Raw genomic sequence first — 115,343 nt, forward strand, 5'->3', positions numbered from 1 at the left:
ACGCAAGAAGCTTTTCAGAAATGCAGGCTATTGCAAGACAAGAAGAACAAAAAGGATTTTTATTTTAATTTTCTCTGCTTATGAATATTTTTCCCGAATTTACTCAAAATAATCTAAAAAATACAAGGGAGAATTATTATGGAAATTACAATTTCAAATGTTCATGGCAGAGAAATAATTGATTCACGAGGAAATCCAACCGTTGAAGCAGAAGTTACTCTTATAGACGGTTCATATGGCAGAGCCGCTGTTCCGAGCGGCGCTTCTACCGGAGTTTATGAAGCTCACGAACTTCGTGATAATGACAAAATGAGATATGGCGGAAAGGGTGTTCTAACCGCTGTTGAAAATATTAACACTCTAATCTCCAAATCTATAATTGGAATGAACGCACTTAATCAAAGAGCCATTGACAAAGTTCTTAACGCTGAAGATGGTACAGAAAATAAAAGCCGTCTTGGTGCTAATGCAATTCTTGCAGTTTCTCTTGCAACAGCTAAAGCCGCCGCAAATTTTCTTGACATTCCACTTTTTCGTTATATTGGCGGTGTAAATAGCTATAAATTGCCTGTTCCAATGATGAATATTTTGAATGGAGGCGCTCATGCGTCTAATAATATTGACATTCAAGAATTTATGATTATGCCTGTCGGTGCCGACTGTTTTTCTCATGGGCTCAGAATATGCTGTGAAATCTATCATACTCTTGGCAAAGTAATCAAAGAGCGTGGAGGTTCAACAGGTGTTGGTGACGAGGGCGGTTATGCACCAAACCTTGAAAGCGATGAAGATGCTCTCAAACTCATATGTGAGGCTATTCAAGAGGCTGGCTACTCAACTGATACTGTAAAAATTGCACTTGATGCTGCCGCAAGCGAATGGTATGCCGAGGGCAGTTACAGACTTCCAAAGCGTGGCACTATACTTTCGAGTGAAAGTGTTTCAGAATATTTCGGAGAACTTTCAGAAAAATATCCAATAATTTCTATTGAAGACCCTCTGAGCGAACACGACTGGAAAGGTTGGACTCATATTACAGAGCAACTTGGAAGTAAAATTCAGCTGGTTGGTGATGACCTTTTCGTAACGAATACAGAGCGTTTAAAAAATGGTATAGAGCTTGGTGCAGGAAATTCAATTCTTGTTAAAATGAATCAGATTGGTACTCTTACCGAAACTCTCGACGCCATAGAAACTGCCAAAAAAGCTGGTTATACTACAGTAATTTCCCACCGTTCCGGTGAAACAGAAGATTATACTATTGCAGACTTAGCAGTTGCCGTAAACGCCGGTCAAATTAAAACAGGTGCTCCTTGCCGAAGTGAAAGAGTTGCAAAATATAACAGACTTTTACGAATTGAGCAAAAGCTTGGTGCGTGTTCCGAATACGGAATATAAAACTTCATAATCTAAAGGGACGGAATAAATCCGTCCCTACATAAACAAAAAGCCTCCGCTTTTTACGGCGGAGGTCCAAATTATATTTGATTTATAAATTACTTAGAAGAAACCTTCTTCTTTGTAAGAACAACTGCTGTAAGAGCTGCTGCTGCAAATACTGCTGCAAGAGCGATAGGTGTTGCAGAATCACCTGTCTCTACGCCCTTCTTACCGTCCTTACCATCGTTTGAAGGAGTTGAAGGAGTCTTGGAATCATCTGCTGAAGCAGAATTGCTTGATTCTTCTTCACTTGGCTCTGGTACAACTGAAGGCTCGCCAGAAGCATCGAATACTACCCAGTTACCTTCCTTATATGTAACAGCAGCGCCATCTTCCTTAGCATCTGCAGATGATACATCTGGAATGTAGATATTACCAGCATTTGCTGTAGCGTCAACCTTAACATCGCTTGTCTGAATCTTTGGATTATCTACTGTATACTCATCGTCAGAAACGAGGTTGTTGAAGATAATCTTTGTTGTTTCAGCATTATACTCAATAGCCCAAACATCTGTACCCTCGATTTGGATAGCTTCCTGTCCTGGCCATGTTGCGTTCTCAGCAGGAGTCCACCAGTAAGCACCAACCTTAGCCCACTTTGATTCGCTGTTATCGAAGAAATAGTACTTAGAGAGGTTCTCTTCACCAAGCTGCTCAGATGCTTTCTTATAAGCTTCTGCATACTTACCTGCTGGAACTTCAGGAGTTGAAGATTCCTCTGAAGATTCCTGTGAAGACTCTTGTGAAGACTCTGAAGGTGTAGGAGCTGCTGGCTCTTCTGTGCCAACATACCATGTATCAACACCGCTCTTACCTGTACGAGTATCAAAGTAAACAGTTACATCTTTGCCATAAACTGATTCGTCAAACTTGCAGTTATCCTGGCTGTTAGCTGTAACGCCGTCTGCATTGGTTGCACCCCAACTGTAATCCCAACCGCCGTTTGCACGAACCTTATAAGAAGAACCCTCAGCAGGAACTGATACAGTCGCTGTGTAGAGACCGTCTCCGTCCTCATCTGTAAGAGCTACATCACCGCCCCAGCTATTGAAATCGCCGATAACGCCGTATGTAGCACCCTCTAGCTGAAAATCTTCATAAACAGCTGATGCTGAAGCTGCTGAAGCAACAACTACAGAAGCTGCTGTTGCGCCTGCAAGAAGAATACTTAAAGCTTTCTTATTCATTGTAATTTCCTCCTAATTAATATTAGAAAATTTTATTTATTGGAATTATTGTTTACCCAATGATAAACACAATTTCAATTTAGGTTAAATATACCACAATTCTTACAACTTTGCAATAAAATTTCCGAAGTTTTTGCTTCAAACTCAACTTTTGTGTTATTTTTGCTAAAGTTACACACCTCGTTTTGTGCAAATTCATAGTATTTTAAGGCACATTCGAGTTAATTTGACAAGTATAGTGCAATAGACTATAATATTTTTATTAGCTTTAATACTATTGAAAGGTGGTTTAGGGCAACTGTGTCCTTAAATTTATGATAAAATATTGTTCACGCTGCAAAAAAATATTTGACACTCAAAATGATAAATGCCAAAAATGTGGTAAAACCCTTATTGAAAATCCTGCCGGCGAATCCCCCGTCTGTATCATAACAACAGGCGGATTTGAACTTGAACGTATAAAATCCGCCTTAGAAAGTGAGAGTATCCCTTGCGTAATTAAAGAAGCTGAGGGCAATGTAAATATGAAAATTCTTAACGAGGGTGACCTCGGCGAAAATAATATTATTGTGCCTCTTGCCGCATATAACCACGCTTGTGATGTTTTGATAGGAATAGGTGCAATGAAACCGGAGGATAACACCATAACCGTTCCAGATGATATAAAAATTGATGATTCAGACCAAGATATGAGTCCAAGAAAGCGTTTTTGGGTAAAGTTAGCCTCAATAGTTTTGTTTATAATTGTTGTTTGGATAGTCATTACTGTCACAGATGCAGGAATTGCTTTAGTAAAAAATCTTTTTGGTGCATAATAACATAGGTTTGATAAAACTTAAAAGTTTTGCTCAATCTTTTTCAAAAGCTTGCAGTTCCCAAAGACAGAACCCTTGGTTGCTGTCCACAGATGGCGAAATACTTTATATTCCTCAAAGCACAGGAGGATAAAAAAATTCCAACGGAATATTTTTCGTAGGAAAATCTCGCAGAGAGTTCCCTTAAAAATAAATGTTTATTATAACTTTTAACTTGATAGTTTTTTAATCAATAATAAAGCACTTTGAGCTAAATAATTTAGTTCAAAGTGCTTTTTATTATTTCTTACTTCCCTTAAATTCCTTTTTTACAATAAGTATTTCTTCTTTTCCGACACACTCTATGCCATTAAAGTCTAATTTTATAATGTATGGCATAAAGTCAATCATTCTCAAAAAACTATCACAATTATAGCTATGGTCAAAATAATTCAAAATCGTACTTAAAGCCGTTCCATGTGTACCAAGAATTATCTTATCATTTGGGTGATTGTCTAAAATCTCAAATAAAGCCGAAATGTTTCTTTCCTGAACATTCCTAAGCGACTCTCCTCCTTCCTCATGGTAGTCAAAATCTTTCCATCTCTTTTGGAACATTCCGAAATTATTGCCATTAAAACCTTTTTCACGCTCCCTAAAGCGTTCGTCTGTATCAATCCTCAATCCATGGCTTTCCGCACAATGCTTGATTGTATCAATACTTCTTTTATACGGACTTGATACCGCATAGGTTAGCTTAATATCTTTCAAGACTCCATAAACCCTTTCACTATCGGCAATTCCCTCACCTGTGAGAGGTCTGGTTTTGTCGTCCTTCCAAGAGTATTCCGGCTGTGCGTGTCTTACAAAATAAATTGTTGTCATTTTTATTTTTCCTTGTTTTTCAAATATTTAAATACTGTAACTAATATATCTAAGAGCAATGCGAAAATTATAAGACCTAAAAAGAAATATTGGAAGTTGCTAAAAATATTAATTATAAATGTACTCTCGTTATTAAATATTTTAGAAATATTATCCGCAAATTTAGGATTCATAATTCTGTCATTCATAAGCCACCAGAGCGACAGAAAACCTGAAATAATATTCGCTGCTACAGTTGTTATCATAACCTTTTTGCTGTATCTTCCTTCTATCAGCCTAACTACATCTCTTATAATTCCGACAACACTGAACATCACAATTATATACCAAGTTTGCCTGATTGTTTCAAAATTAAAAATCGGAATAAATTCATTATACATAACAACACAGAAAATCTGCGGTGCAGTAAGAAATACAATTAAAAATATCACTGATAATCCAATACTAATAATTGAGTCTACTTTTGATATTTTTTCATTTTTCTCAGGAACAGAAGGTAAGCTATCCAGATTGCTTGTTGTATCAATTTTAATATCCTTATGGTAAAAAAATGCGAAAAGTGCTGTTACAAAACCAAATGCTGCTCCAACACTTATAATTAAATTTGTAATTAAAGACGCAATAAAATTCGCAGACGATGATACTACATTTTCTATACTATTGCTTTTTGAAAAATCAAGAATTCCCGAAATTATATTAGCAAGAATAACACCAAAAATAGTACAAATCATAACGATTTTAAGTACATATTTATAAGTAGAGTAATACGGAGAGCCTATCAGACATTTTTTATTGTCAGGATTATATTTTTCATAGAGTTCTTCGGGAGTTCCAAGCTCTGTAAGTACAACTCTTATATCCTTTTCTTCAGGAACAAGCTCGCCACAGCGTTCCGCCAACATATCGTCAATCAATGTTCTAAGCTCATTAGAAATATCCTTTCTAACCTTTTGCGGCAATCTTTTAGTAACTGCATAGATATATCTTTCAATCAAATCATTTTTCATTGTTATCCTCCAATAATCTATTAACATTTTTTGAAAAGTTATTCCAATGATTAACTACTCTCTCAAGTACAATCAAGCCATCATCAGTTATCTTATAGTATTTTCTTGGTTTTGCCTCACTTGTTTCCCACTCACTTTTTAACAGACCTTGAGATTCAAGACGCCTCATTAAAGGATAAAGTGTATTTGCTTCAATAGGTATATCATTATCCTGAAGTTTTTTGACAAGGTTATATCCATACATTGGTTCTTTTAGCTGGCTAAGAACCAAAAGTATCAATGTTCCTCGTCTTAACTCCAAAATAAGACCTGAAACTATTTCATCATGATTCATATACTTCACCTCACACCTTATTGTGTGTAATCATTATACTGTATATCACACACTATGTCAAGAAAAAATTTTTTCAATACAAAAAGGCAGAAGCCTAAGCCTCTGCCTTTTATAATATTCAGAAAATAATTATCAGTTTGTGATAGTTCTCTCTGTTTCCTTATCGAAGATATGAATTTTTTCAACATCGAATGCAATTTCGATTGGCTCGCCTGCTTCAGCAGTAGATGATGGGTCAACACGAGCAACAGCAGATTCGCCCTCGATTGTCATATAAACATAGATTTCAGCACCCATAAGTTCTGTAACTTCAACCTGTGCCTCAATAATGTCAGTTGCTCTCTCGAGGAACTCTGGGTCATCGTGAACATCTTCTGGACGGATACCGAGAATAACATCTCTGCCAACAAACTTAGAAAGAATGTTGTTCTTATTCTTAGACTCCGGAAGAGTAATAGTATACTTACCGAATGAAATACCGTAGTCTTCACCTGCTCTTACGATTGTAGCATTGATGAAGTTCATTTGAGGAGCACCCATAAATCCTGCAACGAAGAGGTTGCATGGCTTCTCATAGAGGTTTTGTGGTGTATCAACCTGCTGAATGAAGCCGTCCTTCATAACAACGATTCTATCACCCATTGTCATAGCCTCTGTCTGGTCATGTGTAACATAGATAAATGTTGTACCAAGTCTCTTATGAAGCTTAGAAATCTCTGTTCTCATCTGAGTACGGAGCTTAGCGTCGAGGTTTGAAAGCGGTTCGTCAAGGAGGAAGACCTTCGGGTCACGAACAATAGCACGACCAAGAGCAACACGCTGTCTTTGACCACCTGAAAGAGCCTTTGGCTTTCTTTCGAGAAGATGAGAAATATCAAGAATACGAGCAGCCTCTTCAACTCTTCTTCTCATTTCTTCCTTTGGAGTCTTTCTGAGCTTAAGACCGAAAGCCATGTTATCAAAAACAGTCATATGAGGATAAAGAGCATAGTTCTGGAAAACCATCGCAATATCTCTGTCCTTAGGTGAAATATCGTTAGAAAGGACATCACCGATATAAAGTTCGCCCTTACTGATTTCCTCAAGACCTGCAATCATACGGAGAGTAGTTGACTTACCACAGCCTGAAGGTCCAACAAAGATAATAAACTCTTTATCTTCGATTTCGAGGTTGAAGTCGCTAACAGCTACAACATTACCGTCATAAATCTTATATACATTTCTAAGTGATAAACTTGCCATAATTTGCTTCCTCCTGTGGGTAACCCGATTTAATTCAATAATAATATAATAACAGATTTGAAAAAAGAATGGTATTCATTTTTTTACTAAATCTAAGGTGTCCGGTTTATGTATATTGCCTAAAAACAAAAAAAGAGCCGTCTTTTTGTACAAATTGCATAGTTACTTTTGTGCAATTTGTGTAAAATTTATTCTAAGAACCATTTTTTATAATTTTAGTATCTTTAATTACACTATTCAAAGTATTTTTTCTCTACTCAAGGCTCGCCTGATTTCCTCTGAATCAAGCTCTCTTGCCTCTCCAAGTGAAAGCTTTTCATCAAGTAAAAGACCACCAATTCTAAGCCTTTTAAGTTCTAAAACTTCTGCCCCGACCGCATGAAACATTCTCTTAATCTGATGGAACTTGCCCTCACAAATTTCCACAAGAGCAGTATTATCGCTAATAATTTTCATATCCGCCGGCAGAAAATCATCTCCGCCTTCATTTATGCCTGTCCTGAATTTTTCAATATCGTTTTCTGTGAGCTTTCTGTCAACAACTGCTTCATATAGCTTATTGACATGGCTCTTAGGTGCAAGTAATTTATGCGAAAACTCCCCGTCGTCTGTAATTATAAGCAAACCCTCTGTATTTCTATCAAGCCTACCCGCAGGAAATAAATCCTTGCGTCTGAGTTCGGGCGGAAGTAGGTCAAGCACTGTTTTTTCTCGACTATCTCTGCTTGCAGAAACAACACCCTTCGGCTTATTTAACATTATATATATGTAACGCTTATATAAAATCGGTTCATCATCGAGAGTAATTTCACAGTTTTCGGGGTCAAATTTACCCTCAGGCCTCACTACAATTTTTCCATCAGCCTTTATTCTACCTTGTTTTATAAATGATTTTATTTCCTTTCGACTTGCAATATTCTGTGATGACAGAATTTTATCTATTCTTAAAAGAGCCATAAAAAATCCCCTTTCGGATAGATTTTAACATATCAATTTTATTCCTGCAAGCTTTCATTACGATGTTTGACAACGAATTACATATAATAGTATAATAATCAGGAATAAATATCCTCCCTATCTTGGGATAAATCAGGAGAAAAACAATGAGTCTGACAGTTTCAATCTGTGTAATTGCGTATAACGAGGAAAATACGATTTCAGGTATACTTTCGGATATTCTCTATCAAACATATCCGCACAAGCTTACTCAAATAATTCTTGTCAATTCACTCTCAGAGGATAACACGCAAAAAATAATGGAGCAATTTTCCCATTCAAACAGCAAAGATTATATAAGTGTAGATATTCTTCAAAATAATAAGCGTTCACAGGCATCGGGTTGGAACACTGCTCTTAAAAAGTCAATCGGTGATGTCATAATCAGAGTTGACGCACACGCATCTATCCCAAATGATTTTATAGAAAAAAATATCAATGTTATTGAAAGCGGAGAAAATATAAGCGGTGGTTCAAGACCTAACATTATAATAGACCCAACTCCAATGAAAGAAACTCTACTTCTCGCAGAAAGTTCTATGTTTGGCAGTTCAATAGCGTCTTATCGCAGAGAAAGCGATAAGAAACAATATGTAGACTCTATGTTTCACGCTGCATACAGACGAGAAGTCTTTGAAAATGTAGGCGGATTTGATGAAACTCTCGGCAGAACAGAAGATAACGAACTTCATTACCGTATGCGTCAGGCGGGATACAAATTTTGCCTTTCACCTGATATAATCTCATATCAACACACAAGAACAACTCTTAAAAAAATGCTTGCGCAGAAATTCGGAAACGGCAGATGGATAGGCTTAACTCTTGGAGTTTGTCCTAAATGCCTTTCTGTTTTTCATTTTGTACCATTCTGTTTTGTCTTGGCAATAATAGGCTGTATAGCACTAAACATAATAGGTATAGTCTGTGGACTTCAAATCTTAAAAGTACCTTTATATATTCTTGGAATAGCTTATCTATTAGCCGACCTTGTTATGACAATCACAGCTGTTATTCCGGCAAAAAAACATTTTAGCGAATTTCTTTTGCCATTTATCTTTCCTATGCTTCATATAGCATATGGGTTTGGAACAATCGTAGGAATATTTCAAATGCCGTTTTGGTTAAAGCACAGAGATAAAAATTCTAAAAAAAATATTGATAGTGTAAGTATTGAAATGAAAAAATTAAGTAAAAGTCGAGAATAATTATTTTAATATTTAAATATGTATAAAATTAACTTTAATTTATACCTAATATTATATTTAAATGTATCATAAATTTGGCGTTTTGATTATTATTTATAAAAATTTTATAAAATTTTGTAATATCTATTGAAAATTCCGAAAGAATTTAGTATAGTTAAATAGATGAGTAAATTTGAAAGCGGTGATATTTTATGCAGTGTCCTGAATGCGGTAGCGAGTGGAAAGCAAGCAATCGCATAGATCTCATACAGCGTTGCCCTTTCTGCGGTGCAAGCCTTGAAAAAGAAGCTCCAAGACAAATAACCTTCACTAATGCTAAGGAAGGTGTTCGTTATATTGTCGATAATTTCGGCAGTGATGTAATTGTTGATAATGAACAATTTACAAAGCTTCTAAACAAGTTTATGCCTAAGCTCAAGCAGGAAAGAAAAGTAATTGTCGAAGCAATGAACGAAGGAGTCTGTACTACATTGTACGATGCTACAGACCAAAGCGAAATTGATAAGTGTATTGCAATTCTCCAGTCAATCAAAATTTTGACGCAAGATGCCTGCATGGCTGAAAAATGGGCATGCTATGCTGTAGAAACTATAGTATACGCTCTCGGATGGAGTGTTCCTATGTTTGGAATTACTCCAAATATTCATATGTATCAAATTCCAGAAACAGTAAGTCACCCTTGGAATCAAGAGAATTCAAACGAAGTCTGGGTTCAGCCTGATAAAGTTTGGGTTAATCCTGTTGAAAGCAATGGTGATACATGGGATGATAAGAAACAGGAAGTAATAGAAGTATCAGAAGAAGAGCTTAATAAGCCATCTCACCATACTCAAGATGATTTCTATGTTTACGAACCTCAGATATTTGAGCAGTCACCTGAAAATGATAAATCTGTCGAACAACAATCTGAAGAACTAAACAAGACTAATACAGAATCATCTGTCTCTGAAACCCCTGCCGAAGAGCAAAAAGAACCAGTTATCGAGTCACCTGTCTTTGAAGCTCCTACCGAAGAAGCTAAAGAGCCGGTTATCGAATCACCTGTCTTTGAAGCTCCTACAGAAGAAGCTAAAGAATCGGTTATCGAGTCACCTGTCTTTGAAGCTCCTACAGAAGAAGCTAAAGAGCCGGTTATCGAGTCACCTGTTTTTGAATCTCCTACCGAAGAAGCTAAAGAATCGGTTATCGAGTCACCTGTCTTTGAAGCTCCTACAGAAGAAGCTAAAGAACCGGTTATCGAGTCACCTGTTTTTGAATCTCCTACCGAAGAAGCTAAAGAACCGGTTATCGAGTCACCTGTCTTTGAAGCTCCTACCGAAGAAACTAAAGAACCGGTTATCGAGTCACCTGTCTTTGAAGCTCCTACTGAAGAAACTAAAGAACCGGTTATCGAGTCACCTGTTTTTGAAGCTCCTACCGAAGAAGCTAAAGAATCGGTTATCGAGTCACCTGTCTTTGAAGCTCCTACAGAAGAAGCTAAAGAACCGGTTATCGAGTCACCTGTTTTTGAATCTCCTACCGAAGAAGCTAAAGAACCGGTTATCGAGTCACCTGTCTTTGAAGCTCCTACTGAGGAATCTACAGAGCCAGTTATCGAGTCACCTGTCTTTGAAGCTCCTACCGAAGAAGCTAAAGAGCCGGTTATCGAATCACCTGTCTTTGAAACACCAGTAGAAGAATCTGAAAATAATACAAGTGAACATACAAACGAGCAGGTTGAACAAAACTCTGCTCCTCAACAAACACCATTTGGTTCATCACCCGAGCAACAATATAATCCTTGGGCTTATGGTCCGTGGGGTATGCCACCTCAACAAGGTGTTGAGGGTCAGCAACAGCCTTATAATCCTTGGGCTTACGGTCCTTATGGTATGCCTCCTCAACAAGGTGCTGAGGGTAAGCAACAGCCTTATAATCCTTGGGCTTACGGTCCTTATGGTATGCCTCCTCAACAAGGTGCTGAGGGTAAGCAACAGCCTTATAATCCTTGGGCTTACGGTCCTTGGGGTATGCCTCCTCAACAGGGGGCTGAAGGTCAGCAACAGCCTTATAATCCTTGGGGTATGCCTCCTCAACCTAACGCTCAACAAAATCCTGTAAATGAGCCTGTTCCGCAACCTGTTGAAGAAGTAAAATCTGAAGCTGAAAAGGAACCTGAGCCACAACCCGAACCACAGCCTGAACCTGAGCCACAGCCTATTGAAAAAGAAACTGAGCCAGAGCCGGTTGCTGAAACAAATCCGGAATCAGAGGCTCCATTCATTCCACAGCCAGAATCAACAGCCAAGAAAAATAATGTTGATATAGACCAATATATGAATGCTCCATGGGCTGTACATAACAGAGGAAATAGTAGAGTTGCTGATGTTAAACCTATTGATATTCCAACAAATTCAACTGGTACATCAGACCGTACAAATGGTTTCAGCGTTTCAAACACAGCGTTACATCAAGAAACTCCGGTTTCTGCTGAACCGGTAATTCAAACACCGGCAGAAAATCATGAACCTATTCACAAGGTTGACCTTTCTTCCTTAAATATAAAACCATCTGATGAGCCTATTTCTAAGCCATCGATGGAAAAGCCGTCAATGGAAACCATGCCAGTTGTTGAAATTCCGATTCCTCAACCAGAGACAAATGTTGCTCCGGCTGAAGAGCCTACAGCAGAAAATATTGTAGTAAATATTCCAGAACCAAGCGTTCCCGAAACTTCAAGCACCAGTGAAGTATTCACAAAGGAAGACGCTAATAAGTTCACCCTCAATCATATTCAAATTCCTGAGGGCGTTATTCGTATTGATGACGAAGCCTTTAAAGATAATCAAAAGATAGAAGCTGTCGCACTTCCTAAATCTCTTAAAGAAATCGGCGATAGTGCATTTGAGGGCTGCATCAAGCTTATTACAATCAATATTCCTGATGGTGTTACTGAAATAGGAAAATGTGCATTTAAAGGTTGTTCTTCAATTACATCTATTAAACTTCCTGATAGCATCACAAGAATAAATGCAGAGTGCTTTGGTAGCTGTGAAAAACTCAAAGATTTCAAGATACCATCATCAATACAACATATAAGCAGACATGCTTTTATGAACTGCGCAAGCATAGTTGATATTGAAATTCCTGATGGCATTCACGGTCTTGCTGAAAACATATTCAGCGGTTGTAAGTCACTCCAAACAATTAAAGTTCCTGAAAGTGTATCTCAAATACATAAGAATTGTTTTAGCTGGTGTGAATCTCTTACAACAATAAATCTTCCTGAAGCTGTCACAGAAATCGCTCCGGGTTCATTCACAGGCTGTGAAAAGCTTAAAACTCTCGATATTCCATCAAGAATTACAAAAATAGGTTACGGTGCATTCAGTAAGTGTTCAGGACTTAAATCCCTCACGCTTCCTGATACTATTACAGAAATCGAAGAAAATGCATTTCTCGGTTGTCGTTCTCTTGTTGTTTATTGTTCACAAGACAATGCCTATATCAAGAGATATTGCCGACTTAATCGTGTAAGATGCAAGAGCATCACCTAAACTAAAATACTTAAAAGCCTCTCGTTAATTCGAGAGGCTTTTTCCATTAAAATATCATTGCTAAAATATACAAATCAAGCTCATATTTCATCATTCATTACCTTACACAAAATTTTCTATGAAATTTCTTTTAAAAGGTTGATTTTTTTCTTATTTTTGTGTAAAATGTATAGAGAGATTTTATATTATCGGGCGATAATTCATACGAACTATATATTAAACATAAAGTGAGGTATAAATATGTCTAACAGACTTTTTCAAGGCGTTATCCACCAAATGAGAGATACCATCGACCGTGCCATCGGAGTTATTGACGAAACATCTGTCGTTATCGCTTGCAGTGAACTTGGCAAAATTGGCGAAGTAAACGAAAATATTACAACAGATATGCTCTCCTCCGCCGCACCTTTTGTACTTAACGGCTATACTTACAAGCCTTTCGGCAGTAAGCCAAGATGTGAATATGCTGTTTTTGTAGCAGGCAACGATGACCTTGCGCAAAAATATGCTATGCTTCTCGCTATATCTCTCGGAAGCATAAAACAATATTATGATGAAAAATATGACCGCGGCAATTTCATCAAAAATGTCATACTTGACAATATCCTTCCTGGCGATATATACTTAAAAGCAAAAGAACTTCGTTTCAATTCTGAGGTTACTCGTGTATGTTTCGGCATCAAAATTATCTCTAAAAACGATATTTCTGCTTATGATGTCATTCAGAATCTCTTCCCTGATAAGAGCAAGGATTTTGTTATCAATATCAATGAATCCGATATAGCGCTTGTCAAGGAAATTAAGCCAGAAACAGATTCTAAAAACCTCGAGAAACTTGCAAGTTCTATTGTAGATACGCTTTCCGGCGAATTCTATACACACTGCGTTATCGGTATAGGAACTCCTGTTGAGGGAATTAAAGACCTTGCCCGTTCTTATAAAGAAGCACAGATTGCCCTTGAGGTTGGTAAAGTATTCGATACAGAAAAGACTATCGTAAGCTATGATAATCTCGGTATCGCTCGTCTTGTCTATCAACTTCCAACAACACTCTGCGATATGTTCCTTAAAGAAGTATTCAAGCGTGGTTCTATCGAGTCTCTTGACCAAGAAACTCTCTTCACAATTCAGCGTTTCTTCGAGAATAACCTTAATGTTTCAGAAACATCAAGAAAACTCTTTGTTCACAGAAACACTCTTGTTTATCGTCTTGAGAAGATTAAGAAGCTTACCGGCCTTGACCTCAGAGAATTTGAAGATGCTATCGTATTCAAAGTAGCACTTATGGTTAAGAAATATCTTTCATCTAACCCAATAAAATACTAATTTTGTAAACATAAACATTACAGACTCAAGAATAAAGTTGTCTTGTAGCAGGCAGTTTTCTGTCTCTATAAGGCGACTTCTTGGTTTATATAGGGATTAATTTTTTATTAATACTATACAAATATCGAAAAATGTCAAAATATATTACATCGATATTGTATAAACAATATTTTTAATATTAAACTTCCCTATTATTTACTAAAAGAAAGGTCTTATCTATGATTCATTTTAAAAATGTATCCAAAGTATATCCAACAGGCACAAAAGCTCTCGAAGATATAAATTTGGATATAAACAAAGGAGAGTTCGTCTTTATAGTCGGACCTTCCGGAGCAGGAAAAAGTACATTTCTAAAACTAATTATGCGTGAAGAAGCTGCCACAGAAGGCGAAATTTCTGTAAACGGTTATAATCTTATAAAAATCAAAAAACGAAAAATCCCATATCTACGCAGAACCATGGGAATAGTTTTTCAGGATTTCAGACTTATTGAAAAAATTTCTGTTTTTGATAATGTTGCCTTTGCTATGAGAGTAATCGGCGTTTCCGAAAAATCTGTCCGTAAGCGTGTCGAGTATATTCTCGGTCTTGTCGGACTCTCAGAAAAAGCCGACCGCAAACCAAGCGAACTTTCAGGCGGCGAGCAACAGCGCGTCAGCCTTGCAAGAGCATTGGTAAATAATCCTGAACTCATAATTGCTGACGAGCCTACTGGAAATATCGACCCAGAACTTTCATATGAGATTATGGAACTTCTTGTTGAAATAAATAAGCGCGGCACAACAGTTTTAATTGTCACACACGAACATAACCTCGTAAATGAATTCGGTGGCAGAATTATCAAAATCAACGGCGGAAAAATTGTCGGTGATTATATTCGGGAGGTAGAGCAATGAAATTCAGAAGCTCAGGCTATCTCATAAAAGAGGGCATAAAAAGTATTTGGACTAACCGAATGATGTCGCTTGCAAGTATAGGCGTTCTTATTTCTTGCCTTTTGATTACAGGTGCGGCTGTCGTTACATCTATGAACGCCTCAAGCCTTATCTCATCTATTGGCGATACTAATATGATTACCGTATATCTTGACCCACAAATTTCTGATGTTGACGCTCTTAAGCTTGGCGCTAAATTTGATTTGACTGATAATGTAAAATCAAGCGAATTTTACTCAAAATCTAAGGCTATCGAAGATTATCAGGAAATGCTTGGCGATGATATTTATGCCAATATGAAAGGTGAAAATAACCCTTTGCCGCACGCATATAAAGTAAGCTTAGAAGATTTCTCAAAATATGAAGAAACCGTAAAAGAAATTAAAAAAATTGACGGCGTATATCAAATAGGAAACCGCAGTGATATTGCAAGAAAGCTTACTAAGCTAAATACTTTAGTAACATACATAGGTATAGCCGCCGTAATAATTTTGGGACTTGTTACGCTTTTTATAATTTCAAATACAGTTAAAATGACAATGTATTCCAGACGCTTTGAAATTAGCATAATGAAATCTGTCGGTGCAACAAATTCATTTGTACGAATACCGTTCTTGGTTGAAGGTATGGTTATAGGTCTTATTTCAGGAGTTATTTCATCTATTGTTATGATTGCTCTGTATAATCCTATATTGGAATCCGTCCGTGGCATTGCGTCCGTCGTATATAAAGCAAGTATTCCTATATCCGATATTTGGATTTATATTATTCTTGCATTCTTAGGTTCTGCTGTTCTTATAGGTGCTTTAGGAAGTTTTATATCTGTTTCAAAATACCTCAAAAAAGAAGGAGGAGAGATTCTTGGCTGGTAAAAAAAGAAAAAAGACCTTGGTTATTACTGCCTCAATACTAACTATGGCTCTTGCACTCTCACAGTCCACCTTCGCATTTGATGCTGAATCTAACAAAAGTGAACAAGCCGCATTGCAAAAGCAAGCTGAGCAATATGAAAACACGCTCAAAAAAACGCGCAATAATATTTCCGAAAAACAAGAGTATGCAAAGGCTCTTCAAGGAAAAATTGAAATTCTTAGCAAGCAAATAAAGCTAAGCGATGAAAAAATCATTGCACTTAACAAAAGCATTAAGCAAAAGCAAGCTGAAATTGACGATAAGCTTTCTAAAATTGAAAATAAAATGACTCAACTTCGTGCCAGACTTCGTGCTATTTATATGGCAGGTGATACCTCGTCTCTTGAAATTATTCTTGGAGCAAAAGATTTTTCCGATTTTATCGACAAAGCTGAGCTTGTTGAAAGCATTTCATCTTATGACAGTAACTTAATTAGCGAACTTAAAGCAGAAATGTCCACCATAAGCGAACAGCAAAAATCCTTGCAAGCAGAAAAAAACTCTGTTGAAAAGGCAAAGAAATCGCTTGAAAGCCAAAAAAGCGAAATTAATAAGCTCTCCGAAGAAAATAGTTCTATTATTGCCGAACTTCAAGGAGTAGAAAGTGCAACTCTTGATTCAATCGGAGAAAACAAAGAAAGCCAAGCTGCACTCGAAAAAGAACTTAAAGAATATTTCGAACAACAGAAAAAACAGGCTGAAGAGAATGCAAAAAAGCAAAATTCCAATAATAAACCATCTAATAATAATTCAAGTAACAATCCCACAAAGCCAAGCAATAATTCTAACAACAATTCTAATAATAACTCTAATAATAATTCTAACAACAACTCTAACAATAACAATAACAATAACGATAATGATAATGATAATCCAACACCAACGCCTACTCCAAGCTACGGTGAATATGTGTGGCCATGCCCAGGATTTTATTATCTCATATCTACATTTGATGAAAACCGAGGCGCAAGTAATCATGGTGCATTAGATATAGCCGGCGGCGGAATTTATGGTGCACAGGTCATCGCCGCAAGAGAAGGTACGGTTGTTTCATCATATAGCGGCTGTACTCACGATTATGGTAAAAGCTCGTCCTGCGGCTGTGGAGGCGGTTATGGAAACTATGTAGTAATAGAACACAGTGATGGCAAAACAAGCTTATATGGCCATCTATCAGCTGTTTATGTAAGCTATGGTGACCATGTAAGCACTGGTCAACTTATAGGTCGTGTAGGTTCAACCGGATATTCGACAGGACCACACCTACATTTTGAAACAAAGTATTCAACCATATGGGACCATTCCCAACGCTATAATCCGCTTGATGAATACCCGGGATTATTTTAACTCAAAATTTTAAATAAAACGCTATAAATTAAAACCTCTGTAACTCAGATAATAAGTTACAGAGGTTTTTTGTCTAATATTAAAATGTTATCTTTATTTCCGTACCAAAGCCCTCGGAGCTTTTCAGGTCAATTTTAGCGTCATAAAGCTCGCATATATGCTTAACTATTGCCAAACCTAAACCCGTTCCTCCTCTTTCCTTAGAACGACTTTTATCGACGCGATAAAATCTTTCAAAAATCCTTGCTCTATGTTCGGGCGGAATACCTATTCCTGTATCCTTAACATCAATAAATCCGTTTCCAACCGTAATATCCACCTTACCGTCTTTATCACGGTTATACCTTACGGCATTATCACAGAGGTTTTGAACAAGTTCTGTAAGTAAGGTCATATTTCCTCGCATAATATAACTTTCGCCACTTACTTTAACTACTACGCCCTGTCTTTCTGCCTGAACTGCAATATCATCAGCACATTTCTGAGCAATAGTAAGCAAATCTACTGTTTCTTTCCGTATAGCCTCAACCTTTTGACTATTATCAAGCCTTGAGAGAAGAATAATATCACTGATAAGTGATAAAAGTCTTGCAGATTCCTTACGAATTCTGCCAGCAAAATTCTTTATATCTTCCTCTTTTACAATTCCTGCTTCAATCATTTCCGCATAACCAGAAATAGATGTAAGTGGGGTTTTAAGTTCGTGAGAAACATTAGCAGTAAACTCCTGCCTCATGCTTTCAATTTCTTTCTTCTCAGTAACATCTATTATAAGACAGATAACACCAATTTGTTCTCCCTGTGATGCAACCGGATTCGCAATCATTTGATATATTCTTCCGTTAAGCATAAGCTCAAGCGAACTATTTTCGCCATCAAGAGCTTTATCAACGCAATCGTTTACATCTTTATCTCTTGAGATATAAAGTAAACTATCGTGTTTAAGATTTACATCACCTACATTAAATATCCTTTTTGTAGCCTCGTTCATAAGTAGAATATTTTTATCGAGGTCAAGCAGAATCATTCCTTCTGCCATATTTTGAATAATAGCTGCAACCTTATTTTTTTCTCTTTCAACCTTACCAAGCTGATACCTAATTTCTCGCTTTTGTGCAATAATTTCGGTAATAAACGGAGATAATTCGGGATAAATATCATCTGCGTCAATATCAGTTCCAATATCATCAACGCTTTCCGAAAGCTTTGTAATAGGCTTGATAATTTTCTTTGTAAGAAAGAATCCTATTGCAAGCGACATAACCAAAAGCAATATAAATATCAAAATCATATATGGAAGTATACTTGTAAATACGCTATTTAGAGCATCTGCATCCTTTGCAACTCTAAGTATATTTCCATCAGAAAGCTTCATTGCATAATAATATGTATTGGTACGAGTAGTTTTTGAATATCTTGAAGAATATCCCTCACCATCTCGTAAAGCCTCTTGAATTTCTGAGCGTTCAAGATGATTTTCATCACTTTTCTTTTCGCTATCAAAGATAACGCTTCCGTCGGTTGTGATAAGAGTAATTCTCGTCTGTCCCTTTGCAAAATCTTTCAGCTTATTATTATCCGAAATATAATCATAGCTTGTCGCAATAAGCTGTGCATCAGTTTTAAGGTCAGTATTCACCTGATTCTGAAAAGCGTTAAAAAATACTAACCACGTAATAAGCGAAACCAAAATAGCAGTAACAAGTCCCATTATAAAAAGGTGAGTATTTATTTTTCCTTCCAAAAAAATCACCGCCTATTAATTTTTAGCCTTCTAAGTATAACGGGAAACCCTCAAAGCAAGGATTTCCCGTTAGTCATTTCTAATTATCATTCAATTATACGAATAAAGCTAATTATTCGCCAAGCTTATATCCGACATTTCTAATGGTTTTAATGACAGAACCACTTTCTCCCAGCTTTTGTCTTAAGGTTTTTATGTGCATATCAACGGTTCGGCTTTCTCCTTCATATTCAAAGCCCCAAACCTTATTCATTATTTTTTCTCTTGTAAGGACAATTCCTTTATTCATTATAAGAAATTTCAAAAGCTCATATTCCTTAAAGGTTAACTCCGTAGGCTTTTCATCAACCGTAACAACATGCTTTTCATCGTCGATATTGATGTTCTGATAACTTATTCCATCAGACGGTTGCTGTTGCTTTTCTGTTCGGCGTAAAAGAGCCTTAACACGAGAAACCAACTCCATAACGCCAAAAGGCTTTGCTATATAGTCATCCGCACCCATATCAAGTCCCTTAACAGTGTCAAGTTCAGTTGATTTAGCCGTCACCAATATAACAGGAATATTTTTTGTCTTATCATTAGCACGAAGCTTTTTAAGAATAGAAAGTCCGTCCTCATCTGGCAACATAATATCAAGAAGTATCATAGAAGGCTGTTTTTCAAGACAGCTATCGAAAACTTCTTTTCCCGAATCAAATTGTACTATGTCATAGCCGCTGTTCTTGAGAGCATAGCTTTCAAGCTCCCTTATATCTGTATCGTCCTCAACAACATAAATAATCAATTACCGTCATACTCCTCGTGATGACCTAATATTGAAAAAATAACCCAATCTGCAAGATTAACCGCATGGTCGCCTATTCTCTCAAAATATTTAGCCACCATAATAAGGTCTATTGCCTGTTCGCCGTTATTTACATCTTCTCTTATAAGCTCAATAAGGTCGTTTTTTATTGTTACGAAAAGGTTGTCTACAATATCATCTCTTGCAAAAACCGAGCGAGCAAGTTCCAAATCTCTCTTAACAAAGGCGTCTACACTCGTTGTAACCATTTCAATAGTAGCCTTAGCCATCTGTTCGATATGGTCAAGTCGTTTAATATACTGTGTTTTAGCCATAAGAATCGTCAGCTCAGAAATATCTGCCGCCTGGTCGCCTATACGCTCCATATCAGTAATCATCTTGATTGCAGATGAAATAAGTCTCAAATCAGATGCAACAGGCTGTTGTTGAAGTAAAAGCTTCAGACAAATGTTTTCAACTTCCTTTTCTTTCTGGTCAATCTCTCTATCGAATTCTACATTTTCTCGTGCAACTTCGATATTCTGATTGATAAGTGCATTATATGCTCTCGCAATAGCTGTCTCAATAAGAGAACCCATCTCTATAAGCTCATTGTTCAGCTTTCTAAGCTGCATATCGAAACTGTTTCTCATTATCCGAACCTCCCCGTAATGTAGTCCTCTGTTCTTTTATCTTGTGGAGTAGAGAATAATTTCTCTGTTTCATCATATTCTACGACCTCGCCAAGAAGGAAAAAGGCAGTTTTATCGGAGATACGGGCAGCCTGCTGCATATTATGCGTAACCATAATAATAGTATACTCGTTTTTCAAATCCATTGCAAGGTCTTCTATCTTTGAAGTCGAAATCGGGTCTAAGGCACTTGTCGGTTCGTCCATAAGCAAAACCTCAGGTTTAACAGCTAAGGCTCTTGCTATGCAAAGTCTTTGTTGCTGACCACCGGAAAGTCCTAAAGCACTTTTTTTGAGCCTGTCCTTGAGTTCGTCCCAGATAGCCGCGTTTTTAAGTGAAGTTTCAACAATTTCATCAAGCTGTGCCTTAGAGCGAATACCATGTGTACGAGGTCCGTAAGCGATATTATCATAAATGCTCATCGGAAAAGGATTAGGCTTCTGAAAAACCATTCCTACTCTTTTTCTTAAGATATTAACGTCCATATCACCGAAAATATCCTCTCCGTCAAGAAGAATATCGCCTGTAATTTTACAACCTTCAACGAGGTCATTCATTCTGTTTAATGATTTAAGCAAAGTAGACTTGCCGCAGCCTGAAGGTCCGATAAATGCGGTAATCTCTTTTTCTTTCATTTTTAGATTAATATTTTTCAAAGCGTGAAACTTACTGTAATATAAATCAACGCCCTCAACAACAATTTTATCTTTTTTATTTGACATAATGCCACGCCTTTCCGATTATTTCTTGGTAATTTTCTTAGCAACTACACTTGAGAGCCAGTTAATTAAAAGCACAAGTACAAGAAGTACAACTGCCGTTGCATACGCCTGATTAGTGTGTAAACCCTCATTAGAAAGGTTATACATATGAACTGCAAGTGTTCTTGTCGAGGACATAAGGTCCTTCGGGTAATCCGCAACCGCACCGGCTGTATAGATAAGTGCCGCAGTTTCACCGACAACACGACCGATAGCAAGGATAACACCCGCAAGTATACCGGGAACAGCTGACGGCAAAACAATCTTAAAAACTGTTCTCAGCTTGCCGGCTCCAAGTCCAAAGCTACCCTCACGGTATGAATCAGGCACAGAAAGCAATGCTTCTTCTGTTGTTCTCATAATAAGTGGAAGAATCATAATTGCAACTGTAAAAGAACCTGCAAGAAGCGAATAACCCCAATGAAGAGCTTCTACAAAGAAGAGCATACCAAACAAACCATATACAATAGATGGTATACCTTGAAGCGTTTCAGCCGCTGTACGAACAACCGAAACAAGCTTATTACCACGCTTTGCATATTCTACAAGATATATTGCCGAAAAAATTCCAAGCGGAACAGCAATTATAAGTGAAAGTAAGGTCATAAGAATAGTATTTACAAGCGCCGGAACAAGAGAACAGTTATCAGAAGTATATTTCAGCGAAAATATATCCGCATTTATATAAGGAATACCCATTACAAGAATATATCCGATAAGAAAGACAACTGTTGCCATAGTTGCAATAGCTGCAACCCATACAAGAAGGTAAAGTATGAGTGAAGTAGGATGATTTTTATACTGCTTAAATTTCTGAGCAAAAGTCTGAACATTTCTCGCCTTAATCTTATCTACATCAATCTCATTACTTTTATTAGTTTCAATAACATTTTCAGCCATCATTCAGACCTCCTTTTTACTACTGAAAGAAGAGCGTTTATTAGAAGAATAAGTACAAAGAGTACAACGCCCGTTGCAATAAGTGCTTCGCGATGCAAGCCCGATGCGTAACCCATTTCCATAACAATATTTGTTGTAAGAGTTCTTACCCCGCTTAAAACGCTATTAGGAATAATCGCCTGATTACCTGCAACAAGTATAACAGCCATTGTTTCGCCAATAGCTCTACCTATTCCAAGAACAATTCCTGCAAGAATACCAGACTTTGCAGCAGGTAGTATTACTCTGAAAACTGTTCTTTCGTGAGTTGCACCCAAACCGAGCGAGCCCTCGTAATAGCTATCTGGAACAGCTCTTATGGCACTTTCAGAAACAGTAATAATAGTAGGGAGAATCATAATTCCAAGAAGAATAGATGCGGTAAGTATACTACCTGTTCCATTTCCGCCGATATTATCACGAATAAACGGTACAAGAACAACTAAGCCAAAAAAGCCATAAACAACTGATGGAATACCTGCAAGAAGTTCAACTGCCGGCTTTAATACTTTATATATATGTTTAGGACAGAACTTTGCGAGATAAACTGCTGTAAGAAGTCCAATCGGCACACCTACGACCAAAGCACCTGCTGTTACATATATAGAACCAAGAATCATCGGGAAGATACCATATTCTGCCGGTTCATTTGATGGTGCCCAAGTAGAACCACCAATGAAATTAAATATTCCGATTTTAGCCATTGCAGGAACGCCATTTGCAAAGAGGAATATGCAAATCAAGGCAACCGCCGCAATCGACACAAGTGCTGCTATGAAGAACACCACTTTCATAATTTGTTCTTTATATTTTACCATTTTATAACCACCTTGTTGTTAAGGACGGCGTTTATGCCGCTTAGCGTGATACACAGTTGCTCTTTTATACTGTGAATCGTTCTTGTTCGTTTAAAAATCATTTTTACATAGGTATGGAACGGCAATTTCATTATTGCCGCTCCCACCAAAATAACTTTATTTATCTTTAATTAAATTACTTCAATTTCCAAGTTGTAATTGAACCGTCATAAAGACTCTTAATTTGGTCAAGTGTAAGGTTGTCTGTTGGGTTTGAATTACTTCCGATAACTGCGATACCGTCAAGGGCTATTTTTTGTGGTGTAAGGCTTTCTTTTTCATCGTCCTTAAGGTCACGAGAAGACATTGCAATCTGGCAAGTTCCGCTTATAGCCGCCTTAATACCTGAAGAAGAATCCTGTGTCTGAAGTTCAATCTCTGCACCTGTATTGATTTGCTTATATGCTTCAACAAGCTTTTCCATTACAGGAGAAACTGAAGAAGAACCAGCTATAACAATCTTACCTGCCGGCTTAGAACCTGCATAAGCCTTTGCATCATCTATTACGCTGACATAACCTTCTTTTGTAATAACATCTTGTCCGTCTTTACTAAGGATATAAGAGATGAAATCTTTTGTAAGGTCATCGCCTTCACCCTTTGTTGCAATATTAAATGGACGAGAAATCTTATATGTGCCATTCTTGACATTCTCTGCTGTTGCTTCAACGCCGTCTACTTTGAAAGCTTTAACTGTATCATTCAAAGAACCGAGTGAAATATAACCGATTGCATACTGATTACCAGCGACGCTACTCATAACAGCCTGTGTATTATTAAGTGTAGATGCAGAAGCGGTTGTGTTATCCTTCTTAGAACCGTCACTGCCCTTTTCAAGAAGTCCTGTAAGTTCTATAAAAGCATCTCTTGTACCCGAACCATTCTCACGAGTAATTACTGTAACTTGCTTTGTTTTATCAAATGAAGATGTATCTGCTGAACCCGTTGTGCCAGATGATGAACCATTTCCTGAGTTACTGTTACAAGCTGTAAATGCTGAAACTGCCAATACTGAGGCTGCCAATACTGCCAAAATCTTCTTTGTTGATTTTACTTTCATTTCCAAACAATCTCCTTTTTTTACTCTAAACAATTTTTATTTTCCGGGTACAAGAATATTCTATGCTATGCTCGTAAAATTAAAAAGCAAACGACAGTAAAAGATATGTAAAATACAATTCCAATTTCTTTCATAAAATAAATATTCAATAAATCATTTTAAATCTATTAATCTTATCATATCCCGTCGATTTTTAATTATTTATGTTAAAAATCATCTTTTTTACACAGAATTTACACAGAATTTATAAAACTGACATTTACGGCAAGTATAAAAAGTTTTCAACCATTTTGTTTGTTAGATTTAATTAAAATAATTTGAGAAAAATCAATTATTTAGAATTTTAAGCAATTTACATTTCAAGAAATTTATGTAATAATGAATATGTTGTAGCATTTTTATCTAATTTTTACTTTTATTTTTTTAGGTAATTCTCAGGTAAGACCTATATAATAAAAGCGTAAAAATTCCCTCGTTAAAACTGAAAATTAGGAGAGGTATTATGGACATTCTGTCAATTTTTACTTTGTTCGGCGGATTGGCGTTTTTCCTTTTCGGAATGAATTTTATGGGCGACAACTTAGAGAAACTCTCTGGCGGTAAGCTCGAAAGAATTCTTGAAAAACTGACCAATAACACCATCAAGGGAGTTCTTCTCGGTGCGGGTGTAACCTGCATCATTCAATCCTCGTCTGCAACAACTGTTATGGCTGTCGGCTTTGTCAACTCAGGAATTATGAAGCTCTCACAAGCTATCGGAATAATTATGGGTGCAAATGTCGGTACAACCATTACGGCGTGGATTCTAAGCCTCACAGGCATACAGGGTGACAGTCTTTTAATGAAACTACTTAAGCCCGAAAGCTTTTCGCCTATCATAGCTGTTATAGGTATTATCCTTATTATGCTATGTAAGGAAGGAAAAAAGCGTGATGTGGGTAACATTCTCGTAGGTTTTGCCATTCTTATGTTTGGTATGGAAACTATGAGTGACGCTGTTAAGCCACTCGCTGAAATTCCTGAGTTTGCAAGCTTCCTCACAATGTTTGAAAACCCATTCTTCGGCGTTATCGCAGGTGCTTTGTTGACGGCTATTATTCAAAGCTCGTCAGCCTCTGTCGGTATTCTGCAAGCTCTTACCGTAACCGGTGCAATATCCTTTGCCTCGGCTATACCTATTATAATGGGACAAAACATAGGTACTTGTGCAACAACCCTTATTTCATGCATAGGTGCAAATAAGAACGCAAAACGCACAGCCTTTGTTCATCTATACTTTAATATTATAGGCACAATCGTATGGCTTTCTCTTTTCTATATTGCAAATGCAATATTCCATTTTGGATTCATCAATCAGGCTACAACCCCTGCAGATATTGCTCTTGTACATTCCCTTTTTAACCTCGCATCTACTGCCCTTCTTTTGCCTTTCGCAAAACAGCTTGGCAAGCTTGCTACGCTCACAATCCCTGATAAGGGCGATGATGACGATATGCCATTTATTGATGAGCGTTTCCTCAATGCACCGTCATTCGCTGTTGAGCAGTGCAAAAATATGACAAACAAAATGGCAGAGCTTTCAAAGAAAAATCTCTTCCTCGCTATGTCACAAATCGGTCATTATTCTCAAAAAGATGATAATGAAATCACCGAAAATGAGAATAAGATTGATATGTATGAAGATGTCCTCGGAACATATCTCGTCAAGCTGAGTAGTAAGAGCCTTACAATTAAGGATAGCAATGAAATTTCTAAGATACTTCATGCAATCGGCGATATTGAAAGAATTGGTGACCACGCAGTAAATATCTTAGGTGTTGCCAAAGAAATGGACGAAAAGAAACTTTCTTTCTCGGACAAGGCTCAGGAAGAAATCGGTATTCTTTCAGATGCGATAAAAGAAATTGTAACAAAAACTATGGACTCTTTTGAAAACTCAAATGTAACAACTGCGCATATGGTAGAGCCTCTTGAGGAAGTTATTGACGAGCTTAAAGCGGAACTTAAAATCCGCCACATCAGACGACTTCGTGAAGGTCGCTGTACTATTGAGCTTGGCTTTATTCTTCAGGATCTCATCACAAACTACGAACGAATTTCAGACCATTGCTCTAATATAGCAGTTTGTGTTATTGAGATTGATAAGGCTGCATTTGATACACACGAGTATTTACACGAAATCAAGACAGGCTCTGATTCAGATTTTGTAAAGTATTTTCAGGAATATGAAAATAAATATGCTCTTCCAAAAAGCAATACTAAGGCAACCTGATTAAAAACTTATATAAAATGAAATGGGAACGATTCGTAATTGAATCGTTCCTATTTTTATTGCTGAGAATCCCCTGACAAAAAACTTTAAAGTTTTGCTCAAGCTTTTTCAAAAGCTTGTAGTTTCCAAAGACAAAGCCTTTAGTCGCCGTCTGCGGACAGCGAAATGCTTTATACTTTTCTAAACGCAGGGGTTGTGAAGTGCCTCCGTTGCCAAAACGCAAAATTACTCTACAAGTTCCACTTGTAATAAATAAGGCAAGATTGTCGCCATAGTCGAAGTAATTACCACAATTCGCCCCTACAATCCCCTACAATAATATATTTATTCCGCAAGAATTTCCTCAAGAATAGTAGCTGCATCTTCAACACAACCACGACATTCACGAAGCGGAACACCATTATTATTAGAGCCTTTCAATTCGTGACATAGCTCTGAACCATTCTTTTCTCTGAATCTTGAAGTCAGTTTTCTTATAATTTTATATGTTGCACCCTTGCTTATAGGTTCTTGTGGATTAGCACAACTATTTTTCATACTAAGTATTATAGCTGCACCGGAAATAGCCCCACAAGTTCCCTGCATATCGCCAAGACCTAAACCAAAGCCTTCTGTGAGTGCAAACATTGTCTTTTCATCAATACCAACTTCGTCACAAAATGCACAAGCAACAGCCTGACTGCAATTATAACCATTTTTATGATTTTCCTTAGCTTTTTCAATTCTGTTCATACTAAACACCTCTTAATAAATATAAAATTATGGGCGAATTTTGTTCGCCCATAATTTTATAAAAATCTCAAAAATGAATTCATCTATTTGGTAGTATATCGGCATAAATTTTACTGAATAATCAACTCAGCCGATAGCGTCGATAATTCTGCCACAAACGATAAGCGGTGCAGCAGCGGCATTAATCGTTATATCAGCCGCAGATTTATAAAGTGGCATACGCTTCTCATAAAGTTCACGCATAGCCTTGTCTTTGTCTGTACGTTGTAATAGCGGACGAGAATTATCTCCTTTTAAACGCTCCGCAATAACCTCTACAGGCAAATCAAGTAAAACAATTTTTCCACTTGTTCTGAATGTATCTGCATTTTCTTTATCAACAAGAGTTCCGCCACCTGCCGCAATAACTAAACCATTTTTTTCAGCAAGTTCTTTTGCAGATTCCTTTTCAAGCTTGCGAAAATATTGTTCTCCATATTTTTCAAAAATCTTAGAAACTGTCATTCCCTCTTTTTTCTCTATATATGTATCAAGGTCTATAAATGACATTCCAAGTTTTTTGGCAAGTAAAAGTCCGACAGTGCTTTTTCCACTTCCCATAAATCCGCATAAAATTATATTACAGTTCATCATTACCAATCCTTTTTGATATATCAGCTAAAAAGCTTAGTAACTTCCTTTGCACTATCCTCAATAAGCTGTGCTATATCCTCGTCTTTATAGCTCACATTATCCCAAATTTCGTGAGCTCTTACCGCCTGCCATACGAGCATAGACATACCGCCGAGGGTTTTTGAGCCATTAGCACGAGCCATCTTTATAAGCTTTGTTTCGAGTGGATTATAAACTGCATCAAAAACATTTTCACATCTTGCAAGAAGCTCAGGAGTAGGTGCCATATTGTCAACATTAGGGTACATACCAAGTGGCGTAGCGTTTATGAGTAAGTCGAAATCGCCCTTTAAACGATTTATAAGGCATGTGCTTACATACGCCTTATAGATTTTTGTTTTAAGCTCACCTGCAAGCGATGCCGCAACAGGAAGGTCATCAGGACGCACTGCAATAACTGTATTACAACCTGCCATAGCAGCCTCATATGCAAATGTTCTTGCAACACCACCACAGCCAAGAATTACTACACTCTTTTCTAATGGGATTTTCGCAGCCTTCAGAGCCATAAGAAAACCATCGGGGTCAGTCGTATAGCCTTCAGCAATTTCGCCGTTCTTAACAGTATTTACAGAACCGTAAAGCTGTGCTTTCTTATCAAGCTTATCAATAAAAGGAATAATAGCCTGCTTATGTGGAATAGTAATATTATATCCATCTAAAGCTCTAAGTTCAGAATATTTAGAAGACAATTCTTCAGGTGCTATATCATAGACAGAATAATCCCCGCCAATTCCCGATAGTTCAAAAAGTCTTTTATGTATAAATGGTGACATTGTGTGTCCTATCGGATGTCCTATAACTGCAAATTTTCTTTCGCTCATAATAACAGCTCCTTTTTGTTGGTAAAAGCCTACACTAAATCCATAAAATTACACAAAATTTACAGATAATTTTGAAATAATTAAAAAAAAGCAAATTAACTATTGACAAAGTGCAGATTTACCAATAATATTATTTGTGTAAGAAAGATTTTTAAGTCGGTGTTTTTCTTAATTGTTATTATACCACGAAATTCGTGGTTGTCTACAACTAAAAGATATAATACCGCAATTTTCTTGAAATCATATTTTTATTAGGAGGAGTTCAAATGGTACTCGAAAAAGTAAAGGCTATCCTTGCAGAGCAGTTTGATTATGAGGAGGATAAGATTACACCTGAAACAACAATCGCTGATGATTTAGGTGCAGATTCACTTGATGTTGTTGACCTTCTTATGTCTATCGAAGACGAGTTCGAAATCGAAGTTCCTGATGAAGAAATCGAGAACATTAAGACTGTTGGCGATCTCGTAAAATATATCGAAGCTAATTCTTAATCTGAAAAAGCAAATTTACGACTGCTACGAAAAAACTGTGGCAGTCGTTTTTGTTTATAAAATTAAAAAGTTTCGCTCAAGGCGGAGTGCCTCCACTTTTAAGACGCGGTGCGTGACCGTACAGGACAAGACGCGGAATCGCTCTCGCAAGTCTCGCTCGACACTTGCAAGAGCAGTTTATTGACGCGGTCGAGGAAACTACCGAACGGGAGAACACAGTTCGCCCCTACGATTAGCTAATGCACTCCCAAAAGACACTTAAAAATTTCGCTGCAAGCCTTCTCAAAGGCTTGCAGTTTCCAAAGGCAGAGCCTTTGGTCGCTCTACGCGGAGAGCAAAACTTTTTATGCTCCTCAAAGCGCAGGAGGGTAGAAAAACATCCCAGTGGAATGTTTTTCGTAGGGAAGCCTCGCAGGGGGTTCCCTGAAAGACAAATGTTGATTAAAAGTTATAATCAAGCTTACATTAAAATATATTATTATTTTATAATTTAAGGAGTATCTGAAAATGGATATTATACAAGCGATAGAAGAGCGTCACGCAGTAAGAAGCTATCAAGATAAAGAAATCGAACCTGAAAAGATTGAAGAGCTTAACAGTGAAATAGAAAAATGCAATAAGCTCGGCAACCTCAATATTCAGCTCATTCTGAACGAACCAAAGGCGTTCACAGGCTTTATGGCACATTATGGCAAGTTTAATAATGTAAAGAATTACATAGCCCTTGTAGGCCCTAAAACTGCCAATTTAGAGGAACATGTCGGCTATTATGGAGAAAGACTCGTATTAAAGGCTCAGCAAATGGGACTTAATACCTGTTGGGTAGCAGGAACATATAAAAGAAGAAAATGTGCTTGTACAATAAATAGTGGAGAAAAGCTTGTCTGTGTCATTGCAATAGGCTATGGCGAAACTCAAGGCGTACCGCACAAAAGTAAGCCTATGGAAGAACTTTGCAAAATAGAAGGCAACGCTCCAAAATGGTTTGAAAAGGGTATGCATTGTGCAATGCTCGCACCAACAGCAATGAATCAGCAAAAATTCCTTTTCATCTTTGATGGCAAAGCTCTTAAACTTCAAGCATTAAAAGGCACACTAACAAAAATTGACCTCGGCATAGTAACTTATCACTTTGAGGTTGGTTCAGGGCTTAGTATTAAAAAATAATTTTCCAAAAATTTTATTTTTTGCGTGGATTTTTTAAAGTTCGTTCGTATATAATAATGAACAAACAAAATTCCTTCTTTCCTCTAATAAAATAAAAATACAAAAAATGCAGACTGTATTTCGGCAGTCTGCATTTTGCTTTATAATGTTATATTTTCAGTACACTCATATCACCAGTTTGATTATACGCTTTAATTCTGTTGACGCAAGGAAGCATCGAGCCAGTCTGTAAGATATTATAAAACTCACTGTCCGCACTATTTGTATCCCCGGTAAGCATATATAAAGCACCAAGCTGGTATCTCATCAAAATAGATTTAAACCCATTTTTTGTTAAGTTATTATTTAAAACAGCATTTATTCGATTTATAAGTTCCTGTGCATTCTGCTGATTAGGGTTTAATTTTAAATTATATTCTGCAACAGTATATTCAAGTAATAAATTCAATTCATAATATATATTTGCAGGAAATCTCGCTGTACGAAGTATCATTTCACCATTATTAATATATGAAGATACCATATCAAATCTGTTTAAATTTATGTAACATTCTGTCTGTTTCATAAAAACCAAAAACCTCATATCAAGGCTCAAGCCCTGATAACCGTCCGCTGCAAATTGAGAAAAAATATCAAGTGCATCATTATATTGTTCATTGTTCATATAGCCGCTTGCAATATTTAAGTTTATAGTATTTCTAACATTTTTGCTTATAAACAATTTGTTAAGAAATTTATACTGTTCGTCAAGATAGCCATGCACATCATAATTAAGCTTACAAAGTGACTTTTTATATTTACTACTTGCAAACTTACTTGTTATTACAAGTCCAAAAATTGCCACAATCACTATTACAATAGAAATAATAAAAATAGAGCTTTCATTAGTAGTTACACTAAAAGCTAAGGCTGTGGCCGTTAGAACCAATAGCAAATAATAAACAATCGTTGTTGAAGCATAAAGAAATACCATTATATCACCTCTGCAATCAATCAACAATAAGCATAGCATCACCAAAGCTAAAAAATCTGTATTTTTCAGCAACAGCGGTGTTATACGCATTCATAATGTTATCATAGCCTGCAAAAGCTGAAACAAGCATAATTAAAGTGCTTTCAGGCAAATGGAAATTTGTAATAAGGCAATCCATAGCCTTAAATTCAAAACCGGGATATATAAAAATATCCGTCATACCGTCACTTGCCTTAATTTCACCCTCACGCTTTGCAACAGATTCAACAGTTCTACAGCTTGTAGTACCAACGCAAAAAACTCTGCCACCATTCTTATGGGTTTCGTTAATGAGATTAGCCGTTTCTTCGCTCATCTCATAATGTTCTGAATGCATTTTGTGCTTTGTTACATCGTCAACCTTTACAGGACGGAATGTTCCCAAACCTACATGAAGTGTAACAAAACCAATTTTAACGCCCTTTTCCTCCGCTTTTTTCATAAGTTCCTTTGTGAAGTGCAAACCCGCTGTCGGCGCAGCAGCAGAACCTATTTCTCGGCTATAAACAGTCTGATAGCGTTCCTTATCCTTGAGCTTTTCGTGGATATATGGCGGTAAAGGCATCTGACCAAGCTTGTCAAGATTCTCGTAGAAACTGCCCTCACACTCAAATTCAAGTATTCTATTACCGTCATCAAGTATATCAACAACCTTACAACGCATAAGACCATCGCCAAAGCTAAAGCTTGTACCAATCTTAGCACGCTTTCCAGGCTTTGCAAGAGCTTCCCATTTTTTGCCTTCAACGCAATTCAAAAGCAAGAATTCAACATTTGCGTTAGTTTCGTCCTTAACTCCGTAAATTCTCGCCGGCAATACCCTTGAATCATTCATAATAAGGCAATCGCCCTCATTCAGATAATCAATAATATCATAAAAATGCTTATGCTCAATTTTTCCTGTCTTTTTATGCAAAACCATAAGTCGAGAACTATCCCTCGGCTCTAATGGAGTTTGTGCAATCAATTCTTCAGGTAAATCATAATAAAAATCGCTTGTTTTCATACTCAAAACCTCTTAATATAAATATGCAAGATTTTTGTCTGTTGCAAGATTATCTATTGAATAAAGCAGCAGAATTGCATCTGCTTTTTCGTCCTCAGCAAGTGCTGAAACATCTTTTTTATAATAACGCAAGTCTACCATAATTATCTCGCTGTAATTCTGCGATAAAAAAGGTACTGCTGCGTGTGCATATGAATCCTTAACAACAATCAACTTTCCGCCTTTTGCATTACTGTTCTTAATTTTCACAAGACTGTGATTTCCATCAAGGAAAACAGGGTATTTGTCATCATTTTTAAGCTGTTCACGAAAGAAATAACTATCAGAACTTATAACCTCTCCGCCGTCCGAAATTTCAACGCTAACGGAATCGTTCGGCTGATTTTTCCTGCTCCAAAGCTCTATCTTATCAGGAGAAAGAGTCCATAAAGCACTTTTGGAATATGAAGTTCCGTAAAAGCCATCAATCGTTTCAACAGAAAATTCACTTTCATCAACAGGTTCATAGTCCATAGCATTTCCTAAAAGCTTATAACATTCAAACGCACCCTTGCTTGTCCAGTGATGGTCTGTTTTGTAATAAAGCTGTTCAGACTTAGCTTTTTCCTTAAAATCCTCTGTTACGTCAATAAACTTGATATTCTCACTTAGCTTGTTCTTAAATGAAGAAATCAGCTCGTTATCCTTATATTCTTCGTGGTCAAACGGCAATTTATCGCTGTTTATATATCCCGTTGACGGAATAACCGTCATATATACAGGTATGCTCGAATACTCAGCATATTCATTGATATATTCGGCATTTTGAGAAAGTATCTCGCTGTCTTTGGTTGGCTTAGGGAATAAATAACCGTCACTGCCAAGATAGATTCCCTTAGAGCCGTTTCTGCCTGTAACAAGTTCATATCCTGCACTGAAACCGACAAAAAAGTTTCTTGCGGTCATATGGTCAGAGAGGTAATCATCTATTCCACTTTGAAAAGTTCCGTCAGCAAGTTTTTCTACTGTAAATTCAGGGAAATCTGAAAGTTTTCTTTTTTCCTGAGCGGAATAATTTGATTTTGGCAATACAAAATAAAATATCGCAAAAGCAAAGATAAATCCGCAGAAAATCACTGTCGGCAAATATTTAATAATGTTTTTTATTTTCATAACACATCACTTAGAATTTATAGTATAAGAATGGATTGTAATCACTGCTTACAAGAGCCGCCGTACATAATAATAAAGCAAGAACACAACCGGCATTATCAATCACATAAATAATAGGCTTGCTCTTAATTTTATGATAAAGCTTACTTATAAGCGGAGTAGAAGTTATAGCCGCAACTATAAGTAAAGGAATATACGAAATAATCTTTACAGAAATATCACCCGACATCATAAAGCCGTCGGAGCCAAACATTCTTGCAAGAAATACTCCCATCTCATTAAGATTTTCAAAATAGAAAAGCACCCAACCAAATATTATTATTATTATCGAATAGATATGTGAAATAATGGCAGGAGCTTTTTTCAGAACTTTCAACATAAAGAGTTTTTCTATCATAAGTAATACTCCGAAATAAAGTCCCCATAAGATAAAATTCCAGCTTGCACCATGCCATAAGCCCGTCAAGAACCACACCACAGCTATATTTATAATCTGTCTGGAAAGTCCTTTTCTGTTGCCACCGAGCGGAATATAAACATATTCTCTGAACCAAGTTCCGAGTGAAATATGCCATCTCCTCCAGAACTCTGTAACACTCTTTGAAATATACGGATAATCGAAGTTTTTCAGGAAGTCAAAACCGAACATCTTGCCAAGTCCCATTGCCATTTCTGAATATCCGCAGAAATCAAAGTATATCTGAAATGTATATGCGATTATTCCAACCCAAGAACCTAACGCACCGCTTTGCGTACCGCTCTCACGAACAGCGTCCCAAAGATTGCCCATTTCATTTGCAAGTAAAACCTTTTTAGATAAACCAATTAAAAATAATTTAACTCCATCTGTAAAGTCTTGAAGTGTTTCCTTTCGGTGCATAAGCTGTTCAGCAACATCTTCATATCTTACTATCGGACCGGCAATAAGCTGCGGAAAAAGCGATACATATGTACCAAAGGTAATAATATTCTTTTGCACCTTTACGGTGTTTTTATATACATCAATCGTATAGGACATAGTCTGAAATGTATAAAACGAAATTCCGATAGGCAAGGCAATCTCCAAAATCGGAATATTGAGAAACGGCATAACCATATTAAGCGTTTCTCCTATAAATCCTGCATATTTAAAGAAACCAAGCAAGCCAAGATTTAATATTACCGATAGTATAAAAATAAATTTTGTTAAACCCTTTTTCTCTCTATTTACGCCTATCAATATACCGGATGTATAATTCAGCAATATTGAAAACAGCATAAGTATAACAAGCCAAGGTTCACCCCACGCATAAAAGACTAAATCTACTATAAAAAGCGTTAGATTTCTGAATCTTCTCGGGGTGATATAATAAACCGCCAATACAAACGGCAAGAATACAAATAAAAATATTAAGCTTGAAAAAACCAAATCGAACCATCACCGCATTTCTCTAACACTCAAAATCAAGCTCCAATAGCGTCATTATAAATTTGCTTAATCTGATCTGCTTTTTCAGATATTACAAGAGAAACATAAAGACCATTTGTTTCAACCTTTGCACTCTCAATAATTTTAACTTGGTCTGGGTCGTAGTTCTTTATAACATTATACTTTGACTGCCAGTCATTTTGAAGCTTATCAGCAACTTCCTTTGCAGTAGCCTCATCTTTAGCCTTAACATATATAAATTCGTCTTGTCTAAGACCGTCGGTACATATTGCACCAGAAAAATCTTCTGCTTGTTCATCAGTTATTCCGAAAACACGCTTTAATCTCCTTGCGTCAAAATCAGCCATATCGCTTGGAAGCTCTACTTCTGCTTTTACCTTTTTAAGAGCAGTTTTTAAAACAGAACTTTCAGTATTTGAAGTATTTGAACTTTCATTTTTAGATTCAATCTGATTTGATTCAACTTTTGAACTTTCTGTGCTTGCCGAAGAAGACGAACTTTCTACTTTTGAATTTACTCCACTATCTGAATTCCCACAAGCAGCAAGTGACATAACTATCATAGCCGATAAAATTACTGCAAAAACCTTTTTCATTTTCAAAATCCTCTCTTTTTCATAAATCATAACAATTACTCAACATTCTGTTTCAAATATTCAACCCAAGCCTTGCAGCCATCATCAGAGAAATGTATTCCCATAGCCTCAGGGTCACTGCAATATTCTGAAATCAAATTTCCCTTTTCATCTTTCATAACAGAGGCAACATCAAGATATTTATATCCAAGCTTTTCAGCTTCTGCTTTAAGCTTAGTATTAAACTCATCAATGGACTTATTGTTCAAATCTTTTAACTGCATACTCTCCAACATAGGAGTTACAGACTGAATATAAATTTCAACATCAGGACTCTTTTCTTTAATTCTCGAAGTCAAAGTTTTCATATTTTTAATAGTATCATCTATGCCATAAAGACCTATATCATTCATGCCAAACATAATAAAGACCTTTTTTGAGCCAAGCATTTTTATACCGTCATCAACAGTATACTTTTCTCCCTCATATGTAGGGTGAACATTTCCCTCAGCGTCTATATCCTGCAGTGCCGCACCATAGCCTAAGCTTCCTGCACAGAGAAACTCCGCCTTTCCAAGAGAGCCATTATCCGCATAATATGACAATTTAAGCGTTACGCTATCTCCCACAAATACTGCATCATCAAACCAGCTTGCCTCCACCCCAGTCTTAGATTCGGTAGATTTTTCTGAAGTTTTTGATGTATCTTTAGAAGATTCATTGTCTTTAGACGCCTGCTTTGAAACCTCAGAACTTGAATTTTTCACAGTAGAACTTTCAGACTTATTAGACGATGTTTTCGAGCTATTTTCTCCACAAGCACTAAAAATAATGGCTGTTGCCAAAGCTGTTATTATAAGTAAAATTCCTATACGCTTCATACCTTACCTCCAAAATTAAAAGGTTTGTTAATACCACAAAAACTATATAAAAGCTACCATCGTAGTATTTCACAAACCTCTTATTATGTTAGACTCATTACATATAATTGTCAACAAATCTCTACATATATTTCATTACAATATTGTAATTAGCAAAATCATTTTGCTGAGTGTCTGCTTTCTGATTTTTTAACATGACGCATACTCTTTTTTCCGGGTCCTTTTAAAAGTACATAAGCACTAACCGAAAAAGCAATAACACAGTCAACGACAATTATCAAAATCACAATAAATGTATATCCACCGGAAAAGCCTTCCTCTTCGTCAACTTTAAGCATACCCTTATATACATATGATTTTTTCTCAAAATCTGAAAGTCGTTTACATTCAAAATGCTTTTCATCAGCAAATTTTTCGGCATTACTTCCGCTATTTGCATAAATTGTAAGATTTTTTGAATTCTTAAAAGCATCATCTTTTATAGAAACAGTTCCGACATAAAATGCAGCCTCTTCAAGATTATCACAACTGGAGAAAGCCGACCCTATCTTAGGTCCTCCTTTTATAACAAGCCTTGTAAGACTTATGCAGTTGTCAAAAGCATCATCTTCAATTTTGCTAACATTCTCAGGAATCTCAATCATACCTAATGCTATACAATTTTCAAAAGCTTTCTCTTCAATTACTGTAACACCACTTCCAAGATTTATATTTTTAAGTGATGAACATGCATTAAAAGCATTACTTTCAACAGTTTTCAAAGATTTTGGCAAGCTTATACTTTTCAATAAAACGCAATTTTTAAAAGCGTTTTTACCTATCTTAGATGTACTATCCGAAAATTTAACTTCTTTAAGCTGAGTACAATCCGAAAAAGCTTTGTCAGCAATACTTACTCCAGAGGCTGAAAGGTCGGCAGTTTCTAACGCGGAACTTTCAAATGCTCCCTCTTGAATCGTCTTTGTATTCTTGGTTATTTTAAGATTTTTTACAGTTTTATTATCAAGAAAAGCACTCGCCCCAACCGTCTTTATATTTTCCTGTAAAGTAAGGTTTTCCGCCTTACCACGATAGCTTATAAGCACTCCGTCGCCAAGTATAATATAATCATCTTTATAATTATTTATCCATGCTGTATTTTCAAAGGCATGACCCCCTATAGTTTTAATATTCGGAAGTTCGCCAAGTTTTTCGAGAGATTTACAATTATAAAAAGCATACTGACCTACATTTTCAGTATTATCAGGCAAAATCAGCTTATTAAGCGAAACGCAGCCCATAAAAGCATAATCTCCAACCTTTTGTAGCTTATCCCCAAAATTAACAATCTCAAGGCTTGTGCAGTTTGCAAAAGCCATTTTTCCAATTTCCGTAACTTCATCAGGTATAGAAATTTCCTTTATTTTAGAACAACCTGAAAAAGCAAGTTCGTCAATTTTATCAACACTTACAGGTATAGAAAGCACTTCAATCTGCGAGCACGAAGCAAAAGCCGCCTTACCTATACCTGTAACTTCCTTACCGTCTATATCCGACGGAATTTTTACACTTCCGCCAAGTCCACGATAAGAAGTTATAGTTATACTTTCGCCATCCTTATTAACCTCATATTCAAAGGCTTCATTACTGCTTGAGCTATCAGCAAATGCTACAGGGGCATATACCGCCAACGAAACAAGCAAGGAAAAAGCCAAAGCAAATGAAAAAGCCCGTTTAGATTTTCTCATTATTTTAATCATTCCTTTATACTAAACACATTTATCTATTAAGTCTTTCATTAGTCATTATAATAGCACATTTCGACGCTATCCGCAAGGAATAGAAACAATTCAGAAATGAATTTTTACACTTATACAATAATTCCCTTTCAGGGCAATGATATATAAGAATATTTGTCATCAAATAAGAACCCCTCTTAATCATAAAACATATAATATATGAGGAAAACATTTCAAGGAGGAATTTAATTGGCTATAATAGTATATACCGTAAATAAAGGAGATACACTTCACAATATCGCCGAAAAATTCGGTTCATCTGTTGATGCTATTGCTCGTGCAAATGGCATAGTAGCACCTTTTAAGATTTACCCCGACCAAAGCTTAAGAATACCTGTCTTTGATGAATCAAATTTTATAACATATACAGTTCAACCGGGAGATACTCTATATTCTCTTGCGGAATATTTTGGCACGACGGTCGGCGAAATTGCCAATGCAAACGAGCTTGAAGACCCCGAAACAATAGCCATAAACCAGGTTTTGCGTATACCGGTCAAGGCACAATCATCGCCAAGTGTTTATACAGTAAAACCCGGCGATACGCTCTATTCTATCGCAAAAAAATTCAATACAAGCGTAAGCGAACTTATAAACCTTAATAAAATAACAACGCCAAACGTTATCTATCCGGGTCAGCAGATAAAGCTTTCATAGAATAGCATTAAGCAAAAATACCCAATATATGAATATCACCTCGAAAAGAAGTCTATACTCTTTTCGAGGTGATATTTTTGAAAGATATTTTACAAAAATTTGCAGTATGGACTATATTTGATATAAGAATAATCATAATATATGCACTGAATGTCAGCGACTATATTTTCACCTTGATATTAATTCAAAGCGGAATGTTTCAAGAAATAAATCCTATTCTTTCAATGCCTATAAATAATTTTTGGGGCTTTATTCTGAAGTGTATTGTACCATTTATACTTTTGTTATATCTTCGCCATAGATTCAGAAACGCAACTGAACGACAAATAAAGCCTATAAAATACATCTTAGATTGTGCTATTGGAATATATGCCATAATCAATATATTCCACATCTGTTGGCTAATCTTAATGACCTTCTATTTAATTCCGCTCACGGAAAAAATCGCTCTAACCATCGCCAATTCCTAATAGCATTAATTCATTTCAAACGGTTCATTCATATAATCAAGATAAATCCAATAAATTTAGCCGTTAAATATTTCATAAGCATCTAAAACAGGATATGTCAATCCCATTTTTTCCAATCTTTCTTTTACTTGGTCAGCCGCTACAATATCAGCAATTATCATAACCTGCACATCAGGATATTTATTCATTCTTTTTTTAATAATCGGAATACCTTCATATTCAATGCGATTTGTTTCTTCTATAATATAATCAACACTTATTCCCCATTTTTTAAAAAACGGAATATATAATTTGCTGATTTCGCCAAATCCGTAAAACGCACAATGCTTATATTTATTTTTTTGAAAAAACTTTTTAACCCTATATATTTTATTTTCATCTAGTACAAGCTCTTTCATATATTTTTCATAGCTTGTCATTCTTAAACATAAATTATTGCGACTATCATAATAACGAAAAGTACGAGCAAAATTATATCCGTAACGATTTTTAACTAAATCTTCGCATTTCTCTTTTAATTCGCATAATACATTTCGTTCCTCAGCATATGTCAATCCGCTATAAGTAATTTGTTTTATAGCTTCAAAAGCGTAGTCATAATATTCTCTGACATAATGTAACGACGACCTACCCCATTTATGATTTTCATCAGCTATAATTCCGTCAGGAAATTCAATTATATGGCACCCTGATAATTTTTTCCTCAAATAACGATATCCCTTATCGATATTTTTTTTCCAAGAAAAAATCTTATCATATTGAAATGTATCTATATATGTCTTGTCCTTTTTCAAGTAAAGTAAAGCCGGTTCACATTCCAGCAGAATTATTCTATCCACTGTATAAATTTTCAACATTTCATTTATATATCGGTCCATATATTCATTAAATTCTTCGTCACTTATATCATCTAAAGTTATTGTTGTAGTATCATTTGGAATAAATCCATTTTCCTTTAATAATTTTATCTTTTTAGGAAATACGATTGATAAAAATTCAATATTATTATTTTCTATATACTTAACTAAGTTATATCTCATAGTTCCCGCATCAATAAGTAAATAATCAGAATGTATTTCTGACATATATTCAAAGACATTCTTTTTTAAATCTGATATAAGAACTCTCTTATAAAAATTACTCAAATCAGAAAAAATCATATCAATTTGATTATAATTCTCTTCTATATTTTTTATCAACATACTTTCTGTTACTGCTGAAATTGGACTTATAGATTGAATAAAGCGGTCAATTTTATATCCGCCATCATTTTTCTGCATACCAAAAATATCTCTGCTTATGCAAGTACCAAGAATACTGATACTTATATTTTTATCTGCCGTAAATAGATTTTCTGGCATAAATAAATCCTCCTGTATAACATTTCACAAATATTATATCATACCATTTTTGAACCGTCAACAAAAGTAAAAGTATATTCATTTTCATAAAAAGATGAATTTTGTCATTTTAAAATAGCTATTTCACTTTGTAATAAATAATAAAATTTCACCTTGACAACAAAAAATAAATATGTTATTGTTAATCCATAGAGGAAAAAGGAGGAAAGTCTGAATGACATTCTCGGCTTACACAATGCGATTTAACAGCTATTATTATCACCGTTATTTTAATACGGTTTATTTTGCTGTGCCGAAAAGTGTTGTCGAAAAGCCTTAAACTCTATGTTTTCTCAATAAGGTGAATTTTCAGGACAAAGCTCTTTCGGGCTTTGTCCTTTTTGTTTTTGAAGTATTATTGCCGGCTTATACTAAAAAACAAAATTCGCCAAAATATTTATGAAAGGAAAGTTCCTATGAATAAAAGAGTTTTACTTATGGGTGGAAGTTATTTCATCGGAAAGAAAATTGCAGATATTCTCTCAAAAGAATATTCAGTAACTGTTCTTAATCGTGGTACAAAACCCAAAAGTGAAAATGTCGAAACGATAATCTGCGACAGAAACGATTCCAAAGCTATGAAAATCGCTCTCTCAGAAAAACATTTCGACTTTGTAATTGATGTCAGCGGTACAAATGCAGAACAAAGCAAAATTCTTTGTGAAAGCCTTAGCCTTGAAAGCATAAAATCATTTGTATTTATAAGCTCAAGTGCGGTTTACGATGTTGAGCATTTGAATATTCCTTTCAGTGAGAATGATTCCCTTGCGGAAAATAAATATTGGAAAGACTACGGCACAAATAAAATTGAAGCCGAAATTTATCTGATAAAAAACTTTGATAAAGTCGGCACAAATCTGTTTATATTAAGACCACCGTATGTTTACGGCGAAAACAATTATGCACAGCGAGAATCATTTATCTTTGAACATCTTCTAAAAGATAAACCGATTATTGTCCCAAATAATGGAGAAACTAAATTACAGTTTATCTATTCAGGCGACCTTGCAAATATAATCAAAACGCTTATCGAATCTGACTTACATGGCACAAATATTTTTAATGTAGGTAACAAAAAGCCTGTAACTGTAAACGAATGGATACAATCCTGTGCAGATTCAATAGGCAGGAAGGCGAAAACAGTTTGCTTTGATTATAAGTCGGATTCTTATTCAGCTCGTGATTTCTTCCCGTTCTTTGATTACGATAATGTTCTTGATGTAAGCAAGATTAACGAGATTTATTCACAGGAAACCCCATTCACAGACGGCTTAAAAATAGCTTTTGAGCAATTCTTGAAAGACAGAGATAATATAATTTTCAAGCCAAATGTAATTAAAAATGAAGAAAACATTCTTAAATCAAAAAATATAAATTGAATTTTTGAAAGGAAAGATTATAATGATTATAGTACTTAAAAGCACAGCTACAAAGGAAGATTCCCTTCTGTTCAAAAATAAGCTTGAGCAGGAATACGGCGTTAAGGTTAATGAATGGACAGGTGTCGAATCCACCGTTCTCGGCTTAATTGGCGACACAACCAAAATTGACATCGACTACATTTCCGCGCAAGATATAGTCGAAAATGTAAAGCGTGTCCAGGAGCCATATAAAAAAGCCAATAGAAAATTCCACCCGGATAATACAGTAATTTCATTCGACGGAGGACAAAAAATCGGTGATGGCAGCCTTTGTATTATGGCAGGTCCTTGCTCTGTTGAGAGCGAAGAACAACTCAACGGTATCGCAGAAAAGGTCAAGAAATCAGGTGCAACTTTCCTGCGTGGCGGAGCATTCAAGCCGAGAACCTCTCCATATGCTTTCCAGGGCTTAAAGGCAGAGGGACTTGACCTCCTCAAAGAGGCAAGACGAGTAACAGGCCTACCGATTGTAACAGAGATTATGCGAGTTTCTCATATTGATATGTTTGAGAATGTCGATATAATTCAAGTCGGTGCGAGAAATATGCAGAATTTTGAGCTTCTCAAAGAACTTGGCAAAATTGATAAGCCTATACTTCTCAAAAGAGGACTTGCGGCAACAATCGAGGAATTTCTTATGAGTGCCGAGTATATTATGGCAGGCGGCAACGATAAGGTTATTCTCTGCGAAAGAGGTATCCGCACATATGAAAACGCAACAAGAAACACACTTGATATTTCCGCTGTTCCTGTCTTGAGAAAGCTTACACATCTTCCTATTATCGTTGACCCAAGCCACGCTTCAGGAAAATCTTGGCTCGTAGAACCACTTGCTATGGCAGCAGTTGCAGCAGGAGCAGACGGCTTGATGATTGAAGTACACAATGACCCACCTCACGCACTTTCTGATGGCGCTCAATCACTTACACCTGAGCAGTTCGATTTAGTCGCAAAGCGTGTATTCGCTATGAAAAAAGCTTATGATGAGGCTATGACTATTGAATAATTCTGATATATGCTTAGTAAGAGCTTCACTTGCCGATGCCCCAAAAATCTGGCATATGCAAAAAGAAGCCTTTGCAAAGCTTTTTGAAAAATATCAGGATTTTGAAACAAGTCCTACGGCAGAACCGCTTGAAAAGACAATATTCAGATTAAAACAGCCGGAAACATACTTTTATATGATACAGCTTGATAAACAAACTGTTGGTGCAGTGCGTGTGGTTGATTCAGGAAATAATAACCGAAAGAGAATAAGTCCTATATTTATATTACCTAAATTTCGCAATATGGGTATTGCTCAAAAAGCAATTATACTTGCCGAGAAAATCCATGGCAGTAAAAATTGGGAACTTGACACAATTATACAGGAAAAGGGAAACTGCCATTTATATGAAAAGATGGGTTATCGAACTACAGGAAAAACTAAGATAATAAACGATAAACTAACGCTTGTATTTTATCAAAAATAAATCTTTATTTGGAGTGACTATCTTATGAATATCATCATATCAGGACTTGGAATAATAGGCGGTTCTTTTGCTAAGGCTTTGGCAAAATACACTGACCACCATATAATCGGCATAAATCGAAGCGAAAAACCTCTGCAAGATGCTCTTGCCTGCGGTGCAATACACGAAATTGGCACAAGAGAATCCATCAAAGCTGCTGATATGATTATACTCGGAACTTTCCCAGAAGCTGCTGTAAAGTTCGTGCGTGATAATGCCGATATTATCCCGAAATCCTGTATAGTCACCGATACATCAGGAATTAAAGGTCAGATATGCCCCGAACTTGTTCAGCTTTCAAAAGAATACGGCTTTAAATTTATCGGTGGTCACCCTATGGCAGGCAAGGAAACAAACGGCTTTGCCTCCTCTGACGCTGATTTGTTCCAAAATGCCAGCTACATAATAGTGCCTTGCGGTGCTGATGAAAAGGACATAACCTTCGTTTCCGCACTTATGAAAAAAATCGGCTTTGGAATCATAAAGATTGCCACACCTGAAGAACACGACCGAATGATAGCTTATACTTCACAGCTTCCTCATGTTATTGCCTGTGCTTACGTTTTGAATGAAAGCTGTACAAATCATAAAGGTTTTTCCGCGGGAAGCTATCGTGATGTATCAAGAGTAGCAAGAATAAATGTTCCACTTTGGACAGAGCTTTTCTCCGAAAACAAAAATTCTCTTGTAAGTGAACTTGATGAATTTATTGAAAATATAACAAGCATAAGAAACGCTGTTGCAGAGGGTAATAATGATGCAGTTGCAGAACTTCTCTCAAAAGCAAGAGATATAAAAGAGAGGACTGACGGCTGATGAAGCATATACTTTGCTTTGGAGATTCAAATACTTACGGCTACAAGCCGGACCGTTCAGGGCAATTCAACGAAAACATTCGCTGGACAGGCTTACTTTCAAAATCGCTCGGAAATGATTTTAAAATAATCGAGGACGGCGTGTGTGGAAGAACAGTTGCACTTGATGACCCTATGTTTTCGGGCAGAAACGGACTAAAAAGCATAGAAAATTCTATTCGCAGTAATTCTCCGATAGATTTACTCATAATTATGCTTGGCACAAATGACCTCAAATATTTTTACAAAATGACTGCAGAAAAAATCACAGCAAACTGCGGAAAGCTTATTGATAAAGCTATTTCTTCCTGTGGAAATCCAAATTCTTTGCAGATATTACTTATCTCCCCAATACTGCTTAGAGAGAACATTCTTTCAATAAATTCAACATATAATGCACAATCTGTAAAAACATCACACTCGCTTGCAACAAAATTTGAAAATCTCGCAAAGAAAAAGAATTGTTATTTTCTTGCGGCGGAAAATTACGCCGTAGCCTCTGAGGTAGACTGCGAACATATGACCGCAGCCGAACACAAAAAACTTGCCACAGCTATTGAAAAAGAAATCCGAAAAATTTTCAAATAAAGTTCTTAAAACTAAGGGGCGAATCAAATGTATGATGAATTGAAAAAAGCCATAGACGAAAGCAAAAGTATAGTTTTCTTTGGTGGAGCCGGAGTTTCTACCGAGAGCGGTATTCCCGATTTCAGAAGTGTTGACGGTCTTTATAATCAAAAATATAAATTTCCTCCCGAAACAATTCTAAGCCATACTTTCTTTATGCGTAATACTAAGGATTTCTATGATTTTTATAGAGAAAAAATGCTCTGTCTTGATGTCAAACCGAATAAAGCTCACCTTGCCCTTACGAAACTTGAAAAAGAAGGCAAGCTAAAAGGCATAGTTACACAAAATATAGACGGACTTCATCAAGCGGCAGGCTCTAAAAATGTATTTGAACTTCATGGTTCTGTTTTAAGAAACTACTGTATGAAATGCCATAAGTTCTACTCAGCAGAATATATCGCCGAAAGCACCGGTGTTCCACACTGTACTTGTGGCGGTATAATTAAGCCCGATGTTGTTTTATATGAAGAAGGTCTTGATGAACGCACCATAAATGAATCTGTAAGGCTTATTGCTAATTGTGATATGCTTATTATTGGTGGAACTTCGCTTAATGTTTATCCTGCGGCTGGTTTAATTCAGTATTTCAATGGAAAATATCTTGTGCTTATAAATAAATCCGAAACACCTGTTGACAGTAAGGCTGATATAGTCATACACGACTCTATAGGTAAGGTTTTAAGTAATGTTATTGAATAATTTATTGTAAATTTAAAGGGAACGAAAATATTTTCGTTCCCTTTTTAGCTGATAATTTTTCCTAAAAAATGAAAGGTTTGTAGTTCAAAGTCCAATTTTAAAACATCCTATAAAAATAAAGCTTATATTGTATAATTTATAAAAGTCTTTGCTACCTATATAGCCCTCTATCATTTACACAAATTGTGTTAAAGCGCTTGACAAATTAGAATTATCCACTTATAATAAATATATAAGATACACATTAAGTGTTATATAATTTAAAGCTTTTAATTGTATTTGCAGTAAATTAGTTACTAAAAGTAGGTGCATAAGAGCGTTGCCAATTAAAAGCTCACTAAAAATATATAAGCTTGTATTATCCTATTTTTACGATTTAATTATTCTTAAATTCAATCTTGTCCGCATATAAATGTATATCATAGCTTTTGCGAAAGGCGGACTGATATGAATAAGAAAAAATTTCTCGTAAATTCAATACTTCTTGTAGCAACAGCCTTAATAATAAGAAGTATGGGACTTGCATTTCGTGTATATATGTCAAATACAATAGGTGCAGAGGGAATCGGACTTTATCAGCTTATTTTAACAGTTTATATGTTCTTTGCCTCGGTAACAACCGCAGGAATAAGCCTGTTTGTAACAAGGTTAGTAACAGATTATCTTGCAAGAGGTGAAAACGGTATTGCCAAACGCTGTGTAACTCTTTGTCTGATAATTTCAGTAGGCATAAGTACGGCATTTGGAATTATGATGTTTGCATTTTCTAATGAGCTTGGAAGTGTTTTTTTAGGCGATTCAAGAACGGTTTTATCAATTAAAATTCTTGCGCCAAGTTTGCCATTTATGGCTGTTTCAGCTTGTTTAAGGGGATACTTTCTTGCAAGAAGAAGTGTAATAACAACATCCTTTGAACAGATTTTAGAACAGATTGCAGAAATAGCCGTTTTCGCAATTCTTGTCGGAAAGCTTGCCCCTATGGGACTTGAATACGCCTGCTGTTCAATCGTAATCGGTACAACAGGTGCAGAAGTAATTTCGTGCATATATTCCTACTTACTTTACAGAATAAGCGTTTCAAAAATCAAAGGTAAACCGAAAAGAGTTCCACATTTTATAAGCACATTCACCTCAATAGCCCTACCCGTTACAGGAAGTTCTTGTCTGCGTTCGGGATTATCAGCTATCGAAAATTCGCTTATCCCTACAGGACTTCGCAAGAACGGCTCAAACTACACAAATGCACTTTCAACCTATGGAACAATAAGCGGAATGGTTATGCCGATAATAACTTTCCCAGCGATTTTTATAATGCCACTTTCAACGCTGATTATTCCAGAAATATCCCAAGCTAAGGCACAAAATAAAGAAAACTCCGTCAGACGAATATCCGAACGGCTTTTCAGAATCGGACTTTTATATTCCATTCCGGTTATGGCAATAATGATATTTTTATCAAATGAATTAGGAACAGTAATTTATCATTCAAGCGATGTAGGCATATATATAGCAATTCTTGCACCTGTAATCCCGCTTATGTATCTCGACAGTGTTGTTGACGGCATACTAAAAGGACTTAATGAGCAAGTAAGCTATTTAATATTTAATTTCATAGATTCTGTAATAAGAGTTATATTGACATATTTCCTACTACCGATTATGGGAATTAAAGGTTTTATCATCGTGATATTTGTCAGCGAATTACTTAATACAAGCCTTAGTATCTGGAGATTTCTTAAAGTTGTGCAATTAAGACTTAAAATATTTGAGTGGATAATTCGTCCTTTGCTTTGTGTTGCCTTACCTTGTATATTGATTATAATGTTACCGTTCAAGCAAGACAGCATATTAGGCTTAATCCTAAAAATTTTACTTTCGTGCATTGGATATATTTTATTATTATACATAACAAGGCGAAATGATAAGAAATTTTCAGTACAAAAGTTAAGAATAGATTAACAAAAAGCGTTGACAAAATTCCTTGCCAACGCTTTAAAATATCTAAAAATTAGTAACAGAGAACCTCCGCACCATCTTCGGTAACGAGAACCATAATTTCCCACTGTGCAGATGGTTTCTTATCTGCTGTATAAATAGTCCAGCCGTCATTTTCATCTTGGAAAATCTTATCTGTACCCATATTTATCATAGGTTCTATTGTGAATATCATTCCAGGAACGAGAAGCATATCTTCTCCCCTCTTTGAGCAATATCCTACCCATGGGTCCTCGTGAAATTCCAAACCAACGCCATGACCGCCTATCTGTCTGACAACTGAATAGCCATTTTTGACAGCGTGTTCATGTACGGCTTCGCCCATATCTCCAAGAAATCCCCATGGCTTTACTTCTTTAAGTCCTAACTCAACAGCTTCCTTTGTAACCTCAACAAGCTTGCGTTTTTCTTCGCTGACATCACCTATACAAAACATTCTTGAGGAATCTGAAAAATATCCATTGAGTATAGTTGAGCAATCAATATTTACAATATCGCCATCTTTAAGCACAACATCATCTGATGGAATACCGTGGCAAACAACTTCATTTATTGATGTGCAAACACTCTTAGGATAACCCTCATAATTCAATGGTGCAGGTATACCACCCATTTCTGTGGTCTTTTTATAGACAATATCATCAATTTCCTGAGTTGTCATTCCTGCATGAATTTTTTTAGCGACTTCATCAAGAACAGCTATATTTATCTTACAGCTTTCTTTAATAGCTTCAATCTGAGCCGGTGTTTTAATCATACTGTGGTCTGGCACTTCGTGTCCCATAAGTTCAAATTCTTCTATTTTGTTATCAAATTCCTCGTGGCATTTTTTATATTTCTTGCCACTTCCGCACCAACACGGTTCATTTCTTCCAAGCTTCTCCATTTATAAAATCTCCCTTGATAAAATATATTAACATAAGTTTGATGATAGATATTAGCTTATAACAGCTTTAAAAAACTATCAAATTTAAAGTTATTATAAACATTCCATTGGAATGTTTTTCTATCCTCCTGCGCTTTGTGAAGGATAAAGTATTTCGCTCTCTGCGGAGAACGACCAAAGGTTATGCCGCAGGTGATTACCTTTGGAAACTGTAAGCCTCTGAAAAAACTTGAGCGAAACTTTTAAGTGTTTATCAAACTCATGTTATATTAGAAAATCAATTTTCAAAAATAATATGTCTCATCTTTCCTGCAAGATATAAAGAACCACAGATAACTACCGCTCCGTCGGCTCCCGCATCTGATACAGCAAGCTCATAGGCTTTGCGATAATCCTCAAGCGGCGTAATATCTTGGCAGTATTTTTCAACAACTTTTGCAAGCTCTTCTGATGACATAGCTCTTGGATTGTCAGGCGAAAGAGTATACGCTTTATCAAAATTAGGTGCAATGTATGAAACCGCTGTTTCTACATCTTTGTCAGCCAACATTCCCATAATAAGTATTTTTTTCTTTCCGGAAAGATATTTTTTAATCGCATTTGCAAGAGCCTTTGCACCTCCCGGATTATGAGCTCCATCAAGCAGTACAATAGGATTTTCACTGATAAGCTCAAGTCGTGCAAAGAATGACGCTGTGCGGAAACCCTTTTCAATAGCTTCTGATGTAATCTTATATCCTTGCTTATAAAGAATATTTAAGGCTTCAAGAGCAGTTGAGGCATTTCGCAGTTGATGTTCTCCGATAAATGGGATAAACAACTTCATATCACTATCAATACCGAATCTACCATTTGCGGAATATATAAATTCTGAGCCCTTTATATCAGTTTTAATCAATTTTACCGCGGAATCGTCTGCAATAGTCAAGGTTGCTTTATTATCCTTGACAGAATTTTCAACAACAGGTATAACTCCATCTGGCTGGTTAGCGTAGACTACCGCCTGACCGCAAGGCTTTATTATTCCACACTTTTCATATGCTATCTTTTCGACTGTATCTCCGAGAATAGCTGTATGGTCGAGAGAAATTGACATTATAACTGATATAAGCGAGGTATTTATTATATTGGTAGCGTCAAAGCGACCGCCTAAACCGACCTCTAATACTACTATATCACATTTCTGCTCAAAATACCACAAAAAAGCTAAAGCTGTAATAAATTCAAATTCAGTTATGATTAAATCTTCCTGTTTCATCTCGTCAACAACTTTTGAAACTCTTTCTGTAAGCTTAGAAAGTTCGTCCTTTGGAATCATCTCTCCATTTATACGAAAGCGTTCACGAAAATCCATTATATACGGTGAAGTATAAAGCCCTGTCTTATAACCAGCTGCAGTAAGAACATTTGAAATCAATGTGCAAGCTGTACCTTTGCCATTTGTTCCTGCAACATGGACGAATTTAAGCTTATCCTGTGGATTGCCAAGACGATTAAGAAGTTCACCAATTCGCTCAAGACCCGGTTTTATACCAAATTTAAGCAAAGAATTTACCTTTTGAATTGATTGAGAATAGTCCATTATAACCTCCATAAGCACATTTACCGTGCGTATAATAGTATATAACCTTTTTTTATGTTTTGCAAGTGCATAAAAATAAAGTGGGAATCCTTTCGGAAACCCACTTTATTTTTATAAACTTCTAAAACTTAATCAAGTATTTTCTGCAAACCCTCGGTAACGGTATATTCATCGTCAAAGTAAACATTTATATTACCGTTTGAGGTATATGCTGAAAGGCTTTTACTTGCGGAACCGTTGCCGCGGCCTGAAATATTATCGTTGCCATTAGATGTTCCGCTCTCTATTCTGAAATCTTTTTCTTTTCCAACAACAGTTGAATTTATGTTTCCGTTGCTTGTATCCAGTTCTATTTTATTGGAATTTATACTATTTGTCGAAATATTTCCATTAGATGTTTCTGCATAGAACGAAATATCTGCAATAACATCGCCAATATTTATATAACTATTTGAGGTTTCGAGCTTTACTACGCTTGAATTTATCTTTGTAATGTTTATTGCCGCATTAGATGTGCTTACGCTTAGAGCTTTACTCTTAACATTTTCAGCACCACAATATCCGTTTGATGAGCTGAAAGTTATTGAATTTGCGGTTATATTCTTACTGTTAATGCTTGAATTTGAAGTTTCGCAATAAACTTCATTTTTAAATTCTCCACTTATATTTATACTTGCATTCGATGTTTTTAGTTTTATATTATCTGCTTTTATATTTTCTGCGGATATACTTGCATTACTATTATCAATATTGATTTCAAGAGATTTACTATCCTTAGGAATCTCGACAACTGTTTCAAGCTTACTTCTTTTTATACCTGAAAATATTCCGTCTGTAGAAAACAAATTGTTAAATCCTTTTCTGTCATTTAGGATTACTGTTCCATCCTCAGTTGTAACGGTAGGCTTATGTTTATTATTTTCGTAATATGTTATGCGAATTTCGTTTTTATCGTCTTGGCGATAGCAAATTTTTACTTTCATCAAGTCTGTATATACCTTAACCGATGAAATTTCACTATCACTGACAGTAAAAACTTTTTCGGTATAGTCTTCATCTAGATCCAATTTAATAAAATCGAAACCAATCATAGCGAAACCTATTAAAGCTATGATTAAACCAAATGCACAGGCAATTCCTGTAATAGTTAAAAATTTCTTTGTCATTTTTAAGCCCCCTTTGTATATGTTTTTGCATATGCCTTAAATATTTTTTGTGTGATTTTTATGCAGAGAAGTATAAATTTCCACGAACCATAAGCTGCAAAAAGTCCCAAAGCCGAAACAAATATTGCTACTCCAAATTGGCATATACCTGCTCCAAAAGATACGAACATAACAAAAAATGAACCGATTATTGTAAGAACTCCACCTAACTGCATTCCAACGGACGCAGCTACAAATGAAACTGCTACTGAATATAAAATTGCTAAGGCAGTAATCACAAATGGAATTAAAATTGAAAATCCTACTATACGACCTACACTTAATTCTTTAGGCTCTTTAATATTCTGGGGTTCTTCATATTCTTGTGTTTCGGAAAGAATTTTATCCGCAAGCTGACGAGGAGTTCCAAGCTGTGTAAGTACCTCCTTTTCGGGTATTCCTGATTCTATTTTATCTACGATAAGCTCGGCATAGTATTCGATTACTCTATCTTCTTCTATTCTGCCAAGCGGTGAAAGATAGCTTCTTAGTTCTTTAAGATATTCATATTGATTCATAGTTTACCTCCGCAATAAATTTATAGATTTTGTCGATTTGTTCCCAATCTTTGAGAAATTCATCAATACGCTCAAAGCCAAGGTTTGTTATTCTATAATATTTTCTTAATCTGCCGTTATGCTCTTTTGCCTCTACTGTCAGACAACCTGATGACTGCAAACGCTTTAAAATCGGATAAAGCGTTGATTCAGAAATTTCGATATTTGGTGACAAATCGCTGATAATTTTATAACCATAGCTTTCTCCTTTAGTTAAAACCTTTAGCACACAAACTTCAAGCATACCTTTTTTTAGCTGTGAATCCAAGTTATACACTCCTTTCTTAAACATACTGTCTTATGTGATATACTATATCATACATAGTATATCGTGTCAAGAGGTATTAATAAAAAATCAACAAAAAAGAACGGTTCTAAATAGAACCGTTCTTTTGAAATTATTTAATGTAAGTTCGATGAATGTCCTTAGTTAATAATAATTTATAAAAGTAGGGGCGAACTGCGTTCGCCCGTTGGGTAAAGAATGTTAAGGGCTTTGCCCTTAAAACCCACAAGGGACTCCGTCCCTTGACCCTGCAAGCCTTTAAAAAGGCTTGAGCGAAACTTTTAATTTCTGTCGAACTCATGTTATTTAATAAATTAAAAGCTATTATTTGCCGATAATTTCCTTAAATCTCTTTGCAAGAGAAACAGAATCAAGTCCGTATTCAGCGATAAGTCCAACAGCCGGACCTGAATGACCGTATGTATCGTTGATACCGATTCTTGTAACTGGTACTGGGTATTCTTCGCATACAGCAGATGCAACAGCTTCGCCAAGACCACCGATGATATTATGTTCCTCAACAGTGATAATTCTGCCTGTTTCCTTTGCTGCCTTAACGATAATATCCTTATCAATAGGCTTGATTGTATGCATATTGATAAGTCTTACATTGATACCCTCTGCCTCAAGTGCCTTAACTGCTTTGAGTGATTCATAAACAACAAGACCTGTTGCAATAACAGTAACATCGTTGCCTTCATGGAGAGTAATACCCTTACCGATTTCAAACTTATAACTATCAGGGTCATTAAAGCTATCAATAGCGAGTCTGCCAAGTCTGATATAAACTGGACCTTTATGCTCATAGGCTGCCTTAGTAGCCGCTACCATTTCATAATGGTCAGCAGGATTGAGGATAACCATACCCGGAATAGTTCTCATAAGGGCAATATCCTCAAGACACTGGTGAGTCGCGCCGTCTTCACCTACAGAAATACCTGCGTGTGAACCTGCAATTTTAACATTAAGCGCAGGATAAGCTACTGTGTTTCTGATTTGCTCGTATGCACGACCTGTTGCAAACATTGCGAATGATGCTGCAAATGGAACTTTTCCTGCTGCTGCAAGACCTGCTGCAACGCCTATCATATTACATTCTGCGATACCGCAATCGATGAATTTATCTGGATATTGTTTTGCGAAAATGTCTGTTTTTGTTGCAGCGGAAAGGTCTGCATCAAGAACGACTATATCTGAATGTGTCTTTGCAAGCTCACAAAGAGCCTTTCCGAAGCTCTCTCTGGTTGCTATTTTAACACTCTCTGCCATTTATAACCATTCCTTTCAATAATAAAGGGTTTTATTTAAAATCAATCTTTAATTTCTGCAAGCTGCTCTTCAAGAACTTTTTGCTGTTCCTTGAGTTCATTAAGTGCAAGCTCATACTGCTCTTGGTTAGGAGCTTTTCCGTGCCAACCTACCTGGTCTTCCATATAGGAAACGCCCTTACCCTTGATTGTTTCTGCAATAATAACTGTTGGCTTACCCTTTATGGATTTAGCCTTTTCAAAAGCTTCCTCAATCTGATTGAAGCAATGGCCGCAAATCTTGATAACCTCAAAACCAAAGCTTTCAAATTTCTTATCGAGAGGCTCAAGACCAGCAACTTCGCTAACCTTACCATCAATCTGCAAGCCATTATAATCTACGATATAGCAAAGATTATCAAGATTATGATGCGCTGCAAACATTGCGGACTCCCAAACTTGTCCTTCTTCACATTCGCCGTCACCAAGCATTGCGTATACACGATAGGAGGCATTATCCATCTTAGCTGCAAGAGCCATACCGCAAGCCGCAGAAACACCTTGTCCGAGTGAGCCTGAACTCATATCAACGCCCGGAGTACCCTTCATATCCGGGTGACCTTGAAGCATTGCACCTATATGACGAAGAGATTTTATCTCTTTCTCTGGGAAATAACCCTTGATTGCAAGTGCTGCATACAAACCCGGGCAACAATGGCCCTTAGAAAGTACAAATCTATCTCTGTCTGCCCACTTAGGATTTTTAGGGTCTACATTAAGCTCCTTAAAGTAGAGGTATGTAAAAATATCAGCGGCAGAAAGTGAGCCACCCGGATGGCCTGATTTAGCGTTGAAAACACCCTCAATGATAAGCTGTCGTACTTTGTTGGCAGTAATTTTCAGCTCTGCTTTTTCTCTTTTGTCCATGGATAATATTCCTCCCGTAAAATGAATAAGAAATATATTTAGACTTTCGCTTTATGCGAAATCCATTGCGTATTTATTGACCTGTTATTTTTTTGGTGCAATTCTCCTGCCAGAAGAACCATCGCTTTTGTTCGGTGGTCTTCTTTGGCTGTTTACAGAATATTGTTTGCTATTCGCTCTCTGAGAAATCTTTTTTCTTCTGAGCATCATAATCACAACAAAGCCTATCCCTGCAACACCGAGTACTATTAAAATTATACCTATAACCAAAAGCCATTCGCCGTTTCCGACATATTTGCCGTCTTTAAAATCTTTAAAGCTTCCACCCTTAGAATTTTCATTACTTGATTTTTTATCACTCTGCTCTGCATTCTGTGAACTAATCTCTGCTTCAACCTGGCTTTGAAGTTCTGCCCAATCGGAAGAAGTCATTCTTGAGGTTTCCTTAGAAGTTTCGGTTTTAATAGTACTTGAACTACTATAATCATTATCAGCCATAGCGACTATCGGACAAGAAGCTACAAGAATCATCGCCGAAAGTATAGCTATAAGTTTTTTTCTGAATATGATATGCTTCATTATCCAATCAATCCTTATGATTTATTCGTCAAAAGATTTGCATTAAAAACAGTGATACCAAATTGTATTTTAACACAACAAACGAAAAAAATATAGTAGCAACACATAAAAACCGCAAAATTCCTACTATTTCAACAAAATTTTCTAATAAATTGTAGAATAAAACAACAAATTAGATTTAGTAAAAATTGTAAAAATAAATTTCTTGCTATTTAAGATTTTATTCCTTGTATAATGTCTAACTCTTTTAACCTATGGTTTATTGCATTAAGCACCGGCATCTTTCTTAAACTCCAAAGCGGAGCAATAAGTTCATCAGGGTTTCCATCTCCCGTCAATCTGTGTATTACCATTTTCTCTGGCAAAACAGAAATAATCTCACAAACTATTTCTATATATTCTTCCTCAGTAAGTGCTTTAAATTCGCCATTTTCATACATTTCAAGAAGTTTTGTATTTTTTAAAATATGCATAAGCTGTAATTTAATGCCGTCGGCTGTTTTTCCGATATATTTTGCTGTAGAAAGAATATCTTCTTTTGTTTCGTGAGGCAAGCCTATAATCATATGAGTTATAATTTCAACACCAATATTTCTAAGTTTTCTGACTGCTTCATCATAACACGAAAGCTCGTAACCTCTATTTATAAGCTTTGCCGTTGATTCATTTATTGTTTGCAAGCCTAATTCTACCCATACGGGTTTTATGCGATTAAGTTCGGAAAGCAATTCTATAACATCATCGCCAAGGCAATCGGGTCTTGTGGCAATCGACAATATTGCTATATCATCTCGCATAATTGTATTTATAAATAGTTTGCGAAGATATTCAACAGGAGCATATGTATTAGTATAGGCTTGAAAATATGCTATAAATCTATCTCCCTGATATTTTTTGCTGACAAGAGTTTTTGCTTGCTCAATCTGCTTAGCAATATCAGTATTAAAATTTGCGGCAAAATCTCCTGAACCTCCAGCACTGCAAAAAATACAACCGCCCTTGGAAATCTTACCATCACGATTAGGACAAGTCATTCCACCATTTAGTGATAGTTTATAAAGCTTTTCGCCGTATCTTTCCTTTAACATATAATCTAAAGAGCGATATCTTCTGCCACCCCAGAACATTTTTTCCATTTTGTTTTTCCTCATATTTTATTTTATATTAAACGCAAATCAAGCGAGTCAAAAGACTCGCTTAAATTTTATTAAAAAGATTATTATTTTTTAGATTCTGGCATTGAAACTACAATTTCTGCTTCTTCTCGTATATCGTTTTCTATGCCTGATATTTTTTCAGTAACATTATTAAACAAGCCCATTATGGTTGCTCTATATCTTGACGCAAGATGAAAGCCTAATAAAGCCATCAATGTTGTAAACACAACAATAAATGCTATAGCCCCAGTAAGCTTTGCTGTTTTCTTCAAACCTCTTTCGTTAGATTTTCGCATAATTCCCTCCGCAGTATCTTTTATTGCTATAATATTATATCCTAATATAAATTACTGCAATAGGCAAGTGGAAATAACCAATAAAAAACTTATTCCAGTATTTTTAAAGAATTTTTTCCATACCGTATTTCTGAATACTTAAGCCGCATTTTTCATAAAAGATTTTTGCAGATTCATTACAATCCCATACATTAAGAGTGACATTATAGCAACCGTTTTTCTTAGCGAAATCTAAAACAAATTCATAAAGTTTTGTACCGACCTTATAACCTCTTGATTTCTCTGAAACACATAAATCGTCTATATAAAGAGTAGTCTTATTATACATAGAACTGCCATGATGCTGAAATATGCAAAAAGCATAACCGAGTATTACATCATCTTCTGCGACAAACATTGGTTTCTCATCATTTTTAACTAAGGTTTCAAGTTCTTCTGTTGTATACTTTTTCTCGCCTGCTTTGAAAAGGTCCGGTCTGCCGTCTGAATGTACTTTTTGAACTTGATATAACAATTCCTCTATCTGTGGTATATCCTCTTTTTTTGCTCGTCTGATATTCATTTTAGTCCTCCGAATTTATAATTTAATTTTCTCTGCCTTGCATATTCTTTGAACAGCAAATTTACCGGTTGCTACGGCACATGGTAAACCGCCCGGTGAATATATCCACTGTCCCGAAAGTTGGAAATTATCGATACCGTCAATTTTACCGTTATGACCTCGTGATTGTTTAGATTTAGGTGTAGACATAAAAGACATCCAAGAGCCTTTATATGCTCCGCAATATCTCTCATAGGTTGCAGGCGTTGCTACATCTATAATCTTAATTCTGCTCTCAAGCTCTGGAAAATGCTTTAAAATACGCTTTAGAATTTCCTCAGCAATACGCATTTTTTCAGCTTTATAGGCTTCTTTATTTTCATAAAGCTTTTTCCAGTAATCAAATTGTTGTGTGTTTTGAGAAATATAAGATGTAATGGTTGTCTTGCCATTTTTAACAAGAGATTTATCGTATGAGTATACCCTCATACCAACTCTATCTTCGGTTTTTCCTGCAATTTCATACTTTTCAGAATCAAATATAAATGAAATCGGCAAATTGCTAACATCGCCGTCAACAGCAAATGCTACAAGAACATTTGATTGCAGGGGATTATTTTCAAGGTCATCGTAGTATGGTTGAAGCTGTTTATCAACATACTTGCCACGAAGTAGTTTTTGTAGGGTGACATTTGCATCACAGGTTGAAATAACATAATCTGCGTCAATAATATCCCCATTCTGAAGTTTTACTCCTACTGCTTTGCCGTCCTTTATGATAATTTCATCTACGCTTGTATTAAGTCTTAGCTGACCGCCGAGAGATTTATATTTATCTGCCATTCTCATAGCCATAGCTTTAGAGCCTCCAACAGGAATACCGCCGTTGCCACTCACAATGGTAGCATAAGAAAACATAACCTGTGAAATGGAATAATTATCCGGCATAAAGCTCCTAAACACTTTTTGCAGAATAGGACTTTTGAACCTCTCTGCAAATTCCTTACAGCTTACTGCACTATATTTTTTCATAGCACCAAAGCCTGACATCATCTTTTTGCCGAGCTTCATCATATCAATGATACTCATCATATCCATAGGCTTTGATGTAGGCATTTCAATACTTTCCACAGCCTTGCAAGCGGAGATAAATTCATCAATCAGTTCAGAATCTTCAGCAGATACAGACAAAAGTTCCTCTCTTAACTTATTATAATCATTATAGAAACATATCTTTTTTCCATCATATTCAAACATATAATAATAGTCTAAATTGATTATATCAATGCCGTCTAAAGCGCCAACTTCGCACCACAAATCATAAAGCTCAGTATCCTTTTTAGTACCTGTAAGCCAATGAATACAGCCGTCTATATGACTGCCCTGCCTATCCCAGCCTGTACATTCTCCGCCTGCGACAGAATTTTTTTCAAGCACTATGCTTTCAAAGCCATATTTCTGTGCAAAGATTCCAGAAGTAAGGCCCGAAATTCCTCCACCTACAATAACAATTTTTTTCATAGCAGTTTTCCTCCTATTAAATTTATTTATGCTCTTAAAATATCAACTATCCATTCAGCCTTTGGACAAGGTGCATCAGGATTTATTGCCGCAAATGTTGCAATTCCTTGTATTGCACACCAAAAAGCTATTGAAAGCTCTATAGGATTTCCTTGTCGAATTGAACCCGATTTCTGACCTTCTTCAATCAGCTTGACAGATTCGGAGATGTTATTAACCTTTAATGCAATTTCACGAATATGTTCAGGTGTTCCTTTGTCTATCTGTGCATTAGCCATAAGCACAAACATCTTTGCAACATTTCTATTCAAATTTATTGATGAAAAAATCCAATCAGTAACACATTCAAAAAAATCAATCGGGTCATCAAACTGAATTTGCATAGAATTTTGAGTTCCACCAAGCCCCATCTCTACAAGTTCTTTATAAACCTGCTCCTTAGACTCAAAGTAATGAAAGAAAAGCCCCGCACTCATATTTGCCGCCGCAGAAATGTCACTTATCTTAGTTCCTGCAAAGCCTTTTTCGACGAATAAATCTAAGCTAACCTCGAGTATTTTATTTCTTCGTTCTTCCTTTTGCTCTTCTCGTTTATTCATAAATAAGCTCCTACGAAAAGTTATTTTATTGAATTTTTATTCATTGAATTTTTATTTAACGAAATTATAGCACTGCACATCTATCTTGTCAATAATTTTTCCAAAATAAAGACATAAAAAAGAGAACCCTTTCGGATTCTCTTTATCTTTGATTATTTTATATACATAGAAATATCAAAAGCTTTTACTGAGTGTGTTAATGCTCCTATTGAAATAATATCAACACCACTTTCAGCAACAGCTCTCAAAGTTTCATTAGTGATACCGCCTGAAGCCTCAAGCACTGCTCGGCCGTTAGTAATTGCAACAGCTTCTTTCATAAGTTCAGGACTCATATTATCGAGCATAATTATATCTGCTCTAACTGCAAGAGCCTCTTTGAGTTCGTCGAGGTTTCTTGTTTCAACCTCAATCTTTGTCATATGACCGATTTTCTTTCTCAAAGCAGTAACTGCTGCTGTGATTCCGCCTGCTGCATCAATATGATTATCCTTGAGCATAGCTGCATCAGAAAGATTATAACGGTGATTTTTTGCACCGCCTGTCATAACAGCATACTTCTGAAGAGGACGCATACCAGGAAGCGTCTTTCTTGTATCAGCGATACTTGCATTAGTACCCTCAACAATTTTCATCGCTTGATTAGCTGCCGTAGCAATACCGCTCATATGCTGAATAAGGTTGAGTGCAGTTCTCTCGCCCTTTAAAAGTGAAGCTGTTCTGCCCTCAAGACGCATAATCTCATCGCCATATTTTACGCTCTCACCGTCTTTGATGAGAATTTCGATTTTAATATCACTATCTATAAGTTCAAAAACTCTTGCGGCAACCTCTGCACCACAAAGTATGCCCTCTGCCTTTGCAACAAGTCTACCCTTGCCCATCTGCTCGGCAGGAATGAGGTAATCTGTTGTAACATCACAATAATTGATATCCTCTAAAAGAGCTGTTTTAATTAAATTATCAACATAAATTTTATTCAGAATCATTGCTAACCTCCTCAAGAATTATGCAAGCAACAGAAGCAAGACTCCTTGCTTCAACAAAATTGTGGTCGATTTTGTAGTGCCCATTAAGGAGTAAATCTCTGATTTCCTTTGCTCGCTTTAAACCTGCCGGAACAGCACTTGGGTCCGGAATTACGAAATGAGCTGTCTGCATAATCTTTCTGATTTCGGTTCTAAGTCCATGTGGAAGTTCATTACCCTCAAGAGATTCCTTAGGTGGAAGTTCACCAACAGAAACTCCCTTATCATTTTTGAGCTTTTCTGTAATATCCTGTGCGGCACGGCGTGAGAATACCAATGCCTCAAGCAAAGAGTTACTCGCAAGGCGGTTTGCACCATGAACGCCTGTGTGTGAGCATTCTCCTGCGGCATAAAGTCTATCGACAGTAGTTCTTGCATTAAGGTCAACATCTATTCCGCCCATAAGGTAATGCTGGCATGGGAATACCGGTATTCTATCCTTTGTAATATCAATACCTTCTTCAAGGCAACGCTCATAAATCATTGGGAAACGATTTTTTACGAATTCTGGGTCTTTATGTGTAATATCAAGATAGAAATTCTCATTGCCCTTTTTGCGTGATTCAAGAATGATTGCATTTGAAACAACATCTCTTGGAGCAAGCTCTCCACGCTCATCATAATTAAAGGCAAATCTTTCGCCATCGCAGTTGAGCAAAACTGCTCCTTCACCACGAACAGCCTCGCTTATAAGGAAACGCTCTCTATCCGCTTCTGCGGCAAAAGCCGTTGGGTGGAACTGAATCCAACTAAGGTGTTTAATTCTTGCACCAAGCATATGTGCAAGAGTAATACCGTCACCCGTTGCGATAGCCGAGTTTGTAGTATACTGATAAACTCTGCCGATACCGCCAGATGCCATAATGCAGTATTTTGCACCAACAAAAGCCTGTTCTCCGTTATCGAGAATTAAACCTGCAAAGAATCCATTATCTGCCTTTTCGAGAGAATAAAGAAGTGTATTCTCAAGAATATCAACATTCTTATGTTCCTTAACCTTTTCGATAAGTGCATCGACAATAGCTCTGCCCGTTGAATCTTTATGGTGAACTATTCTATGTCTTGAATGTCCCGCCTCAAGTGTCATCATCATTTTACCTGATTCGTCAAGGTCGAATGCAACGCCCATCTCTTTAAGCTTTAGAACATCTTGAGGACCTTCGGAAACAAGTACCTCGATTGCAGCTAAATTATTTTTATACTTACCTGCAATAAGCGTATCAGCTATATGTAGTTTAAAATTATCATGGCTCTTATCAAGAACAGCCGCAACACCGCCCTGTGCCAATGAGGAATTGGAAAGTGGAAGTTCTCTTTTGGAAATAAGCAAAACACTTACATTCTCAGGAAACTGCAATGCTCCGTAAAGTCCGGCAGCACCTGCTCCAACAATAATAACATCATATTCCCGCTTCATAATCAGTACCTCTTTTTATTTTACATTTCTAAAATTTTATTATTCTAAAAAACCTTAGACTTATTTTATTGTATCATAAATCACATCAAAATTAAATAGGAAAAATAAAAAAAGTGCCGACTGAACGACACTTTTTATTTTAGGCGAAATTAAGTCAATTTTTGACCGCATTTAACACAAAAAGCTGATGTTGCAGTATTTTGTGTTCCGCAATTTTGGCAGAATATAATATTATTTGTTTCTTTTATCTTCGGAGGTAAAAGTCTAATAGCTTCTTCGACAGTTTTTGCAATTCCGTTGCGTATATATCCTGAGATTTCTAACGCATTATCCCAATAATCTTTTGGTATAACACAAACCTGTGCATTACTCATATATATTTCAAGTGAGTTTAATTCTTCTACTGCTTTTTGATATTCTCCAAATTTAGCTTGACACATACTGCGGTATTGATTATCTTGCTGTATGTATTTTTGATATTTACTTTTTTTAATAGTAGTTGCAACAGTACCCAAAATAGCAGCAATAACTAACCAAAAAATTCCTGCCAGTGACGCATAGTATGAAATTATCATTATAACACCTATGACAGCCATAACATTGCTTATAACTCTAAATACAGAAGCAGACGTAATTTTATTATTTGCTTTATATATTTTAAAATCCACTTGTGGAGTATTCAAATAATCATTATACTGTGAAAGCTCATTTACTTTTTCCTGTAAAGTTTTTCTCTTATTTATCAATTCAATAGAAAGATTTAATTTTTCAATTATATTTTCCATAATTAACAATACCTTTCTTCTTTAAATTCAATTTGATATTTTGGGCACACCCCAAGTATCTTTCGCAGTACTTAATTCTGTTACATTGTAATACTCTTTTTGAGATGTAACTTCATCAATAATCAAACCATCATAATTGTCTGAACTTTTATAATCTATATTTACATCCCAATTAACAGTACTGTCACAATCTAAGCTTATGTTATTTACGATTATCATAACATACCTTTTTTCTTTTCTTACATCATCTTCGTTCCTCTTACTTGTTACGTTATAATCATACACTAACATAAGTTTGTTATACGCATCATTGCTGTATTTATCTTCAAAATCACTTTTTAAAGATATTAAATAAGCAGATTTCAAGCCTTTATTTTCATATGAATTAAATTTATATCCAGAAGTCCAATCAAGAGGAAATCCCGCAAAAAAATTATCTCCCTCCTTCGCTGCAGTTACAACAGTTAATTTGTCGTTTATTTCTGATTGCATTTCAGATAAATCTAAACCATCTATATTAGTTATAAATTCGGGACAATCTTTGATTGTGTAACTTTTCTTATTATTTAACACTGAATATCCTAATGTTTCTATACTATACGAATCATATACAGCCGTAACTTCAAAACTATCACCATTTTTATATTTTTTATCCTCAATCTGATAATTAAAATTTTCTTTTATAATACTATCGCACGATGAGTTATCAGTAGATACAACTATATATGGTGAAGTTCCAGTATATGTAATTTTAAGTTTTTCAAATGGGTCTAAAACTTTTTCTGATGATTTAGAAAGTTCTGATATTTCAGATTTTGTTTCAGACGAAAGTACGACAGAAGATTCATATGAATCAGAACTTTCATCAAAATCATAGTTTTCTGATAAAACTTCTTCATTTTTCTGACAAGCTGCTAATGATGCCACAGATGTAACAGCTAAAGCCAGAGAAACTAAAATTTTCAATTTTTTCATAATTTAATCACTCCTAAAATAGATTTATTTTTTTGTATCAATCAAAAACTTACAATTTAATTCGGGGTTATCAGTTCTGCCAAGTAAAAAATCTACTGAAACATTAAAATAATCGCCAAAAGCAATTAACGTTTTATAATCAGCTTGGCGTACTTCTGTTTCATATCTACTAATATTATTTTGACTCATGTTTAAATCCATTGCTAACTTTACTTGAGATATTTTCTTTGTTTTTCGCAATTCTTTTAATCTAAAAATTTTTACCACCCCTAATATAATTATACTCTGGTAGTATAATGTAAATATCCCGTTTTGGGATATTTTAGGGAAAGTGCTTATTTTATGCTGAATTTAGTAAGAAATTATATAAAAATAATGCAGAAACGATATTTTAAATAAATTTAATTGATTAAATAGAAAAACCGTCCACAGTTTATTTAAAAGCTGTGGACGGTCATTTTTAGATTTAATATTTTTTAGAAGCGAAGCTCTTTATAGTTGCCTAAGAACGAAAATTCCGGAAGTTCTTCTGAAAGCGAACAGAGAAGATTTTTAATATGCTCGCTCTGTGCGTTTCCTGTGAAATCAAGATAGAAAAGATATTCAAAGCTTTTTCCTACCATAGGACGAGATTCTATCTTAGTAAGATTTAAGCCATGAGAGGAAAAGCGTGAAAGCACACTGCAAAGTGAACCTTTGACATGAGAAACAGAGAAACAAAGGCTTATTCTATCTGCATCATCGGAAATTATAGGATTCTTGGATATTATTATAAAGCGTGTGCAGTTATTTTCATCATTTTGTATGCCCTCTGCAAATACTTTTAAGCCATATTCCTTAGCGGCATATGCTGAACAAACTGCTGAAAGGCTCTTATCGCCTTTTTCGGCAACCATTTTTGCGGCGGCTGATGTACTTGCATAAAGCATAGCTGAAAGTTTATGCTCATCTATAAACTTGGAGCATTGTGCTAAAGCTTGGTCTTTTGAATATACTTCCTTTACATCAGAAAGTTCCGCTCCCTCAACTCCTGCTATGCAATGATTTATCTTTAAATCGACTGCACTTACTATGTAATAACGGTATTGCAACATAAGGTCATATACATCTATAACTGAACCAGCGGAGGAATTTTCTATCGGAATAATACCATAATCCGCCTCTTTATTTTCTAATGCCTCAAATACACTGCTGAACTTTCCATAAAAAACAGGCTTGCTTTCAGGGAAAAGCTTCATCAAGGCTATGTGCGTATTTGAGCCTGCATTTCCAAAGCAAGCTACTTTTTCGTGGGTTTCATTGATTCTGACCTTGTTATCCGATAAATCAAAAAGCTTTCTTAGTTCTTTTCCTGAACCTATTATATCATGCTGTAAGCCTCGGCTTATCTCCATTATATTTTGGAAAAGAATCCTTGTACAATCGGCATATCTGCCTGAATTTGCAGTAACCTTATCTATAATTTGCTGTTCTCTCTCATTATTGAAGATTGGCATATTGTTTTCTGCCTTATATCTTGCAACATCTTCTGAACAGTTCATTCTGCGAATCAATAACTCAACAAGTTGACTATCTATCTCGTCAATTTCTGCTCTTATATCCTTTAAATCCATTCCGTAATCTTCCTTTTTATTTTTCATTCATATGGTATACTTATCCATCATAAGGTCAAGTATTGCAATCGCTGCCGCATTTTCTATAACCGGTACGGCACGAACTACTATGCAAGGGTCGTGTCTGCCTTTTATCTCAAGCTCTGTATTTTCGTGAGTTTCGAGATTTACTGTGTTCTGCTTCTGAGATATAGAGGCTGTCGGTTTAATAGCCGCTCTGAAAATAATAGGCATACCCGAAGTAATTCCGCCAAGAATACCACCATGATTGTTGGTTTCGGTCTTTATGGTATCTCCGTCATAAACAAACGGGTCGTTATTTTCACTTCCTCTATGCTTAGACCCCTCAAAACCTGAACCGAACTCTATTCCCTTAACTGCCGGAACACCAAAAATCATAGACGCAATAACATTTTCAACGCCGTCGAACATAGGAGAACCTATCCCAACATGTACGCCTTTTATAGCACATTCTACAACGCCGCCAATGCTATCCTGTGACATACGGCAATCCTCAATAAGTTCACGCATATGTGTTTCTGCACTTTCATCTATAAGACAGAATTTTTCTGTTGAAAGTCTTTCTAAAAGTTCGTCTGATATATCTACTGGGTTGAAAAGCTTATCTTCAACCGTTCCGACGCTTGCTATATGAGCGGCAATTTTAATTCCACGCTTTTCGAGAATCTGTCTTGCGACTGCTCCTGCAAATACAAGCGGCGCTGTTAACCTTCCTGAAAAATGTCCTCCGCCTCTGACATCATTAAAACCGCCGTAACGAATATGTCCTGTATAGTCTGCGTGAGATGGTCTTGGCGAGGTCATAAGATTTCCGTAATCTTGAGAGCGTGTGTTTGTATTGTGGATTACAGCACAAAGTGGAGCGCCTGTTGTTGTATCGTTGAGCATACCTGAAAGAATTTCCGGCAAATCGCTTTCTTTTCTCGGAGTAGCGGCTTTATCGTTGCCCGGTGCTCTCCTTGCCATTTGTACTAAAAGCTTATCCATATCAATCTTTTCACCCGCCGGAAGTCCGTTTATTACAACGCCTATGCCATTGCCATGACTTTCTCCGAAAATTGAAATTTCTATATTTTTACCCCATGTTGATGACATTAGCGTTACCTCCAAGATTATTATAGTCCTCAAAGAAGCTCGGATATGATTTATTGATACTTTCTGCGTCTGTGATGATAACTGGTTCTGTAGCTCTTGTTGCCGCAACGGAAAGTGCCATAACTATTCTATGGTCATTATAGCCCTGAACTGCTCCGCCATGAAGCGATTTTACACCGTTTATCTTCAAACCGTCCGGCAGTTCTGTTATATCTGCGCCGAGTTTATTTAAACCCTCTGTGATTGCGTGAAGTCTGTCGCTTTCTTTTATGCGAAGTCTTGCCGCACCCGTAATAGTGGTTGTCCCCTCTGCAAGTGACGCTACAACTGCAAGAATCGGAACTAAATCAGGAATATTTTCTGCATCAATTTCTATTCCATGAAGTTTATTGTGATTACAGCTGAGAACTTGTCCGTTTATTGTTATATCCGCACCAAATTGACGGAGCAATTCATATATAGCTTTATCTCCTTGATATGATTCAGTATCAAGATTCTCAATAAAAATATTTCCGCCCAAAGCACCAGCCGCAAGGAAAAACGCTGCCTGCGACCAATCGCCCTCTATATTCAAATGCTGCGGCTTGTAACTTTGATTACCATAAATTTTATAGCCGTTTTTAGTCTCTATTGCCGTTACACCAAATCTATCCATAGCGGAAAGCGTCATATCAATATAACTTTTGGATTCGAGAGCGGAAGTAATTACAATCTCACTATCAGCCTTTAAAAGCGGTAATGCAAGAAGTAAGCCTGTGATAAATTGCGAACTGACATTTCCTGGAACTTCAAATATTCCGGGCTTGAGTTGTCCATTTATCGAAAGCGGCAACCCGCCCTCTGTTACACAATTTACGCCCGCCTTTGGCAAGCAATCAAGGTAAATTCCGATAGGTCTTTCGGGCAATCTGCCGTGACCTATAAATTTTGCATTTACATTTCCTGCTCCTACAACCGGAATCATAAATCTTAGTGTAGAACCTGATTCTCCACAATCAAGGGTTACTTCGGTATTTGTAAACATCATTTTTCCATCAATGGTAAGTCTTTTACCGATGAGTGAAACTGCTGCGCCGAGCTCCTTTACGCAGTCTATTGTGGCACGAATATCGTTTGAAAGCTCGACCGGCTCCATTACGCTTACTCCTTGAGCCAATGCCGCACAGATAACGGCTCTATGGGCGGCACTTTTTGACGGTGGAACGGTCACCAATCCTGAGAGCATTTTTGGTTCTAATACAACATTACTCATATTTCCTCACCCTAAAACAATAATTAATATAATTATAGCATAAAACGACTAAAAATGTCCATAAACTTTTACGAACACTTTGAGTATAGTATGTATGTTAAGAGTAAGGTTTTTAACTAACACAAAAAATGCCTTTTCTAAAATCTAAAAAAGACAGTTTTCACTAACATAGTAGGTATATTAAACCCTTATTATTTTAGAGAAAATTTTATATTGCAATATTAACTGAACATATACCACAAAAATATCTTTAATTTTAATGCTATCAATATTATTTAATAATATCATCTGTTGGAGTTTTGGACTTAATGTGTTATTATAAGAATAGAGTGATTTTGAGGTGATTTATCTTGAAAAATAAAATTCTTCCCGCTCGTGAAACTATGGAACGAAGTTATGATACAAGCGGACTTACCATTTATCTATTCTTGATTCCATTCGCTATCATTATTTTGCTTTTGCTTATAGCGCTTATTATATTTACTCAAATAAAGCAAAACCCTGAAAATCCTATTGATAATTCATATGATACTCAAAGTGTTGTATTATACAATTCTGAAGATGAAGAAAAGCTTCTGACGCTTGCTTCGGTTTATTCTCCGCTTTCTGATGATTATAAACCAAATCTTGAAAATTATAATGGCATACAATATGATTCTACGCTTGAAGAACCTCTCTCCGCACTTATCAGTTCTGCGAAAGAGGACGGAGTTACTATTAAAGTTACCGGTGGATATGTTTCTAAAAATGAACAGGATAAACTATTTAAAGCAGAAGTAGAGCGTCTTATGCAAGAAAAGGATTATTCTCAGGTTAAGGCTGAAACGGAAGCAGAAAAATCTATCCCTAAGGGCAATCATTGCGACAGACAAACAGGACTTTCTATAACTCTTTCAACAAATGATAATTATGCTTGGCTTGAAGCAAACGCTTACAAATATGGCTTTATCCAACGATATACAAAATCCGGCGAGGAGGAAACAAAGGTTAAGGCTGACAATTCGCTTTTCAGATATGTCGGAATAGAAAATGCTAAGAAAATACTCATACTTGGTATGACCTTAGACGAATATGTCGATTATGTCAACAGCAGATAAATTTCGCTGTGCGAAATAAACATTTATAAGCTGAATTTTTTGTGATATTCTCCTAAAAATAAAATATTGTAAACTTTCTCTTTTATAAGTTTATGCTATATGTTATAATAAAGCTTAGACACATATGTATATATGTCAAACATTAGAATCGGAGTGAATTAGTGATGTATTATCTTGGAATCGACCTCGGCGGAACTAACATTGTCGCTGGTGTAGTTGACAAAAACTACAAAATTATCGCAAAGGAAAGCTGTAAGACAAATGTTCCACGACCAGAGGAAGAAATCTGTGACGATATGGCTCTTGTAGCAAAAAAGGCTCTTGCAGCCGCTAAACTTACAACTGACGATATTTCTTTCGTGGGTATTGGTGTTCCCGGTGCTGTTAACGGCGAAACAGGTATGATTGAATATGCTGCTAACCTCGGTTTCCATAACTGGCCTATCGTAAAGATGATGGAAGAACGACTTGGAACTAAGGTCAAAATTGAAAATGACGCAAATGCTGCAGCTCTCGGCGAATATCTTGCCGGTGCGGCAAAAGGCTCTAAAAACGCTGTTGCTATCACACTCGGAACAGGTGTAGGCGGCGGAATTATCATTGACGGCAAGATTTACAGCGGTTCAAACTTCGCAGGTGCAGAGCTTGGACATACTGTTATTGTATATAATGGCTGGAAGTGCGGTTGTGGCAGACACGGTTGTTGGGAAGCTTATGCTTCTGCTTCAGGTCTTATCAAGATGACAAAAGAAGCTATTCTCGCAGATAGCGAAAAGGGTGCTTGTATGCTTCGTCTTGCCGGCGGAGATATTAACAAGGTAAACGGAATTACTGCTTTCAACGCTATGCGTGAAGGTGACGAATACGGCAAGAGCGTTGTTGATAAGTATATCAGCTATCTTGCTTGCGGTATTACTAATGTTATCAATGTATTCCAACCTGATGTTCTTTGCATCGGTGGCGGTATCAGCAGAGAGGGCGAAACTCTCCTTGCTCCACTTCGTGCAATCGTTGAAAAAGAACGCTATACAAAACACAACAAAAAGCAAACAAAACTTTGTGCTGCAACTCTCGGCAATGACGCTGGCATTATCGGTGCAGCTTTCTTAGACTAAAATTCGACTTATCAGAAATAGCCACAAAGCTCAGAAATTTTAACTGAAAGCTTTGTGGTTATTTTTTAGTTATTATAAAATTTTCAGGAGGAATTGAGATGTCAGATAAAGTAAAAGAACAGTTTGAAAAAGAATTTTATGAAGAAGAATTTGAATTATTGATACTCACAAACGAAGAATGTAAAGGTGCTATAATGTTAGACAATAAATATCTTAATCCATCTGTACATTTTGTTGCCAGTATAGATTGTAAAACAGGAAAACTAATAAAATCTGAAGGTTGTTTAACATGGCTTATTAAAGACGAAAAATCTAGAAATGGCTATGGATATGATTTTGAAAAATATGGGATATATAAGGTTCTTGTTAGAAAAAGTATTCCTATTGAACTGGACAAATATCAATCAGAAACATGGAATAACAGATTTATGTTAGTAAAATTACTTGAAAAAGATGTTTTGAATAAGGATTTGCAAGAATTAAAAGAATATTATTTAAAGCCTGTAATTCTTGAAAATGATATGGGTACTTTTACTCTTAACAGATATTTTTCTTGGTTTGAATGTAATAATGTAGACTGGAATGGTGCAGATATACTTATATATTTGGAAGTAGATGAAAACTGTGATGAAACAGCAAATTCAGCTATGACTACTTTACTTAAATATGCAAAGGATAAACAAGGCTTTGACCAAAAAAATCGTGAGTTTGCTGCAAAAGAATTACTTGATTTGGCAAATGATTGGCTTGAAGATAACGAAGATGAAGACAAGCCAGATAAAATCACAAAAGAAATGTTTATAGATAACATTAAAATGTCTGAATTGTGTATATCACCAGATGGCAGTATAACATTATTTTATGATGATGGAGATATGTTCTGGGGTCATACTATTCAAATAATTATAGATGAAAATGGTAACTATGACAGTGCTGATATAGCAGGATAATTTGATATTAAGTATATAAAACCGTATGAGCTTTATTTTCTCATACGTTTTTTCTGTTACCATAAAATTTTATTTTCAAATATGATTTTCTTATCTGCTTTGACTATTTCTCCAATTTCATAGCAGTTGTAATATTTTGAGATAATTTCAATAATATTATTTTTGTCTGCCTGTGATACAACTATATTAAAACCAACCCCACAATTAAATGTTGAAAGCATCTCTTTATCTTCAATATTTCCTACTGATTTTATATATGAAAATATTGGAATAGGATTTATCTTGGATAAATCAATCTTTGCAGATAAACCATTTTGTATAATTCTACAAAGATTTCCCTCTATACCGCCTCCTGTAATATGTGCCATACCCTTTAAACCCTTAAATCCAAAAATTTCCTTAATTGCTTTATAATATGCTGTATGTGGTGTCATAATATTTTCAATAAAAGTTTTACCATTTATTTTATCAAGCTTAATTTGAGGCATTTTATCCATAAGCATACGCACAAGTGAATAGCCATTTGTATGAAGTCCATTTGAAGCAATAGCTAAAACAGAATCTCCCTCAGAAATTGTTGTTCCATCTATTACTTTGTTTTTATCAACAATGCCTGCTATACTTGATGTAAGAATATAAACACCCTTATCAACAACTTGTGGCTGAATAGATGTTTCACCGCCAACCAATGCACATTCATTTTCTTCACAGGCTTCGGCTATGCCTTTAACAAAAGACTTTATAGTTTCTTTTTCGGCATTTCCACAAACGATAGTATCAAGCACAGCTAATGGCTTTGCTCCCATAACTGCAATATCATTCACTAAATGGTTAATCATATCATGACATATAGATTCACTATAGCCGTATTCCATAGCTAATTTTTGCTTTGAACCAGGTTCTTCTGATTTCAGCACCAAAACAGGGTTTGAAATATCTGCAAATGATATATCATATAAAGAAGCAAATGCTCCCAGTTTATTCAATACACGCCTATTATCAGTTTCAAGGAAGCTCGCCATTTCTCTTTTTATAGAATCCGTATAGGACACATCAACGCCAGCCTTGCTGTAAGAGAAATTTTCGCTATTTCTTTTTTGCCCCATAAGTATTTCGTCAACACTGACATTCAAAAGCTGTGCAAGCTCAACCAGCATTTCAGCACATGGCAACGAACCGTTTTCCCATTTTGAAACAGTCTGAAATGTGACATTAAGTCTTTGTGCCGCTTCTGCTTGAGTTATCCCTATTGCCTTACGCCTTTCAGCTATAAATCGAGCTATTTTTTGATTATCAAGCATTATATACCCTCCGTTTTGTTAAGTTGAATTTATTATATTAAATTCTAACTATCAAAACAATAACCAAATAATTGAGATTATGAACCGAACTCAACCATAAGTTGAGTTCAATATAAATCTTAAAATAAAAGGTATATAAATTAAATATATTTTTTTACATCTACGAAAAGTCTGCCTTTACGGCTTTTGCCTGAAATTCCGACAACTTCTGCTTTGCCCTTGCCACGCATAGAAATTTTATCGCCTGCTTTAACCTCTTTTGATGTATCTATACATACAAGCCAATTAAGCGACACCGCTCCTTTTGTGATAAATTCCGCAGATTTTGTCCTTGAAAGTCCGAAACACTCTGCCGAAATGCTATCCAAACGCATAGAACTTACATTTATGCTTATATCCTGAGTTTTCAAAACAGGTACTTCATAGCTTTCGCTTTCTCGGATTTCAACATTATATCTGCCAACCTTTTTCAAATTAAATTCTACAAATTCCGAAATGGAATTATGACAGAAAAATTGTGCTTTATCTTCATTTATAATTATATCGCCTATCATCTCACGCTTTATTCCAAGCCCCATAAGCGAGCCAAGAATATCTCTATGTGTAAATTCCGCATTAGAGGAAATAACTGAATACAGCTTAATCGGCAAGCCCTCATCATTGCAATATTCGTTATCCCTGACACGACAAAGCCTTCGTTCGGCATCATCAAAACCGCCGACAAAATCTATATATCCACGAAATTCTTCTACTTTGGAAATTAGAGTTTGTTCCGCAGGTGTCAGAAAATGTGAATATTCAACAGAGTAAGTTTTTTCACTTCTTGCGATAAGGTCGCTGATTTTTCTGAGTAGAATTTTCTGTTCATCAATGGTTGTATATTTAGCTGTGAAATCTTTCATATGCTTATCCCCTATAAAATTATAAGCTAATCATACCTTAAATTTTTTATAAACTCAAGACTATAAAAAACTTGAAACAAAAACTCGGTGCCAGTCTACGACTGACACCGAGAATTTTTTCCGGGCGAATAAACTTAAAAATTATTTAAAAGTATTATTCTTCTCTCATCTTTGCAAAGCACTCGCTGCAGTATACAGGTCTGTCTTCACGAGGCTTGAATGGAACCTTAGCTTCCTTGCCGCAAGAAGCACAGATAGCTGTGAACATTTCACGCTCTGGCTTAGATGCATTCTTTCTTGCGTCACGGCATGCCTTACATCTTTGTGGTTCATTTACGAAACCCTTAGATGCATAAAATTCTTGTTCGCCAGCTGTGAAAACAAATTCTTTGCCACATTCCTTACAGATGAGAGTCTTGTCTTCGTACATTTGATTAACCTCGCTTTGGTAAATTATAATTTTGCCCTAGGACGGTTTTGCACCGCCGCCTTTGAAAAGTTTACAACGCTCTACTTTAAGCTACTTGGGCATATAATACACGAATTAGTGCTTTTTGAGTTTTTTTCGTACTCGCTGCATAGCATTATCACAAGCTTTTTCATTTATACCAATTTCGGCAGAAATTTCTGCATATGAATAACCGAGCAGATATAGAGAAAGAACCTTTTTTTCAAGCTCAGTAAGATTTTGCTCTATTGATGTATAAAGTCGTTCCTCCGCCTCTTGAGATATTACAACAGACTCAGGCTCTGAAAGATGATCGGCAGAAAGTTCAGTCTCATCATCAAGCAAAACAGAATCATTCAAAATCTTATTCTTATCACTCAGGGCGGTTCGGACAGCCGAAACAATTTTGTTCTTTACGCATACCCCCGCGTAGGATTTAAATGCTGAACCTTTTGTTTCGTCATAGCTATTAACTGCACTTAAAAGTCCGAGTAAACCTTCTTGAATCAAATCGTCAGGCTCTAAACCACTTTTTTTATATTCCGCAGCAACGGAACGGATAAGGTATAAATATCTCACAACAAGTTCACGAAATGCACCTTCGTCAGAATTTTTGGCAAGTTTCACAAGTTCTACATCTGAAAGACTGTCAAAATTACCAAAAGCCTGATTCTCGAACATGATTTCACCTCATTGCACTCTCGTACTAATAAATAATACACTATTTGAACGAATAAGTCAATGCACATTTTATACAATTTGCAAAATTTCTTATAATTTTGTGTATAAAAATAATTTATTTTCTTATATGAAATTACTTTCAATTATATCACACAAAATATTTCTTTTGAATAAAACATTGAAGTTTACTTGAATTAAATTGAATAAAATATTGATATAAATAAATTATGGTTGTATAATAAAGATAATAATGCTTAGGGGAGATTTGCAGTGGTTGTTAAAATAAATAGTATGGGAATTTACGGCATAGAAGCTTATGCTGTCTGCGTAGAAACTGATATTTCGAGAGGCTTACCTGGATTTGAAATTGTTGGCTTGCCAGGAATCGCTGTTAAAGAATCTCGTGACAGAGTTCGTTCCGCTATTAAAAACAGTGGATTTACTTTTCCATCTCAAAGAATAACCGTAAATCTTGCCCCCGCAGACATCAAAAAAGCCGGTGCATTATATGATTTGCCGATTTTAGTTTCTATTCTCACTTCTATGGGGGCATTGACTAATACCTTTGATGATGCTGTTTTTATAGGTGAACTTTCACTTTCGGGCGAGCTTAGACCTATAAACGGCGTATTGCCTATGGCTATTGAGGCAAAAAATCTTGGCTTTAAGCGTATATTCATTCCTTTCGACAATGCCGCAGAAGGTGCTGTTGTTGACGGAATAGATGTCTTCCCTATTAAGAAAGTTTCAGAACTTATATCAGTTCTGAGAAATCAAACTTCACCTCAACCATATAAAACAATAACCCGTGACACAGCACAAGCTACTTTCTCATATGATTTTTCTGATGTTAAAGGTCAGGTTCTTGCTAAGAGAGCATTGGAAATTGCTGCCGCCGGCGGACACAATATCCTTATGATAGGAAGTCCCGGCGCAGGAAAAAGCATGCTTGCAAAGCGTGTTCCGTCTATACTTCCTGATATGACCTTTGATGAAATGATTGAAACAAGCAAAATACATTCCATTGCGGGGACTATGTCGAACGGACAATCACTTATAACAGAAAGGCCCTTCCGCTCTCCTCATCATACAGTTTCCCCTGCAGGACTTTCCGGCGGTGGAACTATCCTAAGGCCTGGTGAAATCTCTCTTGCACATAACGGCGTACTTTTTCTTGATGAACTTCCTGAATTTAGCAGAACTGCAATGGAAGTCCTTCGTCAACCACTTGAAGACGGAAAGGTTACTATTTCTCGCGTCAGCGGTTCAATAAGCTATCCAAGCTCAGTTATGCTTATTGCCGCAATGAACCCTTGTCCTTGCGGATATTTCGGTCACCCTACTAAGCCATGTATATGTAGCAGAAAGGCTGTAAATCAGTATCTTTCAAGAGTTTCAGGACCTCTGCTTGACAGACTTGATATACATATCGAGGTTCAGCCTGTTAAATTTGATGAACTTTCCTCCAATGAAAAAAGCGAGAGTTCTGCAACAATTCGTGCAAGGGTTAATCATCAACGAAAATTACAGCTTGAACGCTTTAAAGGTACTTCTATAACTTGTAATGCGAGAATTACTACGGATAAACTACACGAATTTTGTCCACTTGATGATGCCGCAACTGCTATTATGAAGCGTTCGTTTGATGCTATGGGCTTATCTGCAAGAGCCTATGACAGAATTTTGAAGATTGCAAGAACTATCGCAGATATGGACAACAGTGAAGTTATTAAGCGTGACCATATATTTGAGGCTATACAATTCAGAAATCTTGATAAGAAATATTGGAATTAGTAAATGAAATAAATCAACTCATTTATATGAAAATATAATAAAATAATTTTCAAAAAAATTTCATAAAAAGTATTGACTCCTACGTTGTGTAATAGTTTATTCTATAATTACACGGGAGGTAAAAAGCTATATGATGACCGTAAACGAAGTAAGTAAATTAACTGGAGTGAGTATACGCACTCTGCAATATTATGATAAAATCGGATTACTGAAACCTACAAAGTATACAGAATCTGGTTATAGGCTATATGACGATATAGCATTAGAAAAATTGCAACAAATTCTACTGTTTCGTGAATTTGAGTTTTCTTTAAAGGAAATCAAAGAAATTATATCCAAGAAAGATTTTGACAAAAACAAAGCACTCGAGCAACAAATCACTTTGTTAACCTTAAAGAAAGAGCGTTTGGAAAATCTGATTAGCTTTGCCCGTGGAATACAATTTATAGGAGTGAAAGCAATGAATTTTTCAGCATTTGACACAAGTAAGATTGACGAATATACAAAACGAGCAAAAGAGCAATGGGGTAATTCGCAAGAATATTTTGAATTCCAACAAAAATCTAAAAATCAAACAAAAGAAAAACAAAATGAAATAATCCAAAATTTCATGCAAATTTTTGTAGAATTTGGAGCTTTAAAGAATATGCTGCCTGATTCGGCAAAGGTGCAAAACCAAGTTCAAAAGCTACAAGATTATATTTCTGAACATTTTTATAAATGCTCTGATGAAATTCTATCTAATTTAGGACAAATGTATGCCGGAAACAGTGAATTCACTATAAACATAGACAATGCCGGAGGAGTAGGAACAGCAACTTTTGTATCAAAAGCAATCTGCATATATTGTGGTAAATAAAAATAAGTCATTATTCTCAAAAATTTTTATATAAAAGCAGAAACTCCGAGATACTCAGCAAACTGAAAGTATCTCGGAGTTTTATTTATTATTCAAACTCGCTTAACAGGAATCCAAATAGCACTTTCGTAATCTGAAGAATTCGGGTTTCCTTTGGAATAATATTCTATATTACATCCCATAGCGATTTTATACTCGCCGTTATTTGGAAGCCATTCATTGAAGATCTTTGTGTTAACAGACTGCAAAGCTCCAGGCATAGAACCCACACAACGGAATTTTGCCCATTCCATATCAGGTAAATCATAAGTCACCATGCCTTCTGGAATTTCTCCACTGCTATATATTCCTGCGATAAGATAACGAAATTCGCCGTTACTACCCATATCATCAACAGATACCCCAAGCATACCGATATGATTATCTAAAATTGCTTTTTCAATAGCATTTTGTGGGTTACCTTTAACCATAAGCCTTGCTATGTATTTTTCTCTGGCTTCATCCCAAAATTTAGGTATTTCTTGATATGAGGTTTCCATAGAAAAAATCTTCTCAAAACCGATAACCTTAAAACCACTCATCTTCTCAACAATGTAATCCATATCATTTCCTCCTTGAATCGAAATAGTTATTTTCAGGGGCAAAAACGGTTTTATGTTTCTCGAATTGCCCTTTATCCTTGAGGGAGAAATTCCATGAAAGCGACTGAATGCCTTTGAAAAACTCTCTGGCGTTTCATATCCATATTTATAGGCTAAGTCTATTACTTTATTCGGCTTGGAGATAAGCTCTAACGCTGCTAAGTATAATCTACGATTTTTGATATATTCACTGATTGAATAGTTTGTTATAGTCTTAAAGCCTTTTTGCAGATAAAACGAAGAAATATTCACTTCTTTTGCAACATCTTCTGCAGTTATGTCATCAAGTAAGTGATTTTCTATAAATGCTATTGATTTTCTCAGGCTCTCTGTCCATTCCATTGTTCTCACCTCGTATAATAACTATAACTGATTTTCTTAGAAAAATCCTGTTAATTATTGCTTTGATGTGTACGATTAAAAAACGGAAACAGTCTATTAAGAGCTGTTTCCGTTTTTGCTTAATTACCTTACTCTTTAAGTCTTAAAAAACTAACAAGATTTTCGCAGCTTTATAATATTACTTGAAGTATTTTACGCCGCTCTCGAAAATCTTCTGGTCTTTCTCGAATGGTACATTCTTATAAAGGTTGTCGCCCTTTCTTTCGGAGTGTCCCATCTTACCAAGAACACGACCGTCTGGGCTTGTAATACCCTCAATAGCACAAACAGAGCCGTTCGGGTTGAACTCGATTGTGTCAGCCTGCTTGCCGTTAAGGTCAACATACTGCGTTGCAATCTGTCCGTTTGCAATAAGCTTCTGGAGCATTTCGTCAGAAACCACGAATCTGCCTTCACCATGAGAAATCGGCACTGAGAATACATCGCCTGCGTTTACAGATGAGAACCATGGTGACTTTGTGGAAGTAACACGAGTATATGCCATATGGGAAATATGACGACCGATTGTGTTAAATGTAAGTGTTGGGTCATCTGCTTTAAGTTCACGAATTTCGCCGTAAGGTACAAGTCCGAGCTTGATAAGTGCCTGGAAACCATTACAGATACCGAGCATAAGACCGTCACGCTGATTGAGAAGTCTTGCAACTGCCTCACTGACTCTTGGGTTTCTGAAAGTTGTTGCGATAAACTTACCTGAACCGTCCGGCTCGTCACCGCCTGAGAAACCACCTGGGAGCATAACCATCTGTGCATCATCAATGAGCTTAACCATCTCAGAAATTGTTTCCTCGATAGCTGCCGGAGTAAGGTTCTTTACAATGAGAAGCTTAGGTTCTGCACCAGCCTTTTCAAAGGCTCTTGCTGTATCAATTTCGCAGTTTGTTCCCGGGAATACAGGGATAAATACCTTTGGTTTTGCTGTCTTGATGACAGGTGATGAGGTATTGCGTTCTGTATAAAGTGGAATTTCCTGCTCATTTACCGGGCAATATGATTTGGTTGGGAATACGCCCTCAAGCTTGAAGTTCCATTCTTCGATAAGCTCATCAATAGTGAGAGTTTCACCGTTGACTGTGATTGTTTCTGCGTCAACTGTTGTACCTAAGTCGTAATAGAGAATATCGGAAATTTCTGCACCGTCTGCAAGCTCAATAACGAATGAACCTGAAAGTGGAGCGAAAAGTTCTTTTGCTGTAAGCTCATTCTTGAACTCAAAGCCTATCTTATTACCAAAGCTCATTCTTGCGACAGTTGCAGCTGCACCACCCTCACGGACAACAGATGCTGCAAGAATTTTGCCATCATTTGCAAGTGCATAGATTGCCTTATATGCTTTTTTGAGTTCTTCCCAAGCCGGAAGTCCGGTTGCCTTATCCTCTGGAAGTGGGATATAAACAACCTTAGAGCCTGACTTCTTGAATTCAGCGGAAATTGTCTTAGAGGCCTTTGTCATTGCTACGGCAAAACTTACGAGTGTAGGCGGTACATCTAAATCCTCGAATGAACCTGACATACTGTCCTTACCACCGATTGACGGAATACCCATATTTATCTGTGCTGTCAATGCACCGAGAAGAGCGGCCGTAGGCTTGCCCCAACGAGAAGGAACTTCGTGAAGTCTTTCAAAATATTCTTGGAAAGTAAGTCTTGAAGTGAGTGGGTCTGCACCGATTGCAGCTAATTTTGAGAGAGATTCTGCAACAGCATAAGCTGCGCCGTGGAATGGACTCCAACGAGAAATTCCCGGAATATAACCATAGCTCATTGCAGTTGCGTCATCAGTTTCGCCCTTGAGAAGTGGAAGCTTTGCAGCCATAGCATCTTCCGGTGTAAGCTGAGTTTTACCACCGAATGGCATCATAACTGTTGCTGCACCGATACTTGCATCAAAGCGTTCAACAAGTCCTCTCTGTGAACAGCACTCAAGACGAGAAAGGTTCTTCTTGAATGCAGTCTTGGTGTCAAGTCCTTCAAGAGCCTTTGGAACAGAAGTTCTATAACAATTATCAGCATCAGGAGCAGTAATATATGAAGTAGCTACCTGTGTGACACCGTTTGTATTAAGAAATTCACGGCTGAGACTTACGATAACATCGCCACGCCATTTCATTGTAAGTCTTGGATTCTTTGCAACTATTGCAACAGGATATGCTTCGAGGTTTTCCTCGCCTGCAAGAGCGATAAATGCGTCAACATCGCTCTTATCAAGTACAACAGCCATTCTCTCCTGAGATTCGGAGATTGCAAGCTCTGTGCCGTCAAGACCGTCATACTTCTTGCGAACCTTATCGAGGTCAATGTCAAGACCGTCTGCAAGCTCACCGATAGCAACACAAACGCCGCCTGCACCGAAGTCGTTGCAACGCTTAATCATCTTAGCAGCTTTTTCGTTTCTGAAAAGTCTTTGAATCTTGCGTTCTGTCGGAGGATTACCCTTCTGAACCTCAGCACCACAAGTTTCGATTGATTCGAGTGTATGTGCCTTAGAAGAACCTGTTGCACCGCCGCATCCGTCACGACCTGTTCTACCGCCGAGGAGAACTATAATATCGCCCTCGCTTGGAACGCCACGAACAACATTTTCTTTTGGTGACGCACCGATAACTGCACCTATTTCAAGTCTTTTTGCTGCATAACCCATATCGTAAAGCTCTGTAACCTGACCTGTTGCAAGTCCGATTTGGTTACCGTATGAGCTATAACCCTGTGCTGCGCCTGTTGTAATTTTTCTTGACGGAAGCTTACCCTTCATTGTCTTTTCAAAAGGAAGTGTCGGGTCACCTGAACCTGTAACACGCATAGCCTGATAAACATATGCTCTGCCTGAAAGTGGGTCTCTGATAGCACCACCAAGACAAGTAGCCGCACCACCGAAAGGCTCAATTTCTGTTGGGTGGTTATGTGTTTCATTCTTGAACTGAACGAGCCATTTTTCTGTCTTGCCATCAATAGTTACTGGAACTTCAATAGAGCAAGCGTTGATTTCGTCACTGACATCAAGGTCAGGAATAAGTCCACGCTTACGAAGAAGCTTCATACCAATGATAGCCATATCCATAAGGGATACATCTCTCTTTGTATCCTTGCCATAAATTTCATCACGAGCTGAATAGTATTCTTTAAGAGCATTCTCGATAGCCTCAGACAATGCACCTTTTTCAATCTCAATCTTCTCAAGTCTTGTGAGGAAGGTTGTATGACGGCAATGGTCTGACCAATATGTGTCGATAACACGAAGTTCTGTAACTGTTGGGTCACGATGTTCTTCATCTCTGAAATAATCACGACAGAACTTCAAGTCTGAAAGTGTCATAGCAAAGCCCATAGAGGAATAATACTTTTCCATTTCCTCATCATTCCAGACTGTGAAACCCTTTATAACTGCAACATTATCTGGAACATTTGCTTTCATATCAAGGCTTTCTGGCTTTTCAAAGGAAGCAAGTCTGGATTCAACTGGGTTGATAAGATAATCCTTAATCTTTTCAAAATCAGTGTCTGAAATATTGCCTGAAACTGCGATAACTTTAGCTGTAACTACCTGTGGTCTTTCGCCCTGTGTGAGAAGCTGAACACATTGTGCAGCTGAATCGGCTCTTTGGTCATACTGACCTGGAAGATATTCCATAGCAAATACCTTAAATTCATCACCGATAGAAATCTTTTCATCATAAACAGTATCAGCATTTGTTTCGCTAAGAATAGTATTCTTAGCTTTTTCAAAGCTTTCACCGTCAAGGCCTGAAATATCATAGCGGTTAATAATTCTTACTGCTTCTGCATTTTTAATACCGAGATTTTGCTTTAAATCTGCGAGCAGGTTTACCGCTTCGACATCGAAGCCCTTTCTTTTTTCAACAAAAATTCTTTTTACTTCTGACATTTCACTACCAATCCTTTCAGTATAATGAAATCTTGACATACTATGTTTATTTTATCACACATTGTCGAATAGGTAAAGCGGAAAATTAAACTTTATGCAAAAGTAAAAGCCCTTGCATCGAATTTTGATGCAAGGACTTAAATTTATTAGAAGGTATAGGGGAAATTGTATCAATATGGCTTAAATTTATCAGGGGAATTTTTAATAATCGTAAGTTTATTTAATATACCACGAACGAGATTTACCAAACAATTACTCAGCTTTGGAACGGCAACTCGACACAAAAAGCTTGAGCAAAACTTTTAATTTTCCCAAGGGGAAGATTTAATTATTTATTTGCAACTGCCTTAAATGCTTCTTCAAGGTCAAAGATAATATCATCAATATGCTCTGTACCGATTGACAGTCTGATTGTGTTTGGCTTAATGCCCTGCTCTGCAAGCTCTTCTTCGTTGAGCTGTGAATGTGTTGTTGTTGCTGGGTGGATTGCAAGAGATTTAACATCGGCAACATTTGCAAGAAGTGAGAATACCTTGAGATTATCAATGAACTTTTGTGCGTCCTCAGATGTACCCTTAATCTCAAATGTGAAGATAGAACCAGCACCCTTCGGGAAGTACTTATCGTAAAGGTCCTTATAACCGCTCTCTGGGAGTGACGGGTGATTAACTCTTTCAACCTGTGGGTGATTTTTGAGGAAATCTACAACCTTAAGCGCATTTTCAACATGACGCTCTACACGGAGTGAGAGTGTTTCAAGACCTTGAAGGAAGATAAATGCGTGGAAAGGAGAAATTGTTGCACCAGTATCACGAAGCAAGATTGCACGAATCTTTGTAACAAATGCTGCTGGTCCAGCTGCCTTTGTGAAACTTACACCGTGGTAGCTTGGGTTTGGCTCTACAAGTGATGGGAATTTTCCACTTGCTTCCCAATCGAACTTACCACTATCAACGATAACACCGCCGATTGCTGTACCATGACCACCGATGAACTTTGTTGCTGAATGAACAACAATATCTGCACCATGCTCGATAGGTCTTAAAAGATATGGTGTTGCGAATGTGCTATCGACAACAAGCGGAATCTTATGTGCGTGTGCGATTGCCGCAACCTTTTCTATGTCTATGATGTTAGAGTTCGGATTGCCGAGGGATTCAATATAGATAGCCTTTGTGTTATCCTGAATAGCATTTTCAAACGCACCCTCTTCGTCAGGGTCTACAAAAGTTGTCTTAATGCCATATGTTGGAAGTGTATGCTCAAGAAGATTGTAAGAACCGCCATAGATTGTTTTTGCGGCAACAATGTGATCGCCTGCACCTGCGAGGTTTTGGATTGTATATGTTACGGCTGCTGCACCGCTTGCTACTGCAAGAGCTGCTACGCCACCCTCAAGAGCTGCAATTCTCTGCTCAAAAACATCTTGTGTTGGGTTTGTAAGTCTGCCATAAATATTACCTGCGTCTTTAAGCGCAAATCTATCTGCGGCATGCTGTGAGTTATGGAAAACATATGAAGTTGAAGCATATATCGGAACTGCTCTTGCGTCTGTTACAGGGTCAGCTTGTTCTTGACCAACATGAAGTTGAAGTGTTTCAAATTTTAAATTTCTTTCTTTAAGTTCGCTCATTATTATTACCTCTTTCATTTATTCAGTATAATTCATTTATAATCAAAATTTATTGTGTTCAGATTTTACTATCAGCAACAGCACATTCGTTCTGTGCGTGATTTATAGGGTTTAAAATACTTACTGATTTTCATAATCAATCACCTTCCACAATTCATATCGGATTGCTATGTTTTGAATTATACACTAATCCCTTTCGCTTGTCAAGGCTTTTTCAAAAATATTTCCTATAAATTTTATAGGTTTTTAGGTTTACTTCGGATAAACCAATTTTTCAACTGTCCAATCCCTTAAAATAGGCAACATATCTTTGGCATACTTCTTTGCGGCAACTAAATCGTGGGCTACATAATTTCCACATTCTTTGCGTTCACTGCCAGGGATAGTTCCCTCAAAATCTGATATAAAACAAAAAGCATCATATACTATCTTAATAGCCTTTTCCGGAGATATGCTATCTCTTACAAGAAAATAAAATCCTGTACGGCAACCCATAGGACCTACATAAACAACACTATCTGAATATTCAGAATTTCTTGCAAAGGTTGCAAAAAGATGCTCAAAAGTATGCAAACCGCTATCCTCAAGGTATTCTCCTGCATTTGGTTTTTTCATTCTTACATCATAGGTTACAACATCGCCGTCAACACGAGATGTATACATACCGACATCAAGTAAATCGTGGTTAATAGTAAAGCTTGCAATAGTTTTCATTTATATATTCTCCTCTAAAAAATCTTCAAATAACTTTTATAAATAGTAGCATAGCTATAAGACAGTTTGTTTCTTAAAAGGAATTTTTAAATATGTAAATTTTTTGGAAGATGAATTTTAAAGTTTGAATTTAAAATATATTTTCTAAAAAATTAAAAAAGCGCTTGACAAATTTGAAACCATAGGTTATAATAATCAAGCATTAAAGAGATGCGGATGTAGCTCATCCGGTAGAGCGCCACCTTGCCAAGGTGGAGGTAGCGAGTTCGAGCCTCGTCATCCGCTCCAACGCTCCAAAAAGAAAGCATTCGCCTTGCGAGTGCTTTTTCTTTTTACCGTAAAAATACGACAAATTTCTTTAATAATCTTTAAAAATATTATTTGTGTGCAGTTATGTAAACCATTTTTAAGATTGGAGTGGATTTCTTGGATAAACAAAATCTTTTGGACGGTGTTAAAACTATACATTTTATAGGTATCGGCGGCTCAGGTATGTGTCCTCTTGCCGAAATACTTTTTAATGAAGGCTATAAAATTACGGGTTCCGATATGGCGGAATCTGATACTTTAGAGCGTATACGCTCTTACGGAATCCCTGTTACTATGGGACATTACCCTGAAAATGTTGAGGGTGCCGACCTTATCGTTTATACTGCTGCTGTTAAGCTCGATAATCCTGAGCTTGTCGCTGCAAAACATCTTGGAATTCCTGCTGTTGAACGCTGTATAATGCTTGGCGAGGTAACAAGAAAGTATAATCGTTCAATCGGCGTTTCCGGTACTCACGGAAAAACTACAACAACTTCTATGCTCACTCAGCTTTTAACTATGGCTGATTATGACCCTACCGCAATTATCGGTGGTAAACTTCCTTTCTTGGGCAGTAACAGCAGAATCGGCAAAAGTGATATTATTGTTTGCGAAGCTTGCGAGTATGTAGATACTTTCTTACATCTTAATCCTGCAATCTCTATTATCCTTAATATTGATGCAGACCACCTCGACTACTTCGGAACTCTTGACAGAATTATCGAATCTTTCCATAAATTTGCACAGCAGACAACTTCACTCCTTATCGTAAATGGCGATGATGCAAATACGCTCAAAGCTGTTGAAGGTGTTGAGTGTCGTGCAATAACCTTTGGTTTTGGTGAGAAAAACGATTATCGTGCAGTTATCACCAATGAAGGCGTTATGGACGAATTTGATATTATAAAGGGCAACATAAAGCTTACAACTGTTAAACTTAAAGTTCCCGGTAAGCATAATGTAATGAATGCTCTTGCGGCTGCGGTTGCCTGCTTTGAGCTTGGCGTTTCGGCTCGTGATATTGCAAATGGTCTTGGTGAATTTACAGGCGCTCACAGACGCTTTGAAATTCTCGGAACTGAGGGTGGAATTACTGTTGCTGATGACTTTGCACATCACCCAACAGAACTTCGCGCAACTCTCACTGCCGCTATGGAAATGGGCTACAAGAATGTTTGGGCTGTATTCCAGCCACATACTTACTCAAGAACCGCTATGCTTCTTGATGATTTTGCAGACGCTCTTTCAATCCCTGACCATACGGTACTATCTGAAATTCTTGCCGTTCGTGAAACAAATACATATAATATTTACTCCAAAGACTTGGCGGAGAAAATCAAGGGTTGCGTATGGTTTGAAACCTTTGAGGAAATCACAGATTTTGTTGTGAACAGCGTTAAGCCCGGAGATTTGATTATCACTCTCGGCGGCGGTAATGTATATATGTGTGCAAATATGATTTACGACAGACTCAAGCAGAAATATGCTGAATAATTGGGTGAATTTATGGCTATTGAAATTATAATCAAAAATAAATCCGCTAAAAAAGAATTGCCATCTATTGATATACTTACGGGCGGCAAGTTCAAATATGGCTCCTTCGATGGTGTTCGCCTTAATATGGAACAAAAAGGTCCTGATGGCAGTATAAGTATGTTTAATCCCGAAAGAATCGGCAGAGGTATGAGCGTAGGTTTTGGCGATAATGAAATAAGCTTATTTTTGCCGCTTCCTACATCTGCTGAAGAAATTTCTGATTTCTATGCTACAGCCACTCGTGTAGCTGATTTTTGGGATAAAAAAGTTGAGGCGAGTCAGGGTGGAGAAGTATTCGACCCATATAATTCAAATAAACTTGCAGAGAATGCAAAAGCAAGCTCTATTGAATCAATTAAAGAAATAACAAGCGAAAAATTTAAAAATCCGATTTTATTCTGTGCAAGATGGGCATTATACCTTGGTGAGGGCGATATAAAATTTCTCAAAGAGGGCAGTCCATTAGAAACATTTGGCGAATATATGCACAGAATGCAAAATATTGACGCATATTATGCTCGTCCTAACATTATGACAACAAACCGCCATGATTGTATTTTTGGAATGTATGTTTTTACAGAAGGCGTTGTAAGCATCGTTCCTGCTATACCAAGATGCCCATTTGGCTTTAAGAACGCTAAAACTGGCAGACCTATTGAGATTGAAGATTGGTATATCTGCCTTTACTCACACGATGAGGAAACTGTTCTCGGACATCTTATTTATGACGATTTTCTCAAAGCATTGAAAAAAGAGGATTATCTGCATTATGACGCACAGAATATCCTGTTAAAAGGTCTGACAAGAGAAAGAATCGACTTTATGCTAAAAAAATTCGGCACACTTCCGCCAAACTAAATATATTAAATAAAGCCCGAACACAAATTTGTGTTCGGGCTTTTTGTTTAAGATTTGATTTTAATAATTTATTTCCATTGTTTCTTTAAATCTTTTGCCTTGCCACCATTATATTTAATTAGCTGTCGCCATCCCATTTCTGCAGCCATTTTATATAAGAATCTTGGAAAAGCAACTGATACATAATTGTTTTCCTGTGTTTCATGTCGAATAATTTTGTCTGTTATTAATTCTAGTGCTTTATGAATCGGTGCTTTGGGGCCTTGTCCATACTTTGTTTTTGGCATCATACTAAGGCATCCGCCTCCACCAATACCAATACCGCCACCCCAAGTGAATCCAGCTTTTATACACCAGTTCTGCAAAATCTTCAATGCAAATTCAGCTTGAATTCCTTCATAAAATCCACAATTCACTATACCATAAATATGTATATTATGGTTTTGTAAACGAGCCTTTTCTAACTGAACAAGGCAAGACAATAAATGGGACGGAATACCATCTACATAAAGTGGATATGCAAATACCCATGCTTCGGCACTATTTAAAATTTTCAACTGTTCTTCTGATACAACAGATTTATGAAAATCTATATCTAAAATCTCTGCCTTTTCGGAAATGTAGTATTTCAAATCCTCTAAAATAACACCGCTGGCACTATTATTAACCTTTGGGCTTCCGTTAATCAATGCAATTTTCATAAAGTAATGTCCTCCAATTCTTTTACCGTTTTATAAAATTGGACATTCTTTACTAATCCGCAGTAGTTATCCGCATTTGCTTCTATGATATTTCGTGCAGTTTCTTTTTCAGTTTCTGTAATATTATCTCCATAAAAATATGCAGAAATTGAGATTACATTTTCATATCTGCGTTTATGATGCATTTCACCTTTACGAATTACAAAATCAGGATGAATATAAGAAAGTGCTCTATCCTGCACTGCTTTAACAAAAGGGCTAACGCTGCCATAACAACATTCACTAATGAGAATCATCTCTGTACATTTGCTCATATCAATGCCTGTTTCTTCATAACCATCATGAATAACACATTTCCCAGGAGTTTTAACCCAGCAACCAAAGCATCCGATACAATTACGAATATCACCTTGAGGGCTAATAATTTTATGTTCTTCTTGTATAGGAATGTTGAAATCTTTTATATCTGTAATAATCAATTTCATCAATATTCTCTTTTCACAATTTGATTATAATAGTGTTCAATCTGTATTTTAAAATAGCTTATTCATTACAAGACCTGTAATGAGCTTTGGATAAAAATATGTAGACTTTTGCGGCATCTTTCCGCCTGCGGCGGCTACATCTCTGATTTCAGTAACTCTTGTAGGATTTAAAATAAATGCACAATTAGCTTTGCCTTCTCTAACACTTTCTATCGCCTCATTGAAATCTTTTGTGTATGTAAGGTTGACTTGATTAGCCATATTTTCCTTATCTATGCCAAAAAGTTTTTCGAGTATGAGGGAATGAAGTACAGTAACATCAAGTTCTCTAACAGGCTTTAACATATCCGGCAAAAGCTTTTCCAAAACATCGGAATTCTTGAAAGTAAGCAAGGTATAGCCATTGCCGCCACTATAAAAGCCGTAAGCCTTCTTGCCCATATCATATAAAGTGCGAAGGTCTTTTTCCATAGTTTCATATGACGGTTTCTTCTCTACATCAAAGTATTCCTCGCAAAGCTTTTCTGCCTTTTCAGCATCAAAGCTTTCCAAATCACGCACTATTCTATGCGTTGGGAATACGACCAATCCCTCGTGTTCCATATCAACAAGCATCATCATTACATAATCCTCGCCGCCATCACCGATTTTATTCTCACGGCAATAGTTTCTATAATTGAGGGCGGTTTCATAGCGATGATGACCGTCTGCAATATAGAGTTTTTTATCATCAAACTCCTTGCAGATAGCAGAAATTTCTGCTTCATCTGTTACAATCCAAAGGCGATGAGTAACGCCGTCATTGTCTGTCAATTCAATTTCAGGTTTACCTGCGGAAAGTTTGTCAAGTGCGTTTCTTATGGTATGTTTTTCGTCCATATAAAGAGAATATATCTGGCTGAAATTGCAGTTTGTAGCTTTCATAAGCTCGAAGCGGTCTTTCTTTGCCTTTGAAAGAGTTTCTTCGTGTGGAAGAACTATTCCCTTAGAAAATTCTTCAAGCTTAACACGAGTTATACAGCCCTTGAATTTATTTTTTACACCATAAGCTGTAAATTCTTCTTCGTAGATATAAATGCTATCTTTCTCATCCTGTTTCAGAACGCCTGTATCAAGCCACTTTTTAAGTGTTGCTTTTGCGTCCTCATAAGGATTTTCACCTCTTGGAAGCTCAAGTCTGATGATGTTGTTTTCATTCTCACTGAGATATGCCTGACGCTGTTCCTCGCTTATTATATCATAAGGCGGGCATACAAGCTCATCAATTTTTCCGGCAACAGCTGTATCAAATCTCAATGCACGAAATGCTCTAATTTCTGCCATTTTAAAATTCTCCTTTCAATTATAAAATTTGATTATAGAACAATAATTAAACATTGAATCGGAAAAGAACTATATCTCCATCTTTCATAACATAGTCCTTACCCTCTGAACGAACAAGTCCCTTTTCCTTTGCGGCTGCCATAGAACCACAAGCCATCAAATCATCAAATGCAACTACCTCTGCACGAATAAAACCACGCTCAAAGTCAGTATGAATCTTACCTGCTGCCTGTGGTGCTTTTGTACCCTTTGTAATTGTCCATGCTCTTACTTCCGGTTTGCCTGCTGTGAGATAAGAAATAAGTCCAAGTAAGCTATAACACTCTGTAATAAGACGATCAAGACCTGAACTTTCAAGTCCCATTTCAGCAAGGAACATTGCCTTTTCTTCGTAGTCCATATCTGAAATTTCAGCTTCACTCTCTGCACAAATCGGCAGAACGGCTGCGTGTTCACTTGCAGCAACTTCCTTAACACTATTTACATATTTATTATTTTCTATACCTTTTGCGAAATCATCTTCGCTGACATTTGCTGCATAAATAATAGGCTTATTTGTAAGCAATGCAACGCTCTTAAGCAGCTCTGCTTCATCTTCTGTACACTCAACAGAACGAGCGGATTTACCTGCATCGAGTGCTTCCTTTACACGCTTGAAGAAATCAAGCTCTGTCTGATATTTCTTATCACCCTTGAGGAGCTTTTGAGTTTTATCAATTCTTCTATCAAGCATTTCTATATCAGAAAGAATAAGCTCAACATTGATAGTATCTATATCACGCTTAGGGTCAACTGAACCGTCAACATGAATAATATCGTCATTATCGAAACAACGTACAACATGAACGATAGCGTCACATTCTCTTATATTTGAGAGGAATTTATTTCCAAGGCCTTCGCCCTTAGAAGCACCCTTTACAAGTCCTGCAATATCAACAAACTCGATAGTTGCCGGCGTAAACTTTTCCGGATGATACATTTCTGCAAGCTTATCAAGTCTTGAATCCGGAACTGCAACAACACCAACATTTGGCTCTATTGTGCAGAATGGGTAGTTAGCAGACTGAGCGCCTGCATTTGTAATAGCGTTAAAGAGCGTACTTTTTCCGACATTTGGTAAACCAACAATTCCTAATTTCATATTTCAAGTTCCTTTCATTATAAAACGAGCAAAAAACTTTGCATAATAAAATTAATATACCATATTTAGAAGAATTTCTCAACACTCACAGATAAATTTATAAAATCATGAGAATTTAAAATCTTCCAATTATTTATGGGTAAAAATATGTTTCATAGTCATAATAAGTAAAATCACGCCTATTAAAAATACTTTCCTCAACTTCATCTATATTTTTATTCGAATCATAAGGTTTTGTATCTAACTGCCATTCAAGATTTTTGGGTATTCTTATGGTAAAACTTCCGTACTTTTCATCTGTGTACAATATAATTCCCCTATCAACACCCATAAGAAAAATTTTTCGTTTTATATATAATCTGAATATAAAATCTACTATAATTAGAAAAAGTATTATGCCCAAAAGTATCGATAAATTAGTTCTTTTTTCTAACCACCAAGTCGGATATTTTTTTGGAAAACTATTTTTAGTATATTACTAAATGCTTTTACCGGCATTTATTACAAATAATCTCATTTTCTTCTACATTTTCTATCTTACAGAATGAAAAAATATAATCAAACAGGATTTCTTCCTCGTTAATTTCATAACTATCACCAAAATTAAACTATCTATAATATGACGGTTTACTTGTTTTTGTTCGTTATATTCAAGACTATATATCAAAAATTAAAAACAACAAGTACATATAGAATCCTGCCATTTTGCATATCTATTGAGTTTTTGCGCTCATTGTGCTATAATAGCGTAACAAAAATATAGAAAGGATTCATTCTAAGGCGGTGAAATAATGAAAAAAATACGCAATCGTTCTCTGATTGTTTGGCTTTTGGTTATGGCTTTTATCGGTGGAATGATATATTTTTCAATTAATCTTATAATCCACGCTGATATTTGGGCCTCAAAACCACAAAATGCACACATTGGTGTAGATGGAATGGGAACAGCTGGAACTATAACAGATATAAATGGTGAAGTTCTTGCTTATAGCGAGGACGGAAACCGATACTATAATTCTGACGCAGACGTTCGCTGTTCTCTGCTTCATACTGTTGGCGATGAGGGAAGAAATATCGGCGGTTCAGTACAAAATGTTTACCGTTCTCAGCTTTCAGGATATAGCTTTATCTTTGGTATGGGACTTCCTAATGGTCTGACTCTTGGCAGAAATATTCAGCTTACTGTAAACAGCGAAATTTGTAAAACTGCTTATCAGGCACTGGGCAATAATCGTGGTGCGGTATTTGTCTATAATTATAAAACGGGCGAAATCGTTGCAAAGGTAAGCAATCCTTCTTACGACCCTCAGAATATTCCTGATATTGATGGCAATGACGAATATGAGGGAGTTTATGTTGACAGAAGTATTATGGCAACATATCCGCCCGGTTCTACTTTTAAGCTTGTCACTGCATCGGCCGCCCTTGAAAATATTTCTGAAGCCGAACTCAAAAACCGAACTTACACTTGCACAGGAAGTGATACTATCGGCGGAAACGAAATTACCTGCTACGAAGCTCACGGCGAGGAAAATTTTGAACAAGCCCTCGCACACTCCTGCAACAGTTACTTCGCACAATTAGCTGTTGATCTTGGTGCTGATAAAATGACTACTCAAGCCAACAGAATGGGTTTTAATAAGAGCGTTTCTATAAACGATATTAACACTGCAAAAAGTATCTATGATGTTTCTAATGCTGATAAAAATCAGCTTGGTTGGAGCGGTGTCGGTCAATATACAACCCTTGCAAGTCCTATGACTATGGCTGTTATTTCCGGAGGTATCGCAAATGGCGGTACACCTGTAATGCCATATCTCATAAAGCAAATTTCATTACCGTTTGGATTGCCAAATATTCCTCAAAGCGGAAGCAACGGAAATCAGATGTTAAGCGAGAAAAATGCAAAAACACTTTCTGATATGATGCGATATACCGTAGAGAACGAATACTACGGCGGTGGCTTTAACGGAGAAGTTTGTGCTAAAACCGGTACTGCTGAAGTCGGCGGTGGCAAAGCCGCTCATGCTTGGGTAACTGGTTTTAGCCGAGATGAAAGCTGTCCTTTGGCATTTGCTGTTATCATTGAAAATGGCAATTCTGGATATTATGCAGCTTTACCTGTTGCCGCACAAGTTATGAATAAGGCTCTTGAAATATACAATAAATCATAACCCCACACAAAAACATGGAGTTTGCAAAACAACCCCATAGGAATCCAATATACCAGCCACACCTAAAGGTGCAAAAAAAGCAACGCCAACCGCAGGCGTTGCTTTTTACTTTATTCTATCGCAGGAATGTCTGAGGAATCACCATCGAAATCTTTATAATCCTTAAAGCTTAACTAACTATTATATCTTCTATTTCTTGATTTCGGATGTATTCCTTCACTACCTTTTTATTTGCTCCTACTGTATCATTTTATACAAAATACTCTTTTGTCATACTTAATACTTCATATTTGCAGGTTTTTTAATATTTTCCTTTAAGATACCAAACAAAATTTGATACTGCCAATTTTGGCTGAATGGATACCAACATATGAATATGGTCCGGAATTTCATGTGCTTCTATTATTTCCGCACATTTAAAGTAACACAATCTTCTCAGTATCTCTCCAATATCATTTTTTCATCTTAATATATCACTTTTATCCAACACTCCAGTGTTAAGAGGTTGATATTTACATCTTGTATGTGATAAACTTTTTTCATCCATTTGGATTCGACCTCCTTTGTTTTTGCACAGTTGGCATTACCCGCTCTTAGTTTAACAAAAAGAGGTTTTATTTTTTCTTAAATACAATAAAAAAAATCCGTTCCGCATTTTTACGGAACGGATTTTTATTTCTGAATTAAGGCCAAACAAAAACCATTTGGCCAATATTTGTTTTGAAACCACCAAAAATATGAAAAAATTCGGTTGTTTGATTATCTCTTTGAGAACTGCGGTGCGCGACGAGCAGCCTTGAGACCGTACTTCTTACGCTCTTTCATTCTTGGGTCACGAGTGAGGAAGCCAGCCTTCTTGAGCTTTGGACGAAGTGCTTCGCTATCGTATTGGAGAAGTGCTCTTGCTACGCCATGACGGATAGCACCAGCCTGACCGGAAACGCCGCCGCCTGCAACTCTGCAAACGATATCGAACTTGCCGTCAGTTTCTGTAAGAACGAGAGGCTGACGAACGATGAGCTTTAATGTTTCAAGACCGAAATATTCATCAATATCTCTGTCATTAATTGTGATTTTGCCTGTACCCTGATAAAGTCTTACTCTTGCAACAGAGCTTTTTCTTCTACCAGTACCGTAAAAATAAGGTGTCTTATCGTACATTTAAATATTGCCTCCTTTCTTATTTATCCCAAACTTCAGGCTTCTGAGCCTCGTGCTTATGCTCTGCACCCTTATAGAGACGGAGTCTTGTCATAGCAGCGCGGCCGATAGTGTTGTTAGGGATCATACCATAGATAGCAAGCTCAACAGCCTTTTCCGGCTTAGTAGCCATGAGTGTATCATAGCGAGTAGCCTTCATGTGGCCGATATAGCCTGTGTGGCGATAATAATACTTCTGCTGAAGCTTGTTGCCTGTGAGAACAACCTTATCGCAGTTGATAACAATAACATGGTCACCACAGTCTACATGTGGTGTGTAAGTTGTCTTAAGCTTACCGCGGAGAAGATCAGCAGCCTGAACAGCAACGCGTCCGAGTGGCTTACCGGCAGCATCAATGATGTACCACTTGCGTTCAATCTCAGCGGGCTTAGCCATATAAGTTGACATTAGCGTTTCCTCCTGTTTTCATAAACATTTTGCATATTCTCAAGGATACTGACAGTACCCTTTTCAAGTCACAAGATAGATAATATCACAGACAAACAGTGAAGTCAAGGGTTTTTTTGATTTTTTAAATTTTGAATAGAAAAAACTCTCTTTATCTTTATTTTTCTTAATTATACTCTCTTATGCTAATTTATGATTTTTAATATCTATAAATATACTTTCTGTCTTTTCCAAACATAAAAAATTTCCACTATGAACATATTATATGATATAGTATAAAGTATTTTAAGTTTTGTGATTTATTACAAATTTCTCGCTTTTTCACTTGAAATATATGCGTATTATGGTAAAATAAAAGCAACAGCTCTATACCCAAAATTTCAGAAGGGAATGAAAAATTTGAACGATTTTACCTATCAAAATAAAACTAAAATAGTATTTGGAAGAAATTCCGAAAATCAACTTCCACAGCTTATAAAGGAATACGGCTCTAAAATTTTACTTGTTTATGGCGGAGAAAGTATAAAAGAAATCGGTCTTTATGATAGAATTACAACTATGCTCAATGAAAACGAATTTGAATATTTTGAACTTTCCGGAATAGTACCAAATCCGAGACTCAGAAAGGTTTATGAAGGAATAGACATTTGCAGACAACAAAATATCGAATTTATACTTGCTGTTGGTGGTGGAAGTGTAATTGATACCGCAAAAGCTATCGCACTCGGATTTTCGTATGAAGGCGATGTTTGGGATTTCTTTGAAAACAGAAATGAACCGGAAACCTGTCTGCCGGTTGGTGTGGTTCTTACTATACCTGCCGCAGGAAGTGAATCGAGCAAGAATCTTGTCATCACTAAAGAAGACGGACTTCTAAAGCGTGGTTATGGAAGTGAAAAACTTCGTCCACAGTTTGCAATTATGAATCCTGAAACAACTTATTCCCTACCATTCTACCAGACAGCTTGCGGAATATCAGATATGCTCGCACATATAATGGAACGCTATTTTACAAAAACAGAGCATGTTGATGTCAGTGATAGACTTTGCGAAGGTCTTATGCGAGCAATAATCTCTAATGCAAAACTCGTAAAGCAAGACCCGGAAAATTATGATGCAAGAGCCGAAATAATGTGGGCAGGAACTCTTGCACACAGCGGTTTAATAGGTATGGGCAGAGAAGAAGACTGGGGCTCTCATGCAATAGAGCATGAACTTTCTGCAATTTATGATATTGCACACGGTGCAGGACTTGCAATAGTATTTCCGGCATGGATGAAGCATGTATACAGAGAAAATGAAGAACGCTTTGTCCAGTTTGCACAGAGAGTTATGAGCGTTGAATTGCCTAATTCAATGGTTTATGAAACTATAATGGAGGGTATCTCCCGACTTGAGGGGTTCTATACATCTCTCGGACTTCCGACAAGACTTTCAGCGGTTGGAATAGATAGTTCTCGTCTTGAAGAAATGGCTAAAAAAGCTAATTCATGCGGAAACTTCAAGAAGCTTGATGCAAGCGATATTTATAAGATTTACAAATTAGCACTTGATTAAGGAATGATTAAAGATGAAAAAAATTTGTGTATTTGATTTGGACGGAACTCTCGTCAACTCAATCTATGATCTCGCCGACGCTATGAACTACGCTCTTGTAAAAAACGGCTTTGAGCCTCACGAAACAGAAAAATACCGTTTTATGGTTGGCAACGGCATTTCAACATTGGCTGACAGAGCTATGGTTATCCCAAAAGGAATGGCAACTGATGAGCAGAAAAAGCAGGTTCTTGCAGATTTCAACGAATACTATACAGAACACAGCCTCGATAAAACCGTACCATATGATGGTATAACAGAGTTGCTCACAAAGTTAGACGAGCTTTCAATCAAATATGCGATTATGTCAAATAAGCCTGATAAATTCACAAAATCTATTGCTGCAAAGCTTTTCCCTAATAATAAATTTGCGGCAGCTTGGGGGCAGCGACCTGATTTTGAGAGAAAGCCTTGTCCTGACGCACTGCTTGCAATGCTTTCAGAGCTTGGCTTTGATAAGAGCGATTGCCTGTATATAGGCGACAGCAATGTTGATGTCCAAACTGCGAAAAATGCCGAAATAGATTTCTGCGGTGTAAATTGGGGCTTCCGTCCCGAAAGTGAACTTATTGCAGAGGGTGCAACATTTATCGCAAAGACTGCCGATGATATTCTTGCAAGACTGTAGATTACAAAATTAGCCTGTTCAAGATAAGTAAATCGGTATCTGTGGAGGTAAAAATGATAAATAGAGATAATCCATCGTTAGAATATATAAAAAGCAAAGCGAACGAAATTCCTAAATTCAAAAAAACTATTGGCATTATTGAAAAAGAGTTAGAAAATAAGAATACGATATTGGCTATTGGAAACGCAGGAGCTTTGCCGGATGAAACTTACATAATTATTCGGTTTAGCCATAAAGCAAATGAGCAATATGATGAATTAAAAGATTTTGGAACAAAATATAAGTGCATTACATTTTGCGATAATAATGGAGCAACATCGATTTGGTTTCCAAAACAATAAATATACAAATTTTTTTGGGGAATAGCTTTACAACTTCCAGTTTATAATTACATAAAATCTACGAAAGGAGAACTATCAACAATATGGATATAACAAACGAAAAGATTGATAACGGCAAAGAATATGGGTGTTAAATTATATACAGATTTTAATTTTAGAGATATTTAAGTAAACAAAGAGGTAAAAAATATTATGAAAACCATAGCCGAATTAGAAAAATATTTAGAAGAAGAATGCTACTCCTTTTATGCAATAACTATTGGAAAACATATGGCACCTGAAGGGTTTGTTATAAAGCAAGATGGACAAGAATATATATATGGCTATTCCGAAAGAGGTTTTCTTCGTACGATTAAGGCTTCTGAATCAGAAGAAGAACTTGTTAATTATGCACTAAAAGACTTAGCAAGTTACAAGTGGAATAGAGCACATTTAGTTGCACGAATGTGGTCAGAATATGATGCTACTGAAGCTGAAAGAGAATTAAGTAGAATGCATATTGCTTTTGAAAGAAATGATGTTCATAATTGTGATATGGAACATAGAAGGTTATGTAGAATATTTGTTTTCGGAAGAGATATTTTGAGACTTTCAGATTTTAAAAGAAAATATATTCAGGATCCATAACATATAATATCTACCGTATTATATCAGAAAATAAATCCGTTTTTCTTTGTAGAAAAAGCTTTCAAACCCAAAAACTTCACGAAAGGAGAACTATTGACAATATGGATATAACAAACGAAAAAATTGATAACGGCAAAGCCTTTGACTGGGGCAGAGTTTCCGCTGAATATGTGAAATATAGGGATATTTACCCTAAGGAATTTTATGATAAAATTATAAGCTTAGGCTTATGTACAAAAGGACAAAAGGTTCTTGATGTAGGTACTGGAACAGGAGTTCTCCCAAGACATTTGTATGAATACGGTGCAGATTTTGTCGGTGCGGATATTTCAGAAAATCAGATAGAAGCCGCAAAAGTTCTCGCAAAGGAAAATAAGCAGAATATTCAGTTTATTGTTTCATCTGCAGAAGATATTGATTTTCCACAGGATAGCTTTGATGTGATTACAGCGTGTCAGTGCTTTTTCTATTTTCATTATGAAACTGTCATACCGAATTTTGCAAAAATGTTGAAAAAGGGTGGCAAGCTGGCAGTTTTATATATGGAGTGGCTTCCGTTTGAGGATAAAATCGCAAAAGCAAGTGAAGATCTTGTTCTGAAATACAATCCAAAATGGAATGGTGCAGGCGAAATCAAACACCCAATAATTCTGCCTGAATTTGTGGACAAGTATTTTGATACGGTTTACAGTGAAGAATTTGACCTTGATGTTCCGTTTACAAGAGAGAGCTGGAACGGAAGAATGAAAGCGTGTCGTGGAACAGGTGCGTCTCTCTCCGAAGAAGAACTCGTAAAATGGGAAAATGAGCATAAAAAGCTCCTTGAGGAAATTGCAGACGAATCCTTTGCAATTAAGCACTATGCTGCAATAAAGGTATTGCAAGTTAAGAAGTAAACTTGGAGGTATAGCCTTGCAGAAACGAAACTATCAAAAAGAGCTTGATTCTGTAATCAACAATATAACAAAAAAAGGTATTCGACCAAAGCTGTTGCTACATTCGTGTTGTGCTCCATGCAGCAGCTATGTTCTTGAATACCTTAATCAATATTTTGATATTACATTGTATTATTATAATCCAAATATATCTCCTGAAAGCGAATACAATTTCAGAATAAGCGAATTACATAGACTCGTTTCTGAAATGGGCATAAGCGTTAAAATAATTGACGGCGATTACGAACCCGAGGCCTTTGAAGAAATTGCAAAGGGACTTGAAGACGAACCCGAACGAGGTGCAAGATGTATAAAATGCTACCGTCTTCGCCTTGAAAGCTCTGCAAAAATTGCAAAGGAGCAAAACTTTGATTATTTCACAACTACGCTTTCAATAAGTCCTATGAAAAATGCAGACGCTCTTAATTCTATTGGTTCGGCTCTTGCGGATAAATACGGCGTCCCATATCTTTTTTCTGACTTCAAAAAGAAAGAGGGTTATAAACGCTCAATAGAGCTTTCAAAGCAATATAATCTTTATCGCCAAAATTATTGCGGTTGCAGATTTTCAAAAGCTCAAGCTGAAAGTCAGAATAAGTTAAATAAATAGATTGCACTATCACGAATAAAGCCATATGGCAGACTATCTACAATGCTATAAAGCGAAATGGAATCTTTTATTATGAGGTATACGCCAATAGCTGTAAGAATTAAAAATACTAAAAAGAAAATTACAGCAAGTATTCTTATTGTCTTCATTTTGCTTTACCTCCATATTTGATTCTATTTCTTATAAATCTAAAGTATTTTCCGATAAGCTTTATTCCGTCATATATAGAAAGAATTGCTATAAATATTCCGAAAACAGCCAGAAAAACTCCTGCCACAGCAATAAAGAAAAAACCTACACTAAGTGAATTAAGAATAAAGCTTGAAAATACCATAACCATACCGGCTATGCAAAAAGCTATTCCTAAAGCGAAAAAAGCAAGCATAATTGCAATCATAGTAGGTACAATAATAATTGAAAGAGTTCCCCAGATAGCAGCCTCCCATGAATGGGCAGTGCCGCTATTTTTATTTCCAGCCTGCTCAATATTATAATGGTCATGATAACCTCTATCAGATTGATACATATTGATAAAATATTCTGCGGCATCTTCAGGACTTCCTAAATCGTATATAATATCCTGTTCAGTCTTGCCATTTTTCATCTCTTGTGAAAACTGAAGTTCATAGTCATTCATAACCTTATTTCGATTTTCTTTAGAAAGAGGTTTAAGTGCTGTATAAAGCCTTTGCATATACTCTTGCTTTGTCAATAATATCACTATCCCGTCCTTAAATTCAAAGAAAATATACTGCAAAAAAATCCTTTTGTCAAGCTTGATACTTAATTAAATAATCAAAAAAATACAGATTTTAGCAAGAAAATTTTAAAAAATATTGACAATATAAAAATTACAGAAAGTTTAATAAAACATATTAAAAGTACACGGTGGAAAAGTTTTCAAACATAGAATTTCGCATAGTTTCAAGGGTTTTTAAGAAAGTTATCCACACTTTCAACAGGGTTTTCAACATTTATGGGGGAAAACTCTGATTACAAATAGTATAATTATTTAAAAGAACTAAAAATTTGAATAATTTTCTTAAAAATAGACAATTATATAGTAGCTAAAATAACAAAAATTCGGGAGGTTGTTTTTATGATTAAGGGTATTAACAGAAGTATAATTGAGGTTCTTGATACAGGCAGCGTTTATTATGAAAGAGCCTTGCTTGTAATAAGACCGGAATATGCCTCAGCTCAAAGAGAATTGCTTGAACAAGAGGCAAAAAAGCTTCTCGAAAATATGGGAGAACCATCGTCCCTTAAACGCAGTAAAAGACGCTTTAAAAATATTGTCACTTTTTGTATAGCAGCCGCTATAGGTGCAATTTTTACTGCCCTGTGTTTTTTGATTTAATCATATTTTATGTAGAATACAATATAATTAAAATAAGATAGTATAATAGCCATGATTTGTTAAAAAGACAGACTAAAATAATATTTCCGCTTTATTTCATTTAATATAATTTTTAATAAATCAGAGGGCTTATGGATAACAAGAAACTTGCACTTATGGAGTTTATTGGCTCAGCATTTGTTTTTTCATTTGGAATGTTAGTAAAATATGCTTTTATACTATCAGAAGGTGATGTATGGAGCTTTTTCATATCCAGTGTTAATAACAGTGCTTGGGAACAGCTAAAACCTTTTACCTTTCCATTTTTTATATGGAGCGTTATAGAGCTTGCGGTATTGCGGCTTCCTGTTATACGGTTTGTACCGTCTAAGGTTGCTGCATTTTACATATATTTGGCGTTAGGGCTTTTCTATATGGCTGTATATAATTCATTTTTTGAAGGGTTATGGAGAATATTACTTTTTGTAGGCTTATTTATAATAATCTTAGTATCGCATTATATTTCCTATAAGATAATTACCAAGATAAAAATTATCAGTAGTTTTTTTATACCCTCACTTGTGGCATTAGTCTTATTTATGGCTATGTTTATATTCTTTACACCACACGCACCTCACGGAGCATTATTTTATGATGCAATCAATGGCGGCTACGGTCTTTTGTAGTCAGTTTTTCCACCTTCTTGAAAAATCCAAGTAATTGTTGTATACTTAATAAAGTAGCATGAGCTTGGAGGAAAATATAATGGATTTATTTGAAAAGACGCTCGAAAGCAAAGAAATATTCGATGGTAAGGTTATTCATGTCACCTTAGATAAGGTAGAACTTCAAGATGGAAAAACTTCTTTTCGCGAGATTGTAGGACACCCCGGAGGAGTTTGCGTTGCCGCCCTCACCGAAAATGACGAGCTACTTTTTGTAAAACAATTCAGATACCCATATAAAGAAGTTACAATCGAACTTCCTGCCGGCAAACTCGAAAAGGGTCAAAACCCACTTGAAAATGGAAAGCGTGAACTTTTAGAGGAAACCGGTGCTATCGGAAGCGGATATATAAGCTTAGGAAAGCTATATCCGAGTCCAGGCTACTGCGGAGAGATTATCCATATGTATTTTTGCAGAATAGCTCATTTTGAGGCTCAAAAGCTTGATGAAGGCGAATTTCTGAATGTCATAAAAATCCCGCTAAATAGGGCCGTAGAAATGGTTCTCAATAATGAAATTCCTGATGCTAAAACACAAACCGCAGTTTTAAAAACTGCTATGATGATTGATAGGCTAAAAGGACATCCGGAATTATAATAGGAGGTAGATTAAATTGATAAATCCTATTGTAATAATTATCCTTGCAGCATATATACTAAGCTTTCTTGTTCTTAGAATAGTTGTAAAGCCTAAAAAGCCAATATTCACAGGCGCATTGCTTTTAATGCTTATCTTATTTGTAATTGTAACAAGTATGATAGATACTTCTATATATGGTTCAGAACTTATGAATGATTTCGAGAAAAGCATAGTTTCTTTTGTGACATCTACAAGAATCCATGACACTGTTAAGCTTGAAACCTCATTCAGAATTTTTGCATGGATAGACATTGGATTGTTTGCTGTAACTATAATTTCTATGTATGTAGAACTCAGAGCAATTCTTATTTCAGTTTATTCTGAACGGGGAAAATCTAAAAATAATGAACCTGAAAATAATACAGAACAAACAAATCATTCTGTGAAAGGAATTTAAAATATGGACAACATCGGAATTTATGTTCATATTCCCTTTTGTGCCTCTAAATGTAAATATTGCGATTTCTTTTCTAAAAATGGTAATGTTGATGAAATAAATCATTATGTATCCGCTGTAAACGAAAGGCTTACTAAATATGGCAAAGAGCTTAATCGTACAGCGGATACTCTTTATATTGGCGGAGGTACTCCGGGAATTATTGGTGCAGAAAGGCTATCATCAATCGCAGAAACAGCTAAATCTGCCTTTATGATTGATGAGAATGCAGAAATCACTGCCGAACTTAATCCTGCCTCAGCTGATGAAAGCTTTGATTTTGCAAGACTCAGACAAGCCGGTTTCAACAGGCTTTCAATAGGTATGCAATCCGCTAATAACAATGAACTTAAAAGACTGGGCAGACTTCATACAGCAGAAGATGTCAAAACAACAGTTCTAAATGCAAGAAAAGCAGGTTTTAAAAATATTTCACTCGACCTAATGCTCTGTATTCCAGAACAAACAAAAGAAAGCCTTGCACATTCTATTGAATATTGTTCAGAACTTGGCGTTGACCATATTTCAGCTTATATACTTAAAATCGAAGAAGGAACACCTTTCTATAAAGAAAAAGACGCACTTACTCTTGACGAGGATACTCAAGCAGAATTTTATCTTTTCGCCTGTGAAAAGCTTGAACAATTTGGATATCATCAGTACGAAATATCCAATTTTGCAAAAAATGGTATGGAAAGCAAGCATAATCTTAAATATTGGAATTGTGATGAGTATCTCGGAATTGGCTGTGCAGCACATTCCTTTATAAATGGAAAACGCTTTTATACGGAGCGCTCTTTTGATGAATTTTATAAAGGAATAACTCATCAAGATGGGAATGGCGGTTATATCGAAGAATATATTATGCTAAGACTTAGACTTGCAAAAGGACTTACTCAAAAAGACTTTAAACAACGCTTTGGCATAAAAATCCCTGAAAATTATATTAAAAATGCAAAAAAATTTGCAAATACAAATCTTCTTATATGCGACGATAATGGAATAAAGCTTACGAAAGATGGTTTCCTTATATCTAATACACTAATCCTCGAAATATTATCAGCAAACGGTTGAAATGTTGTAAAATTTAATATATAATTACAGTATATTATAAAAAAATTGTGATGTTATCACTAAACGGCGGTGAGGATTATTATGACTGAAAAAGATTTAAAAAAGCTTTTTGGTGAAATTGCAGCGGAATATGGATTTAAAAAGCATAGGTATATGTTTATAAAGGAATACGAAAAATTCATACTCAGAATAAGCTTACAAAATTATCTGGAAAATGACGAATATCATTTCAACTGCTATTTTTTGATTAAAGATATGAATAGCAGCGCATTACTTTCAAGCTTTCTTACAGCTGATATAACAGGCCGTGAAAAACTCGTTACCGACAAGTGTGAAGTTGAAACTATAAGCCTAAAAGATTATAGCAAAGAGGAAATATCAAATATCCTAAGAAATTCTATTGATAAATTTATGCGGATTATAGAAACAACTGGGTTAGGTGGTTATCTGAAGAAAAATCCTGAAATAATTCCAACTATACCTATACGCTCTAAAGAATACCTTGAAAAAGAAGGCGTAATATAAAATCAATAAACGAGTCCTTAAAAAGGAATAATAGAAAAATAAACCTCCTATGGTAGAATAAAAATTACCATAGGAGGTTTTTTTACCAAAAACATATCGCTCAGTATAAAAAATGAAATATTAAATTTTATATAATCAGAGTGAAACTTTAGAACAAATAATAAAAATTTTAAATTACTTTATCAATATAAAAATCAGGCATAGCCCATAATTTGAGCTATGCCCGATTCAATAATCTAAATGTTTTTATTCAGCCGAGTTAGAAGGAGTTTCCTCTCTATACTCAACATCTCTATAACGGTGCATACCTGTACCGGCAGGAACAAGCTTACCGATAATAACATTTTCCTTGAGTCCCATAAGTGGGTCAACTTTACCCTTGATAGCTGCATCTGTAAGAACCCTTGTTGTTTCCTGGAATGATGCGGCTGAAAGGAAGGAATCTGTTGCGAGTGAAGCCTTTGTGATACCGAGAAGCATTGGTGTGTAGGTTGCCTCTGTAAGTCCCTCTTCACCGTTTGCAATTCTTGCACGAATTTCATCGTTAGCGGCATAAAGCTCGCTCTTATCAACGAGAGTTGTTGGCAGAAGCTTTGTAGAGCCGTTATCATCAATTCTGACTTTCTTCATCATCTGACGAATGATAACTTCGATATGCTTATCGTTGATATCAACACCCTGCATACGATATGCTTTCTGAACTTCCTGAATAAGGTAGTTCTGAACAGCTTCTGTACCCTTAATTGCAAGAACATCGTGTGGATTTACAGAACCTTCTGTAATCATTTCACCGGCCTCAATTACCTGACCTTCTTCAACACGAACTCTTGAACCGAACGGAATGAGGTAAGACCTTTGCTCGCCTGTTTCATCATTATAAATAACAGCGTGACGGTTCTTCTTGATTTCCTCGAACTTGACAACACCAGCAATTTCACTGATGATAGCGAGATGCTTAGGCTTTCTGCCCTCAAAGAGTTCCTCAACACGAGGAAGACCCTGTGTAATATCTTCAGCTCCTGCGACACCACCTGTATGGAAGGTTCTCATTGTGAGCTGTGTACCAGGTTCACCGATAGACTGAGCAGCAATAATACCAACAGCCTCACCGACTGTAACAGGCTGACCGTTTGCAAGGTTAGCACCATAGCAACGCTTGCAGACGCCGTGCTTTGCACGACAATGGAGAATTGAACGAAGTTTAATGCGTTCAACGCCCTTGCTGACGATAAGGTCTGCTTCATCATCACCCATAAGCTTATCCTTAGAAACAAGAACTTCGCCTGTTGCTAGGTCTTTGAAGTCTTCGCAAAGGTATCTGCCGAGAAGTCTTTCGTGGAAGCTTTCGATAGATTCCTTACCCTCTTTAATCTCAAATACTTCGATACCCTCAGTAGTACCGCAGTCGTCCTCTCTGATGATAACATCTTGTGAAACATCAACAAGTCTTCTTGTAAGGTAACCTGAGTCAGCTGTTCTAAGAGCTGTATCGGCAAGACCTTTTCTCGCACCACGAGATGAAATAAAGTATTCCAAAATGTTAAGACCTTCACGATAGTTAGCTCTGATAGGAATTTCGATTGTTTTACCTGCTGTATTCGCAATAAGTCCACGCATACCGGCAAGCTGTCTAATCTGGCTCATAGAACCACGGGCACCGGAGTCAGCCATCATAAAGATTGGGTTATATCTGCCGAGGTTTGCTTGAAGTGCATCAGAAACATCGTTTGTTGCAGTTTCCCAAACTTTAAGAACCTTTTCGTAACGCTCTTGGTTAGACATAAAGCCTCGCTTATACATCTTTGTAACCTGGTCAACCTGCTTTTCTGCACGAGCGATAATATCTTTCTTTGCAGGTGGGATTTCAGCATCACAAACAGCAACAGTAATAGCACTCTTTGTAGAATACTTATAACCCTGTGCCTTAACAGCATCGAGAACTTCAGATGTTCTCTGTGTGCCGTGTATTCTTATACACTTATCAAAGATTTTTCCAAGCTGCTTTTTACCAACAAGGAAGTCAATCTCAAACTTGAGGTCATTTTCAGGGTTAGTTCTATCAACAAAGCCCAAATCCTGTGGAATAGGTCTATTAAATATGATTCTACCAACAGTTGTATCGACAAGACCTGTCTTCATAACACCATTGATTTCGAGAGTTCTTCTGACCTTAATCTTAGCATGAAGGCTGACAACCTTTGCATCATAAGCCATAATAGCTTCATCGCAGTCACGGAAGATTTTGCCCTCACCTGGCTCTCCGTCCTTATCGAGTGTAAGATAGTATGAACCAAGAACCATATCCTGTGTAGGAACTGTAACCGGTCGTCCGTCTGATGGCTTGAGGAGGTTATTTGAAGCAAGCATAAGAAATCTTGCTTCTGCCTGAGCCTCTGCTGAAAGCGGTACATGGACAGCCATCTGGTCGCCATCGAAGTCGGCGTTAAATGCTGTACAAGCAAGTGGGTGGAGTTTCAATGCTCTACCCTCTACGAGAACAGGCTCGAATGCCTGAATACCAAGTCTATGAAGTGTAGGAGCACGGTTGAGGAGAACCGGATGTCCCTTGATAACCTTTTCGAGTGCGTCCCAAACCTCTGGCTTTGCTCTCTCAACAGCCTTACGAGCTGCCTTGATGTTGCCGGCGGCATTATTTTCAACAAGAATTTTCATAACGAAAGGCTTGAAGAGTTCGAGAGCCATTTCCTTAGGAAGACCGCACTGGTACATTTTAAGTTCAGGACCAACAACGATAACTGAACGGCCTGAGTAGTCAACACGCTTACCGAGAAGGTTCTGACGGAAGCGTCCCTGCTTACCTTTAAGCATATCGGAAAGTGACTTCAAGGCTCTGTTATTAGGGCCTGTAACCGGTCTGCCTCTTCTGCCGTTATCTATAAGTGCATCAACAGCTTCCTGAAGCATTCTCTTTTCATTTCTGATGATAATATCAGGAGCGTTAAGCTCTAAAAGTCTGCTAAGTCTGTTATTTCTGTTGATAACTCGTCTATAAAGGTCGTTGAGGTCAGATGTTGCAAAGCGTCCGCCGTCAAGCTGAACCATAGGACGAATATCCGGAGGAATAACAGGAATTACATCGAGAATCATCCATTCAGGTCTGTTGCCTGAGAGACGGAAGGATTCTACAACTTCAATTCTCTTGAGGAGTCTTACTCTCTTTTGACCAGAAGCATTTTCGAGTTCTTCTTTAAGTTCAGCGGAGAGCTGGTCGAGGTCTATTTCTGCAAGAAGCTTTTTGATAGCTTCTGCACCCATCATAGCCTCAAAATCGTCTTCATACTTTTCTTTAAGATCTCTATACTCTTTTTCTGTAAGGCACTGCTTTTTCTCGATTTCTCGTACATTGCCCGGGTCAGTAACAATATACATTGCAAAGTAGAGAACCTTTTCGAGTGTTCTTGGGGATATATCAAGGATAAGTCCCATTCTTGATGGAATGCCCTTGAAATACCAGATATGAGATACAGGAGCAGCAAGCTCGATATGTCCCATACGCTCTCTTCTTACCTTGGAACGAGTAACTTCAACACCGCAACGGTCGCAGATTTTTCCCTTAAAGCGAATTTTCTTATACTTACCGCAGTGGCATTCCCAGTCCTTTTGCGGGCCAAAGATAGTTTCGCAGAAAAGACCATCGCGTTCTGGTTTTAGAGTACGGTAGTTGATGGTTTCAGGTTTTTTAACCTCGCCATAAGACCATTCTCTTATCTTTTCGGGTGAAGCAAGACCAATCTTTATAGATTCAAATACATTAAATTCCATTAAATGCTTCCTCCTGTCGATTATTTATCATCATCGGAATCGCTGAAGAAGTCGCCGCCTTCATAGTCGGAATCCTCTCCGAACATATCTTCATCGGCATCGTCCTTATCGTTTACGATTCCTCTTTCGTCAAACATATTGTCCTCGTCCTCATCGTCGCCATCGAGCATATAGCCATCCATAGTGGTCATGACATTCTTCTCGTTAAATTCGGAGTCGGAATCAGCGTTCAGACCGACATCATCGTCCTCATCAAAGTTTTGTCTGAGGTCGATTTCGTTATTATCCTTATCGAGAACCTTAACATCAAGAGCAAGTGACTGGAGTTCCTTAATAAGAACCTTAAATGATTCAGGAATACCAGGTGTAGGAATATTCTGTCCCTTAACGATAGCCTCATAAGTCTTAACACGACCGACAACATCGTCAGACTTAACTGTAAGGATTTCCTGAAGTGTATAAGCAGCACCGTAAGCTTCAAGTGCCCAAACTTCCATTTCACCGAATCTCTGTCCGCCGAACTGAGCTTTACCACCCAAAGGTTGCTGAGTAACAAGTGAGTATGGACCGGTAGAACGAGCATGAATCTTATCATCGACAAGGTGATGGAGTTTGAGGTAGTACATATAACCGACTGTAACAGGGTTATCGAACCACTCACCGGTTCTACCGTCACGCATTCTTGTCTTACACTCGTTAGTAATAATGCCGTCCTTTTTGAAGCATTCTGTAAAGTCAATCTTGCTTGGATTCTCAGGCGGCGGCAATTCTCCTGCCTTCGCCTTTTTCTCTATATCCTTATAAATATTAAAGATGTCATCTTCGTGAGCACCGTCAAAAACAGGCGTCATAATCTTCCAGCCAAGTGCCTTAGCAGCATATCCGAGGTGAACCTCAAGAACCTGACCGATGTTCATACGAGAAGGAACGCCCAATGGGTTAAGAACGATATCGAGCGGTGTACCGTCTGGGAGGAATGGCATATCTTCAACAGGGAGTATTCTGGAAACAACACCCTTGTTACCATGACGACCAGCCATCTTATCACCAACAGAAATCTTTCTCTTCTGTGCGATATAACATCTGACAACCTGATTTACACCTGGTTGAAGCTCATCTTTACTATTTTCTCTTGTGAATACCTTAACATCGACAACGATACCGTATTCACCATGAGGAACTCTAAGGGAAGTATCTCTGACCTCACGAGCTTTCTCACCGAAGATTGCTCTGAGAAGTCTTTCTTCTGCTGTAAGCTCTGTTTCACCCTTTGGTGTAACCTTACCGACAAGAATATCGCCTGTGTGAACCTCTGCACCGATGTGGATAATACCACGCTCGTCGAGGTCTTTAAGCATATCATCGCCGACATTAGGAATATCTCTTGTGATTTCCTCAGCACCAAGCTTAGTGTCACGAGCTTCTGTTTCGTACTCTTCTATATGAATTGATGTATAAACATCATCACGAACTATCTTTTCACTGATAAGAACAGCGTCTTCGTAGTTATAACCTTCCCAAGTCATAAATCCGATAAGAGCGTTCTTACCAAGGCTGATTTCACCGTTATTTGTTGAAGGACCATCAGCAAGGACTTCACCCTTCTTAACACGCTGACCTCTGTCAACTATTGGAATCTGGTTGATACATGTATCCTGGTTTGAGCGTGTAAACTTAATAATGTGGAAAGTTTCAGTCTTGCCTGAATCATATCTCATCTTGATTTGGTCAGCACTTACACTCTCAACAACACCATCTTCGGAAGCAAGGATACAAACACCTGAGTCAACGCCTGCTTTGTATTCCATACCTGTACCAACGATAGGTGACTCTGTTACGAGAAGCGGAACAGCCTGTCGCTGCATGTTAGAACCCATCAAAGCACGGTTTGCGTCATCGTTTTCGAGGAACGGAATCATTGCAGTAGCAACAGAAACAACCATTCTTGGAGATACATCCATATAGTCAGCTTTATCACGCTCAACTTCAACGAATTCATCTCTGCATCTACCGTTGATTTTCTCGTGAATGAAGTGTCCTTCTTCATCGAGTGGTTCGTTAGCCTGTGCAACGATATAGTTATCCTCAACATCAGCTGTCATATAGACAACTTCATTTGTAACAACGCCCTTATCTTTATCAACTTTACGGAAAGGTGCTTCTATCAAGCCATATTCGTTAATCTTTGCAAAGGTTGCAAGATATGAGATAAGACCGATGTTAGGACCTTCAGGAGTTTCGATAGGACACATACGACCATAGTGGCTATAGTGAACATCTCGAACTTCGAATCCTGCTCTATCTCTTGAAAGACCACCAGGACCAAGAGCTGAAAGTCTTCTCTTATGTGTAAGCTCTGCAAGAGGGTTATTCTGGTCCATGAACTGTGAAAGTGGTGATGAACCAAAGAATTCCTTGATTGCAGCTGTTACAGGACGAATATTGATAAGTGCATTAGGGGACATATTTTCAAGGTCCTGAGCTTGAAGAGTCATTCTCTCACGAATAACTCTTTCAAGACGGGAGAAACCTATTCTGAACTGATTTTGAAGAAGTTCGCCAACAGAACGGATACGACGGTTGCCGAGGTGGTCGATATCGTCAGTATTACCGATGCCGTTTGCAAGGCAGTTCATATAGTTGATACTTGCAAAAATATCATCAATGATAATGTGCTTTGGAACGAGGTCATCTCTTCTGCGGCAGATTTCCTTTTTAAGTTCTTCGTCATTATCGCACTCGCCAAGAATTTCGCTGAGAACAGCAAAACGAACACGCTCTTTAATGTCGCATTCTTCTTTTGCATCGAAATCAACGAACTTGGAAATATCAACCATTGCGTTTGATATAACCTTAACGATTTTGCCCTCGATATGCTCAACAAAAGCAATATTTACGCCTGCATCTTCGATTTCTCTTGCAAGAGCAGGAGAGATAACCTGGCCTGCCTCTGCCATAACCTCACCTGTGAGTGGGTTTGCGATAGGCTCTGCAATCTTCTGATTAGCAATTCTATTTGCTATGCCAAGCTTTTTGTTATATTTATAACGACCTACTCTTGACATATCGTATCTTCTTGGGTCGAAGAAAAGTGCATTGATATGTGCCTGAGCACTTTCTACTGTCGGTGGCTCACTTGGACGAAGCTTTCTATAAACTTCCTTGAGAGCCTCCTCGGTATTGCTGCATGAATCCTTTTCGATTGTTGCAAGGATTCTTTCGTCAGCACCGAAATAATCTATAATATCTGTGTCGGAGCTAAGACCTAAAGCTCTGATAAATGTTGTAACAGGGAGCTTTCTGTTCTTATCAATACGAACATAGAAAACATCGTTGACATCGTTTTCATACTCAAGCCATGCGCCTCTATTAGGGATAACTGTTGAGCTGAAAAGCTGCTTACCTGTTTTATCATATTCCATCTTATAGTAAACGCCAGGAGATCTGACAAGCTGTGAAACTATAACACGCTCAGCACCGTTGATAACAAATGTGCCGCTTGGTGTCATAAGAGGGAAATCACCCATAAATACTTGGCTTTCTTTAACCTCATCTGTTTCTTTATTGTGTAATCTCGCAGTTACACGAAGTGGCGCGGAATGAGTTGCATCTCTCTCCTTACACTCTTCAACACTATAATTGGGGTGTTCGGTATCAAGCTCATAATCAACAAAATCGAGCGTAAGATTACCTGTATAATCAGAAATACCAGAAACATCTCTGAAAACCTCACGCAGGCCCTCATCAAGGAACCATTGATATGAATTCTTCTGAATCTCGATGAGATTAGGCATATCAATAACTTCGTCAATACGGGCAAAGCTCATTCTCTCGGAATTTCCGAGACGCACAGGTTTGACATTTACCATTTGGCCAATCACTCCATTCATCATTTAACCGTCTTTAACTTTCCCTTTTATATTCGGCAAAGTCATAAAGAAAAATTTTTGAAAAATTAGACTTGATTTTTTGTCGAATATGTGATAATATCTTGTAGTCAAGCACACAAAAAGGGAATATTTATCTATTATGGTGCAGTATATTATTATAAATCCGTGGGAAGCTATTGTCAAGCATTTTTGCAAAGTTTCCTTATTTTTTTGCATTTTTTAAGAATTTATGCAATTTCATTTAAATAAAGTATTTTGAATTTTAACGCCGCTACTTAAGAAACACCCGACTGGGTTGTTATAAATTTAACTTGATATTGGCATTTTAAACAAGAAAAATCTCCTACGCTTACTAAAGCTGTAAGCATAGGAGATTCTTTTTTAATATTTAAGCTGCATTGTTGTATTGTTCGTCAGTAGTTGTTTCTTCTGATGAATTGTTTGAAACTTCATAATCTGAGCTTCCGAAAATAGCCATCTGGATTCTTGCTCTTTCTGCATCCCAATCGTTGATTGTAACAACATCCATGTCGTCAATCTTTGGGCAAGAGAAGTTTCCGCCTGACAAATCAGGTACGCTCGATGCGGTAACATCATAATTAAGATAATTCAAAGCATTCTGAGCAAGATAAACTATTTCGCCCTTGTCGAGGTCTGTTTCAATCATAGGTCCGACCTGATATATAATGCTCATAATCTGTGCAAGATTGGATTGTTTCATATCTTTCATAATCGTATTAAGAACGATTCTCTGGCGGTTTGTTCTATCCCAGTCAGAACCAGCACTATCTCTATCTCTTGAATACCAAAGCGCCTGTCGTCCATTAAGATGAACAACACCAGCTTTTGCGGTAATCTCGTGCCTTGTTTCTACCTGCTTATTTTTCCAGCACTGCCAGTTAATATAATCAATTTCTTCGTCAGTAAGCTCAAGGTCTATACCGCCGAGAGTGTCGATAATATTTGTAAAGCTATCAAAATCAACTATCGCATATCTGTCTATATCTACGCCGAAATTATATTCGATAGTTTCTATCGCAAGTTCCGCTCCGCCAAGTGCATACGAGGTATTAAGTCTATGAGGAAAATATCCCGGAATTTCAACCCACAAATCACGCAAGAACGATGTCATAACGAGGTCGCCTGTTCTATTATTGATAGAAAGCAAAATCATAGAGTCTGAACGACCATAAGCTTCGCCATCAACTTTTTTATCCGCACCAAAAAGCATAATATTAAGAACATCATTATCTGATTTTAAGGTATCAGGAATAGTACCCATATTATATGATGTTGTACTGCTTTCTACCGTTGATGAGCTTGGGCTTTTGCTTGAGGTCGAACTGCTGTTCTCTGGAAATTTATTATAGTTTATACGGCTTATTGAGCTATAAGCATATATACAAGCCGAACCACCTAATATAAATATAACTGAAACAAGACAGATTGCAATATTAGCAATCCACATTTTCTTAAATTTCTGAGATTTATTTTTCTTTGGGGCATTACCCGAGGGACGATTTCTTACCTCCACCGGAAAATTGTCTATATCATCATAGCTTGAATATGACGAATCAGAGAAAATATCCTCAAAGTCATCATTCTTGTGACTATCTTGCATAAATTCATCACAACCTTTCTAATGTTGCAGTATGTAACCACACAGGATAAAATGCCTAAACACCTTTCCATTCTTGTCATTATAGCCTATATATCGGTAAAATTCAACGAAATCTGCAAAAATCGGCGATATTAACAGAAAAATTCTCAATATAATCTTTCTGACGTCAACAAAAAATATACCAAGTATTAAACCTTTATATTGTTGTAGATTTATTCATTATCTCCTTTAATCTGCTCATCAAGCGTCAAACCATATGAAGGCATAAATTCTTTGATAAATTCTGCAAGCTCAGGCGTCATATTTTCTTCTATTATTTTTCTGGTACTTTCCTCTGCCTTAAAAAACTCCATATTACCCATTCGGCGTTCTTCAATACATTTTATTAACGCCGATAATCTATCTGCTGATTTTACGATTTTCCATATCTCCTCGTCGCCGTCTTGTACTGTAAAATATTTTTCATATTCTTCCCTCAAATCGTCCGGAAGAGTTGATAAAAGTCTTTCGCCCGCTTCTTCCTCAACCGCCTTATATGCCTCGCGCAGTTTTTTGCTTGAATATTTTATCGGTGTTGGCAAATCGCCTGTGATAATCTCTGTGCAATCGTGAAACATTGCGTAAACTGCCGCTTTATCTGCATCAATGTTTCCGCCGAAACGCTTATTCTTAATTATACAAAGTGCATGAGCAATAAATGCAACTTCAAGACTATGTTCACTAAGATTTTCGTTTCTTGTATTATTCATCAAACCCCAGCGATTTATGTATTTAAGGCGTGAAAGCGTAGAAAAAAAAGAATAGCTCATACCAAAAACCTCTCTGAACATTATTTTACAATAATAATAACATAATATTCGTCAATGTTCAACAGAATGGTATGAGCCGTTCATTATTTAGTTATTGAAGGATCTTAATTAGTTTTATGAATTGCTATCGAGTATAGTTACTTTTGTGCAGTGCATTATTCCTGGGTATGAGTCCGCAGCTACATCACTGCTGATAAGCACTCTGGACATAGGCTTGACATCAGCGGCAGTAGCAGTTTTTCCATTTTCAAATTTAATCTCTGCATCGGATAAATTAATTTCGTAGCAACTCTTCAGGTCATTATTAACACAGCTTATAAACTTATCAGCTGTAACTATTGCGTATACGCTGTCATTCAGCTTATCCTTTATGCTTTCAGGCACTTTATATGGGACAGCCTCTTGCAGAAGTTCTTTGCCTGTTTTTTTGCAGACATCTGACAGGTTATCGAATCTTAAAGATAATACCAATTTATTGTCTACGATATATTGACGCATCCCTGGTTGTCCAAAGTTTGCAGTTTCACCAAGCTGATTGATAATTTCCTTATAAGTCATACCTGCTTTAATTGCTTTTACATCAGAAGAACTAATCTTTGTAGAATTTGAAGAGAAGTAAGAATTGTTATTGTTAGTATCCGGTTTAGGTAGAGTAACTGAATGATATGTTTCGCATCCAATAATTACACTTGTGCAGTGCATAGTTCCGGGATATGAGTCCGTAGCTACATCACTGCTGATAATAACGCTTGACATAGGCTTGACGTCAGCGGCAGTGGCAGGTTCTCCATTTGCAAATTTAATATCTGCATCGGATAAATCAATGGAGTAGCAATTATTTGGGTCATCATTAACACAGCTTATAAACCTGTCGTCTACAACTATAGCAAATATACTGCCATTCAGCTCATTTTTTATGCTTTCAGGCACTTTATATTCAACAGCCTCTTGCAGAAGTTCATCACCCGTTTTTTTGCAAACATCTGACAGGTCATTGAATCTCAAAGATAATACCGATTTATCATCTACGATATATTGACGCATCTTTGGTCGTCCAAAGTTTGCAGTTTCACCAAGCTGATTGATAATTTGCTCATAAGTCATGCCTGCTTTAATTGTTTTTACATCGGAAGAACTGATTTTTGTAGATTTTGAAGAGAAGTAAGTATCATGACCGTCTTGGTCGGATGGTTTTGATGTTTTTGCTGAATTAGAACTTTCAGAATTGCTTGATTCTTTACTTGAAGCAGGAGCTTGTGAACTTGGTGCAAATCCACTTGTTTGTATACTTGATGAAGCTGATTTTGAAGCCTCAGAAAGTCCATTCTTTTGTGTGCCTGCAACGCTTAAAGTAGAAGACATATCATCATTTGTTTTAATCTGCTGTTTAGAAATGCCAGACATTATAAATCCAGCGGCAGTTAATAAACACATACATGCAGCAATAGGAGCAACTATTTTGAGAATATTCTTATTATACTTATTTTTAGGAAGTATTATAACATTATTTTCTTTATTTTCTTCGGTTTCCTTAGACAAGGTATTTAAATTTTCATTGCCTGCTTTTACTTGTGGGGAAGCTTCTTCAATAAATTTCTCATCAATTTCGCCAATGGCCTTAAGTAAATCTTCACTTTTCATAAATAATACCCTCTTTCTCTAAATGTCTTTTTAATTGTTTTCTTAAACGAAATAGTACAGATTTAATCTTTTCCTCACTGATATCATATTGTTCTGAAATTTCCTTTACAGAACGGGTATACCAGTATCTGCTTACAAAAATTTTTCTCTTTTCTGCTGTTAAACCTTCTAAAAAGCTATTTATCAATTGCGAAAGTTGTTTGCTGTAAATCTCATTTTCTACACTAAATTTATCTGAAATACATTCCTCAAGTTCTGAAAGAAGTACATCTATTTGTCCTGCACCTCTTTTTTGAGTGTTATTATGTTTTAATCTATTTAGTGATATATTTCTTGCCATTTTACCTAAGAACGCTTTTAAATTGTTTGGTTTACTTGGAG

The 115,343-nt window shown here is 36.6% G+C and carries 109 protein-coding genes, 1 tRNA gene and 1 pseudogene (2 of these 111 cut by a window edge); 42 read left to right on the forward strand and 69 right to left on the reverse strand.

Translation table 11 applies throughout. From position 1 onward, the window contains the following. Both ACLU24_RS00255 and eno read left to right on the forward strand, forming a co-directional pair. Positions 1-68: the final stretch of a hypothetical protein gene (locus ACLU24_RS00255; protein ID WP_412609218.1), read on the forward strand. The gene continues 106 nt to the left of window position 1, outside the view; 68 of the gene's 174 nt are visible here — the last part of the coding sequence; the start codon falls outside the window, past its left edge; its stop codon occupies positions 66-68. A gap of 70 nt (positions 69-138) precedes the next feature. Continuing rightward, the gene (eno, locus tag ACLU24_RS00260; protein ID WP_412609220.1) at positions 139-1,398 is read left to right on the forward strand and encodes a phosphopyruvate hydratase; all 1,260 of its coding nucleotides are present in this window, start codon (positions 139-141) and stop codon (positions 1,396-1,398) included. Between the two features lie 98 nt (positions 1,399-1,496). Here the strand turns inward: eno and ACLU24_RS00265 are convergent, their stop codons facing one another. Continuing rightward, positions 1,497-2,627: a hypothetical protein gene (locus ACLU24_RS00265; protein WP_412609225.1), complete on the reverse strand. Its 1,131-nt coding sequence runs from the start codon at positions 2,625-2,627 to the stop codon at positions 1,497-1,499. A gap of 314 nt (positions 2,628-2,941) precedes the next feature. Here ACLU24_RS00265 and ACLU24_RS00270 point away from each other — a divergent pair, with 314 nt between their 5' ends. Then, positions 2,942-3,442 carry a putative signal transducing protein gene (locus ACLU24_RS00270; protein ID WP_412609227.1) on the forward strand — a complete coding sequence of 167 codons (501 nt, stop codon included), beginning with the start codon at positions 2,942-2,944 and terminating at the stop codon, positions 3,440-3,442. Between the two features lie 279 nt (positions 3,443-3,721). Here the strand turns inward: ACLU24_RS00270 and ACLU24_RS00275 are convergent, their stop codons facing one another. The 5 genes from ACLU24_RS00275 to ACLU24_RS00295 all read right to left on the reverse strand — a co-directional run bounded on the left by ACLU24_RS00275 (position 3,722) and on the right by ACLU24_RS00295 (position 7,846). After that, positions 3,722-4,306: a histidine phosphatase family protein gene (locus ACLU24_RS00275; RefSeq protein ID WP_412609230.1), complete on the reverse strand. Its 585-nt coding sequence runs from the start codon at positions 4,304-4,306 to the stop codon at positions 3,722-3,724. A 2-nt stretch (positions 4,307-4,308) separates the two neighbouring features. Next, positions 4,309-5,313, reverse strand: a complete 1,005-nt coding sequence (locus tag ACLU24_RS00280; protein ID WP_412609233.1) for an HAAS signaling domain-containing protein — start codon at positions 5,311-5,313, stop codon at positions 4,309-4,311. Next, complete coding sequence (locus tag ACLU24_RS00285; protein WP_412609236.1) at positions 5,303-5,647, reverse strand: PadR family transcriptional regulator; 345 nt, start codon at positions 5,645-5,647, stop codon at positions 5,303-5,305. The genes ACLU24_RS00280 and ACLU24_RS00285 overlap by 11 nt, the downstream gene beginning before the upstream one ends. A 132-nt stretch (positions 5,648-5,779) precedes the next feature. After that, positions 5,780-6,889 (reverse strand): ABC transporter ATP-binding protein, encoded by a 1,110-nt coding sequence (locus ACLU24_RS00290; protein WP_412609238.1) that lies wholly within the window; start codon positions 6,887-6,889, stop codon positions 5,780-5,782. A 237-nt stretch (positions 6,890-7,126) separates the two neighbouring features. Further along, positions 7,127-7,846: a pseudouridine synthase gene (locus ACLU24_RS00295; RefSeq protein WP_412609241.1), complete on the reverse strand. Its 720-nt coding sequence runs from the start codon at positions 7,844-7,846 to the stop codon at positions 7,127-7,129. A gap of 146 nt (positions 7,847-7,992) precedes the next feature. Between ACLU24_RS00295 and ACLU24_RS00300 the strand changes: the two genes are divergently transcribed. From ACLU24_RS00300 to ACLU24_RS00325, 6 genes are all read left to right on the forward strand, one after another. Continuing rightward, a complete protein-coding gene (locus ACLU24_RS00300; RefSeq protein WP_412609244.1) occupies positions 7,993-9,090 on the forward strand; it encodes a glycosyltransferase family 2 protein in 1,098 nt (365 codons plus the stop codon). 191 nt (positions 9,091-9,281) lie between these two features. After that, positions 9,282-12,626, forward strand: a complete 3,345-nt coding sequence (locus ACLU24_RS00305; protein WP_412609245.1) for a leucine-rich repeat protein — start codon at positions 9,282-9,284, stop codon at positions 12,624-12,626. Positions 12,627-12,866: 240 nt separating this feature from the next. Further along, positions 12,867-13,952 (forward strand): PucR family transcriptional regulator, encoded by a 1,086-nt coding sequence (locus ACLU24_RS00310; RefSeq protein ID WP_412609247.1) that lies wholly within the window; start codon positions 12,867-12,869, stop codon positions 13,950-13,952. A gap of 218 nt (positions 13,953-14,170) precedes the next feature. After that, positions 14,171-14,848, forward strand: a complete 678-nt coding sequence (gene ftsE, locus ACLU24_RS00315; RefSeq protein WP_412609250.1) for a cell division ATP-binding protein FtsE — start codon at positions 14,171-14,173, stop codon at positions 14,846-14,848. Next, positions 14,845-15,759, forward strand: a complete 915-nt coding sequence (gene ftsX, locus ACLU24_RS00320; RefSeq protein WP_412609253.1) for a permease-like cell division protein FtsX — start codon at positions 14,845-14,847, stop codon at positions 15,757-15,759. Before ftsE ends, ftsX begins: the two co-directional genes overlap by 4 nt. Further along, complete coding sequence (locus tag ACLU24_RS00325) at positions 15,749-17,146, forward strand: murein hydrolase activator EnvC family protein (protein WP_412609255.1); 1,398 nt, start codon at positions 15,749-15,751, stop codon at positions 17,144-17,146. The genes ftsX and ACLU24_RS00325 overlap by 11 nt, the downstream gene beginning before the upstream one ends. Before the next feature lie 79 nt (positions 17,147-17,225). On the opposite strand, the gene ACLU24_RS00330 is transcribed toward ACLU24_RS00325, so the two are convergent. The 7 genes from ACLU24_RS00330 to ACLU24_RS00360 all read right to left on the reverse strand — a co-directional run bounded on the left by ACLU24_RS00330 (position 17,226) and on the right by ACLU24_RS00360 (position 23,986). Continuing rightward, the gene (locus ACLU24_RS00330) at positions 17,226-18,890 is read right to left on the reverse strand and encodes a sensor histidine kinase (protein WP_412609257.1); all 1,665 of its coding nucleotides are present in this window, start codon (positions 18,888-18,890) and stop codon (positions 17,226-17,228) included. Positions 18,891-19,002: 112 nt separating this feature from the next. Further along, positions 19,003-19,677 carry a response regulator transcription factor gene (locus ACLU24_RS00335; protein WP_475495297.1) on the reverse strand — a complete coding sequence of 225 codons (675 nt, stop codon included), beginning with the start codon at positions 19,675-19,677 and terminating at the stop codon, positions 19,003-19,005. Then, positions 19,674-20,330, reverse strand: a complete 657-nt coding sequence (phoU, locus tag ACLU24_RS00340; RefSeq protein ID WP_412609259.1) for a phosphate signaling complex protein PhoU — start codon at positions 20,328-20,330, stop codon at positions 19,674-19,676. The genes ACLU24_RS00335 and phoU overlap by 4 nt, the downstream gene beginning before the upstream one ends. Next, on the reverse strand, positions 20,330-21,091 hold the full coding sequence (gene pstB / locus ACLU24_RS00345) for a phosphate ABC transporter ATP-binding protein PstB (protein ID WP_412609262.1): 762 nt from the start codon (positions 21,089-21,091) through the stop codon (positions 20,330-20,332). Before pstB ends, phoU begins: the two co-directional genes overlap by 1 nt. An 18-nt stretch (positions 21,092-21,109) precedes the next feature. Continuing rightward, positions 21,110-22,015 (reverse strand): phosphate ABC transporter permease PstA, encoded by a 906-nt coding sequence (gene pstA / locus ACLU24_RS00350; protein WP_475495300.1) that lies wholly within the window; start codon positions 22,013-22,015, stop codon positions 21,110-21,112. Between the two features lie 14 nt (positions 22,016-22,029). Continuing rightward, entirely contained in the window at positions 22,030-22,887 is an 858-nt protein-coding gene (gene pstC / locus ACLU24_RS00355) for a phosphate ABC transporter permease subunit PstC (protein ID WP_412609268.1), read from the reverse strand. A 175-nt stretch (positions 22,888-23,062) separates the two neighbouring features. Then, positions 23,063-23,986 carry a substrate-binding domain-containing protein gene (locus tag ACLU24_RS00360; protein WP_412609271.1) on the reverse strand — a complete coding sequence of 308 codons (924 nt, stop codon included), beginning with the start codon at positions 23,984-23,986 and terminating at the stop codon, positions 23,063-23,065. A gap of 502 nt (positions 23,987-24,488) precedes the next feature. On the opposite strand from ACLU24_RS00360, the gene ACLU24_RS00365 reads away from it, so the two are divergent. Further along, positions 24,489-26,258, forward strand: a complete 1,770-nt coding sequence (locus ACLU24_RS00365) for a Na/Pi cotransporter family protein (protein ID WP_412609274.1) — start codon at positions 24,489-24,491, stop codon at positions 26,256-26,258. Between the two features lie 324 nt (positions 26,259-26,582). Here the strand turns inward: ACLU24_RS00365 and ACLU24_RS00370 are convergent, their stop codons facing one another. The 3 genes from ACLU24_RS00370 to ACLU24_RS00380 all read right to left on the reverse strand — a co-directional run bounded on the left by ACLU24_RS00370 (position 26,583) and on the right by ACLU24_RS00380 (position 28,486). Next, the gene (locus ACLU24_RS00370; RefSeq protein WP_412609277.1) at positions 26,583-26,990 is read right to left on the reverse strand and encodes a C-GCAxxG-C-C family protein; all 408 of its coding nucleotides are present in this window, start codon (positions 26,988-26,990) and stop codon (positions 26,583-26,585) included. A 126-nt stretch (positions 26,991-27,116) separates the two neighbouring features. Continuing rightward, positions 27,117-27,623 carry a shikimate kinase gene (locus ACLU24_RS00375; RefSeq protein ID WP_412609280.1) on the reverse strand — a complete coding sequence of 169 codons (507 nt, stop codon included), beginning with the start codon at positions 27,621-27,623 and terminating at the stop codon, positions 27,117-27,119. Positions 27,624-27,643: 20 nt separating this feature from the next. Next, entirely contained in the window at positions 27,644-28,486 is an 843-nt protein-coding gene (locus ACLU24_RS00380; protein ID WP_412609283.1) for a shikimate dehydrogenase family protein, read from the reverse strand. A 266-nt stretch (positions 28,487-28,752) separates the two neighbouring features. Between ACLU24_RS00380 and acpP the strand changes: the two genes are divergently transcribed. Together acpP and ACLU24_RS00390 are read left to right on the forward strand one after the other, a co-directional pair. After that, positions 28,753-28,980, forward strand: a complete 228-nt coding sequence (gene acpP / locus ACLU24_RS00385) for an acyl carrier protein (RefSeq protein ID WP_022265257.1) — start codon at positions 28,753-28,755, stop codon at positions 28,978-28,980. A 507-nt stretch (positions 28,981-29,487) separates the two neighbouring features. Further along, positions 29,488-30,147: a nitroreductase family protein gene (locus ACLU24_RS00390; RefSeq protein ID WP_412609286.1), complete on the forward strand. Its 660-nt coding sequence runs from the start codon at positions 29,488-29,490 to the stop codon at positions 30,145-30,147. Between the two features lie 148 nt (positions 30,148-30,295). Here the strand turns inward: ACLU24_RS00390 and ACLU24_RS00395 are convergent, their stop codons facing one another. The 7 genes from ACLU24_RS00395 to ACLU24_RS00425 all read right to left on the reverse strand — a co-directional run bounded on the left by ACLU24_RS00395 (position 30,296) and on the right by ACLU24_RS00425 (position 37,929). Beyond that, positions 30,296-31,120 (reverse strand): hypothetical protein, encoded by an 825-nt coding sequence (locus tag ACLU24_RS00395; protein WP_412609288.1) that lies wholly within the window; start codon positions 31,118-31,120, stop codon positions 30,296-30,298. Between the two features lie 16 nt (positions 31,121-31,136). Next, positions 31,137-32,165 carry a tRNA preQ1(34) S-adenosylmethionine ribosyltransferase-isomerase QueA gene (gene queA / locus ACLU24_RS00400; RefSeq protein ID WP_412609291.1) on the reverse strand — a complete coding sequence of 343 codons (1,029 nt, stop codon included), beginning with the start codon at positions 32,163-32,165 and terminating at the stop codon, positions 31,137-31,139. A 12-nt stretch (positions 32,166-32,177) separates the two neighbouring features. Beyond that, positions 32,178-33,317 (reverse strand): DHHW family protein, encoded by a 1,140-nt coding sequence (locus ACLU24_RS00405; protein WP_412609293.1) that lies wholly within the window; start codon positions 33,315-33,317, stop codon positions 32,178-32,180. A gap of 10 nt (positions 33,318-33,327) precedes the next feature. Then, a complete protein-coding gene (locus ACLU24_RS00410; RefSeq protein WP_412609295.1) occupies positions 33,328-34,725 on the reverse strand; it encodes an MBOAT family O-acyltransferase in 1,398 nt (465 codons plus the stop codon). 35 nt (positions 34,726-34,760) lie between these two features. Next, positions 34,761-35,342: a DUF4358 domain-containing protein gene (locus ACLU24_RS00415; protein WP_412609297.1), complete on the reverse strand. Its 582-nt coding sequence runs from the start codon at positions 35,340-35,342 to the stop codon at positions 34,761-34,763. A 35-nt stretch (positions 35,343-35,377) separates the two neighbouring features. Beyond that, positions 35,378-36,202 (reverse strand): GDSL-type esterase/lipase family protein, encoded by an 825-nt coding sequence (locus ACLU24_RS00420; RefSeq protein ID WP_412609300.1) that lies wholly within the window; start codon positions 36,200-36,202, stop codon positions 35,378-35,380. A 158-nt stretch (positions 36,203-36,360) separates the two neighbouring features. Continuing rightward, entirely contained in the window at positions 36,361-37,929 is a 1,569-nt protein-coding gene (locus ACLU24_RS00425) for a leucine-rich repeat domain-containing protein (protein ID WP_412609303.1), read from the reverse strand. Between the two features lie 240 nt (positions 37,930-38,169). Here ACLU24_RS00425 and ACLU24_RS00430 point away from each other — a divergent pair, with 240 nt between their 5' ends. Continuing rightward, a complete protein-coding gene (locus ACLU24_RS00430; RefSeq protein ID WP_412609306.1) occupies positions 38,170-38,637 on the forward strand; it encodes a LysM peptidoglycan-binding domain-containing protein in 468 nt (155 codons plus the stop codon). A 68-nt stretch (positions 38,638-38,705) separates the two neighbouring features. Further along, positions 38,706-39,107, forward strand: coding sequence for a DUF5658 family protein (locus tag ACLU24_RS00435; RefSeq protein WP_475495298.1), 402 nt, complete (start codon positions 38,706-38,708; stop codon positions 39,105-39,107). Between the two features lie 56 nt (positions 39,108-39,163). Here the strand turns inward: ACLU24_RS00435 and ACLU24_RS00440 are convergent, their stop codons facing one another. Beyond that, on the reverse strand, positions 39,164-40,468 hold the full coding sequence (locus tag ACLU24_RS00440) for a DUF6270 domain-containing protein (protein ID WP_412609309.1): 1,305 nt from the start codon (positions 40,466-40,468) through the stop codon (positions 39,164-39,166). Positions 40,469-40,923: 455 nt separating this feature from the next. Between ACLU24_RS00440 and ACLU24_RS00445 the strand changes: the two genes are divergently transcribed. From ACLU24_RS00445 to ACLU24_RS00475, 7 genes are all read left to right on the forward strand, one after another. Further along, on the forward strand, positions 40,924-41,886 hold the full coding sequence (locus ACLU24_RS00445) for an NAD-dependent epimerase/dehydratase family protein (protein WP_412609312.1): 963 nt from the start codon (positions 40,924-40,926) through the stop codon (positions 41,884-41,886). Positions 41,887-41,908: 22 nt separating this feature from the next. Then, entirely contained in the window at positions 41,909-42,934 is a 1,026-nt protein-coding gene (aroF, locus tag ACLU24_RS00450; RefSeq protein ID WP_412609315.1) for a 3-deoxy-7-phosphoheptulonate synthase, read from the forward strand. After that, entirely contained in the window at positions 42,927-43,400 is a 474-nt protein-coding gene (locus ACLU24_RS00455; protein ID WP_412609319.1) for a GNAT family N-acetyltransferase, read from the forward strand. The genes aroF and ACLU24_RS00455 overlap by 8 nt, the downstream gene beginning before the upstream one ends. Positions 43,401-43,424: 24 nt before the next feature. Next, the gene (locus tag ACLU24_RS00460) at positions 43,425-44,255 is read left to right on the forward strand and encodes a prephenate dehydrogenase (protein ID WP_412609322.1); all 831 of its coding nucleotides are present in this window, start codon (positions 43,425-43,427) and stop codon (positions 44,253-44,255) included. After that, the gene (locus ACLU24_RS00465) at positions 44,255-44,881 is read left to right on the forward strand and encodes an SGNH/GDSL hydrolase family protein (protein ID WP_412609325.1); all 627 of its coding nucleotides are present in this window, start codon (positions 44,255-44,257) and stop codon (positions 44,879-44,881) included. The genes ACLU24_RS00460 and ACLU24_RS00465 overlap by 1 nt, the downstream gene beginning before the upstream one ends. A gap of 27 nt (positions 44,882-44,908) precedes the next feature. Continuing rightward, positions 44,909-45,622: an NAD-dependent protein deacylase gene (locus ACLU24_RS00470; RefSeq protein ID WP_412609328.1), complete on the forward strand. Its 714-nt coding sequence runs from the start codon at positions 44,909-44,911 to the stop codon at positions 45,620-45,622. Positions 45,623-46,069: 447 nt separating this feature from the next. Further along, complete coding sequence (locus tag ACLU24_RS00475) at positions 46,070-47,581, forward strand: putative polysaccharide biosynthesis protein (RefSeq protein WP_412609330.1); 1,512 nt, start codon at positions 46,070-46,072, stop codon at positions 47,579-47,581. A 49-nt stretch (positions 47,582-47,630) separates the two neighbouring features. On the opposite strand, the gene ACLU24_RS00480 is transcribed toward ACLU24_RS00475, so the two are convergent. From ACLU24_RS00480 to aroA, 21 genes are all read right to left on the reverse strand, one after another. Further along, positions 47,631-48,503 carry a methionyl aminopeptidase gene (locus ACLU24_RS00480; protein WP_412609333.1) on the reverse strand — a complete coding sequence of 291 codons (873 nt, stop codon included), beginning with the start codon at positions 48,501-48,503 and terminating at the stop codon, positions 47,631-47,633. A 277-nt stretch (positions 48,504-48,780) separates the two neighbouring features. Continuing rightward, entirely contained in the window at positions 48,781-50,085 is a 1,305-nt protein-coding gene (locus ACLU24_RS00485; RefSeq protein ID WP_412609336.1) for a bifunctional folylpolyglutamate synthase/dihydrofolate synthase, read from the reverse strand. A 128-nt stretch (positions 50,086-50,213) separates the two neighbouring features. Continuing rightward, positions 50,214-51,251 carry a DUF4097 family beta strand repeat-containing protein gene (locus ACLU24_RS00490; RefSeq protein ID WP_412609339.1) on the reverse strand — a complete coding sequence of 346 codons (1,038 nt, stop codon included), beginning with the start codon at positions 51,249-51,251 and terminating at the stop codon, positions 50,214-50,216. A 2-nt stretch (positions 51,252-51,253) separates the two neighbouring features. After that, complete coding sequence (locus ACLU24_RS00495; RefSeq protein WP_412609342.1) at positions 51,254-51,808, reverse strand: DUF1700 domain-containing protein; 555 nt, start codon at positions 51,806-51,808, stop codon at positions 51,254-51,256. Beyond that, positions 51,795-52,115 carry a PadR family transcriptional regulator gene (locus ACLU24_RS00500; RefSeq protein WP_412609344.1) on the reverse strand — a complete coding sequence of 107 codons (321 nt, stop codon included), beginning with the start codon at positions 52,113-52,115 and terminating at the stop codon, positions 51,795-51,797. Before ACLU24_RS00500 ends, ACLU24_RS00495 begins: the two co-directional genes overlap by 14 nt. Before the next feature lie 342 nt (positions 52,116-52,457). After that, on the reverse strand, positions 52,458-53,402 hold the full coding sequence (locus ACLU24_RS00505; protein ID WP_412609347.1) for a transketolase family protein: 945 nt from the start codon (positions 53,400-53,402) through the stop codon (positions 52,458-52,460). Positions 53,403-53,443: 41 nt separating this feature from the next. Beyond that, on the reverse strand, positions 53,444-54,307 hold the full coding sequence (locus ACLU24_RS00510) for a transketolase (protein WP_412609350.1): 864 nt from the start codon (positions 54,305-54,307) through the stop codon (positions 53,444-53,446). Positions 54,308-54,391: 84 nt separating this feature from the next. Continuing rightward, positions 54,392-54,886 carry a hypothetical protein gene (locus tag ACLU24_RS00515; protein WP_412609353.1) on the reverse strand — a complete coding sequence of 165 codons (495 nt, stop codon included), beginning with the start codon at positions 54,884-54,886 and terminating at the stop codon, positions 54,392-54,394. A gap of 212 nt (positions 54,887-55,098) precedes the next feature. Further along, complete coding sequence (mnmL, locus tag ACLU24_RS00520; RefSeq protein ID WP_412609356.1) at positions 55,099-56,022, reverse strand: tRNA modification radical SAM protein MnmL/YtqA; 924 nt, start codon at positions 56,020-56,022, stop codon at positions 55,099-55,101. A gap of 83 nt (positions 56,023-56,105) precedes the next feature. Further along, positions 56,106-56,339, reverse strand: a complete 234-nt coding sequence (locus tag ACLU24_RS00525) for a hypothetical protein (protein WP_412609359.1) — start codon at positions 56,337-56,339, stop codon at positions 56,106-56,108. A gap of 103 nt (positions 56,340-56,442) precedes the next feature. Continuing rightward, positions 56,443-56,901: a GNAT family N-acetyltransferase gene (locus ACLU24_RS00530; protein ID WP_412609361.1), complete on the reverse strand. Its 459-nt coding sequence runs from the start codon at positions 56,899-56,901 to the stop codon at positions 56,443-56,445. A 15-nt stretch (positions 56,902-56,916) separates the two neighbouring features. After that, a complete protein-coding gene (locus ACLU24_RS00535; RefSeq protein ID WP_412609364.1) occupies positions 56,917-58,401 on the reverse strand; it encodes a phytoene desaturase family protein in 1,485 nt (494 codons plus the stop codon). Between the two features lie 26 nt (positions 58,402-58,427). Continuing rightward, positions 58,428-59,000: a TetR/AcrR family transcriptional regulator gene (locus ACLU24_RS00540; RefSeq protein WP_412609366.1), complete on the reverse strand. Its 573-nt coding sequence runs from the start codon at positions 58,998-59,000 to the stop codon at positions 58,428-58,430. A 152-nt stretch (positions 59,001-59,152) separates the two neighbouring features. Then, positions 59,153-59,989, reverse strand: coding sequence for a carboxylating nicotinate-nucleotide diphosphorylase (gene nadC / locus ACLU24_RS00545; RefSeq protein ID WP_412609368.1), 837 nt, complete (start codon positions 59,987-59,989; stop codon positions 59,153-59,155). Further along, entirely contained in the window at positions 59,976-61,445 is a 1,470-nt protein-coding gene (locus ACLU24_RS00550; RefSeq protein WP_412609371.1) for an L-aspartate oxidase, read from the reverse strand. Before ACLU24_RS00550 ends, nadC begins: the two co-directional genes overlap by 14 nt. Positions 61,446-61,594: 149 nt before the next feature. Then, complete coding sequence (locus tag ACLU24_RS00555; RefSeq protein ID WP_412609373.1) at positions 61,595-62,230, reverse strand: zinc ribbon domain-containing protein; 636 nt, start codon at positions 62,228-62,230, stop codon at positions 61,595-61,597. 27 nt (positions 62,231-62,257) lie between these two features. Beyond that, the gene (locus ACLU24_RS00560; RefSeq protein WP_412609375.1) at positions 62,258-63,205 is read right to left on the reverse strand and encodes a hypothetical protein; all 948 of its coding nucleotides are present in this window, start codon (positions 63,203-63,205) and stop codon (positions 62,258-62,260) included. A gap of 24 nt (positions 63,206-63,229) precedes the next feature. After that, on the reverse strand, positions 63,230-63,472 hold the full coding sequence (locus tag ACLU24_RS00565) for a helix-turn-helix domain-containing protein (RefSeq protein ID WP_412609377.1): 243 nt from the start codon (positions 63,470-63,472) through the stop codon (positions 63,230-63,232). A gap of 209 nt (positions 63,473-63,681) precedes the next feature. After that, positions 63,682-64,818 carry a prephenate dehydratase gene (pheA, locus tag ACLU24_RS00570; protein ID WP_412609379.1) on the reverse strand — a complete coding sequence of 379 codons (1,137 nt, stop codon included), beginning with the start codon at positions 64,816-64,818 and terminating at the stop codon, positions 63,682-63,684. 27 nt (positions 64,819-64,845) lie between these two features. Further along, positions 64,846-65,934, reverse strand: a complete 1,089-nt coding sequence (aroC, locus tag ACLU24_RS00575; protein ID WP_412609382.1) for a chorismate synthase — start codon at positions 65,932-65,934, stop codon at positions 64,846-64,848. Next, on the reverse strand, positions 65,915-67,186 hold the full coding sequence (gene aroA, locus ACLU24_RS00580; protein ID WP_412609385.1) for a 3-phosphoshikimate 1-carboxyvinyltransferase: 1,272 nt from the start codon (positions 67,184-67,186) through the stop codon (positions 65,915-65,917). The genes aroC and aroA overlap by 20 nt, the downstream gene beginning before the upstream one ends. 350 nt (positions 67,187-67,536) lie before the next feature. On the opposite strand from aroA, the gene ACLU24_RS00585 reads away from it, so the two are divergent. From ACLU24_RS00585 to ACLU24_RS00595, 3 genes are all read left to right on the forward strand, one after another. Next, a complete protein-coding gene (locus ACLU24_RS00585; protein WP_412609387.1) occupies positions 67,537-68,283 on the forward strand; it encodes a M15 family metallopeptidase in 747 nt (248 codons plus the stop codon). 164 nt (positions 68,284-68,447) lie between these two features. After that, on the forward strand, positions 68,448-69,398 hold the full coding sequence (locus ACLU24_RS00590; RefSeq protein ID WP_412609389.1) for an ROK family protein: 951 nt from the start codon (positions 68,448-68,450) through the stop codon (positions 69,396-69,398). Between the two features lie 98 nt (positions 69,399-69,496). Beyond that, positions 69,497-70,348 (forward strand): DUF2262 domain-containing protein, encoded by an 852-nt coding sequence (locus ACLU24_RS00595; RefSeq protein ID WP_412609391.1) that lies wholly within the window; start codon positions 69,497-69,499, stop codon positions 70,346-70,348. A 56-nt stretch (positions 70,349-70,404) separates the two neighbouring features. On the opposite strand, the gene purM is transcribed toward ACLU24_RS00595, so the two are convergent. The 4 genes from purM to ACLU24_RS00615 all read right to left on the reverse strand — a co-directional run bounded on the left by purM (position 70,405) and on the right by ACLU24_RS00615 (position 73,680). Continuing rightward, positions 70,405-71,649, reverse strand: a complete 1,245-nt coding sequence (purM, locus tag ACLU24_RS00600; protein ID WP_412609394.1) for a phosphoribosylformylglycinamidine cyclo-ligase — start codon at positions 71,647-71,649, stop codon at positions 70,405-70,407. Between the two features lie 140 nt (positions 71,650-71,789). After that, a complete protein-coding gene (locus tag ACLU24_RS00605) occupies positions 71,790-72,551 on the reverse strand; it encodes a YlmH family RNA-binding protein (RefSeq protein WP_412609397.1) in 762 nt (253 codons plus the stop codon). A 154-nt stretch (positions 72,552-72,705) separates the two neighbouring features. Next, the gene (locus ACLU24_RS00610) at positions 72,706-72,981 is read right to left on the reverse strand and encodes a zinc-ribbon domain containing protein (RefSeq protein WP_022265296.1); all 276 of its coding nucleotides are present in this window, start codon (positions 72,979-72,981) and stop codon (positions 72,706-72,708) included. Positions 72,982-73,095: 114 nt separating this feature from the next. Then, complete coding sequence (locus ACLU24_RS00615; RefSeq protein WP_412609401.1) at positions 73,096-73,680, reverse strand: sigma-70 family RNA polymerase sigma factor; 585 nt, start codon at positions 73,678-73,680, stop codon at positions 73,096-73,098. 270 nt (positions 73,681-73,950) lie between these two features. On the opposite strand from ACLU24_RS00615, the gene ACLU24_RS00620 reads away from it, so the two are divergent. Beyond that, positions 73,951-75,474: a YifB family Mg chelatase-like AAA ATPase gene (locus ACLU24_RS00620; protein ID WP_412609403.1), complete on the forward strand. Its 1,524-nt coding sequence runs from the start codon at positions 73,951-73,953 to the stop codon at positions 75,472-75,474. A gap of 130 nt (positions 75,475-75,604) precedes the next feature. Continuing rightward, positions 75,605-76,333, forward strand: a complete 729-nt coding sequence (locus tag ACLU24_RS00625; RefSeq protein WP_412609406.1) for a MerR family transcriptional regulator — start codon at positions 75,605-75,607, stop codon at positions 76,331-76,333. Positions 76,334-76,425: 92 nt separating this feature from the next. Here the strand turns inward: ACLU24_RS00625 and ACLU24_RS00630 are convergent, their stop codons facing one another. From ACLU24_RS00630 to ACLU24_RS00645, 4 genes are all read right to left on the reverse strand, one after another. Next, positions 76,426-77,316: an AraC family transcriptional regulator gene (locus ACLU24_RS00630; RefSeq protein ID WP_412609409.1), complete on the reverse strand. Its 891-nt coding sequence runs from the start codon at positions 77,314-77,316 to the stop codon at positions 76,426-76,428. A 178-nt stretch (positions 77,317-77,494) separates the two neighbouring features. After that, positions 77,495-81,259, reverse strand: coding sequence for a phosphoribosylformylglycinamidine synthase (locus ACLU24_RS00635; protein WP_412609412.1), 3,765 nt, complete (start codon positions 81,257-81,259; stop codon positions 77,495-77,497). A 328-nt stretch (positions 81,260-81,587) separates the two neighbouring features. Continuing rightward, the gene (locus ACLU24_RS00640; RefSeq protein ID WP_182428587.1) at positions 81,588-82,892 is read right to left on the reverse strand and encodes an O-acetylhomoserine aminocarboxypropyltransferase/cysteine synthase family protein; all 1,305 of its coding nucleotides are present in this window, start codon (positions 82,890-82,892) and stop codon (positions 81,588-81,590) included. Between the two features lie 252 nt (positions 82,893-83,144). Continuing rightward, positions 83,145-83,606, reverse strand: a complete 462-nt coding sequence (locus ACLU24_RS00645) for an S-ribosylhomocysteine lyase (RefSeq protein WP_412609416.1) — start codon at positions 83,604-83,606, stop codon at positions 83,145-83,147. Between the two features lie 212 nt (positions 83,607-83,818). Between ACLU24_RS00645 and ACLU24_RS00650 the strand changes: the two genes are divergently transcribed. From ACLU24_RS00650 to ACLU24_RS00660, 3 genes are all read left to right on the forward strand, one after another. Beyond that, a tRNA-Gly gene (locus ACLU24_RS00650) sits at positions 83,819-83,894 on the forward strand. Positions 83,895-84,032: 138 nt separating this feature from the next. Next, positions 84,033-85,409 (forward strand): UDP-N-acetylmuramate--L-alanine ligase, encoded by a 1,377-nt coding sequence (murC, locus tag ACLU24_RS00655; protein WP_412609419.1) that lies wholly within the window; start codon positions 84,033-84,035, stop codon positions 85,407-85,409. A gap of 12 nt (positions 85,410-85,421) precedes the next feature. Further along, positions 85,422-86,309 carry a DUF4299 family protein gene (locus ACLU24_RS00660; RefSeq protein WP_412609422.1) on the forward strand — a complete coding sequence of 296 codons (888 nt, stop codon included), beginning with the start codon at positions 85,422-85,424 and terminating at the stop codon, positions 86,307-86,309. Positions 86,310-86,377: 68 nt separating this feature from the next. Here ACLU24_RS00660 and ACLU24_RS00665 read toward each other — a convergent pair whose 3' ends face one another. The 5 genes from ACLU24_RS00665 to ACLU24_RS00685 all read right to left on the reverse strand — a co-directional run bounded on the left by ACLU24_RS00665 (position 86,378) and on the right by ACLU24_RS00685 (position 90,266). Next, positions 86,378-87,010 carry a hypothetical protein gene (locus tag ACLU24_RS00665; protein WP_412609425.1) on the reverse strand — a complete coding sequence of 211 codons (633 nt, stop codon included), beginning with the start codon at positions 87,008-87,010 and terminating at the stop codon, positions 86,378-86,380. Next, positions 87,007-87,495 (reverse strand): flavodoxin family protein, encoded by a 489-nt coding sequence (locus tag ACLU24_RS00670; protein WP_412609428.1) that lies wholly within the window; start codon positions 87,493-87,495, stop codon positions 87,007-87,009. Before ACLU24_RS00670 ends, ACLU24_RS00665 begins: the two co-directional genes overlap by 4 nt. Before the next feature lie 48 nt (positions 87,496-87,543). Further along, positions 87,544-88,818: a DUF1015 domain-containing protein gene (locus tag ACLU24_RS00675; protein WP_412609431.1), complete on the reverse strand. Its 1,275-nt coding sequence runs from the start codon at positions 88,816-88,818 to the stop codon at positions 87,544-87,546. A gap of 46 nt (positions 88,819-88,864) precedes the next feature. After that, entirely contained in the window at positions 88,865-89,959 is a 1,095-nt protein-coding gene (gene ychF / locus ACLU24_RS00680; RefSeq protein WP_412609434.1) for a redox-regulated ATPase YchF, read from the reverse strand. 133 nt (positions 89,960-90,092) lie between these two features. Continuing rightward, positions 90,093-90,266, reverse strand: a complete 174-nt coding sequence (locus tag ACLU24_RS00685) for a hypothetical protein (protein WP_412609437.1) — start codon at positions 90,264-90,266, stop codon at positions 90,093-90,095. A 484-nt stretch (positions 90,267-90,750) separates the two neighbouring features. Between ACLU24_RS00685 and ACLU24_RS00690 the strand changes: the two genes are divergently transcribed. Next, positions 90,751-92,133, forward strand: coding sequence for a penicillin-binding transpeptidase domain-containing protein (locus ACLU24_RS00690; RefSeq protein WP_412609438.1), 1,383 nt, complete (start codon positions 90,751-90,753; stop codon positions 92,131-92,133). A gap of 178 nt (positions 92,134-92,311) precedes the next feature. On the opposite strand, the pseudogene ACLU24_RS00695 reads toward ACLU24_RS00690, so the two are convergent. From ACLU24_RS00695 to rplM, 3 genes and pseudogenes are all read right to left on the reverse strand, one after another. Further along, positions 92,312-92,593: pseudogene (locus ACLU24_RS00695) on the reverse strand (transposase); the annotation flags it as partial. A gap of 299 nt (positions 92,594-92,892) precedes the next feature. Continuing rightward, the gene (rpsI, locus tag ACLU24_RS00700; RefSeq protein ID WP_022263600.1) at positions 92,893-93,294 is read right to left on the reverse strand and encodes a 30S ribosomal protein S9; all 402 of its coding nucleotides are present in this window, start codon (positions 93,292-93,294) and stop codon (positions 92,893-92,895) included. Positions 93,295-93,313: 19 nt separating this feature from the next. Beyond that, positions 93,314-93,742, reverse strand: a complete 429-nt coding sequence (gene rplM, locus ACLU24_RS00705) for a 50S ribosomal protein L13 (RefSeq protein ID WP_412609443.1) — start codon at positions 93,740-93,742, stop codon at positions 93,314-93,316. 399 nt (positions 93,743-94,141) lie between these two features. Here rplM and ACLU24_RS00710 point away from each other — a divergent pair, with 399 nt between their 5' ends. The 6 genes from ACLU24_RS00710 to ACLU24_RS00735 all read left to right on the forward strand — a co-directional run bounded on the left by ACLU24_RS00710 (position 94,142) and on the right by ACLU24_RS00735 (position 98,479). Next, positions 94,142-95,299: an iron-containing alcohol dehydrogenase gene (locus ACLU24_RS00710; protein ID WP_412609972.1), complete on the forward strand. Its 1,158-nt coding sequence runs from the start codon at positions 94,142-94,144 to the stop codon at positions 95,297-95,299. 13 nt (positions 95,300-95,312) lie between these two features. Next, on the forward strand, positions 95,313-95,966 hold the full coding sequence (locus ACLU24_RS00715; RefSeq protein WP_412609445.1) for an HAD family hydrolase: 654 nt from the start codon (positions 95,313-95,315) through the stop codon (positions 95,964-95,966). Positions 95,967-96,019: 53 nt separating this feature from the next. Further along, the gene (locus ACLU24_RS00720) at positions 96,020-96,307 is read left to right on the forward strand and encodes a hypothetical protein (protein ID WP_022264082.1); all 288 of its coding nucleotides are present in this window, start codon (positions 96,020-96,022) and stop codon (positions 96,305-96,307) included. 192 nt (positions 96,308-96,499) lie between these two features. Further along, positions 96,500-96,934: a hypothetical protein gene (locus tag ACLU24_RS00725; RefSeq protein WP_412609447.1), complete on the forward strand. Its 435-nt coding sequence runs from the start codon at positions 96,500-96,502 to the stop codon at positions 96,932-96,934. 101 nt (positions 96,935-97,035) lie between these two features. Continuing rightward, positions 97,036-97,830, forward strand: a complete 795-nt coding sequence (locus tag ACLU24_RS00730; protein ID WP_412609450.1) for a class I SAM-dependent methyltransferase — start codon at positions 97,036-97,038, stop codon at positions 97,828-97,830. Between the two features lie 16 nt (positions 97,831-97,846). Next, positions 97,847-98,479 carry an epoxyqueuosine reductase QueH gene (locus ACLU24_RS00735; RefSeq protein ID WP_412609453.1) on the forward strand — a complete coding sequence of 211 codons (633 nt, stop codon included), beginning with the start codon at positions 97,847-97,849 and terminating at the stop codon, positions 98,477-98,479. Here the strand turns inward: ACLU24_RS00735 and ACLU24_RS00740 are convergent. Both ACLU24_RS00740 and ACLU24_RS00745 read right to left on the reverse strand, forming a co-directional pair. Next, positions 98,458-98,628 carry a hypothetical protein gene (locus ACLU24_RS00740; protein ID WP_412609456.1) on the reverse strand — a complete coding sequence of 57 codons (171 nt, stop codon included), beginning with the start codon at positions 98,626-98,628 and terminating at the stop codon, positions 98,458-98,460. The two genes, ACLU24_RS00735 and ACLU24_RS00740, sit on opposite strands and share 22 nt — an antisense overlap. Then, positions 98,625-99,200, reverse strand: coding sequence for a DUF1700 domain-containing protein (locus ACLU24_RS00745; protein WP_412609459.1), 576 nt, complete (start codon positions 99,198-99,200; stop codon positions 98,625-98,627). Before ACLU24_RS00745 ends, ACLU24_RS00740 begins: the two co-directional genes overlap by 4 nt. Before the next feature lie 378 nt (positions 99,201-99,578). Here ACLU24_RS00745 and ACLU24_RS00750 point away from each other — a divergent pair, with 378 nt between their 5' ends. From ACLU24_RS00750 to ACLU24_RS00775, 6 genes are all read left to right on the forward strand, one after another. Continuing rightward, on the forward strand, positions 99,579-99,839 hold the full coding sequence (locus ACLU24_RS00750; RefSeq protein ID WP_412609461.1) for a hypothetical protein: 261 nt from the start codon (positions 99,579-99,581) through the stop codon (positions 99,837-99,839). Between the two features lie 131 nt (positions 99,840-99,970). Then, a complete protein-coding gene (locus ACLU24_RS00755; RefSeq protein WP_412609464.1) occupies positions 99,971-100,504 on the forward strand; it encodes a DUF6512 family protein in 534 nt (177 codons plus the stop codon). Between the two features lie 79 nt (positions 100,505-100,583). After that, positions 100,584-101,141, forward strand: a complete 558-nt coding sequence (locus tag ACLU24_RS00760) for an NUDIX domain-containing protein (RefSeq protein ID WP_412609466.1) — start codon at positions 100,584-100,586, stop codon at positions 101,139-101,141. Between the two features lie 16 nt (positions 101,142-101,157). Beyond that, positions 101,158-101,580: a hypothetical protein gene (locus ACLU24_RS00765; protein WP_412609468.1), complete on the forward strand. Its 423-nt coding sequence runs from the start codon at positions 101,158-101,160 to the stop codon at positions 101,578-101,580. Between the two features lie 3 nt (positions 101,581-101,583). Next, the gene (gene hemW, locus ACLU24_RS00770) at positions 101,584-102,693 is read left to right on the forward strand and encodes a radical SAM family heme chaperone HemW (RefSeq protein WP_412609470.1); all 1,110 of its coding nucleotides are present in this window, start codon (positions 101,584-101,586) and stop codon (positions 102,691-102,693) included. Between the two features lie 81 nt (positions 102,694-102,774). Continuing rightward, positions 102,775-103,218 (forward strand): DUF4304 domain-containing protein, encoded by a 444-nt coding sequence (locus ACLU24_RS00775; protein ID WP_412609473.1) that lies wholly within the window; start codon positions 102,775-102,777, stop codon positions 103,216-103,218. Positions 103,219-103,464: 246 nt separating this feature from the next. Here the strand turns inward: ACLU24_RS00775 and rpoC are convergent, their stop codons facing one another. The 6 genes from rpoC to ACLU24_RS00805 all read right to left on the reverse strand — a co-directional run. Then, entirely contained in the window at positions 103,465-107,001 is a 3,537-nt protein-coding gene (rpoC, locus tag ACLU24_RS00780; RefSeq protein ID WP_412609475.1) for a DNA-directed RNA polymerase subunit beta', read from the reverse strand. Between the two features lie 20 nt (positions 107,002-107,021). Continuing rightward, complete coding sequence (rpoB, locus tag ACLU24_RS00785; protein ID WP_412609478.1) at positions 107,022-110,870, reverse strand: DNA-directed RNA polymerase subunit beta; 3,849 nt, start codon at positions 110,868-110,870, stop codon at positions 107,022-107,024. Between the two features lie 409 nt (positions 110,871-111,279). Then, positions 111,280-112,512: an LCP family protein gene (locus tag ACLU24_RS00790; protein WP_412609481.1), complete on the reverse strand. Its 1,233-nt coding sequence runs from the start codon at positions 112,510-112,512 to the stop codon at positions 111,280-111,282. A gap of 212 nt (positions 112,513-112,724) precedes the next feature. Beyond that, positions 112,725-113,321, reverse strand: a complete 597-nt coding sequence (gene yfbR / locus ACLU24_RS00795; protein WP_412609483.1) for a 5'-deoxynucleotidase — start codon at positions 113,319-113,321, stop codon at positions 112,725-112,727. A gap of 114 nt (positions 113,322-113,435) precedes the next feature. Beyond that, positions 113,436-114,962 carry a hypothetical protein gene (locus ACLU24_RS00800; protein WP_412609485.1) on the reverse strand — a complete coding sequence of 509 codons (1,527 nt, stop codon included), beginning with the start codon at positions 114,960-114,962 and terminating at the stop codon, positions 113,436-113,438. After that, positions 114,952-115,343, reverse strand: partial view of an RNA polymerase sigma factor gene (locus tag ACLU24_RS00805; protein WP_412609488.1) — the 3' portion only. It continues 175 nt past the right edge of the window; the window shows 392 of its 567 coding nt (coding positions 176-567); the start codon falls outside the window, past its right edge — the gene reads right to left on this strand; the stop codon is at positions 114,952-114,954. The genes ACLU24_RS00800 and ACLU24_RS00805 overlap by 11 nt, the downstream gene beginning before the upstream one ends.

The sequence above is a fragment of the Pseudoruminococcus sp. genome, from assembly GCF_047012705.1.
GTDB lineage: Bacteria > Bacillota > Clostridia > Oscillospirales > Acutalibacteraceae > Pseudoruminococcus.

Coding starts and splice junctions, on each gene's coding strand:
- queA (WP_412609291.1), bottom strand. CDS start 32,165: ATGAAAACAAGCGATTTTTATTATGATTTACCTGAAGAATTGATTGCA.
- ACLU24_RS00715 (WP_412609445.1), top strand. CDS start 95,313: ATGAAAAAAATTTGTGTATTTGATTTGGACGGAACTCTCGTCAACTCA.
- aroA (WP_412609385.1), bottom strand. CDS start 67,186: ATGAGTAATGTTGTATTAGAACCAAAAATGCTCTCAGGATTGGTGACC.
- ACLU24_RS00505 (WP_412609347.1), bottom strand. CDS start 53,402: ATGGCAGAGAGTGTTAAAATAGCAACCAGAGAGAGCTTCGGAAAGGCT.
- ftsX (WP_412609253.1), top strand. CDS start 14,845: ATGAAATTCAGAAGCTCAGGCTATCTCATAAAAGAGGGCATAAAAAGT.
- ACLU24_RS00270 (WP_412609227.1), top strand. CDS start 2,942: ATGATAAAATATTGTTCACGCTGCAAAAAAATATTTGACACTCAAAAT.
- ACLU24_RS00630 (WP_412609409.1), bottom strand. CDS start 77,316: ATGGAATGGACAGAGAGCCTGAGAAAATCAATAGCATTTATAGAAAAT.
- ACLU24_RS00530 (WP_412609361.1), bottom strand. CDS start 56,901: ATGAATATCAGACGAGCAAAAAAAGAGGATATACCACAGATAGAGGAA.
- ACLU24_RS00445 (WP_412609312.1), top strand. CDS start 40,924: ATGAATAAAAGAGTTTTACTTATGGGTGGAAGTTATTTCATCGGAAAG.
- ACLU24_RS00720 (WP_022264082.1), top strand. CDS start 96,020: ATGATAAATAGAGATAATCCATCGTTAGAATATATAAAAAGCAAAGCG.
- ACLU24_RS00730 (WP_412609450.1), top strand. CDS start 97,036: ATGGATATAACAAACGAAAAAATTGATAACGGCAAAGCCTTTGACTGG.
- ACLU24_RS00405 (WP_412609293.1), bottom strand. CDS start 33,317: ATGAAAATAAAAAACATTATTAAATATTTGCCGACAGTGATTTTCTGC.
- yfbR (WP_412609483.1), bottom strand. CDS start 113,321: ATGAGCTATTCTTTTTTTTCTACGCTTTCACGCCTTAAATACATAAAT.
- aroC (WP_412609382.1), bottom strand. CDS start 65,934: ATGTCATCAACATGGGGTAAAAATATAGAAATTTCAATTTTCGGAGAA.
- ACLU24_RS00605 (WP_412609397.1), bottom strand. CDS start 72,551: ATGAAAGATTTCACAGCTAAATATACAACCATTGATGAACAGAAAATT.
- ACLU24_RS00775 (WP_412609473.1), top strand. CDS start 102,775: ATGACTGAAAAAGATTTAAAAAAGCTTTTTGGTGAAATTGCAGCGGAA.
- ACLU24_RS00515 (WP_412609353.1), bottom strand. CDS start 54,886: ATGAAGCATATCATATTCAGAAAAAAACTTATAGCTATACTTTCGGCG.
- mnmL (WP_412609356.1), bottom strand. CDS start 56,022: ATGGAAAAAATGTTCTGGGGTGGCAGAAGATATCGCTCTTTAGATTAT.
- ACLU24_RS00670 (WP_412609428.1), bottom strand. CDS start 87,495: ATGAAATTGATTATTACAGATATAAAAGATTTCAACATTCCTATACAA.
- ACLU24_RS00370 (WP_412609277.1), bottom strand. CDS start 26,990: ATGAACAGAATTGAAAAAGCTAAGGAAAATCATAAAAATGGTTATAAT.
- rpoB (WP_412609478.1), bottom strand. CDS start 110,870: ATGGTAAATGTCAAACCTGTGCGTCTCGGAAATTCCGAGAGAATGAGC.
- ACLU24_RS00800 (WP_412609485.1), bottom strand. CDS start 114,962: ATGAAAAGTGAAGATTTACTTAAGGCCATTGGCGAAATTGATGAGAAA.
- ychF (WP_412609434.1), bottom strand. CDS start 89,959: ATGAAATTAGGAATTGTTGGTTTACCAAATGTCGGAAAAAGTACGCTC.
- ACLU24_RS00375 (WP_412609280.1), bottom strand. CDS start 27,623: ATGATGAACTGTAATATAATTTTATGCGGATTTATGGGAAGTGGAAAA.
- ACLU24_RS00665 (WP_412609425.1), bottom strand. CDS start 87,010: ATGAAAATTGCATTGATTAACGGAAGCCCAAAGGTTAATAATAGTGCC.
- ACLU24_RS00550 (WP_412609371.1), bottom strand. CDS start 61,445: ATGAAGCGGGAATATGATGTTATTATTGTTGGAGCAGGTGCTGCCGGA.
- ACLU24_RS00535 (WP_412609364.1), bottom strand. CDS start 58,401: ATGAAAAAAATTGTTATTGTAGGTGGAGGAATTTCGGGCCTTACTTCT.
- ACLU24_RS00440 (WP_412609309.1), bottom strand. CDS start 40,468: ATGCCAGAAAATCTATTTACGGCAGATAAAAATATAAGTATCAGTATT.
- ACLU24_RS00275 (WP_412609230.1), bottom strand. CDS start 4,306: ATGACAACAATTTATTTTGTAAGACACGCACAGCCGGAATACTCTTGG.
- ACLU24_RS00760 (WP_412609466.1), top strand. CDS start 100,584: ATGGATTTATTTGAAAAGACGCTCGAAAGCAAAGAAATATTCGATGGT.
- pheA (WP_412609379.1), bottom strand. CDS start 64,818: ATGGATTTAAAGGATATAAGAGCAGAAATTGACGAGATAGATAGTCAA.
- ACLU24_RS00300 (WP_412609244.1), top strand. CDS start 7,993: ATGAGTCTGACAGTTTCAATCTGTGTAATTGCGTATAACGAGGAAAAT.
- ACLU24_RS00540 (WP_412609366.1), bottom strand. CDS start 59,000: ATGAATAAACGAGAAGAGCAAAAGGAAGAACGAAGAAATAAAATACTC.
- ACLU24_RS00755 (WP_412609464.1), top strand. CDS start 99,971: ATGGATAACAAGAAACTTGCACTTATGGAGTTTATTGGCTCAGCATTT.
- ACLU24_RS00415 (WP_412609297.1), bottom strand. CDS start 35,342: ATGAAAAAGGTTTTTGCAGTAATTTTATCGGCTATGATAGTTATGTCA.
- hemW (WP_412609470.1), top strand. CDS start 101,584: ATGGACAACATCGGAATTTATGTTCATATTCCCTTTTGTGCCTCTAAA.
- ACLU24_RS00490 (WP_412609339.1), bottom strand. CDS start 51,251: ATGACAAAGAAATTTTTAACTATTACAGGAATTGCCTGTGCATTTGGT.
- eno (WP_412609220.1), top strand. CDS start 139: ATGGAAATTACAATTTCAAATGTTCATGGCAGAGAAATAATTGATTCA.
- ACLU24_RS00380 (WP_412609283.1), bottom strand. CDS start 28,486: ATGAGCGAAAGAAAATTTGCAGTTATAGGACATCCGATAGGACACACA.
- ACLU24_RS00615 (WP_412609401.1), bottom strand. CDS start 73,680: ATGTTCGAGAATCAGGCTTTTGGTAATTTTGACAGTCTTTCAGATGTA.
- ACLU24_RS00660 (WP_412609422.1), top strand. CDS start 85,422: ATGGCTATTGAAATTATAATCAAAAATAAATCCGCTAAAAAAGAATTG.
- ftsE (WP_412609250.1), top strand. CDS start 14,171: ATGATTCATTTTAAAAATGTATCCAAAGTATATCCAACAGGCACAAAA.
- ACLU24_RS00310 (WP_412609247.1), top strand. CDS start 12,867: ATGTCTAACAGACTTTTTCAAGGCGTTATCCACCAAATGAGAGATACC.
- ACLU24_RS00465 (WP_412609325.1), top strand. CDS start 44,255: ATGAAGCATATACTTTGCTTTGGAGATTCAAATACTTACGGCTACAAG.
- ACLU24_RS00740 (WP_412609456.1), bottom strand. CDS start 98,628: ATGAAGACAATAAGAATACTTGCTGTAATTTTCTTTTTAGTATTTTTA.
- ACLU24_RS00690 (WP_412609438.1), top strand. CDS start 90,751: ATGAAAAAAATACGCAATCGTTCTCTGATTGTTTGGCTTTTGGTTATG.
- acpP (WP_022265257.1), top strand. CDS start 28,753: ATGGTACTCGAAAAAGTAAAGGCTATCCTTGCAGAGCAGTTTGATTAT.
- ACLU24_RS00625 (WP_412609406.1), top strand. CDS start 75,605: ATGATGACCGTAAACGAAGTAAGTAAATTAACTGGAGTGAGTATACGC.
- ACLU24_RS00555 (WP_412609373.1), bottom strand. CDS start 62,230: ATGGAAAATATAATTGAAAAATTAAATCTTTCTATTGAATTGATAAAT.
- ACLU24_RS00285 (WP_412609236.1), bottom strand. CDS start 5,647: ATGAATCATGATGAAATAGTTTCAGGTCTTATTTTGGAGTTAAGACGA.
- ACLU24_RS00525 (WP_412609359.1), bottom strand. CDS start 56,339: ATGCGAAAATCTAACGAAAGAGGTTTGAAGAAAACAGCAAAGCTTACT.
- ACLU24_RS00675 (WP_412609431.1), bottom strand. CDS start 88,818: ATGGCAGAAATTAGAGCATTTCGTGCATTGAGATTTGATACAGCTGTT.
- ACLU24_RS00590 (WP_412609389.1), top strand. CDS start 68,448: ATGTATTATCTTGGAATCGACCTCGGCGGAACTAACATTGTCGCTGGT.
- rpoC (WP_412609475.1), bottom strand. CDS start 107,001: ATGGAATTTAATGTATTTGAATCTATAAAGATTGGTCTTGCTTCACCC.
- ACLU24_RS00480 (WP_412609333.1), bottom strand. CDS start 48,503: ATGGAGAAGCTTGGAAGAAATGAACCGTGTTGGTGCGGAAGTGGCAAG.
- ACLU24_RS00485 (WP_412609336.1), bottom strand. CDS start 50,085: ATGGACTATTCTCAATCAATTCAAAAGGTAAATTCTTTGCTTAAATTT.
- ACLU24_RS00395 (WP_412609288.1), bottom strand. CDS start 31,120: ATGGTATTTCTTTATGCTTCAACAACGATTGTTTATTATTTGCTATTG.
- ACLU24_RS00470 (WP_412609328.1), top strand. CDS start 44,909: ATGTATGATGAATTGAAAAAAGCCATAGACGAAAGCAAAAGTATAGTT.
- ACLU24_RS00635 (WP_412609412.1), bottom strand. CDS start 81,259: ATGTCAGAAGTAAAAAGAATTTTTGTTGAAAAAAGAAAGGGCTTCGAT.
- phoU (WP_412609259.1), bottom strand. CDS start 20,330: ATGAGAAACAGTTTCGATATGCAGCTTAGAAAGCTGAACAATGAGCTT.
- ACLU24_RS00610 (WP_022265296.1), bottom strand. CDS start 72,981: ATGTACGAAGACAAGACTCTCATCTGTAAGGAATGTGGCAAAGAATTT.
- ACLU24_RS00725 (WP_412609447.1), top strand. CDS start 96,500: ATGAAAACCATAGCCGAATTAGAAAAATATTTAGAAGAAGAATGCTAC.
- ACLU24_RS00460 (WP_412609322.1), top strand. CDS start 43,425: ATGAATATCATCATATCAGGACTTGGAATAATAGGCGGTTCTTTTGCT.
- ACLU24_RS00560 (WP_412609375.1), bottom strand. CDS start 63,205: ATGAAAAAATTGAAAATTTTAGTTTCTCTGGCTTTAGCTGTTACATCT.
- ACLU24_RS00595 (WP_412609391.1), top strand. CDS start 69,497: ATGTCAGATAAAGTAAAAGAACAGTTTGAAAAAGAATTTTATGAAGAA.
- ACLU24_RS00420 (WP_412609300.1), bottom strand. CDS start 36,202: ATGAAGCGTATAGGAATTTTACTTATAATAACAGCTTTGGCAACAGCC.
- ACLU24_RS00790 (WP_412609481.1), bottom strand. CDS start 112,512: ATGCAAGATAGTCACAAGAATGATGACTTTGAGGATATTTTCTCTGAT.
- ACLU24_RS00495 (WP_412609342.1), bottom strand. CDS start 51,808: ATGAATCAATATGAATATCTTAAAGAACTAAGAAGCTATCTTTCACCG.
- pstB (WP_412609262.1), bottom strand. CDS start 21,091: ATGTCAAATAAAAAAGATAAAATTGTTGTTGAGGGCGTTGATTTATAT.
- ACLU24_RS00290 (WP_412609238.1), bottom strand. CDS start 6,889: ATGGCAAGTTTATCACTTAGAAATGTATATAAGATTTATGACGGTAAT.
- ACLU24_RS00750 (WP_412609461.1), top strand. CDS start 99,579: ATGATTAAGGGTATTAACAGAAGTATAATTGAGGTTCTTGATACAGGC.
- ACLU24_RS00305 (WP_412609245.1), top strand. CDS start 9,282: ATGCAGTGTCCTGAATGCGGTAGCGAGTGGAAAGCAAGCAATCGCATA.
- rplM (WP_412609443.1), bottom strand. CDS start 93,742: ATGTCAACTTATATGGCTAAGCCCGCTGAGATTGAACGCAAGTGGTAC.
- ACLU24_RS00475 (WP_412609330.1), top strand. CDS start 46,070: ATGAATAAGAAAAAATTTCTCGTAAATTCAATACTTCTTGTAGCAACA.
- nadC (WP_412609368.1), bottom strand. CDS start 59,989: ATGATTCTGAATAAAATTTATGTTGATAATTTAATTAAAACAGCTCTT.
- purM (WP_412609394.1), bottom strand. CDS start 71,649: ATGCTTGATAATCAAAAAATAGCTCGATTTATAGCTGAAAGGCGTAAG.
- ACLU24_RS00640 (WP_182428587.1), bottom strand. CDS start 82,892: ATGAGCGAACTTAAAGAAAGAAATTTAAAATTTGAAACACTTCAACTT.
- ACLU24_RS00390 (WP_412609286.1), top strand. CDS start 29,488: ATGGATATTATACAAGCGATAGAAGAGCGTCACGCAGTAAGAAGCTAT.
- ACLU24_RS00280 (WP_412609233.1), bottom strand. CDS start 5,313: ATGAAAAATGATTTGATTGAAAGATATATCTATGCAGTTACTAAAAGA.
- aroF (WP_412609315.1), top strand. CDS start 41,909: ATGATTATAGTACTTAAAAGCACAGCTACAAAGGAAGATTCCCTTCTG.
- ACLU24_RS00510 (WP_412609350.1), bottom strand. CDS start 54,307: ATGGACAAAAGAGAAAAAGCAGAGCTGAAAATTACTGCCAACAAAGTA.
- ACLU24_RS00645 (WP_412609416.1), bottom strand. CDS start 83,606: ATGAAAACTATTGCAAGCTTTACTATTAACCACGATTTACTTGATGTC.
- pstC (WP_412609268.1), bottom strand. CDS start 22,887: ATGGTAAAATATAAAGAACAAATTATGAAAGTGGTGTTCTTCATAGCA.
- ACLU24_RS00360 (WP_412609271.1), bottom strand. CDS start 23,986: ATGAAAGTAAAATCAACAAAGAAGATTTTGGCAGTATTGGCAGCCTCA.
- ACLU24_RS00295 (WP_412609241.1), bottom strand. CDS start 7,846: ATGGCTCTTTTAAGAATAGATAAAATTCTGTCATCACAGAATATTGCA.
- ACLU24_RS00365 (WP_412609274.1), top strand. CDS start 24,489: ATGGACATTCTGTCAATTTTTACTTTGTTCGGCGGATTGGCGTTTTTC.
- ACLU24_RS00425 (WP_412609303.1), bottom strand. CDS start 37,929: ATGAGAAAATCTAAACGGGCTTTTTCATTTGCTTTGGCTTTTTCCTTG.
- ACLU24_RS00265 (WP_412609225.1), bottom strand. CDS start 2,627: ATGAATAAGAAAGCTTTAAGTATTCTTCTTGCAGGCGCAACAGCAGCT.
- rpsI (WP_022263600.1), bottom strand. CDS start 93,294: ATGTACGATAAGACACCTTATTTTTACGGTACTGGTAGAAGAAAAAGC.